This window comes from Enterobacter cloacae complex sp. I2 (genome assembly GCF_014896205.1).
In the GTDB taxonomy this organism is placed as follows: Bacteria; Pseudomonadota; Gammaproteobacteria; order Enterobacterales; family Enterobacteriaceae; genus Enterobacter; species Enterobacter quasihormaechei.
In genome coordinates, this window is sequence record NZ_JADBRA010000015.1 from 57,672 (window position 1) to 144,411 (window position 86,740).

Sequence of the window (86,740 nt, forward strand, 5' to 3'; positions counted from 1 at the left end):
GGGTTGCCAAACTCTATCGTCTGGATACCTACCCCCATCAGATTGAAGTCATCACCTCTGAACAAATGATGGACGCTTACTCCAGCGTCGGGATGCCGATAAACTATCCGCACTGGTCGTTTGGCAAAAAGTTCATTGAGACAGAGCGGCTGTATAAGCACGGGCAGCAGGGGCTGGCGTATGAAATCGTCATTAACTCTAACCCGTGTATCGCCTATCTGATGGAGGAGAACACCATTACCATGCAGGCGCTGGTGATGGCGCACGCCTGCTACGGTCATAACTCGTTCTTCAAAAATAACTATCTGTTCCGCAGCTGGACGGACGCCAGCTCCATCGTTGATTACCTCATCTTCGCCCGTAACTACATTACCGACTGCGAAGAGCGCTACGGCGTGGACGAAGTGGAGAAGCTACTGGACTCCTGCCACGCGCTGATGAATTACGGCGTTGACCGCTATAAGCGCCCGCAGAAAATCTCCATGCAGGAAGAGAAAGCCCGGCAGAAGAGCCGCGAGGAGTATCTGCAAAGCCAGGTGAATATGCTGTGGCGTACCCTGCCGAAACGTGAGGAGGAGAAAACCGTCGCCGAAGCGCGTCGCTATCCTTCCGAGCCGCAGGAAAACCTGCTCTACTTTATGGAGAAAAACGCCCCGCTGCTGGAGCCGTGGCAGCGTGAGATCCTGCGCATTGTGCGCAAGGTGAGCCAGTATTTCTATCCGCAGAAGCAGACCCAGGTCATGAACGAAGGCTGGGCGACCTTCTGGCACTACACCATTCTGAACCACCTCTATGACGAGGGAAAAGTCTCTGAACGGTTTATGATGGAGTTCCTGCACAGCCACACCAACGTGGTGTTCCAGCCGGCGTACAACAGCCCGTGGTACAGCGGCATTAACCCGTACGCGCTCGGCTTTGCCATGTTCCAGGATATCAAGCGTATCTGCCAGTCGCCCACCGAAGAGGACAAATACTGGTTCCCGGATATTGCGGGCTCCGACTGGCTGGAAACGCTGCACTTCGCGATGCGTGATTTTAAGGATGAGAGCTTTATCAGCCAGTTCATGTCGCCGAAGATCATGCGTGATTTCCGCTTCTTCACGGTACTGGATGATGACCGCAACAACTACCTGGAGATCTCGGCAATCCATAACGAGGAAGGCTATCGGGAGATCCGCTCGCGTCTGTCGTCCCAGTACAATCTGAGCAACCTTGAACCGAACATTCAGGTGTGGAACGTGGATCTGCGCGGCGACCGCTCTCTGACGCTGCGCTATATCCCGCACAACCGCGCGCCGCTGGATAAAGGGCGTAAGGAAGTGCTGAAGCACGTGCATCGCCTGTGGGGATTTGACGTGTTGCTGGAGCAGCAGAACGAAGACGGCAGCGTGGAACTGCTGGACCGGTGTCCGGCGCGGATGAATACGCTGTAGCGTTTTTGCCGGGTGGCGGCTACGCCTTACCCGGCCTACGGGTTTTGTAGGCCCGGTAAGCGTAGCGCCACCCGGCGAAAAAAAACCTCTCAATCGAGAGGTTTTTTCTTTTACCGGCCCTGAATCGCCAGATCGCCCGGCAGCGTTTTCTGCATCCGGTGCCAGATTTCACCGGAGTCGTGACCGTAACGACGCACCGTTTCATAGACCTGGTCGTGCAGCCCCTCGGTGCAGAGTTTGCTCAGCTTATGGTAGAAGCCGAGCGCCAGGCTACGGGCTTCAGGGTTAGCAAAGTAGTGACGACCAATGCGCGTATATAACCCTTTCATCCCATTCAGGATCAGGCCGTAAACCGGATTGCCGGAGGCAAACGCCAGCCCGCGGAACACGTTGTAGTCCAGGGTTGCAAAGGCATCCGCATGGTCCTCCACCTCATTAGCGGTGGCGAGCACCTTCAGCGCATCTTCAGGGTGCTGACGAAACGCGGTGCGGATAAAAATAGTAGCGATGTTGGTGCGCACCGAAAGCAGATTATCAATCAGCTGCGGTACGCTTTCGTGGTCGAGACGCGCCAGCGTTTCCAGAATATTCAGCCCGGACGTTTCCCAGAAGTTGTTCACCTTAGTGGGTTTGCCATGCTGTATCGTCAACCAGCCATCGCGCGCCAGACGCTGGAGCACTTCTCGCAGCGTGGTACGGGTGACGCCAATCAGTTCAGAGAGTTCGCGTTCAGCAGGTAGAATTGATCCCGCAGGGAAACGATTATTCCAGATGCTTTCAATGATGTACTCTTCCGCGAAACCCGCCGGGCTCTGCGCCTTAATGACCATAGTGAGATTTCCATTACACAGCTTTAGCAAATTGCACTCATCATACCAGAGGCGGACAGAGGCAGATAGCGCAGCCGAGACAGAAAAGAGGGATCGCCGTTTCATTTTTATGAAATTTACAAAATGGCTTTAACGCCCTCACCAACGCCATTTTTGCGTATACTGATGTCTTGTCTTATTTGACGGGGAAAGGACGTCTGTCGTGGAAATTTCGTTTGGGCGCGCGCTATGGCGCAACTTTTTAGGTCAGTCACCTGACTGGTACAAACTCACTTTACTGGTATTCCTGGTCGTTAATCCCGTTATCTTCTTGCTGAATCCCTTTGTTGCCGGATGGCTGTTGGTCGCCGAGTTTATCTTTACCCTGGCGATGGCGCTGAAGTGCTATCCGCTATTGCCCGGCGGGCTGCTGGCACTGGAGGCCGTGGCCACGGGAATGACCAGCGCGGAGCACGTTAAAAACGAGATTGCGTCGAATCTTGAAGTCCTGCTGCTGCTGATCTTCATGGTGGCCGGGATCTACTTTATGAAGCAGCTCCTGCTGTTTATCTTTACCCGCTTGCTGCTGAGCATTCCGTCTAAAACGCTTCTCTCGCTGGCGTTTTGCCTCGCCGCGGCTTTCCTTTCAGCCTTCCTGGACGCGCTGACGGTGGTGGCGGTAGTGATCAGCGTCGCCGTCGGTTTTTACGGAATTTACCACCGGGTGGCCTCGTCTCGTCCCGGCGATAACTTGCAGGACGACAGCCACGTTGAGGCGCACAACCGCGACGTGCTGGAGCAGTTCCGCGCGTTTCTGCGCTGCCTGATGATGCACGCGGGCGTGGGTACGGCGCTGGGCGGCGTGATGACCATGGTCGGGGAGCCGCAAAACCTGATCATCGCTAAAGCCGCCGGGTGGCATTTTGGCGAATTTTTCCTGCGCATGGCGCCGGTCAGCGTGCCCGTGCTGGTCTGTGGATTAGCGACCTGCGTGCTGGTTGAGAAATTTAACCTCTTTGGCTATGGCGCGACGTTGCCCGATCAGGTCCGCCATGAGCTGCAAAAGTTTGACGAGCAGAGCCGCAAACAGCGTACGCGTCAGGAGACGCTGCGCCTGATTGCACAGGGTCTGATCGGCGTGTGGCTTATCGCTGCGCTGGCCTTGCACCTTGCCGAAGTGGGGCTCATTGGCCTGTCGGTGATTATTCTGGCAACCAGCCTGAGCGGCGTAACGGATGAACATGCTATCGGTAAAGCCTTTACCGAAGCGCTGCCGTTTACCGCCCTGCTGGCGGTGTTTTTTGCCGTTGTGGCGGTGATTATTGACCAACATCTGTTCGCGCCCATTATCGCTTTTGTGCTTCAGGCTACGCCAGATTCGCAGCTTACGCTGTTCTATTTGTTTAACGGTCTGTTGTCTTCCATCTCCGATAACGTCTTCGTCGGGACGGTATACATCAATGAGGCCAAAGCCGCGATGGAACAAGGGATCGTCAGCAGTGAACAGTTTGAGCTGCTGGCGGTAGCGATCAACACCGGAACCAACCTGCCCTCGGTGGCAACCCCGAACGGTCAGGCGGCATTCCTCTTCCTGCTGACCTCGGCGCTGGCGCCGCTCATACGGCTTTCTTATGGAAGAATGGTCTGGATGGCGCTGCCGTATACGCTGGTGCTTACCCTGGTTGGTTTGCTGTGCATCAAAATTACTCTCGTTCCCTGTACGCAATGGTTGTTACAAGCAGGTATACTTGCGGCGCATTAAAATTCGTTTACACTGCGCTGTCTAAGCATGTTCCAGGGAAATGATTATGTTGCGATTTTTGAACCAGTGCTCACGCGGTCGCGGAGCGTGGTTGTTGATGGCCCTGACCGCCTTTGCGCTGGAAATGGTCGCGCTGTGGTTTCAGCATGTGATGGGGCTGAAACCTTGCGTACTGTGTATTTATGAGCGTTGTGCGCTGTTCGGCATTATGGGCGCGGGTCTGGTCGGTGCAATTGCACCCAAAACACCGTTACGCTATGCGGCGATTGCCATCTGGCTGTACAGCGCCTGGAAAGGGATTGCGCTTTCCTGGGAGCACACCCAGATGCAGCTTCATCCGTCACCGTTTATGACCTGCGATTTTGCGGCCCGCTTCCCGGGCTGGCTGCCGCTGGATAAGTGGCTGCCGCAGGTGTTCGTTGCCTCCGGTGACTGCTCCGTACGCCAGTGGGAGTTTCTGACGCTGGAGATGCCGCAATGGCTGGTGGGCATTTTTGTCGCCTACTTCGTGGTGGCGCTGCTGGTGCTGATTGCCCAGCCGTTCAGACCGAAAAAACGCGATCTTTTTGGGCGTTAATGTGCCCGGCGGCGCTTCGCTTGCGCGGGCCTACGGTTTTGTAGGTCGGGTAAGCGCAGCGCCACACGACACAACAGCGCATAATAAAAAACCCGCCTCGGCGGGTTTTTTATTATCAGCGGTTGGGATGATTCATGATGTGGTCTTCCCAGTCCCGCACCTCTGACTCTTTCACCGCAATATGGCGCACAGAAATACGTTCGCCGTGCATCGCCGCTTTCGACCCCGTCAGCAGGGGATGCCACGCAGGCAGATCCTTTCCTTCCGCCAGCAGGCGATACGCACAGGTATGCGGTAGCCACTCAAAGGTCGGCAGGTTTTCACGGGTTAACTTGATGCAGTCCGGCTCATATTCGAAACGGCGCTCGTAGTTGCGGCACTGGCAGGTTTTGATGTTTAACTGCTTGCACGCTACGTTGGTGAAATAGATTTCGTCCGAATCTTCATCCATCAGCTTATGCAGGCAGCACTGTCCGCAGCCGTCACACAACGATTCCCACTCCGCGTCGGTCATGTCGTCGAGCGTTTTGCTTTGCCAGAAAGGAATATCGTTCATCGGGATGTCCATACGTCAAAATAGAGCGCACCTTATAACGAGTCTGGCACGTTGATGCAAGTTTTGCCGCCCTTTTCAGGCGGCAAGGTGCTTTTACAGCACGCGGGTTTTTAGCGACAGGCCGTTAAAACTGACGTCCAGCTCGTCGCCAGCGTGCAGCGGGCCCACACCTTCGGGGGTGCCGGTCAGGATCACATCGCCGGGTTTCAGGGTGAAGAAGCGGCTCATGTAGGCAATCAGTGGAACGATCTTATGGATCATATCGGCGGTCGAGCCCTGCTGGCGGATCTCGCCGTTGACCTTCAGGCTGAGCGGCGTATTCTGCGGGTCGTCGGTAAATTCACTCACCGGAACGAAACCGGAAATCGGGCATGAATTATCAAAACCCTTGGCTTTTTCCCAAGGCTGCCCCGCTTTCTTCATTTTGCCCTGAACGTCGCGCAGCGTCAGGTCGAGCGCAACACCGTAACCCGCAATCGCTTTCTCTACGTGCTCTTCGGTGGCCTGACGCAGCGTGGCGCCGATCAGCACCGCCAGCTCCACTTCATGATGCACCGAGCCCAGTCCCTGCGGCAGAGCCAGCGGCTGGCGAATATCGCACAGTGCAGTTTCTGGCTTAATAAACAGAACCGGCTCTTCCGGCACGGCGCTCCCCATCTCCTGAATGTGTTTTGCATAGTTGCTGCCTACGCAGACCACTTTGCTGACGGGATAATCCAGTAATGCACCTTGCCAGTTATGATGTTGATACATGCTCGACCCCTAATCGGTTGATGGGTTGTTCCCGGCGTGACCCGGGCTTATTTCTTTCCGCTCATCTCAAGATGCTGTTTTAATAAATTCTCCGGCGGTGGCGGAAGCTGTAAATAATAGCCCTGTTCGGTCAACGCCTTTTTGACTTTTTCCAGATCGGCGTTCACCAGCTTCTTGCGGCCGTCCAGCGGCAGAAGCATCGCCAGCTGTGGTCGGCCAAAACTTTTCATTAATTCCTCAGGCACGCGGGAAAAATCGTCTTTCTTTTCGACATAAAGGTAGGTCTGGTCGCGGCTCGTACTTCTGTAGATCACACAAAACATGTTTTTACTCTGAATTAACGGGTGGTTGCTTGCCTCAATATACTCCTGACTATAACATGCCTGATACTCTTCGGAATATCGCGGCGATGTGTTGCGGTTAATAGCAAATTGAGTAAGGCCAGGATGTCAAATACGCCCATCGAGCTTAAAGGCAGTAGCTTCACCTTATCAGTGGTTCATTTGCATGATGCAAAACCCGAGGTTATTCGTCAGGCGTTAGAAGACAAAATCGCGCAGGCTCCCGCTTTTCTTAAGCATGCTCCTGTCGTCGTCAACGTAAGCGACCTTGAGGGTCCGGTTAACTGGAAGCGACTCCAGCAGGCCGTCACCTCTACGGGCTTACGCATCGTGGGTATTAGCGGCTGCAAAGACGCTGAACTGAAAGCCGAAATTGACCGCGCAGGTTTGCCTTTGCTGAACGAAGGCAAAGAAAAGGCCCCACGTGCAGCGCCTGCACCCGTTCCCGCTCCCCCGCCTCCGGCGCAAAATGTAACCCCAGTCACAAAAACGCGATTGATTGATCTGCCGGTTCGTTCCGGTCAGCGCATTTATGCGCCAAACTGTGATCTGATTGTTACAAGCCACGTCAGCGCGGGCGCGGAACTGATTGCGGATGGCAATATTCACGTTTACGGTATGATGCGAGGGCGTGCGCTTGCGGGCGCCAGCGGCGATCGAGAAGCACAAATTTTTTGTACTCACCTGACGGCAGAACTCGTGTCTATCGCAGGTGAATATTGGCTGAGCGACAAAATCCCAGCCGAATTTTATGGCAAAGCGGCCCGTCTGCAACTGGCAGACAACGCTTTGACCGTTCAACCGTTAAATTGATCCCTTTTAACAAGGAATTTCTATGGCACGCATTATTGTTGTGACTTCGGGTAAAGGAGGCGTTGGCAAGACCACCTCCAGCGCGGCCATCGCTACTGGTTTGGCCCAGAAGGGAAAGAAAACCGTCGTAATCGACTTTGATATCGGTCTGCGTAACCTGGACCTGATCATGGGCTGCGAGCGTCGCGTGGTGTATGACTTCGTCAACGTCATTCAGGGCGATGCCACGCTTAACCAGGCGCTGATTAAAGACAAGCGCACCGAGAACCTCTACATTCTCCCGGCGTCCCAGACCCGTGACAAAGACGCGCTGACCCGTGAAGGCGTGGAAAAGGTGCTCGACGAACTGAAAAAGATGGAGTTCGACTTCGTGGTCTGCGACTCCCCTGCCGGTATCGAAACCGGCGCGCTGATGGCGCTCTACTTCGCGGATGAAGCCATCATCACCACCAACCCGGAAGTCTCGTCAGTACGCGACTCCGACCGTATTCTCGGCATTCTGGCGTCGAAATCTCGTCGTGCGGAAAATGGCCAGGAGCCGATCAAAGAGCACCTTCTGCTGACCCGCTACAATCCGGGCCGCGTAAATAAAGGTGACATGCTGAGCATGGAAGACGTGCTGGAGATCCTGCGCATCAAACTGGTTGGCGTGATCCCGGAAGATCAGTCCGTACTGCGCGCCTCTAACCAGGGCGAGCCGGTGATTCTGGATACACAGGCAGACGCGGGTAAAGCGTATGCGGATACCGTTGACCGTCTGCTGGGAGAAGAACGTCCTTTCCGCTTCATTGAAGAAGAGAAGAAAGGTTTCCTCAAACGCCTGTTCGGAGGATAAGTTATGGCATTACTGGACTTTTTTCTCTCGCGGAAAAAAAGCACCGCCAACATCGCAAAAGAACGTCTGCAAATTATCGTTGCGGAGCGTCGTCGTAGCGACGCCGAACCGCACTACCTGCCGCAGCTGCGCAAAGATATTCTGGAAGTGATCTGCAAGTACGTGCAGATTGACCCGGAAATGGTCACCGTTCAGCTGGAGCAAAAAGACGGGGATATTTCGATTCTGGAGCTGAACGTGACGCTTCCGGAAGCGGAAGAGTCGCGTTAAACCGTTTGCGGTTCGTCGTATCGTAGGCCGGGCAAGCATCGCGCCGCCCGGCAATTTCCCCGGTGGCGCTGCGCTTACCGGGGTTATACTTCTTTAGCGCGGATACCCTTCCAGCAAGGTGTTCAGGCGTTCTGCCATCAGTTCCCCCCGCCATCCGGCGACCAGTTCCGGTAAACCATTTTGCGGTTTCAACTTCCAGTGCCAGTTCAGCAGCTGGTTAATCTGACGACGTGAAGCCAGCAGCTCCGCGCTCAGCTTGCTTTCGCTCGCCACCGTCTGCACCAGCGCTTTGATATCCTTGAACGCCTTGCGGTAGCCCGGCATATCCATCAGGTTAAGCAGCGGCTCTGGCAGCGCGTCGTCCGGCACCTGCTGGGCTTTTTCCACCAGCGCCAGCAGCGTTTTACCGTGGAAGCGGATCTCGCTCCCGGAAAGGCCAATGCTGTCCAGCTCGCCAAGGCTGCCCGGCATATAGCGCGCTACCGCCCACAGGTGCTCTTCGCGCACCACAAAGTTAACCGCCAGGTCGCGCTCGCGCGCTTTACGCAGGCGCCAGTCCGCCAGCAGTTGCAGGCAGGCCAGCTGACGCGTGCGCAGCTGCCAGGCGTTGGTGATATCACGCCAGGCGTCTTTTGGGTCGACCACTTCCTGGCGACGCTGCTGCGTCATGCGACACTCATCCAGCGCGGCAGACAGCCAGCCGGACGCCTCCGCCTCTTTCATCAGCTGGCCGGCAATCGGCAGCAGGTAGAAGACGTCCGCCGCGGCATATTCAAGCTGACGCGCGGTCAGCGGGCGCGCGAGCCAGTCCGTGCGCGATTCGCTCTTATCCAGCGTCAGGCCGGTGTACTCTTCCACCATCGCGGCGAAGCCCCAGGAGAGCGGGCGACCGCTGAACGCCGCGAGGATCTGGGTATCAATCAGCGGTTCCGGCATGATGCCAAAGGTATTGAGGAACACTTCCAGATCTTCACTGCCGGCGTGCAGATATTTGGTCACGGCGGTATCGAGCAACAGCGCGCGCATCGGCGCCCAGTCGGTGATGCCGAGGGGGTCAATCAACGACACGTGCTTGCCGTCATACATCTGGATCAGGCCCAGCTGCGGGTAGTACGTGCGGGTGCGGACAAATTCCGTATCCAGGGCGATAGCGGGAAAATCACGCGTCACCTCGCACAGCGAAGCCAGCTCGTCGTTGGTAGTGATCATCTGGTAATTCAAATCGGACTCTCTTTTGTTTGCGCCCATAAAAAACGCCGGCTTAACCGGCGTCTGGGCGATTAACGTGAAGCTCAGGCCTTATTGTCCACTTTGGCGCGGGCTTCGTCACGTAATTCTCGTCGTAATATCTTCCCGACGTTGGATTTCGGCAGCTCATCGCGGAATTCCACCAGCTTCGGCACTTTATAGCCCGTCAGCTGCCGGCGACAAAACGTTATCAGCGCTTCCTCGGTAAGAGAAGGATCTTTCCTGACCACAAATATCTTCACCGCTTCCCCGCTGCTGCCGGAAGGAACGCCCACCGCTGCCACTTCCAGCACGCCGCTGTGCTGCATCACCACGTCTTCGATTTCGTTCGGATAGACGTTGAAACCGGAAACGAGGATCATGTCTTTCTTGCGATCGACGATACGCAGGAAGCCTTCGTCGTCCATCACCGCGATGTCGCCGGTGTACAGCCAGCCGTCTTTGATGATCTCGTCCGTGGCATCCGGGCGCTGCCAGTAGCCCAGCATCACCTGCGGCCCTCTTACGCACAGCTCGCCCGGCTCGCCGTGAGGCACTTCGTTACCCTCATCGTCCACCAGTTTGGCTTCCGTTGACGGCACCGGCAGGCCGATACTGCCGCTGTGGTAGTCGATGTCATGCGGGTTAACGCTGACCAGCGGGGCGCACTCCGTCAGGCCATAGCCTTCCAGCAGATACTGCCCGGTGAGTTTGACCCAACGCTCGGCAACCGCCTGCTGAACCGGCATCCCGCCGCCCGCAGAGAGGTGCAGCGTGGAGAAATCCAGCTGCTGAAACTCTTTATTGTTGAGCAGAGCGTTAAATAGCGTGTTCACGCCGGTCATGGCAGTGAACGGGTATTTCGCCAGCTCTTTGACCAGCCCCGGAATGTCGCGCGGGTTAGTAATCAGAACGTTCTGGCCGCCCAGCTCGATGAACAGCAGGCAGTTCATGGTCAGCGCAAAAATGTGATACAGCGGAAGCGCGGTGATCACCAGTTCTTTGCCCGGATGCAGCAGCGGCCCGTAAGTGGCGTTAACCTGTTCCAGGTTCGCCAGCATGTTGCGGTGGGTCAGCATCGCCCCTTTCGCCACGCCGGTGGTGCCGCCCGTGTATTGCAGGAAGGCCAGGTCCTCTGAGACCACTTCAGGCTTGACGTACTGCATGCGATAGCCCGCATGCAGCGCGCGGCGGAAGGAGATGGCATCCGGCAGATGGTATTTCGGCACCAGGCGCTTAACGTATTTTACGACAAAGTTGACCAGCGTACCTTTCGCGGTAGAGAGCTGGTCGCCCATGCGCGTCAGAATGACGTGCTTAACCTGGGTTCTTTCAACGACTTTTTCCAGCGTGTGGGCAAAGTTGGAGACAATCACAATCGCCGCCGCACCGCTGTCATTCAGCTGATGTTCCAGCTCGCGCGGGGTATAAAGCGGGTTGACGTTAACAACGATCATCCCTGCCCTGAGGATCCCGAACAGCGCCACCGGATATTGCAGCAGGTTTGGCATCATCAGCGCGACGCGATCCCCTTTCTGCAACCCCAGTCCCTCCTGTAAATAGGCCGCAAACGCCCGGCTACGCTCCTCCAGCTTACGGAAGGTCATCACTTCGCCCATGTTCACAAATGCGGGCTGGTCGGCATAGCGCCGTACCGAGTGTTCAAATAATTCAATCAGGGATTGATAACGGTCAGGATTGATCTCCGCAGGAACATCCGCGGGATAACGGTTAAGCCAAACCTTTTTCAATGCATCACCTCTGAAATGAGTATTCGTCGTCATCACAGCCCCGATAATAAACAGTTTGTTAACATTATATTAACTCAGCGTACCAGTTTATTAATTGTTCAGATTACAGGTTGCGAAGCGCGTCACTCTTTTTTTTCGTTTTAAGCGTAAAAAAACAGAGACAGCGGCTGAGCCGCTGTCTCTTTACTATAAATAACAGGAAGTTACTCAGTTACGATGGTTTGTACCTGTGCAGGACCGGGGTTATACCAGCCCCAGCCACCGTAGCCGTAACGGTACGGATGAGGGCCCCACATCCACGGATCGATAGGCTGTGGCGGCATCACCACCTGCTGGGCGATACGCCAGCGCTTGTAGCCGTTGACCTGCATGGTCATAAATTTGTACGGCGTATTGCCGATTTTACCTGCTACCGAACCGGTAATCGGCCCGACGACGGTCACCAGCTGTCCGCGGAAATCAACCGGATCGAGGAAGCCGCTGACGTCAGCGTAGATCCGCCCGCGCGAGGCTTCACCCAGAATCGGCCGCGCGCCGTCGTCCAGCGGAACGGTGGCGATTTCCAGACGGGTTTTACCCTGCTGGTTAACGACCTCAACCACCTTGCCGCCAAATCGTGCTTCCTGCCCGACATAGAGCTCCGGGGCGTTCATCACGCGTACCAGATCCTGCTGTGGCGTCGGGCTGGTGCCCTTGATCGCATCAGGAACGGTGACGCAACCGCTCAGTGCTATGGCAACAACGCCTGCCATAAGAAGGCGTACAACTTTAGTCTGAACCGCCATGATGCGACTCCTTTTTCTCAGTTCCTGTTACTGAGATTCATTCGCGGCCTGGAAGTTTCTTCCACGCGACGGTGTTTCGTAAATAAACGGGTTCAGCGTGCTCAACTGCCACGGTTTTGCCTGCGTCAAGCAGCTGACGGGCAATCGGCAGCATATCTTCTGCGGCGGGCAGGAGCATGTTGCCGTCCACCAGCGTAATACCGGTTTCCTTCGCCATCTCAGGCCATGCCGGCCAGCCGGTTCCCACCGTCGCCCACTCGCCGGAGAGCTGCTTCAGGCGCTCAGTCACGGCTTCGGGCTTGAGCACCGCCTCGGTCTCTTCGCCGTGCCAGACGCCGTTTTCATTACGGGTATATTCCGCCCAGTACACTTCTCCCATACGGGCGTCGATGGCAGCCAGCACGCGGGTAGCGCCGGTCATACGCCAGGCGCCCTGCGCCATCGTGGCAAGCGTGGAGACGCCGATCATCGGCAGGTCAGCGCCCAGCGCCAGCCCCTGCGCAATGCCAATCCCGATACGCACGCCCGTAAAGCTGCCCGGGCCACGGCCATAGGCCAGCGCGTCGAGGTCGGTCAGGGCGGCGTTGCCCTCGGTCAAAATGGTTTTTACCAGGGGGAGAATACGCTGGGTATGCTCCCGGGGGCACTCTTCGAAATGGGCAAAGGTCTTACCGTCGTTCCACAGGGCAACGGAACACGCCTCTGTTGCGGTATCAATAGCCAGAATTCGCATTGGTCGTCGCGCTCTCGCAAGGGTCAGTCACAAAATGGCGCGCATCTTAACACACTCCGGCGAGAATTACTCCGCCGTTGGGTTCGCCAGGAAGCGGACCGCGCGTTTAATATCCCGCGTGCGCGGCGCGGGCGGCAGGCTGGCAAGGAAGGTCGCGCCGTAGGGGCGCATCACCAGGCGGTTATCGCAGATCACCAGCACGCCGCGGTCGGTGACGTCGCGGATCAGTCGCCCTACTCCCTGCTTAAGCGTAATGACCGCATCCGGCAGCTGGACGTCGTCGAACGGATCGCCCCCGCGCAGACGGCAATCCTCCATGCGCGCTTTCAGGAGCGGATCGTCCGGGGATGTGAACGGCAGCTTATCGATAATCACCAGCGAGAGCGTATCGCCGCGCACGTCCACCCCTTCCCAGAAGCTGCTGGTCGCCACCAGCAGGGCATTACCGGCGCTGACAAACTGCTGGAGCAGCTGGCCTTTACTGGTTTCTCCCTGTAACAGCACCGGCAGCGTCATGGTGGCGCGGAACTGCTCGGCCAAATCGCGCATCATGGCGTGGGATGTACACAGCATGAAACAACGCCCGTTGTTGGCCTCAATCATCGGCTTCAGCATGGCAGCCAGATGGCGCGCGGCCCCCGGCTGGTTAGGCAGCGGCAGATTGCGCGGCACGCACAGCAGCGCCTGTTTTTCGTAGTCGAACGGGCTCGGCAGAAGCAGAGATTCAGCCTGCTCAATGCCGAGGCGCTCGGTAAAGTGATGCAGATCGTCATTCACCGACAGCGTGGCCGAGGTAAAGACCCAGGTGCCGGGCTTTTGCGCCATCACCTCTTTGAATTTGTCGGCAACGGTCAGGGGCGTCAGCGCCAGGGTGAAGTGGCGGGAGGTGCATTCGTACCAGTAGCTGTACCCCGGCTGGTTGATCTCTTTCAGCCGTTTCAGCCGCCCGCGATAGAGCGTGGCGCGTTCAAAGGCAGCGTCTAACAGGGCGGAACGGCCCAGTGACAGCTTCGCCACGTCGTAGCAGAGCTCAAGGGCATCATCGAGCAGCAGCAGCGCGCGCTGGATATTTTTGTCTGCCAGCAGTTCACGCAGGTTGCCGCGATAGCCCGGCTCGCCAAGCTGTAAGCGGAAATCCTGCGCGCATTGTGCCAGGCGGTCCGCGCACTTCTGCAACTGCTGGGTATCTTTGAGTTCGGTGCGATAGGCAATGGTGATATCTTTCGCCAGATCCTGAAGCTGACGGCTGGAGAGCGACTGGCCAAAATACTGGCTGGCGATGTCCGGAAGCTGGTGGGCTTCATCGAAGATCATCACCTCTGCCTCCGGGATCAGCTCGCCAAATCCACTGTCCTTGACCACCATATCCGCAAGAAACAGGTGATGGTTCACCACCACCACGTCGGCATCCATCGCTGTTTTACGCGCTTTCACCACAAAACAGTCTTTGTACAGCGGGCAGTCGCTGCCGAGGCAGTTGTCGTTGGTGCTGGTCACCAGCGGCCAGGCCGGGGAGTCTTCCGGCACGCTCGCGCAGGTGCTGATGTCCCCCTCCTCCGTCTGGTTGGCCCAGGCGCGCAGGACGATCACATCACTCAGGGTTTGTACCGGCAGATCTCCGCCGGCCAGCGCCTGCTGTTCAAGACGCTCCAGGCACAGGTAGTTTGAGCGCCCTTTCAGCAGGGCCAGACGCCCTTTGTATTTCAGCGCTTTCGCCACCGTGGGCAAGTCGCGGCTGTAGAGCTGGTCCTGGAGCGCTTTCGACCCCGTAGAGATGATCACCTTCTTTTTCGCCCGCAGCGCAGGGGCGAGGTAAGCGTAGGTTTTCCCCGTACCGGTTCCGGCCTCCACGACCAGCGGCTGCGCCTTGTCGATAGCGTGCGCGACGGCATGCGCCATCTGACGCTGGGGTTCACGCGGTTTAAAACCGGGAATAGCCTGTGCTAACTGACCTTCTGGGGAAAAATCGTCTGCCACGGTGTTCTCTCACTGTATTTTTGCACAGGGATTATGTCAGCCCCTTCTCTCCGGTGCCACCCCAAATAGTGACGACGGCGGAACATTATGGCAGTCTTGCCGCCTGACGACGAAAGATAACGAGGATACGTTTATGACAATTACGCGCATTGATGCCGAAGCCCGCTGGTCTGATGTAGTGATCCATAACCAGACGCTTTACTACACCGGTGTCCCTGCCAATCTGGACGCGGACGCCTTCGAGCAGACGGCGAACACCCTGGCGCAAATTGATGCTGTGCTGGAAAAACAGGGCAGCGATAAATCCCGCATTCTGGATGCGACCATTTTTCTGGCGAATAAAGACGATTTCGCGGCGATGAACAAAGCCTGGGATGCGTGGGTCGTGGCAGGTCACGCGCCTGTACGCTGCACCGTACAGGCCACGCTGATGAAACCGGAATACAAAGTTGAGATCAAGATTATCGCGGCAGTGTAAGCCGGTTATTCTTCTTCTTCATCCTCAAAACGCGCCACGATACGCTCACCGGTATGGGTGGCGCGAAGTTCTTCCGCGACCTGGGAAATCGCCTGTCCGCTGCTCATCCCCTGGGACATCAGCTCCTGAATACGTTCAACGGCTTTCTGCTGTTGGTCATGGCTGAGAGAAGGTAAACCTGCAAACATCGTTAACTCCTGCTAAATTATTCGCGCTAATTATTTCACGCTGCCCGGTAGTATGCCATACATGAACATGCGCTTCCCCATTGTTATTACCTTGCCCTGGCGTACGGACGCCGCCGAGTTCTGGTTTGCCCGTCTGAGCCATCTTCCTTTTGCCATGCTGCTGCACTCAGGCCATGCGGTTCACCCTTACAGCCGTTTTGATATTCTGGTGGCCGATCCGGTGAAAACGCTGACGACCGCTGAGCTGTCGCCAACGGACGATCCGCTGCTGCGGCTTCAGCAGGAGATTAACGCGCTGGGCTTATCCGCCACGCCGAACCCGGACCTTCCTTTCCAGGGAGGCGCGCTGGGGCTGTTTGGTTACGATCTGGGTCGTCGATTCGAAAAGCTGCCCGAGTTAGCGCAGGCGGATATTGCCCTGCCGGATATGGCGGTGGGGCTGTATGACTGGGCGCTGATCGTGGATCACCGTAAACAGACGGTATCCCTGCTGAGCCACCGTGACGTGCAGGCGCGTCTGGCCTGGCTTGAGGCGCAACGGCCCGCCGTAACGGAGCAGTTTATGCTGACCTCCGGCTGGCGCTCAAACATGAGCGCGATGGAATACGCGGAAAAATTCTCCCGCGTGCAGGCGTATCTGCAAAGCGGCGACTGCTATCAGGTGAACCTGGCTCAGCGCTTCCAGGCAGCATACCGGGGGGATGAATGGCAGGCGTTTATTCGCCTCAATGCCAGCAACAAGGCCCCGTTCAGCGCGTTTATACGCCTGGAGCGCGGCGCGATCCTCAGCCTTTCGCCCGAGCGTTTTATCCATCTGGCGGAAGGAACGATTCAGACCCGCCCAATCAAGGGCACCCTGCCGCGCCTTGCCGATCCGGATGCAGACCGTCAGCAGGCGCAGAAGCTGGCTGCCTCGCCCAAAGACCGTGCCGAAAACCTGATGATTGTCGATCTGATGCGCAATGACATTGGTCGCGTCGCCGAGCCGGGCAGCGTGCGCGTACCGGAGCTGTTTATCGTGGAGCCTTTCCCGGCGGTGCATCATCTTGTCAGCACCATTACCGCCCGTCTGCCGTCCTCGCGCACCGCCTGCGATCTGCTCCGCGCCGCGTTTCCGGGAGGCTCCATCACCGGCGCGCCAAAGGTGCGCGCGATGGAGATTATCGACGAACTGGAACCCCATCGACGCAACGCCTGGTGCGGCAGCATCGGCTATGTGAGCCTGTGCGGAACCATGGACACCAGCATCGCCATTCGCACGCTCACCGCCTGCGACGGGAATCTGTACTGCTCCGCAGGCGGTGGCATTGTGGCCGACAGCCAGGCCGGGGCGGAATATCAGGAAACGTTTGATAAAGTGAATCGTATCCTGAAACAACTGGAGAACTCACGGTGAAGAAAGAAAACCTGACGCTGGATGATTTTTTGTCGCGCTTTCAGCTTCTGCGGCCCCAGGTCAACCGCGCCACGTTGAATCAACGTCAGGCGGCGGTGCTGATCCCGGTAGTGCGTCGTGAACAGCCGGGTCTGTTGCTTACCCAGCGCGCACCGCATATGCGAAAACACGCCGGTCAGGTTGCGTTTCCCGGCGGCGCGGTGGACAGCACCGATGCTTCCCTGATTGCCGCCGCGCTGCGCGAGGCGCATGAGGAAGTGGCGATCCCCCCGGAAGCGGTGGAGGTGATCGGCGTGCTGCCGCCGGTCGACAGCGTCACCGGTTTTCAGGTCACGCCGGTGGTCGGCATTATTCCGCCCGATCTTCAATATCACGCCAGCGTCGATGAAGTTTCAGCTGTGTTCGAAATGCCGCTTGAAGAGGCCCTTCGTCTGGGTCGCTATCACCCGCTGGATATTCACCGTCGCGGGCACGATCATCGGGTCTGGCTATCGTGGTATCAGCATTATTTTGTCTGGGGCATGACGGCAGGCATTATTCGTGAACTGGCGCTGCAAATCGGCCTGAAGCCTTGACTATACTTTACATTCCACCCTTTTCTGGCAGGTTTGCGATCGGCGTCGCGCTATTAGCAAAACCATCGTTAACCATTAGTTTAATTCATGTGAATAGTTAAGCCGAGGTTGGTGTTCCCTCTTACACTATGCGCAGTTATAACATCGTTACTGGAACCCCAGTAACCCTGTCAGGAGTGTGAAAGTGATTAGTATATTCGACATGTTCAAAGTGGGGATTGGCCCGTCCTCTTCCCACACTGTAGGGCCGATGAAGGCCGGTAAACAGTTCGTCGATGATCTGGTCGAAAAAGGATTACTGGAAAGCGTTACCCGTGTCGCCGTAGACGTTTACGGTTCACTGTCATTAACGGGTAAAGGCCACCACACCGATATCGCCATTATTATGGGTCTGGCGGGCAACATGCCGGACACTGTTGATATTGATGCCATTCCGGCATTTATCCGCGACGTGGAAACGCGCGGACGCCTGCTGCTGGCTAACGGTCAGCATGAAGTGGACTTCCCGCAGGATGACGGGATGCGTTTTCGCAGCGACAACCTGCCGCTGCACGAAAACGGCATGACCATCCACGCCTGGAACGGCGAAAAAGAGATCTACAGCAAAACCTACTACTCCATCGGCGGTGGCTTCATCGTTGACGAAGAACACTTTGGTAAAGAGAGCGCGGGCGACGTCAATGTGCCCTATCCGTTCAAATCCGCCACCGAAATGCTGGGCTACTGCAAAGAGACCGGTCTGTCCCTCTCCGGCATGGTGATGAAGAACGAGCTGGCGCTGCACAGCAAAAAAGAGATCGAAGACTATTTTGCTAACGTATGGCAAACCATGCGCGCCTGTATCGATCGCGGTATGAACACCGAAGGCGTTCTGCCGGGCCCGTTGCGCGTGCCGCGCCGTGCATCTGCGCTGCGCCGTATGCTGGTCACCACGGACAAATTCTCCAACGACCCGATGAACGTGGTTGACTGGGTGAACATGTTTGCTCTGGCGGTGAACGAAGAGAACGCCGCAGGGGGCCGCGTGGTGACCGCGCCGACCAACGGCGCGTGCGGTATCGTTCCGGCGGTGCTGGCCTACTACGATCACTTTATCGAGCCCGTCACGCCGGACATCTACATCCGTTATTTCCTCGCGGCAGGCGCCATCGGCGCGCTGTACAAAATGAATGCCTCTATCTCCGGTGCGGAAGTGGGCTGTCAGGGTGAAGTGGGCGTTGCCTGCTCCATGGCGGCAGCGGGACTGGCGGAGCTGCTGGGCGCAAGCCCTGAGCAGGTTTGCGTGGCGGCGGAAATCGGCATGGAGCATAACCTCGGTCTGACCTGTGACCCGGTTGCCGGCCAGGTGCAGGTGCCGTGCATTGAGCGTAACGCCATCGCCTCCGTTAAGGCCATCAACGCCTCGCGCATGGCGATGCGCCGCACCAGCGAGCCCCGCGTGTCGCTGGATAAGGTTATCGAAACCATGTACGAAACCGGCAAGGACATGAATGCGAAGTACCGCGAGACCTCCCGCGGTGGTCTGGCCATTAAGGTGCAGTGCGACTAATCCTTCCTTTCGCCCATCCACAACGGATGGGCGAATTTTCTCCTCTCATCTCGTCGCTTCACGTAATCCCCACTACACTGTCACTGTTGCGTCTGGCTCTTCCGGCCGGTGCTTAACAGGCGACCGTTCATGCAAACTGCACAAACGATCATTAAAGACTATCGCCGAAAACGCGTTATCGTCTGCGTCACGGTTGCGCTCATGACGCTCGTCCTGACGTTGGGCATTCGCTTTATTTCACAGCGCAACATAAATCAGGATCGGATCCAGGACTTCGCTCAGAGCACCGTCCGCGCGCTGGACAAGGTGCTGATGTCCCTGGAAACCCACCGTGAAACCCTCATCGCGCTGGTGGGTGAACCCTGTTCCGAGGTGAATCTTGTCCTGCGAAAACAGGCGGCGATTCTGCAAACCGTACGCTCAATCGCCCTTGTAAAAGACGGCACGCTGTATTGCTCAAGCGTGTTCGGCATTCGTAATGTTCCCGTCAGCGAATTTCACCCGATCCTGCCGGCGAGCGATCCCAGGCTGCTGTTATTGACCGACCGGTGGCTGTTAAAGGGCAGCCCGGTGCTGATCCAGTGGTCCCCCGTGGCGGGCCGGAGCAAGGATGGGGTGATGGAGGTGGTGAATATCGATCTCATCACCAAAATGATCCTTGAGCCGCAGCGGCCGCTGATTACCGACGTTGTCCTCAAGGTGGGCGATAATTTTCTCCGCGACGGGCAACAGGTCACGAATACGCTGACCTTCGATGAACACGCCTCCCTGCTGGAACAGTCGTCGCAGCGGTATCCCTTCAGCGTCACGGTCAGCGGCCCGGGGCCAGGCGAAATGGCGTTGAGGAATCTGCCCACTCAGCTGCCGCTGGCGCTGATGCTCAGCTTACTGATGGGCTATATCGTCTGGCTCGCCACGGCGCGGCGCATCAGTTTCACCTGGGAAATCAATATGGGGATTGCCGCCCGGGAGTTTGAACTCTTCTGCCAGCCGCTGATGAATGCCCGCACGCGGGAGTGCGTCGGCGTCGAGATCCTTCTGCGCTGGAATAACCCGCGTCAGGGATGGATCTCACCCGATGTCTTTATCCCTCTGGCCGAAGAACATAACCTGATTGTTCCGCTTACCCGCTACGTCATCAGCGAAACGGTGCGGCAGATAGGCTATTTCCCGGCCTCGCGCGATTTCCATATCGGCATTAACGTGGCCGCCAGCCATTTTCGCCGCGCTGCGCTGATCCGGGATCTCAACCGCATCTGGTTTAACGCCAATCCGGTTCAGCAGCTGATTGTGGAGTTAACTGAACGCGATGCGTTGCTTGATGTGGATTACCGCATCGTGCGCGAGCTGCACCGTAAAGGGGTGAAACTTGCGATTGATGATTTTGGTACCGGCAATAGCTCACTTTCGTGGCTTGAAAAGCTGCGTCCGGACGTGCTGAAAATTGATAAATCCTTCACCACCGCGATCGACACCGACGCCGTGAACTCAACGGTCACGGATATCATTATTGCGCTGGGCCAGCGGCTGAATATAGAACTGGTTGCGGAAGGGGTTGAAACCGAGGAGCAGTCGCGCTATTTGCGCCGTCACAGCGTACACATTTTGCAGGGATTCTTGTATGCGCGACCAATGCCGCTGCGGGAGTTTCCGACATGGCTGGCGGAAAGTGCCTCTCCGCCAGCCCGTCACAATGGACACATCGTGCCGTTATTGCCGTTACGCTAGCAAGCGTTACTCTTCTTCGTCGTGTGCAGACTGCTCTTTAACAATACGCACCATATCAACGCGATAGTCGTTGGCTTCAACGATGGTAATTTGCAGCGGCGGCAGCTCCAGCACATCACCGACACGCGGGATCTGTCCGTTAACGGCAATCACCAGCCCTGCCACGGTGGCGATGTCTTCATCGTCATTGACTACGTTTTCAACGCCCAGCGTGTGCGAGAGCGCGTGCAGATCGGTGGTACCTTTCACCAGCCAGCCGTCACCGTCGGCAACGATTTCCGGCGTTTCATCCGCATCGGGGAATTCACCTGCGATCGCTTCCAGCACGTCAAGCGGCGTGACCAGACCCTGTACCACACCAAATTCGTTGGTAACGATAACAAAACTGCCGCGGGCACGACGCAGCACGCCCAGCAGGTTAATCGGATCCAGCGTCTCCGGCACCACGATGGCAGGCGACGCGGCCGCAACGGCCTCGACGTTGACGCCCTCTTCCAGCGCCACGAGCATCTCTTTCGCGCGCACCACGCCGATGATCTCATCCAGCTCGCCCCGACAGACCGGGAACAGGCTGTGCGGCGAGGAGAGCAGCTGCTGACGAATTTCGTCGATGCTCAGGTTGGCATCCACCCAGCTGATTTCTCCGCGCGGCGTCATAATGCCGCGCAGGGAGCGGGAGGCCAGCGAAAGCACGCCGTTGATCATATAGCGTTCTTCTTCCACAAACGCGCCTTCCGGCACCGGAACCGGGTTGCGGTTCTCGCTGTCCGCCTGCACGTTCACCTGGCGACGGCCGCCCATCAGGCGCAGGATCGCATCGGCGGTACGGGCGCGCAGCGGCTGATTCGACTGCTGCTTAATAAAGTTACGGCGCGCAATCTGGTTAAACAGCTCGATTAAGATCGAGAAGCCAATCGCGGCGTACAGGTAGCCTTTCGGAATATGGAAGCCAAAACCTTCTGCCACCAGGCTCAGACCAATCATCAGCAGGAAGCTCAGACACAGCACCACTACCGTCGGATGCTGGTTGACGAAACGCGTCAGCGGCTTCGAGGCCAGCAGCATTACCGCCATCGCAATCACAACCGCCGCCATCATCACCGGCAGATGGTTCACCATGCCGACCGCCGTAATCACCGCATCCAGCGAGAAGACCGCATCAAGCACCACGATCTGAAGAACAACGACCCAGAAGCTGGCATAGCCTTTACCGTGTCCACCGTCGTGCTGCCGGTTTTCCAGCCGTTCATGCAGCTCCGTTGTGGCTTTGAACAGCAGGAAAAGCCCCCCCACCAGCATGATCAAATCGCGACCGGAGAAGGTGAAATCCATCACGGTGAACAGCGGCTTCGTCAGCGTAACCATCCACGAGATCACGGAGAGCAGGCCCAGTCGCATGATCAGCGCCAGCGAGAGGCCGATCAGACGGGCTTTGTCACGCTGTTTCGGCGGCAGCTTGTCCGCCAGGATGGCGATAAACACCAGGTTATCAATACCGAGAACGATCTCCAGCACGACCAGCGTAAGCAGTCCTACCCAGATTGACGGGTCCATTAAGAATTCCATGACACGCTCCTGCTAAAGGAATGACAAAACGGTGCCCCGCTGATTTCGGGCAGTTCAAAGGAAATGAGAGTCGATGCGTGGCGAAGATCGCCGGTGAATAAGGCGCGGGATGGCCTGGAAGATGACTGACGTCGGTGACGGTCCATATAGTGGGCTGTAGCCCTATACTCCTGAATAATTAAACGGACGCTAAACATATCAGAGACAATTGGTATTTAGCAAAGATTTACGTTCCTTTGCAAACTTCTGTAACACACGCGGTTTATCTTTTAGAAAAATCTGTAATGCGTAGCTAAATTACGGATCTTCATCACATAAATTATTTTTTCACTATCTAAAATAATTCGCGGAAGTCTTGGTTTTTTAGAACTCTAACCCTTATCTGAATCGATTCGGTTCGCCAATACGATTCTCAGTACGCCTGCCTGGCAGACGTATAAATGATAATAATAGGAGGTAGCAAGTGACCATTGCTATTGTCATAGGCACACATGGTTGGGCTGCGGAGCAGTTACTCAAAACGGCAGAGATGCTGTTAGGCGAGCAGGAAAACGTCGGCTGGATCGATTTCGTTCCCGGTGAAAACGCCGAGACGCTGATTGAAAAATACACTGCTCAGCTTGAGAAGCTGGATACCAGCAAAGGCGTGCTGTTTCTCGTTGATACATGGGGCGGCAGCCCGTTCAACGCTGCCAGCCGCATTGTCGTCGATAAAGAGCATTATGAAGTCGTCGCCGGGGTGAATATCCCGATGCTGGTGGAAACCTTGATGGCGCGTGACGACAACCCAGGCTTTGACGAGCTGGTGGCGCTGGCGGTGGAAACCGGTCGCGAAGGCGTTAAGGCGCTGAAAGCACAGCCGGTTGAAAAACCCGCCCCTGCCCCTGCTGCACCAAAGGCCGCTGCACCGGCGAAGCCAATGGGTCCGAACGATTACATGGTTATCGGCCTTGCGCGTATTGATGACCGTCTGATCCACGGCCAGGTGGCGACACGCTGGACCAAAGAGACAAACGTACAACGCATTATCGTGGTCAGTGACGAAGTGGCCGCTGACACTGTCCGCAAAACACTTCTTACCCAGGTTGCACCGCCGGGCGTTACCGCGCACGTCGTGGATGTCGCCAAAATGATCCGCGTTTACAACAACCCGAAATATGCGGGCGAACGCGTGATGCTTCTCTTCACCAACCCGACAGACGTCGAACGCCTTGTTGAAGGCGGCGTGAAAATCACCTCCGTTAACATTGGCGGTATGGCATTCCGTCAGGGCAAAACGCAGGTCAATAACGCGATTTCAGTGGATGCGAAAGATATTGAGGCCTTCAATAAGCTGAATGCCCGCGGTATCGAACTGGAAGCCCGTAAGGTTTCCACGGATCAGAAACTGAAAATGATGGATTTGATCGGCAAAGTGGGGAAATAAGCCCGGGCCGGTTTTTCATATAAAGCTTATGTAATAGGAGAAGTGCAATGGAGATTACTACTCTTCAAATTGTACTGGTGTTCATCGTCGCATGTATTGCGGGTATGGAATCCGTACTTGATGAATTTCAGTTCCACCGTCCTCTGGTGGCCTGTACGCTGATTGGCGCCGTTCTCGGTGACATGAAAACCGGTATCATTATCGGTGGTACGCTGGAAATGATCGCCCTCGGCTGGATGAACATCGGTGCAGCCGTTGCGCCAGATGCCGCCCTGGCGTCCATTATCTCAACCGTTCTGGTTATCGCCGGTCACCAGAGTATTGGTGCCGGTATCGCGCTGGCTATCCCACTGGCCGCTGCGGGCCAGGTACTGACCATCATCGTTCGTACTATCACCGTGGCCTTCCAGCACGCGGCGGATAAGGCAGCCGAAAACGGCAACCTTACGGCGCTCTCCTGGATCCACGTTTCCTCCCTGTTCCTGCAAGCGATGCGTATCGCGATCCCGGCGGTTATCGTGGCGATCTCCGTGGGGACCAGCGAAGTTCAGAGCATGCTGAACGCCATCCCTGAAGTGGTCACCAGCGGTCTGAACATCGCCGGCGGCATGATCGTGGTGGTCGGTTACGCGATGGTCATCAACATGATGCGCGCGGGCTACCTGATGCCATTCTTCTACCTCGGCTTCGTTACCGCTGCGTTCACCAACTTCAACCTGGTTGCGCTCGGCGTGATTGGCGCGGTGATGGCAATTCTTTATATCCAGCTCAGCCCGAAATACAACCGCGTCGCGGGTGCCCCTGCGCAGGCTGCTGGTAACAACGATCTCGATAACGAACTGGACTAACAGGTGAGCGAAATGGTTGATATGACAAAAACTACCACTGAGAAAAAACTCACTCCGGGTGATATTCGTGGCGTGTTCATCCGTTCTAACCTGTTTCAGGGTTCATGGAACTTCGAACGTATGCAGGCGCTCGGCTTCTGCTTCTCCATGGTGCCGGCAATCAAACGCCTGTATCCGGAAAACAACGAAGCGCGCCGTCAGGCAATTAAGCGTCACCTGGAATTCTTCAACACCCATCCCTACGTCGCGGCGCCTGTTCTGGGCGTAACGCTGGCGATGGAAGAGCAGCGTGCGAACGGGGCTGAGATTGACGATGGTGCCATCAACGGTATCAAAGTCGGTCTGATGGGGCCGCTGGCAGGCGTGGGCGACCCTATCTTCTGGGGAACCGTGCGTCCGGTGTTTGCGGCGCTGGGTGCCGGTATTGCCATGAGCGGCAGCCTGCTTGGTCCGCTGCTGTTCTTCATCCTGTTTAACGCGGTGCGTCTGCTGACCCGTTACTACGGCGTGGCGTACGGCTACCGTAAAGGGGTGGATATCGTTAAGGATATGGGCGGCGGCTTCCTGCAAAAACTGACCGAGGGGGCGTCAATTCTCGGCCTGTTTGTGATGGGGGCGCTGGTTAACAAGTGGACGCACGTGAACATCCCACTGGTGGTATCGACCATCACCGGTCAGGATGGTCAGACGCGCGTTACCACCGTGCAGACCATTCTGGACCAGCTGATGCCGGGCCTGGTACCGCTGCTGTTAACCTTTGCCTGCATGTGGCTGCTGCGTAAGAAAGTAAACCCGCTGTGGATCATCGTTGGCTTCTTCGTCATCGGTATCGCGGGCTACGCCGTCGGCCTGCTGGGTCTGTAATAAAACGCGTTACCGACCGGGGGCTTGCCCCCGGTCTTTTTATCTGGAGGATGAATGACTGTCACGGACACCGTACTGGTTTTGTTTATTGTTGCCCTTCTGGCTTACGCGATCTATGACGAGTTCATTATGCCTCGCCGCCACGGCGAGACGCTGCTGACCCTTCCCCTCTTACGCCGTGGACGCATTGATGCATTCATCTTCGCCGGGCTGGTGGTCATTCTGATTTACAATAACGTGACCAGCCACGGTGCAATATTAACCACATGGTTATTATGTGCGCTGGCATTAATGGCGATTTACCTGTTCTGGATCCGCTCGCCAAAACTCATTTTTAAAAAACAGGGATTCTTCTTCGCCAATGTCTGGATAGAATATAACCGTATTAAAGAGATGAATTTATCCGAGGACGGGGTGCTGGTGATGCAATTAGAACAACGCCGCCTGCTCATTCGGGTTAAAAATATTGATGACCTGGAAAAGATTTACAGATTACTTGTTAAAACTCAATGAGTTAAAATTATAGCTTCGGCTATATATTGCGTAATTTTTTTGTTCGCAATATAGCCGATGCTATATCTTCCCTGTTAATTAACTTATATTTCTTAACGATATTTTCACGCATAAATCTAAATGAAAATCGTTATCAACGCAGTGCCTGAATTAAGCCTTTCTGACTGTTGTTTTATATTCTCAAAATATGTTAAGGTTGCGCCCGTCGTTGGGGAGTAGCCGATTTCCTGCCTTCAGGAAATGTACGTGTCAACATACTCGTTGAAAAACGTGGCGCGTACGGATCGCTTTCAGCACTTACTGTGCCAAAGGGATCAGGCGAGACCATAGATACATCAACTGCTGTTTACTGGGGGCAGTGATGTGTCATATGGATATCCCCGGTCTGGACGCGCTTATGAATATCTCCGCTACGATCCTCCTGGCCTTTGGCATGTCAATGGACGCATTTGCCGCCTCTATCGGTAAAGGTGCCACCCTCCATAAACCTAAATTTTCCGAAGCCCTGCGTACCGGTCTTATCTTCGGCGCTATCGAAACGCTGACGCCGCTTATCGGGTGGGGTCTGGGGATGCTCGCCAGCCAGTTTGTGCTGGAGTGGAACCACTGGATTGCCTTCGTGCTGCTGGTCTTTCTCGGCGGCCGGATGGTGATTGAAGGCTTGCGGGGCAACAGCGATGAAGATGACGCGCCGCTGCACCGCCACGGCTTCTGGCTTCTGGTGACCACCGCTATCGCAACCAGCCTGGACGCCATGGCCGTCGGTGTCGGTCTGGCGTTTTTGCAGGTCAATATTATCGCCACCGCGCTGGCGATTGGCTGCGCGACGCTTATCATGTCAACGCTGGGGATGATGGTTGGCCGGTTCATTGGCCCGCTGCTGGGTAAACGAGCCGAAATTTTGGGCGGTATCGTGTTGATCGGGATTGGTGCCCAAATCCTCTGGGCACACTTCGCGGGTTAATCTTCGCGCTGCCAGCAATGGATGCTGAAATCCGTCTGGCAGCGAAATTCTGTCTGCGCTGCCAGCGTTTCCCACACCGCGGGTTTTGCCCGCCACGCAAACGGCGTCATTTGCAGTAACGCCACGGCTTCGCTTCCCTGTAACGTTATTTCATACGCCACCGACAGCTCCTGCTTTAACGCAAAGCCCGCCAGCTGTTCTGAGTGAGGCGCATGCAGGTGCACTTCATCATAAATTAGCCCTTTCAGCTCCAGCAGATGACGAGGCCCTGGCGTAACGGTGATAACCCACCCGCCGGGCTTAACCACGCGCGCCAGCTCCTCTGCCTTGCACGGCGCGTAGATACGCACCACGGCATCCATGCTCGCCTCCTCAAACGGCAGACGGTGGCTGGAGGCCACGCAGAACGTCACCGCGGAATAGCGTTTTGCTGCCGCACGGATTGCCACTTTCGATACGTCCAGGCCGTACGTTTCGGCGCCCTTCTCAGCCGCCACGTCTGCAAACGCTGCGGTGTAGTAGCCTTCGCCACAGCCGATATCCAGCATGGCGGATGCGCCTTCTGTCAGACAGTTACCGAGTAAGTCGACGACACAATCCCTGAGCGGTTGATAGTGCCCGGCATCGAGAAACGCCCGGCGGGCCTGCATCATCTCCGCGCTGTCACCCGGGTCCCGGGAGCGCTTGTGCTGTACAGGCAGAAGATTCACATAGCCCTCTTTCGCCCTGTCAAACTGATGTCCCTGTGGACAGATAAACGTTTTCTCCGCGCGCGTCAGCGGCGCGTGGCAAAGGGGACAGCAGAAAGACATGACAACTCCAGGGCGTAAACCAAAAGGCGAAGTGTACCGCTATTCGCCAGTGTTATAAACGGCTGGGTGACGCATCACAATCAGATGGTCAGAATCTGCCGGCAGCCCGTCAGGCTTTACGTTTTCCAGACGCAGTACGTTCCCCATAATTTCGCTGAAAACGGGCGCAGAAACGGCCCCGCCGTAGTAGGCGCCGTTTTTCGGGTCGTTGATCACCACCACCAGCGCAAAACGGGGATCGCTGGCGGGCGCAACGCCCGCAGTGTAGGCGACGTATTTATCCACATACTTACCGTGTTCATCGATTTTTTTGGCCGTCCCGGTTTTAATCGCCACGCGATAGTTACGCACCGCTGCTTTGATCCCGCCACCGCCGGGTAACGCGACGCTCTCCATCATGTGTTCCACCTCGTGAACAATTTCCTCGGGCATCACCCGTTTGCCGATCACCGGCGGATCGATACGGGTAATGGACAGAGGCCGTTCAATACCATAGCTGCCGATGGTGGCATACACATGCGCCAACTGGAGGGGGGTGACCATCAGGCCATAGCCGAATGCAAAGGTCGCCCGGTCTAACTGGCTCCAGAATTTTCGCTGTGGCAGTAAGCCAGCGCTTTCCCCCGTTAAGCCAAGCCCGGTACTCTCGCCAAAACCAAAGTGCTTATAGGTATCCAGTAACCGTTGCACGGGCATCGCCAGCGAAAGACGGGATACGCCCGTGTCGCTGGACTTTTGCAGGATCCCGGTCATCGTCAGTTCCGGATAGTAGCCCACGTCGCGAATACGATGCCCATCAATAGTGTAGGGATGCGTGTCTATCACGCTGTCAGGCTGAACCAGCCCCTGCTGTAGCGCCGTCATCAACACCAGAGGCTTAACGGTCGAGCCCGGTTCAAAGGTGTCGCTGATCGCGCGATTGCGAAAATCATCCAGCGTTGCCCCTTCCCGATTGTTGGGGTTGAAGTCCGGGAAGCTGGCCATCGCCAGTATTTCGCCCGTCTGGATATTAATCAGTACCGACGCGCCTGACTCGGCTTTGTTCCACGCCACGGCATTATCCAGCGCGTCTTCGGTGATGGTTTGCAGGCGTTCATCGATACTGAGCTGGATATTGTGGGCAGGAACGGGGGCCACCTCAGTGAGGTTCTCCACCACATGTCCATAGCGATCTTTCCTGACCAGCCGCACGCCTGCTTTCCCGGTGAGCTGCGTGTTGAAACTTTTCTCGACGCCCTCAATACCCTGACCATCAATGTTCGTGAAGCCAATCAGGTTAGCCGCCACGTGTCCGGCGGGATAAAAGCGGCGGGACTCATCGCGAAGGTTAATACCGGGAAGATGCAGCTTATCGATCCACTTTGCCTGAGAGGGATCAACCTGACGGGCAAGATAAATGAATCGCCCGTGCGGGTTGCTGTTAATCCGGGATGCGAGCGTGCTCAGAGAAAGATGTAAGGCATTTGCCAGAGCCTGCCAGCGCGAATCAAACCCTACTCCCCCTTTTTCCAGCACGGTTTTGGGATCGGCCCAGACGGCCTGCACGGGTACGCTTACCGCAAGGGGACGCCCTTCACGGTCAACAATCATTCCACGCGGGGCATCTATCGCCACTTCGCGCAGGGAGCGCATATCCTCCTGCTTCACCAGATTATCCGGTTTGATAATTTGTAGCCACGCCACGCGGCCCAGCAGAAACGCGAGGCTACAAAAGATGGCGAGACACAGAAGTGCAAAACGTGCCGGCGTAAAGTTTCCGGTGGTCGTTATTGTCTTTTTTTTCACCTTAACCCCAGGGCTGTTGATCAACGCCCTGATTTAACGGGAAAAACGGATAATAAGACGGGAAAAGAATGCTAATAACCTCACGGGTTTGCAACAAGATACTAACAGAGGTGGATTACGTAATATTTTGAAAAATAAGCGAATAAAAAAGCCCCGCATCGGCGAGGCTTATGTCTGAGAGCGAAGCGCCTGGCGCTTCAGTCAGCAGTGATTCGATCAGATAGCAGTTACGTTAACCGCAGCTGGGCCTTTCTGGCCGTCCTGAATTTCGAACTCAACGTTCTGGCCTTCAGCCAGAGTTTTGAAGCCGTTACCCTGGATTGCAGAGAAGTGTACGAACACGTCTTTGCTGCCGTCAGCAGGAGTAATGAAACCAAAACCTTTAGATTCGTTGAACCACTTAACTTGACCTTTAATCTTTGCCATTTGCAAAATTCCTTAGAGTGTTTTCTTAGCCCGCAGGCTTTGACATAGATAAAACTGAGACATTACTGCTTGAGGCACTAATATAAGGTTCGGCAGAGAAGCGGTATTCAACGACAACGTGTTTACTCAGGACTTCTTTACTGAAAATGCCACACATAAACAGAACTGTACCTCGTTTGACCCAAAACGTGTTATCACACACAACGTTTAATATGGCAAGCCATTTTTAAACGTGTCTCGATCCGCCGCACAAATTCACGTGTTACTCCAGAACAATCTGCACGGTTATGCGTATTGTCAAATGAAGCGCCACCTGATCTAACGGCCTACAGAGAGCCTTGACGCGCCCTGTAATCAAAGACTTTTTAAACATAGCTCAATCATTTCAAAGCGTCCATCCCAAACCCTACTTTTCTTTAAAGGAATGACTGAGTTAGAACTTTTTGTGAAAAGTTATGCTGAAAACATTGCAACGCACCAACGTGTGACAGTGAATATACAAAGTTAATTAGCTATTGCTAACTGTATTAAAATCCACCATTTAATAAGCGTTATTCTGCACCAAAATAATGAAATTTTTATGACTCTGCCTCAAAAGAAGGCAAGCAAAACGTTTCGATAAAAATAAAACACTTTTGGCGAGTTAAAGCACACTATTTATTCAACGAAACGGTATTTGTTAAATAAGGATAAATATTCGCCAGTTTTCAGTGCACTGAAACAAGAGTTAACTACTGCTTAATTCTTAGCGGGGATGTTGCGGGAAAAACGTGATAAGGGAGGAGATTTACGCCGTACGCTCAGGCCACCTCCCCGATCCGTGCAGACTATCGTTCGGCTACCAGGCGAATGAAGTCTTCCTCGTCTTGTTGCGGAGCAGTAGCGTCCTTCGGTATCGCTTTCGCTTCCGGTTCGTTGGCTTCGCACAAACGACGCAGCAACGCATTCTGCCTTTTCTGCTGATCCAGCAACGCTTCCAGCAGCTCAATTTGCTCGTTTGTGCGGGAACTGGCGCGGTTAACGAAGAACCACAGCACCAGGCCAACAGCCAGCACAACCAACACCATTACCAGGGATGCAATGCTCAGCAGCCCCGAATTCAGTAACTCACCCATTTCACCACCTCAGTAAAAACCACTATTTTACCACTGCCGCCACGTAAGAACATCGCTCAGCGTAAAAATGACGTCTACCAGGGGATAAACTTATTGATTGAACAAATGCCGCTAAAGAACTGTACATCCTGATCGCACATCACATTGATAGTCTGCGTCCACAGCACCACGCATGCTATCAACACTATAACCAGAATTACCCAGCGTATTTTTTTCACTCCACACTCCGTCTTATGACCTGATGTAGCCAGGTTATCACGGCTATCTTAAACAGGGGCTAACTGTACCTTCAACTGACTCTTTTCGGAATCGTGCACTTGTTTCACTGCGTAAACCCGTTACGCTTACTCCATGACAACAAAGAAAAAAGAGGCATCGATGCGTTTACTCGTTCGTACGGTAATTGTACTGGCACTTGTGTGGATCGGCCTGCTGTTAAGTGGGTATGGCGTATTAATGGGAAGCAAAGAAAATGCCGCGGGTTTGGGTATTCAGTGTAAATATCTCACCGCCCAGGGGGTAAGCACGGCGCAGTACATCCATTCAGACAGCGGGATCATCGGGCTAAGCAACTGTCCCGTACTGCGTAAGTCCTCTGTCGTGGTTGATAACGGCTAATCCGCGCTGAACTCAATCTGCAAAAACGCCGCGAAAATGCGGCGTTTTTTACTGGCGGCATCGATCAGAACGGGTAGTCGTTATAGCCCATCTGCTCTGAAATTTTGCGCGCTGCGGTATGCAGAATTGCCACATACTCATGAAGACGCTCTTCGGAGAAACGCAGCGTTGGGAACGAGATGCTCAGGCCCGCAATGACAACGCCGAAGCGGTCAAACACCGGCACACCGATGCAGCGCAGCCCTTCTTCCTGCTCTTCGTTATCTTCCCCGTAGCCCTGCTCACGCACGCTATCCAGCACGCGCAGCAGTTCATCCGTACTGGTGATAGTGCGGTCGGTACTTCGCTTGTATTCCACGCCGTCAAGGATTTGCTTCACCTCTTCGCGATCGCGCCAGGCCAGCAGCACTTTACCAATTGCGGTACTGTAGAGCGGGTTACGGCGACCGATGCGTGAATACATGCGCAGATTGTACATGGAATCAATTTTGTGGATGTAAACAATGCTGTCTTCATCCAGTGCGCCGAGGTGAATTGTCTCTTTCGTCAGCCGTGAAAGTTCACGCATCTGAATGTCCGCGCTGCGGATCAGATCCACGTTTTGCAAGGCACGAGCGCCCAGTTCAAACAGCTTCAGGGTCAGAGAATATTTTTCTGATTCTCCTTCCTGCGCGACATAACCCAATGATTTCATCGTCTGCAAAAAGCGATAAACGGTGCTTTTCGACATCATCACACGCTGAGACAACTCTGTAATACCAATTTCACGCTCTTCTCCGAGCGCCTGCAAGATGCCAAACACCTTCAGCACGGAAGAAACAGAATCTGGCTGCTTATCCAAATCTGCGATTGCCATTTATCACCTCATGGAGAGTGTTTTATAAAAATCAGAACCGGTTTTTATTATAAATTCGTGTGATGCGTGCTGCAATCTATCTGGCTTTACTTCGTTACAAATCTGCGACATAAAACCGAAATAACGGTGCTAAAATAGTTACCCTGAAAATAATTTCACGCTGAGTCATTCTTTTCCCATGCAAAAAAACGTTTCTGATGGCCTGCCCTTACCGCAGCGGTACGGGGCAATTGCCACTATTGTCATCGGCATTTCGATGGCCGTCCTTGACGGTGCGATTGCCAACGTTGCTCTTCCTACCATTGCAAAAGATCTTAATGCGTCTCCCGCAAGCTCCATCTGGATTGTGAACGCGTACCAGATCGCGATTGTGATTTCCCTCCTTTAACTCTCTTTCCTCGGCGATATGTTTGGCTATCGGCGGGTTTACCAGTGCGGGCTGGTGGTCTTTACCCTCACCTCGCTCTTCTGTGCCCTTTCTGATTCACTGCACACCCTCACCCTGGCGCGTATCGCTCAGGGCTTCGGCGGCGCGGCGCTGATGAGCGTGAATACGGCCCTGATTCGGCTTATCTATCCTCATCGCCACCTTGGACGCGGCATGGGCATTAACTCCTTTATTGTGGCCGTGTCGTCTGCCGCCGGGCCGACGATTGCCGCTGCCATTCTGTCTGTCGCCTCGTGGCAGTGGCTGTTTGCCATCAACGTGCCCCTTGGCATCGTGGCTATTTTCTTCGCCCTGCGCTATCTCCCGGAAAATGGTCCGAAACGCACCACGCCACGCTTCGACCTGCCCAGCGCCGTGATGAACGCGCTGACCTTTGGCCTGCTGATCACCGCGCTGAGCGGATTTGCGCAGGGGCAGTCGCTAACGCTCATTGCCGCAGAAATCGTTGCCCTGCTTGTTATCGGCTTTTTCTTTGTACGACGCCAGCTGGCGCTCCCCGTGCCGTTACTGCCGGTAGATTTGCTGCGTATACCACTGTTTTCGCTCTCCATTTGCACCTCAATTTGCTCGTTTTGCGCCCAGATGCTGGCGCTGGTTGCGCTGCCGTTCTTTTTACAGAGCGTGATCGGTCGTTCGGAAGTGGAAACGGGCTTGCTGCTCACGCCCTGGCCTCTGGCAACCATGGTGATGGCCCCGCTGGCCGGGTATCTTATTGAGCGAGTTCACGCCGGACTGCTGGGGGCTATCGGGCTGGTAGTCATGGCTGTGGGACTGTTTGCGCTGGCGCTACTGCCCGACTCGCCGGGGGACCTGGATATTATCTGGCGCATGATCCTGTGCGGTGCAGGTTTTGGTCTGTTCCAGTCACCGAATAACCACACGATTATCACCTCTGCCCCCCGCCATCGCAGCGGTGGCGCCAGCGGAATGCTGGGGACGGCACGGCTATTAGGGCAAAGCACCGGGGCCGCACTGGTGGCGTTGATGTTTAACCTTGCCGGGCAAAATGCGACACACGTTGCGCTGATCACCGCTGGGACGCTGGCAACCCTCGCGGCTGTCGTCAGCGGGGTACGTATCACCCAGCCGAAGGCGCAGGCATAAAAAAACCGGGCGGAGAGGGTCTCCTGCCCGGTTTTTATTCATGCGGCTGGTATTACTTCAGGTATTCGCCGCTACGCAGCGCTTCGATACGTTTATCCAGCGGCGGGTGAGACATAAACAGCTCGCTCAGCGACTTAGATTTACCGTTGATGCAGAAGGCCATCATACTGTTCGCTTCCTGCGGCTCGTAGCTGGTTTTCAGACGTTGCAGCGCAGCAATCATCTTCTCACGACCCACCAGTTTCGCTGAACCGGCATCCGCATGGAACTCACGGTGACGGGAGAACCACATGGTAATGATGCTTGCCAGGATACCGAACACCAGTTCCAGCACCATCGAAACAGCAAAATAGATCAGCGGGTTGCCGTTGCTCTCTTCACCCTCATCACGGTTGCCGCCCATAAACCCGGCAGCAATTTGCGCCAGAATACGGGAAATAAAGATAACGAAGGTGTTCACCACGCCCTGGATCAGGGTCATGGTGACCATATCGCCGTTGGCGATGTGGCTGATCTCGTGAGCAATAACCGCTTCCGCTTCGTCACGGCTCATGTTTTGCAGCAGACCGGTACTGACGGCCACCAGGGACGCGTCACGACGCGCACCGGTAGCAAATGCGTTAATATCCGGCGCGTGGTAGATCGCCACCTGCGGCATGGCAATGCCCGCCTGCTTTGACTGCTGAGCAACCGTGCTCACCAGCCACTGTTCCATATCGTTACGCGGCTGCTCGATAACCTCACCGCCCACGGATTTCAGTGCCATCCACTTCGACATCAGCAGTGAAATGAAAGAGCCACCGAAACCAAACAGCAGCGCCATAATCAACAGACCCTGAACGCTGCTCGACTGAATTCCCGTCAGGCTTAGCACCAGCCCGAATACCACCATAACCGCAAGGTTGGTGAGCAGGAAGAGCGCGATTCGCATCATAATATTCTTTTAACCTCAGTTTAACAAAACGCACTATGCGATTACCCACATCGTATGGGTATTGCGGGTATTTTCAAGCATCCAGACGGCGTAAGTCACCAGAAAGACACAACTTTACACAATTGGAAATCTGCCTGACGGAAGGATGCAGAACAAAAAGAAACAGGCACAATCTCTTGTGCCTGTTGGGGAGTTATTTTGCCGGAGCAGGTTGCACGGCAGGTTTATCTTTTTCCAGCGTCGCGAGATCAAGCGCGATATGCACCGTCTCGTCCAGGTACGGATCGGGCTCCTGGTAATCCTTAGGCAGATCGTCCAGTTTTTTGAGCAGAGGCTTACCTTCACGCTTGAAGCGATCGTTGATACGCGCCAGTCGCGTCGCGTCATCTTCATTGTTCTCTTTCTCACGCTGGGCGTAGTTCAGAGACACAATGTTCCGTTTCGCTTTCAGAGCGTTGAAACGCGCAATGTCCTTCATGATGTACTGGAATTCAGGATCCTTCCCAATGCGATCGTTATGATTTTTCAACAGTTCCGGTCCGAACTGCTTCATATCACCCGATTTCACGAATGTCGCGGCATCGATGCTATCCCACGGCAACGCGTTATCTTCAAACTTCTCGCCGGTTTCCGTCTCTTCGGTACCTGTCGGCATCATGATGTCCGGCGTGACGCCTTTACGCTGCGTACTGCCGCCATTGACGCGGTAAAACTTCTGAATGGTGTACTGTACTGAACCCAACGCCGGCCATTCAGGGCGCAGCATCTGGTCATAAATACGGTTCAAAGAGCGGTACTGCTGTACGGTGCCCTTGCCAAACGTCGGTTCGCCGACAATTAACGCCCTGCCATAATCCTGCATGGCGGCAGCAAAGATTTCCGATGCTGAGGCACTGAAGCGATCGACAAGGACCACCAGCGGCCCCTTATAGTAGACCACGCCATCGGTATCGGCATCTTCACGCACTTTACCGTTGTTATCGCGCACCTGCACCACCGGGCCAGACGGGATAAACAGCCCGGACAGCGAGACGGCTTCGGTCAGTGCCCCGCCGCCGTTGCTGCGCAGGTCAATGATTACGCTGCTGACATTCTGCTTCTCAAGCTTCTGTAGCTGCACTTTCACGTCATCGGTCAGGCCAACGTAGAAGCCCGGGATATCCAGTACGCCAACCTTCTCTTTCCCCACGGTTTTCACCGACATTTTCACCGCGCGATCTTCCAGACGGATACGCTCACGGGTCAGGGTAATGATGCGGGTTTTGGTGCCCTTACCGGCTGGCAGGATCTCCAGGCGCACTTTGCTGCCCTTCGGCCCTTTGATCAGCGCAACAACGTCATCAAGACGCCAGCCAATCACGTCCACCATGCTCTTTCCGGTCTGACCAACACCGACAATGCGGTCGCCTACGCTGATCGCTTTGCTTTTAGACGCAGGGCCGCCGGCCACCATGGAGTTGATAACGGTATAGTCATCGTCCATCTGAAGCACCGCACCGATACCTTCCAGAGACAGGCTCATTTCGGTATTGAACTGTTCGGTGTTACGTGGAGAGAGATAGTTGGTGTGCGGGTCAATTTCATGCGCAAACGCGGTCATCGCCAGTGAAAAAACGTCTTCACTGTTGGTCTGCGCCAGACGACGAATAGCGAACTTGTAGCGACGGTTTAACGTCTCACGGATCTCTTTCTCGTCTTTGCCGGTGAGCTTGAGGCTCAGTTCATCATATTTGACTTTTCCGTCCCACAGCGCATTCAGCTCAGCCTCGTCTTTCGGCCATGGCGCTTTGCTGCGGTCCAGATTAAAGGTGTCGTTGCCGGTGAAGTCCATTGGACGTTCCAGCACTTTGAGCGCGTATTGATAACGTTCAAAACGGCGCTTTTGCGATAAGTTGTAGAGATCGTAAAACAGATCCAGCTTTCCGGAGCGCAGCTCATCACCCACTTCGGATTTGCGTTTCGCGAACTGTTCGACATCGCTGGCCAGCAGTACGTTATGGCTGTAATCCAGCAAGTTCAGATAACGGTCAAAGATTTTGGCCGAAAAGGCCTGATCGAGATCGAACTGACGATAGTGCGAACGAGTAAAGCGCGACGTCACGCGCTCACTCACCGTCGCGTGCTGAGTCTCTTCCTTGAGAACCGGAATTTGATCGACACGCGTAATATCGTCCACAGCGAAAGCGTGGCCTGTTATAGCAAACAGGCCAGCCAACGCGGTGAGCTTAAAAAAAGTGTTCATGCCAGGCTCGGCCTCCGTTTCAGAACAACAAGTGTTCTGCGCGTACAATCATTGACATACCAGAAGTCAGCTGTACACGAACGCCATCTTTGGTGATTTCCAGTACGGTGGCGTCCATCGCGTTGTTACCCGCTTTCACCTTCAGAGACTGACCCACGCTCAGCGCATTGATGTCAGAAACCGGGGTGTGGCGCGGCTCTTCGCGCGGCGCACGTGGGGCTTTAGCTGCTGGTTTGTCAGCACGCGGTTTGCGATCGTTATTTTCTGCACGACGCGGTGCCGGACGCGGTTTACGCTCGCGACGAGGGGCGTCTTCCTGACCGTTTGCCGCTGCGGCTTCGCGTTTTTTCGCCTGCTGTTCCGCACGCTGTGCCTGCACGCGAGCTTTGGCTTCTTCAAGCTGCTTACGCGCATGTTCTACGTGCTGTTCGTCCAGCTCACCGCACGGGTTGCCGTCAAGGTCGACACGGGTCGCACCCGGCTTGATACCGTACAGGTAACGCCAGCTCGAGGTATAAAGGCGTAATGCAGAGCGAAGCTGCGTTTTGCTGAGGTTCATCTCCCCCTCAACGCGCGCGACCAGATCCTGAAAGATACCGACTTTCAGAGGACGCGCTTCACCTTCAGCGCTGAAGCACTGCGGGAAACGCTCGGCCAGAAATGCGATAACTTCTTTACTGCTATTCAACTTAGGTTGATTTTCCATGAAATTTCCTGATTACAACGGACGTTGCCAACAAGCGCAGGCATGAACAGGCGACATTATAATGACGCTATCAGTAAATGCTACGTTATCCGTTGATTATCCTGCGACGCTCGCAAAGAATTTATGATAATCGGTCTCTGCAAGAACATTTTCCAGGTTCGCCGCAAGCGTGCGCAGCCCCTGTTCGTCCTCGACAGTGAAGCGGCTGAAGACCGTGCTGTCGATATCCAGAACGCCAATAATCTGATTTTTTACCACCAGCGGCAGTACGATTTCAGCGTTGCTTGCGGCATCGCAGGCAATATGGCCGTCAAACGCGTGGACGTCTTCAACGCGCTGAACCTCACGCGTTGCCACGGCGGTACCGCACACGCCACGTCCTACCGGAATGCGAACGCAGGCCAGCTTGCCCTGAAACGGCCCAAGCACCAGCGTGTCGTCTTCCAGCAGATAAAAGCCGACCCAGTTCACGTCAGAGAGGCGCTCGAAGAGTAACGCGCTGGTATTTGCCAGAGTGGCTAAGAAACTGGTTTCCCCTGCCATTAATGCTTTAAAATCGCGATTCAGATCCGCGTAGAATTCTGTTTTGTTCATTCTTCAATCACTTAGTTAACTTACAAATTTACCGCATAGCCTATTAAAATAAGCATTAAATGCGCTCATGCTCAAGATGAATCCGTACATGAGTTATTATAACTTTCAACAATACTAAACCGTGCGCGACTCATGGCCATAAAAACACCCAAAATTACGCCGACAGGAAAGATCGTTATCCATACGGTAAGCGAAGCTTTGCCTCGTGCACATTATCAGCGTTGCCCCCAGTGCGATACGCTTTTTATGTTGCCGAAGATGAAATCGCACCAAAGCGCCTTTTGTCCTCGCTGCGATGCCAAAATTCGCGATGGACGAGACTGGTCGCTAACGCGTCTGGCCGCAATGGCGGTCACCATGCTGCTGCTGATGCCGTTTGCCTGGACCGAACCGCTGCTGAAGCTCTATCTTCTGGGCGTGCGCATCGACGCCAACGTATTTCAGGGGATCTGGCAGATGACGCGCGAGGGCGATCCGCTCACCGGCGCGATGGTGCTGTTCTGCGTCGTCGGCGCACCGCTGGTGCTGGTCGCGGCGATTGCCTACCTGTGGTTTGGCAATATTCTGGGGATGAACCTGCGCCCGGTTCTGCTGATGCTGGATAAGCTCAAAGAGTGGGTCATGCTGGACATCTATCTTGTGGGCGTCGGCGTGGCCTCCATCAAGGTGCAGGACTACGCGTTTTTACAGCCCGGCATTGGCCTTATTGCGTTCATATCGCTGGTCCTGCTGAGCATTTTGACCATGATCCATCTGAACGTTGAACAGCTCTGGGAGCGCTTTTACCCCCAGCGCCCCGCGACACGGCCTGATGAAAACCTGCGCGTCTGCCTGGGATGTCATTACACCGGTTTTCCGGATAAACGCGGCAGGTGCCCACGCTGCCATATTCCGCTAAGATTGCGGCGCAACAATAGCCTGCAAAAATGCTGGGCGGCGCTGATCGCCTCTCTGGTATTTTTGTTACCGGCCAACATGCTGCCCATCTCGGTGATTTACGTGAACGGCGCCCGCCAGGAAGATACGATCCTCTCCGGGATCATTTCTCTGGCGCACAGTAACGTGGGGGTCGCCGCGATTGTTTTTATCGCCAGTATTCTGGTGCCCTTTACCAAAGTGGTGGTGATGTTTACGCTACTTATCAGCATTCACTTTAAATGCGAACAAGGACTCCGCACCCGCATCCTGCTTCTGCGATTCGTGACCTGGATCGGTCGCTGGTCGATGTTGGATCTGTTCGTGATTTCGCTGATGATGTCGCTCATCAATCGCGATCAGTTACTTGCTTTTACCATGGGACCCGCAGCTTTTTATTTCGGCTCTGCGGTGATATTGACTATTCTTGCAGTGGAATGGCTGGACAGCCGCTTACTTTGGGACGCACATGAGTCAGGAAACGCCCGCTTCGCCGACTGAAGCGAGAATTAAAACAAAACGTCGTATTTCGCCATTCTGGCTGCTGCCTGTCATCGCGCTGATGATCGCAGGCTGGCTTATCTGGACGAGCTATGAAGATCGCGGAAGTACCATCACGATTGATTTCCAGTCTGCGGACGGCATTGTCGCCGGTCGTACCCCCGTTCGCTTCCAGGGGGTGGAAGTGGGTACCGTGCAGGATATCTCTCTCGGCAAAGGGCTGAACAAAATCCAGGTGCGGGCGAGCATTAAGTCCGATATGCAGGACGCGCTGCGCGCCGAAACGCAGTTCTGGCTGGTAACGCCAAAAGCCTCGCTGGCCGGCGTTTCCGGGCTGGATGCGCTCGTGGGCGGTAACTATATCGGCATGATGCCCGGTAAAGGTGAGCCGCAGGATCACTTCGTTGCGCTGGATACGCAGCCAAAATACCGGCTGAATAACGGCGATTTGATGATCCATCTCCGCGCGCCGGATTTAGGATCGCTGAACAGCGGTTCTCTGGTCTATTTCCGCAAAATTCCGGTTGGCCGCGTGTACGATTACGCCATTAACCCGAACAAAGACGGCGTGACCATCGACGTGCTGATCGAACGGCGCTTTACCAGCCTGGTGAAAAAAGGCAGCCGCTTCTGGAACGTCTCCGGCGTCGATGCCGATCTGAGCTTAAGCGGTGCGAAAGTGAAGCTTGAGAGCCTGGCGGCGCTGGTGAATGGCGCTATCGCCTTCGATTCCCCGGAAGGCTCAAGCCCTGCCGCCGCTGAAGATACGTTTGGCCTGTATGCTGACCTGGCGCACAGCCAGCGCGGCGTCATCGTCAAGCTGACCCTGCCGGATGCTAAAGGACTGAAAGCCGGCTCGACCCCGCTGATGTACCAGGGATTAGAGGTCGGCCAGCTGACGAAACTAACCCTCAATGCAGGCGGCTCCGTCACCGGCGAGATGACCGTGGATCCTAGCGTTGTCGATCTCCTGCGGGAGAAGACGCGTATCGAGCTGCGTAATCCGAAGCTGTCGCTCAGCGACGCCAGCATCAGTTCACTGCTGACCGGCAGTACCTTCGAGCTGATCCCGGGAGAAGGCCAGCCGAATAAAACCTTTGTTATCGCCCCGGCGGATAAAGCGCTGCTGCAAAAGCCGGGCGTGCAGACGATTACCCTGAACGCACCGGAGAGCTATGGCATCGAAGCCGGACAGCCGCTGATCCTGCACGGTGTGCAGGTAGGCCAGGTTCTCGAACGTAAGCTGACAGAAAAAGGGGTCTCCTTCTCCGCCGCCATCGATCCGCAGTACAGCAATCTGGTGCACGGCGACAGTAAATTTGTGGTCAACAGCCGGGTCGACGTGAAGGTGGGCCTGGACGGCGTTGAGTTCCTCGGCGCCAGCGCCAGCGAGTGGGTCAACGGCGGGATCCGCATTCTGCCGGGCAGCAAAGGTGCGTTGCGCGAGAGCTATCCGCTGTTCGCAAATCTGGACAAAGCCATTGAAAACAGCATGGGCGACTTGCCGACCACCACGCTGACCTTAAGTGCTGAAACGCTGCCGGATGTCCAGGCGGGCTCCGTGGTGCTCTATCGCAAGTTTGAGGTCGGGGAAGTGATCACCGTTCGCCCTCGCGCGGACGCGTTTGATATCGAACTGCACATCAAGCCGGAGTACCGCAAGCTGCTCACGCCAAACAGCGTGTTCTGGGCGGAAGGCGGCGCGAAGGTGCAGCTTAACGGCAGCGGCCTGACCGTACAGGCGTCTCCCCTCTCCCGTGCCCTGCGCGGTGCGATCAGCTTTGACAACCTGAGCGGCGCGGGCGGCAACATGCGTAAAGGTGACAAGCGGATCCTCTTCCCGTCTGAAACCGCAGCGCGCGCCGTCGGGGGACAGATTACGCTACATACCTTTGACGCCGGTAAACTGGCGGAGGGGATGCCTATCCGCTATCTCGGCATTGATATCGGGCAGGTCCAGAAGCTGAAGCTCATCACCGCGCGCAATGAAGTCCAGGCCACCGCCGTGCTTTATCCGGAATATGTGCAGACGTTTGCCCGCGCTGGCTCGCGCTTCTCGGTGGTTACGCCGCAAATTTCTGCCGCAGGGGTTGAGCACCTCGACACTATACTTCAGCCGTACATTAACGTTGAACCGGGTCGCGGCAACGCGCGTCGTGAGTTTGAGTTGCAGGAGGCGACCATCACCGATTCCCGCTATCTGGACGGTCTGAGCATCGTGGTTGAAGTGCCGGAAGCCGGTTCGCTGGGCATCGGCACGCCGGTGCTGTTCCGCGGCATTGAGGTAGGGACGGTAACCAGCCTGACGCTGGGTAATCTGTCCGATCGCGTGATGGTCGGCCTGCGCATCAGCCAGCGTTATCAGCATCTGGTCCGCAACAACTCGGTGTTCTGGCTGGCTTCAGGTTACTCCCTCGACTTCGGCCTGACCGGCGGTGTGGTGAAAACGGGGACCTTTAACCAGTTCATTCGCGGCGGCATTGCCTTCGCGACGCCGCCTGGTACGCCTCTGGCACCTAAAGCGCAGGCAGGTAAACACTTCCTGCTACTGGAAAGTGAACCGAAAGAGTGGCGCGAATGGGGCACGGCGCTGCCGCGTTAATCTCGCAGGCTCCGGTGTCAACGCGCCGGAGCCTTTATGTTACACTGCGCGCCTGAATGTTTCCCTGTGGTGTGCCCGTGGCTCAAAACTCCGTATTTCTTCCCGAACAATTCCTCGCGCAGATGCGCGAGGCGCTTCCTGCTCATCTCTCATTCGACGATTTCGTCGCCGCCTGCCAGCGCCCTTTGCGCCGGAGTATTCGCGTCAATACGCTAAAAATCAGCGTCGGGGCATTTCTGGATCTCGTCTCCCCCTACGGCTGGCAGCTGACGCCGGTGCCGTGGTGTGAAGAAGGGTTCTGGATCGAGCGGGATGACGAGGAAAGCTTGCCCCTCGGCAGCACCGCCGAGCACCTGAGCGGGCTGTTTTATATTCAGGAAGCCAGCTCCATGCTGCCGGTTGCCGCGCTGTTTGCCGATGATAACCAGCCTGAACGGGTGATGGATGTCGCCGCGGCGCCGGGCTCTAAAACCACGCAGATTGCCGCCCGGATGAACAACCGCGGCGCGATCCTCGCCAACGAATTTTCCGCCAGCCGCGTGAAGGTTCTGCACGCCAATATCAGCCGCTGCGGGATCCACAACGTCGCGTTAACGCACTTTGACGGTCGCGTTTTTGGGGCTGCCCTGCCGGAAGCCTTTGATGCCATCCTGCTTGATGCGCCCTGCTCCGGCGAAGGCGTGGTGCGCAAAGATCCTGATGCATTAAAAAACTGGTCCGTTGAAAGCAACCTTGAGATCGCCGCCACGCAGCGTGAACTGATCGACAGCGCGTTCCATGCCCTGCGCCCCGGCGGCACGCTGGTTTACTCCACCTGCACGCTGAACCGCGATGAAAACGAGGATGTCTGCCTGTGGCTGAAGGCGCGCTATCCGGACGCCGTCGAGTTTTTACCGCTGGATACGCTGTTTGACTCGGCCAGTGAAGCCGCCACGCCTGAAGGCTTCCTCCATGTCTTCCCGCAGATTTACGATTGCGAAGGTTTCTTCGTCGCGCGCCTGCGTAAAACCGGCGCCGTAAAGCCCCTGCCCGCGCCGACGTTTAAGGTCGGTAAATTCCCCTTCACGCCCGTTAAAGGCCGTGAAGCGGCACAGGTGGAGGCGGCTGCAAACAAAGTGGGACTGCGCTGGGATGAGAGCCTGCACCTCTGGATGCGTGACAAAGAGCTGTGGCTGTTCCCGACCCATATCGAACCGCTAATGGGTAAAGTGCGTTTCTCCCGCCTTGGTATTCGCCTGGCGGAGATCCACAACAAAGGCTATCGCTGGCAGCATGAAGCAGTCATTGCGCTGGCTGGTCATGGAAACACGTTCGCCCTGACGCATCAGGAAGCGGAAGAGTGGTATCGCGGTCGTGACGTGTACCCGGAAAACGGTCCGGCGCAGGATGAAACGATCGTGACGTATCAGGGCTTTCCGCTGGGTCTGGCGAAAAAAGTCGGCTCGCGGCTGAAAAACAGTTATCCGCGTGAACTGGTTCGCGATGGCCGTCTGTTTACCGGTAACAGCCGCACCGCCTGAAAAAAACGCATTTTTTTACTGGCGATTTCGCTTTCCTTGTCTAGGATCAAAAATGGGTGACTGCACTGGTCATACCAGATTTTGGGCAACAAACCGGAGAGCATTATGACGAAAACCAGCGTACGCATTGGCGCTTTTGAAATCGACGACGCTGAATTGCGCGGCGAAGCACAAGGCGATCGAACGTTAAGTATTCCCTGCAAATCCGATCCGGATTTGTGCATGCAACTGGACGCCTGGGATGCAGATACCAGCGTCCCGGCGATCCTTGATGGGGAACATTCCGTTCTGTACCGTGAGCATTACGACAGTAAAACCGATGCCTGGGTCCTGCGTCTTGCCTGACCCAAAGAGAACCCGCCCGAAGGCGGGTTATTTATTACTGAAGCTGCACCAGCGTCAGGAAGCCCCCAAACACCGCCCCCGTATCGATATAGTGCAGATTGTTAAAGTCATACCGCTTGTCTACGGGCGTGTGTCCAAACCAGAAGTGATCCGCCCCGCTAACGCCCTGGCCTTTACCCACCATAAAGCCCATTAAACGATCGCGGTCCCACAGCACGCGCCTGGCATCAACCGGCTTTTGCCAGACATATTCGGCTGAGGGATAATCCGCATGAGCCACAACGTTCAGGCCATTTATGCAGGTTATTTCAATGACGTGCGGTAAGGTCCGGCAGGCGTTGAGTAACGTCAGCGCCTGTTTTTGTTGCTCACCCTTAAGCGCGCTAAACCAAATACCGCCATTTACCGACCACAGGCTAAAATCATTATTTTCCAGCGCATCTAACGCCATTTGCTCGTGATTGCCGCGCACCGCATAAAACCAGTTTTCCTGTATCAGCTGTAAACATTTTACGCTGTCAGGCCCGCGATCGATAATATCTCCCACGGAGATCAGCAGATCCGTATCAGGATTAAAATGCCGACGTTTCAGCGCATCTAAAAGCTGCTGATAGCAACCATGAATATCGCTGACAACCCAGACATGACGCCAGTCTTTACCCTCTATTTTCTGATACATAAGCCCTCCATTCTGAAGTATAGCCGCAGCAGAAAATGTCCAGTCAGATATTACAAACCCCAACAAACCCTCAACCAGCCGGAAATAAACTCCGCCGCGCTATTAATCCTTTATTACCTGCCCCCTAAAATAGAGCGCAATAAAACGAGGGATTTTTACGTGTCGAACTTACACCTGCAAAATGATGTTTTTTATCCGCATCGCACAAATATTATTTCGGAACTGATTAAGGGAAAACGCGTTCCAGGGCCTATCTGGCAAAAACGTGAATACCGTCTGAAGTTTCTTTTGCGCTCGCTTTTATTCTGGTCTTCCACCCATCGTATGCTGGAGGCGCTATCCGGACGCGATGATTTTGACAGATTACTGGCGGCACAAATTACGCTGCCGAGCAAAACCCACCGTCAGTACCTGATGCGCGGCCTGAACGCCAATGACAGAGCCGACGCCATCGTCAGCCACTACCACTGGATTGACAGCCTGAAAGACCGGATGCTCGCTCACGCCCTCGCGAGCCCCAATGAGTTGCCCGTGGCGCAGTTTGAGGCAAAAAATGGGGTGATCTATACCGTTACAGCCTCCTCCGCGGGCAAGGCCGAACGCGAGGGCGAAAGCACGCTGTGGCTGCACGACCATGAAGACACCCTTCTCGCCAGCCTGACATTTTGCGTTGCGCGCAGCAACGGGCGCTCTGTGCTGGTGATTGGCGGCCTTCAGGGCCCGCGCCGCAGCGTCTCGCGGGACGTTATCAAGCAGGCCACACGCGCCTGCCACGGGCTGTTCCCGAAGCGCGTGCTGATGGAGGTGATCTTCCAGCTCGCCTCACACTCGAACATCAGCGCTATCTTTGCCGTCAGCGATGAGGGGCACGTATTTCGCGCCCTGCGCTACCGGCTGAGCAAAGGCCGACATTTCCACGCCAGCTACGACGAGTTCTGGGAAAGCCTGAACGGAAAACAGCTCTCACCTCTTTGCTGGCAGCTGCCGCTGCGGATAGCGCGCAAATCGCTGGATGAGATCGCCAGCAAGAAACGCGCAGAATACCGCCGCCGCTTTGCGCTTCTTGATAATATTGCGGCTTCCGTCAATGCGCGGATTGAGCCCTTGTCGACCTCAGGCGAAAAACAAACAAAAATTTAACAAAACAGCCAAAAAGGACTGGACTTACGCCTGCCGGGTTGTGGTATGTTTTAAGCAGGCGCACAGGAAGTGAACCTTCTGCTGAGACGAAAACCGGATTTTATCGTTTACTATGAAGCAGATAAAAAGAGACCGAATACGATTCCTGTATTCGGTCCAGGGAAATGGCTCTTGGGAGAGAGCCGTGCGCTAAAAGTTGGCATTAATGCAGGCTCAATCGCCTTGCCCTTTAAGAATAGATGACGACGTCAGGTTTTCCAGTCCACAGTAAAAGTGGCCTGAAAAAAAGCGTTAAAACATCACTAAATGTGAAAAACCGCAGAGCTTTTACAAGCACCTGCGGTTTTTTTTATTGGAAATCTGACTGCTAACAGAGTTTTTCAGCGCGCTCAATAAACGGCGCCAGGCTCTTCTTCTGCCCGGGGTTTGCCGGATCGTCGACCTGGATCACGCTGACAGGCTGTCCGTTACTTTTGCCGCTGGCAACCTGCTGCTCCGCAACGTCATTTAACGGATACTGCACGAGCGTGCTGGGATTAATGACGTACAGCGCGTGGCCTGGACGGCAGGTGAGCATGACCTCTTCACGGTTGAAAGCCCAGTTGTCCTTGCCCACCTCGAACCGGCTGACGGTGATGACCTGCGGCGCGGCCAGCGCACTGCTGGCACAGGTGAGAAGTAAAAGAGAAAGCAGCGTCTTTTTCATATGTTATTTAACCTTGTCAGAAGGGTTCCCAGGTCGCGAACAGGCTGACGGCCGCCAGTACCAGCGCGCCCAGCACCACTTCTGCCTGTGTCATCCTGATAAAAATCTGTTGTTCCCGCCCGGCATCAGGGCGAAAGCGTGGCACAAGAAAATACCGATTCGCCAGCGCAATTGCCACCATCATGATGACCAGCGCACATTTGAACAACAACAGCCGTACATAAGGCGCCTGCCACGGCACGTCTAAGCCCACAATAAAGAGCGTGTTGATGATCCCGGTCAGCAGCACGCCGCCAACGGCGTAATGCCCCACGCGGGAGAAGCGCATCATGGTGAAGATAGCGGCTGGCTGCCAGCGGCCTTTCGCCAGACGCATACAGAACAGCAGCGGCAGTAATCCGCCCACCCAGGTCGCGGCGCACAGCAGATGAAGCGCATGGTTCAGACGATGCAACGCTCCCGGTGCGCCGCCGTTCATTGCGGCATGTCCGACGCCCGCCAGCAGCACAAGTTGCCCCATGGCAAGCAGTAACAGCCGCGAGCCTTTCTGCGGAGTTAGCCATGCCGCGCCCGCGGTCACAGCGGCCAAAACCATTTGCCACAGCCAGACGCCACCAAACTGCGTTCCGAGCACACTGCGCCAGACCGCCGGGCTAATGACGTCGCCCCAGCCGTTACCCATTAACCCACTTTGCAGGCCGAACATCAGCAGAGCAGCCATCAGGCTGATTAAGGCCGCGATTTTCTGCTGGCGCTGGAAACGTTGCGTCATGAGTCGCTGCAACGAAGACGGTGCAAACCAGACGCTGTAAAGCGCGTTGCCGAAAAGCTGCATCAGCGCAGCAAAATGGATAAAGCGTAACGCTACGTAGCTCAGGGCCAGCATACTATTTCACGCTAAAGTGATAGCTGCCCTTGGTTTTGTGACCGTCCACGGAGACCACGTGCCAGTCCACCGTGTAGGTGCCGGTCGGCAACGGTTTCTCAAGGGGAACAATCAGCTTTGCGTTATCTTTCTCGTCACGCTTCACCGCACCGGTCTGGATCGTGTGCTTCTGCGCGTCCGTCACCACAACGCCGCTAAAGGCTGGCTCAATGCCTTCCGAGAAATTCAGGGTAATGACGTCGGGTGCCGTCGCGACGGTATTCTCCTGCGGGAATTGTTGCTTAAGGTGCGCATGGGCCAGAGCTGCGGGCGCGGTTGCTGAAGAGAGCAGAAAAACCAGCGCGCACGCGACGCGGGAAGGGGTAAAGTGCATCACAATCATTCCTTTTCGTTATGCCTGAATGCTAAAGAATAACTCTGTATAATTAACGAGTCGAGGAACATCCTTTGCTCCCTTGTCATCGTTGAACAATCGCGGTAACGTTGCCGCCGCAGAAAAAGGAGAAGGAAATGAACGTTAACCTGGCCGCCCTTCCTCAGGACGAGATGGACAAAGTGAATGTCGATCTCGCCGCCGCGGGTGTCGCATTCAAAGAGCGTTACAATATGCCCGTCGTGGCTGAAGTGGTAGAGCGTGAACAGCCTGCGCATCTGCGCGACTGGTTTCGCGAACGTCTGATCGCGCATCGCCTCGCTTCCGTCAACCTCTCGCGCCTGCCGTACGAACCTAAAGTTAAATAAGCTTAACGTCTCGTTACACTTCCTTACGCGTTATGTGGCAGGATAAGAAAACCCTGATAAATTTAGGTGTAATCTTAAAATCCCAGCGACTTAGTGTATAAGGAAGTCACGATGTCACGATGGAATATAGCCGCGGCCCAGTATGCTCCGCGGCACAACTGTGTTGATGAGCACGTAAAACACCACCTGCACTTCATTGACGAGGCGGCCTGCCAGGGGTGCGATTTAGTGGTCTTTCCCGAGCTTTCCCTTACCGGCCCTGGCGGGGCAACCTTACCCCCACCGCCTGACGATTTACAGCTCGCTCCCCTCCTTCACGCCGCGCAGTCACGTTTCATCACGGTGATTGCCGGTATTACGCTCCAGCAACACGGTCAGCGTCAGAAAGGACTCGCGCTTTTCACGCCCAGCCTGTCGACCATCCGGCGTTATCCGCAGGGCAACGGTGCGGGTGTGATACCCGGCGATAAACGACTATCCATCGTTGATAACCAGGCTGACGCCCCGGAACTGGACCCGGAGGCAACCCTGTTCACCAGCAGCCTGGCGGTGGGCGAGCAACGCTGGCGGCAGTCCATCGGTTCGTTACAACGCTTCGCGCATAAATACGCCATCGCGGTGTTGATGGCGAACGCGCGCAGCGGCAGCGCGTTATGGGATGAAAAAGGTCAGCTTATCGTGCGTGCCGACAAGGGCGAACTGCTGTTAACCGGTTCTTTAGGCCGACAGGGTTGGCAAGGCGATATCATTCCATTAGGCTAAGCCTTTTAGGATCAGGAGCGATCAATGCTACGCGTTATTGATACCGAAACTTGCGATTTGCAGGGCGGAATTGTGGAAGTCGCTTCTGTCGACGTGATTGACGGAAAGATAGTCAACCCAATGAGCCACCTGGTGCGCCCGGATCGTCCCATCAGTGCGCAGGCGATGGCCATTCATCGCATTACGGAATCGATGGTGGCGGACAAGCCGTGGATTGAAGAGATCATCCCCCTTTACCACGGCAGCCAGTGGTACGTCGCGCATAACGCCAGTTTTGACCGCCGTGTGCTGCCGGAGATGCCCGGCGAATGGATTTGCACCATGAAGCTGGCGCGCCGCCTGTGGCCGGGGATCAAATACAGCAATATGGCGCTGTATAAGTCGCGCAAACTCAGCGTGCGGACGCCGGAAGGGCTGCATCATCACCGCGCCCTGTATGACTGCTACATCACCGCGGCGCTCCTGATTGATATTATGAATACATCCGGCTGGACGCCAGACGATATGGCGACCATTACCGGCCGCCCCGCACTACTGACCACCTTCACGTTCGGTAAATACCGGGGGAAACCGGTAGCGGAAGTGGCGGAAAACGATCCGGGCTACCTGCGCTGGCTGTACAACAACCTCGACAGAATGAGCCCGGAACTGCGCCTGACGCTGAAGCATTATTTAGGCGAAGCCTGAGTTCCCTCGCGGCCTGGCAGCGTATCCTGCGCCAGGCCAATCAAAAAGGCATACTCCAGCGCCACCCCTTCATAGGATTTAAATCGCCCTGATTTCCCCCCGTGCCCCGAGTCCATATCGGTACACAGCAGCAGCAGATTATCGTCTGTTTTCAGCTCGCGCAGCTTCGCCACCCATTTCGCTGGCTCCCAGTACTGCACCTGGGAATCGTGCAGACCGGTGGTCACCAGCATATGCGGATAGGCTTTCGCCTCGACGTTATCGTACGGACTGTACTCTTTCATGTACCGGTAATAGGTTTCATCCTGCGGGTTCCCCCACTCCTCAAACTCACCGGTGGTCAGCGGAATAGACTCATCCAGCATGGTCGTCACCACGTCCACAAACGGCACCTGGGCGATAACGCCTTTAAAAAGTTCAGGCCGCTGGTTAATCACAGCGCCCATTAGCATGCCTCCGGCGCTGCCCCCCATGCCAAAGCAGAGCTGCGGATCGCCATACCCCTGGGCGAGCAGCGCATCGCAGACGTCCAGGTAATCATTGAAGGTATTTTTCTTTTTGAGAAATTTACCGTCTTCATACCAGTGCTGCCCCAGCTCGCCGCCGCCGCGAATATGGGCAATCGCATAAACAAAGCCACGGTCGAGCAGGCTCAGCCTGCTGCTGCTGAAATCGGCGTCCATGCTGGATCCATAGGAGCCATAACCGTAGACGAGTAAGGGGTTTTTGCCTTTGTTGAAGTGATCCTTGTGGTAGACGAGAGACACGGGGACTTCGACGCCGTCGCGCGCGGTCACCCACAGGTGCTCACTGCGATAATTCTCCGACTCAAATCCCCGGACCTCCGCCTGTTTAATCACCTGACGCTGCCCGGTGTCCATATCAAGTTCAAACAACGTGTCCGGGGTAGTCATCGACGAATAGCCATACCGCAGGCGGGACGATTCCGGTTCCGGGTTAAAGCCAATCCACGTGACGTAAGCCGGGTCATCAAACGCAATACCCACCACCTCGCGGGTTTTGCGGTTGATTTGGCGGATACTGGTCAGCCCGCGCTGACGCTCTTCCACCACCAGCCAGTCTGTAAATAGGGTGAACCCCTCCAGCATCACCTGATCGCGCGCGGGAATTAACACTTCCCACTTCCGTTCATCGCGCACTTTGGTTTTATAAAGGCCAAAGTTTTTGCCCTCGCGATTTGAACGCAGGTAAAAGCTGTGCTGGAAGTGATCCAGGCTGTACTCATGATCTTTACGGCGCGGCAGGAAGCACAGCGGCTGCGCATCCGGCAGTTCGGCATCCAGCAGCAGCACCTCAGAGGTGGTGGCGCTGGCAAGGAAGATAATCACGTAGTGGCGAGACGAAGTTTTATGCAGGCTGACGTAAAACGTCTCGTCTTTTTCCTCGTACACCAGCTCGTCGTCGGCGGAATCGGTCCCCACCGTGTGGCGCCAGACCTGATAAGGCAGCAGCGTTGAGGCATGCTTTTTAACGTAGTAGACCGTTTCTGAATCGTTGCCCCAGACAAAATCGGGGGAAACATTATCCAGCATTTCGGGATACCAGTTCCCCGTTTCAAGATTGCGGAAGCGCAAACCGTACTGCCGGCGGGAAAGATAATCCTCCGCCAGCGCCATAATGGCGTTATCAGGGGAAATCGACATGCCGCCCAGCGTGTAAAACTCACTGTGGGCCGCACGTTTGTTGGCATCAAGCAGGATATCCCATTCGTCCCACTCGGCACTCAGCACCGACTGGCGCTGATAGATGGGATATTCGTTTCCCGGCTCGTAAATATGGCGATAGCGATAGCCATTTTTGCACCATGGGGCTGAGACATCGCGCTGGGGAATACGCTGCACCATTTCGCTCAGGAGCCTGTCCTGAAGCGCCTGCTGGCTGGCCATGACCTTTCGGCCATAGTCGTTTTCCTCGTGCAGATAGTCGAGCACCTCTGGCCGGGAACGAGAATCGTCCCGCAGCCAGTAGTAGTTATCTATACGCGTATCGCCATGCGTGACGATCGCATAAGGAGTACGTCGGGCTTTTGGAGGCATGGCATTCTTACTTTTTCGTTTTACATCCTATAAGGTTGGCAAAACGCGCGTATGATGCAAGCGAAACATGCCCTTCTAGCCCGCGAGGGTCTGTTTCTGCTGCTGAATATCCTGCTCGATCCCCTCACGAACGTCCTGCGGGATCTTCAGCGCATCGCCGAGGGCGTTTAGGTAGCTGCGCTCCATAAAGTGATCGACATCAATAGCGGCACAGCTCAGAAAATAGAGTTCGAGCGCCTCTTCTTCGTTTTTCACGCTTTGCGCCAGGCGCTGCGGATCGAGCGGCTGTTCAATGGCCTGCGCCACCAGCGCCCTGCCCTGCTCCTCGACGCCCGCTTCCCGCATCTGCTGTTCGATCGCGGCGCGTTCACTGGCATCGATATGCCCGTCGCTTTTGGCCGCGAACACCAGCGCGAGGATCAGACGCTCGGTGCGTACGTCTAGCGACGTCGCCTGCTTCCCGTACTGCGGTTCATCCTGATGCGCGTTGCGCACTTTGTCCTTGTATTTATTCCATAAAACGCTGCCCGCAATGGCTCCTCCGCCCGCCAGCAGCGCGCCGGTGCCATATTTCGTCAGCAGCTTCCGCGATGATTTATTGGCAACCAGCAAACCGGCCAGCCCGCCGAGCGCTCCCGGCACCAGCAGCTTGCTTAGACCCTGCTCGCCGGACGACGAGCCTTTTTGTCCCAACAGGGATTGCAGTTGATTCATCCAGCCTGACATATTTTTCCTCACGTTACGGTGCGTACTTTCACAGCCTAAGCGAGCAGGTGTCAGGAAATGTCTGTCAGTGCTAAAGAAGCGCAAATTTCTCCCCTGCCCTGGCTATCCCCATACAAGACAGACGCAAACGTTTTCGTTTATACTGCCCGCAACTTTTTCAGGGGGATTTTATGACTCGTTTAGGAACCGCGCTGCGCCCTGCCGCGACGCGCGTAATGCTGTTGGGATCGGGTGAACTGGGTAAAGAAGTGGCCATTGAATGCCAGCGTTTGGGCGTAGAGGTGATTGCGGTGGACCGTTACGCTAACGCTCCAGCGATGCACGTCGCGCATCGCTCGCACGTCATCGATATGCTTGACGGCAATGCCCTGCGGGCGTTGATTGCCGAGGAAAAACCGGATTTCGTGGTGCCTGAAATTGAGGCCATTGCCACTGAGGTGTTGGTTGCCCTTGAGCAGGAAGGCCAGCGCGTAGTGCCTTGCGCCACAGCGGCAAAACTGACCATGAACCGGGAAGGCATTCGTCGCCTGGCCGCAGAAGAATTACAGCTCCCGACGTCAAGCTACCGTTTTGCCGGGGATAAAGCTGCGTTTCTCCATGCCGTCGAAGAGATTGGCTACCCGTGCATCATTAAGCCGGTAATGAGCTCCTCCGGCAAAGGGCAGAGCTTTATCCGCGACAGCAGTACGCTGGACCAGGCCTGGGACTATGCCCAGCAGGGCGGTCGTGCCGGTGCCGGGCGCGTCATCGTGGAAGGCGTGGTGAAGTTTGATTTCGAAATTACCCTGCTTACCGTCAGCGCCGTGGACGGCGTTTATTTCTGCGACCCGATTGGTCATCGTCAGGAAGACGGCGATTATCGCGAATCCTGGCAGCCGCAGCAGATGAGCGCGCTGGCGCTGGCGCGCGCGCAGGAGATCGCCCGCAAGACGGTGCTGGCGCTGGGCGGCTACGGCCTGTTCGGGGTGGAGCTGTTTGTTTGCGGCGACGAGGTGATTTTCAGCGAAGTCTCCCCTCGCCCGCACGATACCGGTATGGTCACGCTGATTTCACAGGATCTCTCCGAGTTTGCGCTGCACGTGCGCGCTTTCCTCGGCCTGCCGGTTGGCGGCATTCGTAAGTACGGCCCGGCTGCCTCCGCGGTGATCCTGCCGCAGCTGACCAGCCAGAATGTCACTTTTGATAACGTCGAAGGTGCGGTTGGCGCAGGCTTGCAGGTCCGACTGTTCGGCAAACCGGAGATCGACGGCGCCCGTCGTCTGGGCGTGGCGTTAGCAACCGGGGATAACGTGGACGAAGCCGTTGCAAGAGCGAAAAGAGCGGCTGCGAACGTCAGCGTTGCAGGATAAAAAAAACGGGCCACGTGGCCCGTTTTTCTTACTGCGAATCGCTTACTGTTTCGCGCCTTCTACCGCTTCGCGAGCCAGTTTAGTGATGCGATCCCAGTCGCCCGCTTCCAGCGCATCCGCAGGAACCAGCCAGGAGCCGCCGATGCACAGCACGCTTTTCAGCGCCAGGTAGTCGCGGTAGTTGGCCGGAGAGATACCGCCCGTTGGGCAGAAACGCACCTGCGAGAATGGACCCGCAATCGCCTGCAACGCTTTGGTGCCGCCGTTCGCTTCAGCCGGGAAGAATTTAAACTCTTTCAGGCCGTAATCCATGCCCAGCATCAGTTCAGAAACGGTGCTGATACCCGGGATCAGAGGAATAGTGCCTTCGGTTGCGGCTTTCAGCAGCGGCTCGGTCAGACCCGGGCTGATGGCAAACTGTGCGCCCGCTTCGGTCACTTCCGCCAGCTGCTGCGCATTCAGAACCGTACCTGCACCAACGATCGCGTCCGGCACTTCTTTGGCGATAGCGCGGATCGCATCCATCGCACATGCAGTACGCAGGGTCACTTCCAGAACGCGAACGCCACCCGCAACCAGCGCCTTCGCCATCGGAACAGCGTGCTCCAGTTTATTTACCACAATAACCGGCACGACAGGGCCAGTGGTCAGGATTGCTTCTGCACTTGTTTTCCAGTTTTTCATCAGAGTTTTCTCTCGCCAGATCGTTAAAATCAAGTCGTCTTAAAACGTAATACAGGTTGCGCCCTGCTCCGCACCGGAGAGTTTCTCACGCAACGCACCAAACATTTCACGTCCGGTACCCACGCGCGACGCGCTCAGGTCAGGAATATGTGGCTGACGTGCCGCCAGCTCTGCTTCATCCACCAGCAGGGTTAACTCACCTGTCTGACCGTTAACGCGGATCATGTCACCATCACGGACTTTCGCCAGCAGGCCACCGTCGTAGGCTTCCGGGGTGACGTGGATAGCTGAAGGCACTTTACCGGATGCCCCGGAGAGGCGTCCATCGGTGACCAGCGCAATTTTGAAACGGCGGTCCAATAATACACCAAGCGGCGGCATAAGTTTATGTAATTCTGGCATCCCGTTCGCTTTTGGTCCCTGATGACGCACAACGACCACGCAGTCTTTATCCAGCAGACCCGCGTCAAAGGCAGGTAAAACGTCGTGCTGGCTTTCGAACACCACGGCCGGGGCTTCAATCACCTGATTCTCTTCCGGCACGGCAGAGGTTTTCATCACCGCACGCCCAAGGTTACCGCTCAGCACTTTGGTGCCGCCGTGAGGAGAGAACGGTTTCTCGAAGGTGGCAATGACCTGCGGATCGAGCGAGTCGCTCGCCCCTTCACGCCAGTCCAGCTCACCGTTGTTCAGCCATGGCTCAAGGGTATAGCGATGCAGGCCAAAGCCCGCCACCGTGTTGACATCCTCATGCAGCAGGCCGCCTTTCAGCAGCTCGCGCATCAGCACCGGCACGCCGCCCGCCGCCTGGAAGTGGTTGATGTCCGCCGGACCGTTCGGGTACAGACGCGCCATCAGCGGCACCACGGAGGAGATATCGGAGAAGTCATCCCAGTTAATCAGAATGCCCGCCGCGCGCGCCATTGCGACCAGGTGCATGGTGTGGTTGGTTGAACCGCCGGTTGCCAGCAGGGCAACGATACCGTTGACGATGACTTTTTCATCCACCATTTTGCCCATCGGCATCCATTCGTTGCCGTTACCGGTCAGGCGGGTGACCTGACGGGCTGCGGCTTCGGTCAGCGCCTTACGCAGCGGCGCGTCCGGCTGAATGAACGAGGAGCCCGGCAGCTGCATTCCCATAAACTCCACCACCATCTGGTTGGTGTTGGCCGTACCGTAGAACGTACAGGTGCCCGGCGCGTGGTAAGACGCGGCTTCCGCTTCCAGCAGCGCCTTACGATCCGCTTTTCCTTCGGCATACAGCTGGCGAATACGTACTTTTTCTTTATTCGGCAGACCGCTTGCCATCGGACCTGACGGCACAAAAATCGCTGGCAGATGGCCAAACGACAGCGCGGCCATCACCAGCCCCGGGACGATTTTGTCGCACACGCCCAGATAGAGCGCGCCATCAAACATATTGTGCGAGAGGCCAACCGCCGCAGACATGGCGATCACTTCGCGGCTCAGCAGCGACAGCTCCATGCCGTCCTGCCCCTGGGTGACGCCGTCGCACATGGCCGGCACGCCGCCCGCAACCTGGCCCACCGCGTTTACGCTATGCAGTGCGTTGCGAATGATGTTCGGGTAAACCTCGTACGGCTGGTGGGCAGAGAGCATGTCGTTATAGGAGGTAATAATGGCGATGTTGTTACGCAACATGCTTTTCAGCGCGTCTTTATCGCCAGGCTGACAGGCGGCGAAGCCGTGGGCCAGATTCCCGCAGGCCAGCTGCGAGCGGTGGACCGTTTCGCTCTTCGCCTGTTCGATGCGGGCGAGGTAGGCAGAACGGGTCTCTTTCGAGCGCTCAATTATGCGTTGTGTTACGCGTAACAATGTCGGATTCATAAAAGCTCCTCTAATTTATCTGTCCGGGCTCGGGAGTTTACACAGGTTCTGACGGTTGTTAACAACGCTGAAACGCCTGTTATCCGGAGCACAGGGGCAAAATGTCTAAGGGGAGTGTAATAAAAAAAGCTCCGCGGGTGAATCCACGCGGAGCTTAAAAAGTAAAAATGATGCCACTTGCTGTGTTAGATCATGTTACCGGTAAAATAACACCTATGGGCTAGAGGGCTTTACTCAAACTCGTTCCAGGAGCGGCCATCGCGGGTGATCATCGCAACGGAGGCAACTGGTCCCCATGTTCCCGCCTGATACGGTTTTGGCGCATCCTGATCGGCAGCCCACGCTTCGGTAATGGAGTCAACCCATTTCCACGCCTCTTCCACTTCATCGCGACGGACGAACAGCGCCTGGATACCGCGCATGGTTTCCAGCAGCAGACGCTCGTAAGCATCGGCCAGATGCGTCTGGTTGAAGGTTTCAGAGTAGCTCAGGTCCAGCTTGGTGGTTTGCAGGTTGTGCTTGTGATCAAGACCCGGCACTTTGTTCAGGATCTGAATATCCACACCCTCGTCCGGTTGCAGACGGATGGTCAGTTTGTTCTGCGGCAGCTCCTGCCAGGATTCTTTGAACAGGTTCAGTTCCGGGTTTTTGAAGTAGACTACCACTTCGGAGCATTTTGCCGGCAGACGCTTACCGGTACGCAGGTAGAACGGCACGCCGGCCCAGCGCCAGTCGTCGATATCCACGCGGATCGCCACAAACGTCTCGGTATTGCTGGACTTGTTCGCGCCCTCTTCTTCCAGATAGCCAGGGACTTTTTTCCCCTGGGCAAAACCTGCGGTGTACTGACCGCGAACGGTTTTCTCACGCACGTTGGAGCGGTCGATACGGCGCAGTGATTTCAGCACTTTTACTTTGGCGTCACGAATGCTGTCGGCCGTCAGATCCGACGGTGGAGACATGGCAATCATGCACAGAATTTGCAGCAGGTGGTTCTGGATCATGTCGCGCATCTGGCCGGCCTGGTCAAAGTAACCCCAGCGGCCTTCGATACCCACCTCTTCCGCCACGGTAATTTCCACGTGATCGATGGTGCGGTTGTCCCAGTTGTTCACAAACAGGGAGTTTGCAAAGCGCAGCGCCAGCAGGTTCAGAACCGTCTCTTTGCCCAGATAGTGGTCAATACGGTAAACCTGGCACTCCTCAAAGAACTCGCCCACCTGGTCGTTGATTTCACGAGAGGTTGCCAGCGACGTGCCCAGAGGCTTTTCCATCACCACGCGCGCCGGTTTGGCGTTCAGCTTCGCTTCGCCCAGACCTTTGCAGATGGCGCCGAAGGTGCTTGGCGGCATGGCGAAATAGTTAATGGTGACGCGATTTTCCTGGTCCAGCATTTCACCCAGACGGGTAAAGGCGCTGACATCATTGACGTCCAGGTTACAAAAATCGAGGCGCCCGCTCAGCTTATCCCACAGGCTTTCATCGATTTTTTCTTTCATGAACGTTTCGAGCGCCTCGCGCACGACTTTGGTATAAGCTTCTTTATCCCAGTCGGCGCGCCCTACCCCAAGGATTCGGGTGTCGGGATGGATCTGGCCCGCTTTTTCCAGCTGATACAGGGAAGGCAGCAATTTTCGGCGTGCAAGATCGCCTTTCGCGCCGAAAATGACCAGGTCACATGCCTGGGCTGTTTGCGTTACCGCCATGTCATTCTCCTCAGTTAGATCGCCTGGTACTCTGCCAGGTATCGTTGTAATTTTATTACAATGCACTGTACTGCTTTTACGCATTTCCTGAAACCATTAGCGCTTAACGTCACGTGCGATACGGCGATTTTTCGTCGTCCAGACCTTTAAGCCCGTTTAATGACGCAACAAACGTCGATTCTTTGCGCAACGGAGTCAGGGCAAAACCCGACGTCGATCAAGTAATGAAAAAAAACAACAACATTTCTTGTCGACGGTTACCCTTTCGGAAGTCCCGGGGGTAATATCGGCTAAATCGAATCAGGGTTTCATCTCTGTATGAAATCGTTTATGCCCTCATGAGCGTCTTGTTAACAATGAACATGCTGGAAAAAATCCAGTTTCAACTGGAACACCTTAGCAAATCCGAGCGCAAAGTGGCTGAAGTTATTCTCGCCGCCCCCGCTCAGGCGATTCATTCAAGCATCGCCGCTCTGGCACAGGAATCGGGCGTCAGCGAACCGACGGTTAATCGATTCTGTCGTAGTCTGGACACGCGCGGCTTTCCTGATTTTAAACTGCATCTGGCCCAAAGTCTGGCAAACGGCACCCCGTATGTTAATCGCAATGTGGATGAAGACGACAGCGTTGATGCTTACACGGCGAAAATATTTGAGTCGGCTATGGCGACGCTCGACCACGTGCGCCAGTCTCTGGATATGAGTTCGGTGAACCGCGCGGTTGATTTACTCACGCAGGCCAAACGGATTGCCTTCTTTGGCCTTGGCTCGTCGGCTGCCGTGGCGCATGACGCCATGAATAAATTCTTTCGCTTCAACGTGCCGGTGATTTATTCCGATGACATTGTGCTGCAACGCATGAGCTGTATGAATTGTAGCGAAGATGATGTCGTGGTCCTCATCTCCCACACGGGCCGCACCAAGAGCCAGGTTGAGCTGGCGCAGCTCGCGCGTGACAACGATGCGATGGTCATCGCCCTGACGACGGCGGGTACGCCGCTGGCCCGGGAAGCGACGCTCGCCATTACCCTGGACGTACCGGAGGACACCGACGTCTACATGCCGATGGTCTCCCGCCTGGCGCAGTTGACGGTCATTGACGTGCTGGCGACCGGTTTTACCTTACGCCGGGGCGCAAAATTCCGGGATAACTTGAAGCGGGTCAAGGAAGCCCTGAAAGAATCGCGTTTTGATAAAGAATTGCTTATAAAGAGCGATGTTCCCTAATAACGACGAAGTACGATTTACGGCATTCGGTCCCCTCGCTACTGCCTTGCAATAGATGAAGTCCGATTCAATGTTCACGCAACACCAAAGTTGTTTCAGTCAACGGAGTATTACATGTCCAGAAGGCTTCGCAGAACCAAGATCGTTACCACCTTAGGCCCGGCCACTGACCGCGATAATAACCTCGAGAAGATTATCGCCGCGGGTGCCAACGTGGTGCGTATGAACTTCTCTCACGGTACGCCAGAAGATCATAAATTACGTGCCGATAAAGTGCGTGAAATCGCAGCTAAACTGGGCCGCCATGTTGCTATCCTCGGCGATCTTCAAGGTCCAAAAATTCGCGTATCGACCTTCAAAGAAGGCAAAGTCTTCCTCAACATCGGCGACAAATTCCTGCTGGATGCCAACCTGAGCAAAGGTGAAGGCGATAAAGAGAAGGTGGGTATCGACTACAAAGGTCTGCCTGCTGACGTTGTGCCAGGCGACATCCTGCTGCTGGACGACGGTCGCGTACAGCTGAAAGTGCTGGAAGTTCAGGGTATGAAGGTGTTCACGGAAGTGACCGTCGGCGGCCCGCTCTCCAACAACAAAGGCATCAACAAGCTCGGCGGTGGCCTGTCTGCCGAAGCGCTGACCGATAAAGACAAAGCGGATATCGTGACCGCAGCACAGATCGGCGTAGATTATCTGGCCGTCTCCTTCCCGCGCTGCGGCGAAGATCTGAACTATGCTCGCCGTCTGGCGCGCGACGCGGGCTGCGATGCGAAAATCGTTGCGAAAGTTGAACGCGCGGAAGCGGTGTGCGACCAGGACGCGATGGATGACGTGATTCTGGCGTCTGACGTCGTGATGGTTGCCCGTGGTGACCTGGGTGTAGAAATCGGCGATCCTGAGCTGGTCGGCATCCAGAAAGCGCTGATCCGTCGCGCGCGCCAGCTGAACCGTGCGGTGATCACCGCCACCCAGATGATGGAATCCATGATCACCAACCCAATGCCGACCCGTGCGGAAGTGATGGACGTGGCTAACGCCGTGCTGGACGGAACCGATGCGGTGATGCTATCAGCCGAAACCGCTGCCGGTCAGTATCCGGCGGAAACCGTGGCCGCCATGGCGCGCGTCTGCCTGGGCGCAGAGAAGATCCCAAGCATTAACGTCTCCAAGCACCGCCTGGATATTCAGTTCGACAATGTGGAAGAAGCGATTGCGATGTCCGCGATGTACGCCGCAAACCACCTGAAAGGGGTCACGGCAATCATCACCATGACCGAATCTGGCCGTACCGCGCTGATGACGTCCCGCATCAGTTCCGGGCTGCCGATCTTCGCCATGTCCCGTCACGAGCGTACGCTGAACCTGACGGCGCTGTATCGCGGCGTGACGCCGGTGCACTTCGACAGCACTAACGACGGCGTGGCCGCTGCGCACGATGCGGTAAATCTGCTGCGCGACAAAGGTTACCTGGTGTCCGGCGATATCGTTATCGTGACGCAGGGTGACGTGATGAGCACCATCGGCTCAACCAACACCACCCGCGTACTGACCGTAGAGTAAGTCCCGATCCCCTCTCCCCTAAGGGAGAGGGGATCCTATTTCTTAGGGAACAGCTCTTTACGCTTGTACGGCTCCGTTTCGCCAGGCTTACGCGTTTTGAGCAGCTTAAGGATCCACGTATATTGCTCCTTATGCGGCCCCACCAGCACTTCCACCTCTTCATTCATACGGCGCGCAATGGTGCGATCGTCTGCGGTCAGCAGATCGTCCATCGGCGGACGTACCTCAATGCTCAGGCGATGCGTTTTCCCGTCATACACCGGGAACAGCGGGATCACGCGGGCGCGACAGACTTTCATCAGGCGTCCAATCGCGGGTAGCGTCGCTTTATAGGTCGCGAAGAAATCAACAAACTCGCTGTGCTCAGGGCCGTGGTCCTGATCGGGCAAGTAGTAGCCCCAGTAGCCCTGACGCACGGACTGAATGAAGGGCTTGATGCCATCGTTACGCGCGTGCAAACGTCCGCCAAAGCGACGGCGTACGGTATTCCAGACGAAATCGTAGATTTTGTTACCCTGGTTATGGAACATCGCCGCCATTTTCTGGCCCTGTGAGGCCATCAGCATCGCCGGAATGTCGACTCCCCAGCCGTGCGGCACCAGGAAAATCACCTTTTCATCATTGCGACGCATCTCGTCGATGATCTCCAGCCCTTTCCAGTCAACGCGGTCAACAATCTTCTCCGGCCCTTTCAGCGCCAGTTCCGCCATCATCGCCATCGCCTGTGGTGCGGTGGTATACATGTCATCAATAATTGCTTCGCGTTCGGCGTCGGTTTTATCCGGGAAGCAGTACAGAAGATTGATTTGCGCTCGACGGCGCGCGCTTTTTCCTAAGCGGCCTGCCAGTCGCCCGACCTTGCCGAGCACCGGATCGCGGAGGGAAGCAGGTAGCAACGCCATGCCAGCAAACGCGTATACGCCAAGCCAGGCGCCCCAGTTACGCGGGTGGCGAAAAGATTTTTCAAACTCGGGAATGTACTCAATATTGTTTTTTTTGGTTTCCATGCGGGTTCCAGGGTCTGGTGACGCAAAAATATATTCAGATAGTGTAGCGAGGCAGCCGTCCGCGTACAAAAGAAAAAGCCGGCGCACACTGACGCCGGCTTATTTTTGAGGGTGTTAGCTTAGTCGAAGCGCAGCTGTGGCATCACCTCTTTCACCTGCGCCAGGTAATCTTTGCGATCTTTCCCGGTCAGCCCTTCGGTGCGCGGCAGCTTCGCCGTCAGCGGGTTAACCGCCTGCTGGTTGATCCACACTTCGTAGTGCAGGTGCGGGCCCGTCGAACGGCCGGTGTTCCCGGACAGCGCGATGCGGTCGCCGCGTTTCACTTTCTGGCCCGGTTTGACCAGCAGTTTACGCAGGTGCATGTAGCGGGTGGTGTACGTACGACCGTGACGGATAGCCACGTAATAGCCAGCAGCGCCGCTGCGTTTCGCCATCACCACTTCACCATCCCCTACCGCCAGCACTGGCGTACCCTGCGGCATGGCGAAGTCAACGCCACGGTGCGGCGCTACGCGGCCCGTTACCGGGTTCAGACGACGCGGGTTGAAGTTGGAGGAGACGCGGAACTGTTTAGCCGTTGGGAAACGCAGGAAGCCTTTTGCCAGGCCCGTACCGCTGCGGTCATAGAACTTACCGTCTTCCGCGCGAATGGCGTAGTAGTCTTTGCCATCTGAACGCAGACGCACGCCCACCAGCTGGCTCTGCTCGCGCTTGCCGTCCAGCATTTCGCGGGACATCAGGACAGAGAACTGATCGCCTTTTTTCAGTTTGCGGAAATCCATCTGCCACTGCATGGCTTTGATCACCGAGCTGATTTCAGCGCTGGTCAGGCCGGCATCGCGTGCACTGGAAACAAAGCTGCCGCCAACGGTCCCTTTCATGACGCTATTCACCCAGTCGCCCTGCTGCATTTCACTGGTCATTTTGAAACCGTTTGCCGTGCGATCGTAGGTGCGGGTTTCGCGGCGGGACATTTCCCAGGTCAGACGTTGAAGATCGCCATCGGGGGTTAAGGTCCAGGAAAGCTGCTGACCAATTTTCAGGTTACGCAGTTCTTTATCGGAGGCGGCAAGCTGGCTGATGTTGCCCATGTCGATACCGTACTGGTTAAGCACGCTGCTCAGCGTGTCGCCCGTCGAGACCACATATTCATGAATGCCGGCTTCATTCTGGATTTTGTCATCCAGCTCGTCCTGGGGAATCGCTTCATCTTCCTGAGCGGCCTGATCGATAGGCTCGCTGGCCTCGGGCAGCAGAGAGCGGATTTCGCTCTTCTCCAGTTCGATGGTTTTGATGATAGGGGCAGAACTCGGGTGGTAAACATAGGGCCGCCAGACGGCGACCGCTAAGGTGAGAACTGTAAGCGACCCCAGCATAACGCGGTGGGGTCGAGGCAGATTGTTAAATGCCAGGGCGACAGAGCGGGCTATCTGTTGCACGTATTCACTTCCTCGTTAATCTCCTTTCAGGCAGCTCGCATACTGATTCGCCAGTTGGCTGAGGAACTGCGAATAGCTCGCTTTGCTCAACTGGATGTTCGTACCTAGCGGGTCAAGGGTTCCCATGCGCACGGATGTTCCCCTGGCCACGGCTTCTACGACCGCTGGCCTGAACTGTGGCTCAGCAAAAACGCATGTCGCTTTTTGCTCAACCAACTGTGTTCTGATTTCATGTAAACGCTGCGCACCAGGCTGAATTTCAGGGTTGACGGTAAAATGCCCCAGCGGGGTCAGACCGTAATGTTTTTCGTAATAGCCGTAAGCATCATGAAAAACGAAGTACCCTTTTCCTTTAAGCGGTGCGAGCTCGTTACCTACCTGTTTATCGGTTGCGGCTAACTGAGCCTCAAAATCCTTCAGGTTGGCGTCGAGTTGGACTCGACTTTGCGGCATAAGTTCCACTAATTTGTCGTGGATTGCAACCGCTGAAAGCCGCGCTATCTCTGGGGAAAGCCAGAGATGCATGTTGTACTCGCCGTGATGGTGATGGTCGTCACCTTTTTCGTCGTGAGCATGACCGTGGTCGTGTTCGTCACCGTCATCCTCAGATCCTTTCATCAGCAACGGTTTCACGCCGGACAGCTCACCAATCGCCACCTGTTTCGCGGCGGGAACCTGTTTCGCCGTTTTCTGCATGAAGGCTTCCATCTCAGGACCGATCCAGACAACTAAGTCCGCGTTCTGTAAGCGTTTTACGTCGGACGGACGCAAAGAATAATCATGTTCGGAGGCGCCGTCAGGCAGTAGAACCTGGGTCTCCGTGACCCCATCGGCGATGGCAGCGGCGATAAAGCCTAGCGGTTTAAGCGAAGCGACAACGGCAGCGTTAACATCTTGTGCGGTTGTACCCCAAAGTGCAGCGGATAAAGCAGCGAAAAGAAGCGTATTTTTCTGTAACATAATGCGACTAATCATCGTAATGAATGTGTGGAATGTGATATTATAACATTCGATAACTTCTGCAAGCTTAAATTGACATGACGACTTTAGTTTCTCTTGAAAATGTGTCGGTCTCATTCGGCCAGCGCCGCGTCCTTTCTGACGTGTCGCTGGTTCTGAAGCCCGGCAAAATACTGACGCTGCTCGGCCCTAACGGGGCGGGTAAATCTACGCTGGTGCGCGTCGTGCTAGGCCTGGTCACGCCTGATGAAGGGCTAATCGCCCGCGAAGACAAGCTGCGTATCGGCTATGTGCCGCAAAAACTGCATCTCGACGCCACGCTGCCCCTGACGGTGAGCCGCTTCCTGCGCCTGCGCCCCGGTACGCGAAAAGCGGATATCCTCCCTGCCCTGAAGCGCGTTCAGGCGGGCCACCTCGTCGATGCCCCTCTGCAAAAGCTTTCGGGCGGGGAAACCCAGCGCGTATTGCTTGCCCGCGCCCTGCTCAGCAGCCCTCAGTTGCTGGTGCTGGACGAGCCGACGCAAGGCGTTGACGTTAACGGTCAGGTTGCGCTGTACGACCTCATCGACCAGCTTCGCCGTGAACTGAACTGTGCGGTGCTGATGGTTTCCCATGACCTGCATCTGGTGATGGCGAAAACCGACGAAGTGCTGTGCCTGAACCACCACATCTGCTGTTCCGGTACGCCGGAAGTGGTGTCAATGCATCCTGAATTTATCTCCATGTTTGGCCATCGTGGCGCCGAACAGCTGGGCATTTATCGCCATAATCACAATCACCGCCATGATTTACAGGGACGAATTGTCCTGCGTCGGGGAAATGGACACTCATGATTGAACTGTTACTGCCCGGCTGGCTGGCCGGGATTATGCTTGCCTGCGCCGCGGGTCCACTCGGCTCGTTTGTCGTGTGGCGCAGAATGTCCTATTTCGGCGATACGCTGGCCCATGCTTCCCTGCTGGGCGTCGCGTTTGGTTTGCTGCTGGACGTGAACCCGTTCTATGCGGTGATAGTCGTCACGCTGCTGCTGGCCGCCGGTCTGGTCTGGCTGGAAAAACGCCCTCACCTCGCAATTGATACCCTGCTCGGCATTATGGCGCACAGTGCCCTGTCGCTGGGCCTGGTGGTGGTGAGCCTGATGTCAAACATCCGCGTTGACCTGATGGCCTATCTGTTTGGCGATCTGCTTGCCGTTACGCCAGAGGATCTGGTTTCCATTGCCATTGGCGTAGTGGTGGTGCTGGGCATACTGCTGTGGCAGTGGCGAAATTTGCTGGCGATGACCGTCAGTCCGGATCTGGCCTTTGTCGACGGCGTGAAGCTTCAGCGCGTGAAGCTGCTGCTGATGCTGGTCACGGCATTAACCATTGGCGTGGCGATGAAGTTTGTCGGGGCACTGATTATCACGTCGCTGCTGATTATCCCTGCCGCCACAGCGCGCCGTTTTGCACGTACCCCAGAGCAAATGGCCGGTATCGCGGTGGTTATCGGGATGATCGCCGTGACGGGCGGGTTAACCTTCTCGGCGTTTTATGACACGCCGGCAGGACCGTCGGTGGTATTGAGCGCGGCGGTATTGTTTGTTTTCAGTATGATGAAAAAGACCGCGCAGTAGTCAGCATGTCCCCGGTAGCGCTTCGCTTACCGGGGCTACAAAAACGTTCCGCCACCCGGCATGATTTAAGGCATCGCCGGCGGCGTTATCCCGAAATGATTCCACGCTCGCACCGTCGCCATACGACCGCGCGGGGTACGCTGTAAGAAGCCCTGCTGGATAAGATACGGCTCCAGCACGTCCTCAATGGTTTCACGCTCTTCGCCAATCGCCGCCGCCAGGTTATCCAGCCCTACCGGCCCGCCAAAGAACTTATCCAGTACCGCCAGCAGCAGCTTGCGGTCCATATAGTCAAAGCCTTCGGCATCCACGTTCAGCATGTCCAGCGCCTGGGCGGCAATCTCAGCCGAAATGGTGCCATCGTGCTTCACTTCAGCGAAGTCACGCACGCGACGCAGCAGGCGGTTGGCAATACGCGGCGTACCGCGGGAACGCTTCGCCACTTCAAACGCCCCCTCTTCGCTCATATCCAGCCCCATGTAGCGCGCGCTGCGGCCCACAATGTGCTGGAGATCGGGCACCTGATAAAACTCCAGACGCTGGACAATGCCAAAGCGGTCGCGCAGCGGAGAGGTCAACGACCCGGCGCGCGTCGTGGCGCCAATCAGGGTAAACGGCGGCAGATCGATTTTAATTGAGCGCGCCGCCGGCCCTTCGCCAATCATGATATCCAGCTGGTAATCTTCCATTGCCGGATAGAGCACTTCCTCCACCACCGGCGACAGACGGTGGATTTCATCGATAAACAGCACGTCGTGCGGTTCGAGGTTGGTCAGCATCGCCGCCAGATCGCCCGCTTTTTCCAGCACCGGGCCGGAAGTGGTACGCAAATTTACGCCCATCTCGTTGGCGACGATGTTTGCCAGGGTGGTTTTACCTAAGCCTGGCGGACCAAAAATCAGCAGGTGATCGAGCGCATCGCCGCGCAGCTTTGCCGCCTGGATGAAAATCTCCATCTGGGAACGAACCTGCGGCTGGCCGATGTACTCATCCAGCAGTTTTGGACGGATCGCGCGATCCACCACGTCATCTGGCTGAATGGTGCCTGCCGATACCAGGCGGTCTGCTTCAATCATCCTTTACCTCACAATGCAGCGCGCAGCGCTTCACGAATCAGGGTTTCACTGCTGGCGTCCGGTTTAGCAATTTTACTCACCATCCGGCTGGCCTCCTGAGGTTTATATCCCAGCGCTACCAGCGCGGCAACCGCTTCCTGTTCGGCATCGTCATCCGTCGCTGGCCCGCCCGGTGACGTCAGCACCAGATCGGCGGCCGGGGTGAACAGATCGCCATGCAGGCCTTTAAAGCGGTCTTTCATCTCGACGATAAGGCGCTCGGCGGTTTTCTTGCCGATGCCCGGGAGTTTAATCAACGCAGCCGGATCTTCGCGCTCAACGGCGTTCACAAACTGCGGGGCTGACATACCGGATAAAATCGCCAGCGCCAGCTTCGGCCCGACGCCGTTGGTTTTGATTAATTCACGGAACAGGGTGCGTTCCTGTTTGTTATTGAAGCCGTACAGCAGCTGAGCGTCTTCACGCACGACAAACTGGGTAAAAACAATCGCCTCTTTGCCCGCGTCGGGCAGCTCGTAGAAGCAGGTCATCGGCATATGGACTTCATAGCCCACGCCACCTACTTCCAGCAGCACTAACGGGGGTTGCTTTTCAATGATGATGCCTCTGAGTCTGCCTATCACGTGACGCTCCTGCGTTCTGGAAAAGTGTTAACTGGCGACATAATAAAAAAAGGCTGGATAAACATCCAGCCTGATTTCTTATTATCGTAACCTGCCTCGCGCCAGATTGAGCCGCGACTCGCTCATTTGCATCGCGTTCTGGCTGACGTGGCAGTGAGTAATCGCAATCGCCAGCGCATCCGCGGCGTCGGCCTGCGGGTTTGCGGGAAGCTTCAGCAGGGTGCGCACCATATGCTGCACCTGGCTTTTCTCCGCGCTACCGATGCCCACTACCGTCTGTTTAACCTGACGGGCCGCGTACTCAAATACCGGCAGGTCCTGGTTCACGGCGGCAACAATCGCCACGCCGCGCGCCTGACCGAGCTTTAACGCCGAATCCGCGTTCTTCGCCATAAAGACCTGCTCGATGGCGAAATAGTCCGGCTGGAACTGGGTGATAATCTCCGACACGCCCGCATAAATGAGCTTCAGGCGCGACGGCAAATCGTCCACTTTAGTGCGAATACAGCCGCTGCCGAGGTAGGTTAGCTGGCGTCCCACCTGACGGATAACGCCATAGCCGGTGACGCGCGAGCCGGGGTCAATCCCAAGGATAATCGACATCACGCGTCTCCCGTAAACGGTTCAGGCTGGCGCATTACAGCGTCGCAGCCACCTCATCAGAGATTTCACCGTTGTGATACACTTCCTGTACGTCGTCGCAATCTTCGAGCATGTCGATCAGACGCAGCAGCTTAGGCGCGGTTTCCGCATCCATATCCGCTTTGGTGGACGGGATCATGGACACTTCAGCGTTATCCGCCTTCAGGCCAGCCGCTTCCAGCGCATCGCGCACGGCACCCATCTCTTCCCACGCGGTGTAAACGTCAATCGCACCGTCGTCGTAGGTCACCACGTCTTCCGCGCCTGCTTCCAGCGCCGCTTCCATGATGACGTCTTCGTCGCCTTTCTCGAAGGAGATGACGCCTTTTTTGCTGAACAGGTAAGCTACGGAGCCGTCAGTGCCCAGGTTACCGCCGGTTTTGGTGAACGCGTGGCGCACTTCCGCAACGGTACGGTTACGGTTGTCAGACAGACATTCAACCATTACCGCCGTACCGCCAGGGCCGTAACCTTCATAAATGATAGTTTCCATGTTCGCGTCTTCGTCACCGCCCACGCCACGTGCGATGGCGCGGTTCAGGGTGTCGCGCGTCATGTTGTTGGACAGGGCTTTATCCACCGCCGCACGCAGGCGCGGGTTAGAGGCCGGATCGCCGCCGCCCAGACGCGCCGCTGTCACCAGCTCACGAATGATTTTGGTAAAGATTTTACCGCGCTTGGCATCCTGTGCCGCTTTACGGTGTTTGGTGTTGGCCCACTTACTATGACCTGCCATAAAAAGTTCTCCAAAAATCGCGCCTTCTCAGGCAGCGTTAATTACAAATTCTTCAATCGCCTGCCGGTTGCTCCATGACTTGGTCAGTGCGGCGGCATCCGCCGCATCGACCCAGCGGTAGGTCAGATGTTCAGTGAACACGATCTCCCGCTCATGGGGAAGCGCAAGGCAGAACCACGATTCCGTATTGCGCTCAATGCCCGGCGCATAGCGATGACGTAAATGGCTAAAAATTTCAAACTCCACCGTGCGCTGACAGTCCTTCAGGGTCAGTTGCTCGCGAGCAACATCAATGGCGACCTCTTCCTTTACTTCACGCGCGGCGGCCTGCGGCGCGGTCTCCCCCTCTTCCAGGCTGCCGGTAACCGACTGCCAGAAATCAGGATCGTCGCGCCGCTGCAACATCAGCACCCGCTTCGTGTCCAGGGCATAAATGACAACTAAGACAGAAACGGGAAGCTTGTATGCCATATCAGTTTTTCTCTTCCTTCTTCACCACCTCAATGCCCAGCTCGGCCAGCGCGGCCGGGTTGGCAAAGCTTGGCGCTTCGGTCATCAGACACGCCGCTGCGGTGGTTTTCGGGAAGGCGATAACATCACGGATGTTGTCGGTGCCGGTCAGCAGCATGGTCAGACGGTCAAGACCGAAGGCCAGACCCGCGTGCGGAGGCGTACCGTACTTCAGGGCGTCCAGCAGGAAGCCAAACTTCTCGCGCTGCTCCTGCTCGTTGATGCCCAGAATGCCGAACACGGTCTGCTGCATTTCACCGCTGTGAATACGCACGGAGCCGCCGCCCACTTCGTAGCCGTTGATAACCATATCGTAGGCATTCGCTACCGCATCTTCCGGTGCTGCCTTCAGCTCCGCCGCCGTCATGTCTTTTGGCGAGGTGAACGGGTGGTGCATCGCGGTCAGGCCGCCTTCACCGTCGTCTTCAAACATCGGGAAGTCGATAACCCACAGCGGCGCCCATTTGCTTTCGTCGGTCAGGTTCAGGTCTTTACCGAGCTTCAGACGCAGCGCGCCCATTGCGTCAGCAACAACTTTCTTGTTGTCTGCGCCGAAGAAGATCATGTCGCCGTCCTGGGCACCGGTGCGCTCAAGGATCGCTTCCACGATGTCCGCGTTCAGGAATTTCGCCACCGGGCTGGTGATGCCTTCCAGACCTTTCGCGCGCTCGGTCACTTTAATATAGGCCAGACCTTTCGCGCCGTAGATCTTGATGAAGTTGCCGTAGTCGTCAATCTGCTTACGGCTTAAGGACGCGCCGCCCGGTACGCGCAGGGCAGCCACGCGGCCTTTCGGATCGTTAGCCGGGCCAGCAAAGACCGCGAACTCCACGTCTTTAACCAGGTCAGCCACGTCCACCAGCTCCATCGGGTTACGCAGATCTGGTTTGTCGGAACCGTAGCGACGCTCGGCTTCCGCGAAGGTCATGATCGGGAAATCGCCCAGCTCAACGCCCTTGACGTCGTTCCACAGGCTACGCACCAGCGCTTCCATCACTTCACGCACCTGCTCGGCGGTCATGAAGGAGGTTTCCACATCGATCTGGGTAAATTCTGGCTGACGGTCAGCGCGCAGGTCTTCGTCGCGGAAGCATTTTACAATCTGGTAGTAGCGGTCGAAGCCGGACATCATCAGCAGCTGTTTGAACAGCTGCGGAGACTGCGGCAGCGCATAGAATTTGCCTTTATGGACGCGGGATGGCACCAGGTAATCGCGCGCGCCTTCCGGCGTGGCTTTGGTCAGCATCGGGGTTTCAATATCGAGGAAACCGTGATCGTCCATAAAGCGACGCACCAGGCTGGTGATTTTCGCACGGGTTTTCAGGCGCTGAGCCATTTCCGGACGACGCAGATCCAGGTAGCGGTATTTCAGACGCGCTTCTTCGGTGTTGACGTGGTTGGAGTCCAGCGGCAGCGCTTCCGCGCGGTTGATAATCACCAGATCGGACGCCAGCACTTCTATAGCGCCGGTCGCCATCTCGGCGTTGATGTTTTTTTCGTCACGCGCACGCACGGTGCCCGTCACCTGAATGCAGAACTCATTACGCAGCTCAGAAGCCAGCTTCAACGCATCAGCGCGATCCGGATCGAAGAACACCTGAACGATACCTTCGCGGTCACGCATATCAATAAAGATAAGGCTACCAAGATCGCGACGACGATTGACCCAACCACACAGGGTAACCTGCTGCCCGACGTGGGACTGACGCAGCTGCCCGCAATATTCTGTACGCATGAGATATCCCTTAATTAGCCGCAGGCTGATTGTTGCCTGTCTTGCAGGCTACGATGTCGCAGCTTTCTGTATGTCACAACTGGATGAAAAAAGGCGGCTATTATACTGGAAATTCTGCCGGACGATAAGAGCGAAGCACGGCCTGACGCGCGTTTGCTGTGCTCTTATTGCCTATTCTCACAAAAATTAACAAAATTATCCGACCGATAACAGGCCATACCGTCGTAAGGTGTAGAAAAGCAACTGATTTGACTGGAGTAACAATGTTGACGCTTGATGCCACCAAAACCGCCCTTGTGGTCATTGATTTACAGGAAGGGATCCTGCCTTTTGCCGGGGGTCCGCACACCGCTGACGATGTCGTAAGCCGCGCTGCGCGTCTGGCGGAAAAATGCCGTGCCAGCGGTGCGCCGGTGGTCATGGTGCGCGTCGGCTGGTCCGCTGATTTTGCCGAAGCGTTAAAACAGCCGGTTGATGCTCAGGCCCCGGCGCAGGCGCTGCCGGACAACTGGTGGACGTATCCGGTCTCGCTCGGTAAACGCGACAGCGATATTGAAGTCACCAAACGCCAGTGGGGCGCCTTCTACGGCACCGATCTGGAGCTTCAGCTGCGCCGTCGCGGAATCGACACGATCATTCTGTGCGGGATCTCCACCAACATCGGTGTGGAATCCACCGCCCGTAACGCCTGGGAGCTGGGCTTTAACCTGGTCATCGCAGAAGACGCGTGCAGCGCAGCCTCTGCGGACCAGCATCAGGGCAGCATGACCCATATCTTCCCGCGTATCGGTCGCGTGCGCAGCACGGATGAGATCCTGAGCGCGCTATGATGTACGTGGGCCTGCCCCAGTGGTCGCACCCGAAATGGGTGCGCCTGGGTATTACCAGCCTTGAAGAGTATGCCCGACACTTTAACTGCGTGGAGGGCAATACAACGCTGTACGCCCTGCCACGCGCGGAGATCGTCGAACGCTGGCGCGAGCAAACCACCGACGACTTTCGCTTTTGCTTTAAATTCCCGGCAACCATCTCCCACAACGCCGCGCTGCGCAACTGCGATGATTTAACCCACGAGTTTTTCACCCGTATGTCGCCTCTGGCCAGCCGGATTGGACAGTACTGGCTCCAGCTTCCCGCCACGTTTGGCCCGCGCGACCTGCCTGCTCTCTGGCAGTTTCTCGACGCGTTGCCGCATGACTTTACCTACGGCGTGGAAGTGAGGCATCCGGAATTCTTTGCTAAAGGCGAGGCGGAAAAAGCGTTGAATCGCGGTCTGTTAGATCGCTCTGTCAATCGGGCGATCCTCGACAGCCGGCCCGTGCACAGCGCAATCCCGCACAGCGAAGCCATTGTTGATGCCCAGCGCAAAAAACCGAAAGTGCCCGTCCACGCGATCGTGACGGCCAAAAACCCGATGGTGCGGTTTATCGGCAGCGATAACATGCAGCAAAACCAGGCGATGTTCGCCGTCTGGCTGCAAACGCTCGCGAAATGGGAGCAGACCACCACCCCGTACCTGTTTTTACATACGCCGGATATTGCCCAGGCGCCTGAACTGGTCGATGCTCTCTGGCAGGCCTTGCAGCGTGCGGTTCCGTCGGTTGGCCCCGCCCCCTCCATCCCACAACAATCTTCTCTTTTCTGATATCACCCCCTATCATAGAGACGTGCCATCTGCCAAAAACAGGGAGTTAGTATGGTCAGCGCGCTGTATGCGGTGTTAGGTGCATTACTGCTGATTAAATTTTCATTTGATGTTGTGCGCCTGAGAATGCAGTACCGCGTCTCCTACGGTGACGGGGGCTTTTCTGAGCTGCAAAGCGCAATCCGCATCCACGGCAACGCGGTCGAGTACATTCCCGTCGCGTTAATTTTACTGCTGTTAATGGAAATGGATGGCGCAGAAACCTGGATGGTGCACGTCTGTGGGCTGCTGCTGATTGCCGGACGCTTAATGCATTATTACGGTTTTCACCAACGCCTTATACGCTGGCGTCGTTCCGGCATGAGCGCGACCTGGTGCTCGCTTTTGCTGATGGTGCTGGCTAACCTTTGGTATATGCCGTGGGAGTTGGTTTTCTCCTTCCGTTAGCGCACAATATGCCCCTTTATTTTTCCCGGATTTTTACGTTATGTCAGATCGCGACACGCTTTTTTCCGCGCCTATCGCCAGCCTGGGCGACTGGACCTTTGATGAACGGGTAGCCGAAGTCTTCCCGGATATGATCCAGCGCTCTGTTCCAGGTTATTCCAATATTATTTCCATGATCGGCATGCTGGCTGAACGCTTCGTTCAACCCGGCACGCAGGTTTATGACCTGGGCTGCTCGCTGGGTGCGGCAACGTTGTCCATCCGCCGTAACGTTCATCAGGAAGGCTGCAAGATCGTAGCCGTCGATAACTCTCCGGCTATGGTTGAACGCTGCCGTCGACACATTGACGCGTATAAAGCCCCTACGCCAGTGGAGGTAGTAGAAGGCGATATCCGCGATATCGACATCCAGAACGCCTCGATGGTGGTACTGAATTTTACCTTGCAGTTCCTGGTGCCGGACGATCGTCAGCGGCTGCTGGATAAAATTTATCAAGGCCTCAACCCGGGCGGCGCGCTGGTGCTTTCCGAGAAATTCAGCTTTGAAGACGCCAGCGTAGGCGAGCTGCTGTTTAACATGCACCACGATTTCAAGCGTGCTAACGGCTACAGCGAGCTGGAGATCAGCCAGAAGCGCAGCATGCTGGAGAACGTGATGCTGACGGACTCCGTGGAAACTCACAAAGCGCGCCTGCACAAAGCCGGATTCGAACACAGTGAACTGTGGTTCCAGTGCTTTAACTTTGGCTCTCTGGTAGCGCTGAAGGCCGGAGACGCAGCATGATCGAGTTCGGTAATTTCTATCAGCTGATTGCCAAAAACCATCTCTCCCACTGGCTGGAGACCCTGCCTGCGCAAATTGCCACCTGGCAGCGCGATCAGCAGCATGGCCTGCTGAAGCAGTGGTCAAACGCCGTGGAGTTTCTGCCTGAACTGACGCCTCATCGTCTGGATTTACTGCACAGCGTGACGGCAGAAAGCGAAGCGCCGCTCCCGACCGGGCAGATTAACCGTATCGAAACGCTGATGCGTAACCTGATGCCGTGGCGCAAAGGGCCGTTCTCGCTGTACGGCGTGAACATCAATACCGAGTGGCGCTCAGACTGGAAGTGGGATCGCGTACTGCCGCACCTTTCCGACCTGACCGGGCGCACCATTCTGGACGTGGGCTGCGGCAGCGGCTATCACATGTGGCGCATGATCGGCGCGGGCGCGCATCTGGCGGTGGGTATCGATCCGATGCAGCTGTTCCTGTGCCAGTTTGAAGCCGTGCGAAAGCTGCTCGGCAACGACCAGCGCGCGCACCTGCTGCCGCTGGGCATCGAGCAACTCCCGGCCCTGAAAGCCTTTGATACCGTATTCTCCATGGGCGTGCTATACCACCGTCGTTCCCCGCTGGAGCATCTGTGGCAGCTGAAAGATCAGCTGGTCAGCGGCGGTGAGCTGGTGCTGGAAACGCTGGTTATCGAAGGCGATGAGCATGCGGTTCTGGTACCGGGCGATCGCTACGCGCAGATGCGCAACGTTTACTTCATCCCTTCCGCGCTGGCACTGAAGAACTGGCTGGAAAAATGTGGCTTTATCGATGTGCGCATCGCCGATGTGTGCGTGACGTCGATTGAGGAGCAGCGCCGCACCGACTGGATGATCACCGAATCGCTGGAGCAGTTCCTCGACCCGGACGATCACAGTAAAACCATCGAAGGTTATCCGGCCCCGATGCGTGCGGTGTTGATTGCAACCAAGCCGTAATCTTTTAGCCGGGTGGCGGCTACGCCTTACCCGGACTACTCTCGCTTTTGTAGGCCCGGTAAGCGCAGCGCCACCGGGCACAGGACAAAAAAAGGCCCCTGTTGAAATTGCAGGGGCCTGGTACAAGCAAGCATCATATTGGGCGACATGATGCGCGGTAAAAATCGGTACGTTGCTACACGTGATGACGTTCAATCAGCGATTTCATTACCGCAACCGACTCTCCATCCACACCGTAGCGCGAGTACTCATCCGCTTCAGCATCCGTCGACATTGACAACCCTGTATTGCGATAACGCATGGGCGAAGGTATCCATTTACCCGCCGAGCTGTGCAGCTCTTCCACCCCTGCGTTTAAAAACAGTTCCAGATTGCTGGCGCGTACTCCCGCGCCCGCCATGATTATTGGAACACCGGAATGTGCTTTTAGTTCCGTAATTAATTTCAGTCCTTTTTCAGCCGAGGACTGCTGGCCTGACGTCAGAACGCGCGCCACTCCCAGTTCTGCCAGCGTATCAAAGGCTTGCATCGGATCTTTACACATATCGAACGCACGATGAAAAGTGACCGCCATTCCCTGGGCAACGCGCATAACCTGGCGCATGCGCGGAAGATCGACGTTGCCGTCTTCATCCAGCACGCCGGTCACCAGCCCCGGGAAACCTGAATCACGGACGAGGGCAATATCCTCAAGCATGGCGCTAAACTCACCCGCCGTATAACAAAAATCCCCCCCGCGCGGGCGAATAATCGGGTGCACCGGAATGGTGATGGCCTCACGCGCTGATTTCAGCACGCCAGAGGACGGGGTTAATCCACCTTCTTTCGGTGCCGCGCAAAGCTCGATGCGATCGGCCCCCTGCCGTTGCGCAGTAACGGCACACTCCACGCTGTAACAACAAATTTCCAGCAGCGCCATATCTTCCTCCTTAAATTTCGCTCAACGCACCATCGTGGCACGTTGCCCGATTCCTGTCTGGATCAACGCTCACGCTTCGCTGGCGACGATCTGCTCGATAGTCCAGGGATGGAATTTCACCGTCACTTTCCCGTCCGTAACGGCAAGCGTAGGGTTTGGTAAACGTTCGCGCTCCCCTTTTGGTGAGCTGCTTTTCACAAAAATACCCGGCTGGCTTAAGCCCTCGTCAGAGAGCAGCGCCAGCGCACGCGCGTTCAGCGTCTCTGGCTCCCCAGGCAGAACAATTTCGATATGCTCCCAGCCTTCGTGTGGATAGCGTTTTTCTCCCGGCCAGGGCAGTTCAACAACGGTGAATTGCCAGTGGGCCACACTTACCGGCTCGTGAAGTTTGAACAGGCAAATCGGGCGGCCGTTAATGATATTCTCTGAGAGCAGCTCGCCGCACTGCTCAAAGCCACGCCGCCAGCGTTCGGCGGTGGCGTTCTGGTGGCAGCGCAAAGCAATGTGATCGGCGTCAAGCGGCGCGATATCCAGCCCGAGACGGGTGGCAAGTTCTGTGAACGCCTGGGTGAAGCGTGGTAAATCTGCGGAAATATCATGCAGTTCGTCAAGGGTGTGCCAGTTCGCCATAGGTCAGTCTCGTCTCGTGTCGCAAAGCCGCTAATTTACTCTGTTGCCCCCATTCGACCAACCGCAGAATCACGGTTTTTTCGACTGCATGTTTATGCACACCGTCTTCGCCTGGATTCTGAACAATCTTCGGCCCCGGCAGGGCTGACGCCCGAAGGCATTTGCAGTATACTCCCGCCCTAAATTCTTAAACTGGCGCGGGCGTTTTTACCCGCATCAAAAATGTAAGGTATCCAGGTGAATATTCAGGCTCTTCTCTCAGAAAAAGTCAGTCAGGCACTGATTGCCGCAGGCGCGCCTGCGGATTGCGAACCACAGGTTCGTCAGTCAGCAAAAGTACAGTTTGGCGACTATCAGGCTAATGGCGTGATGGCAGTGGCTAAAAAACTGGGCATGCCGCCGCGACAGCTCGCTGAGCAGGTACTGACGCATCTGGATCTCACCGGCATCGCCAGCAAAACCGAAATCGCCGGTCCGGGGTTTATCAACATTTTCCTTGAGCCTGCGTTCCTGGCAAGCCACGTTGACGCGGCGCTGAAGTCTGACCGTCTGGGCGTGACTCAGCCAGAGCCGCAGACCGTGGTGGTTGACTACTCTGCGCCAAACGTGGCGAAAGAGATGCACGTCGGCCACCTGCGCTCCACCATCATTGGTGATGCCGCCGTACGAACCCTGGAATTCCTGGGGCACAAGGTGATCCGCGCTAACCACGTAGGCGACTGGGGCACTCAGTTCGGCATGCTGATCGCGTATCTGGAAAAACAGCAGCAGGAAAATGCGGGCGAAATGGCGCTGGCGGACCTGGAGGGGTTCTACCGTGAAGCCAAAAAACACTATGACGAAGACGAAGCCTTCGCCGAGCGCGCGCGCAGCTACGTGGTGAAACTCCAGGGGGGCGACCCGTACTTCCTCGAGATGTGGCGCAAGCTGGTGGACATCACTATGTCCCAGAACCAGCTCACCTATAACCGTCTGAACGTGACCCTGACCCGCGACGACGTGATGGGTGAAAGCCTGTATAACCCGATGCTGCCAGGCATTGTGGCGGACCTGAAAGCCAAACATCTGGCGGTAGAAAGCGAAGGCGCAACGGTGGTATTCCTTGATGAGTACAAAAACAAGGAAGGCGAACCGATGGGCGTCATCATCCAGAAAAAGGATGGCGGCTATCTGTACACCACCACCGATATCGCCTGTGCGAAATACCGCTATGAAACCCTGCATGCGGACCGCGTGCTGTATTACATCGACTCCCGTCAGCACCAGCACCTGATGCAGGCGTGGACGATCGTGCGTAAAGCGGGCTACGTACCGGATTGCGTGCCGCTGGAACACCACATGTTCGGCATGATGCTGGGTAAAGACGGTAAGCCATTCAAAACCCGTGCGGGCGGCACCGTGAAGCTTTCCGATCTGCTGGATGAAGCGCTGGAACGCGCGCGTCGCCTGGTGGCCGAGAAGAATCCGGATATGCCTGCTGACGAGCTGGAAAAACTGGCTAACGCCGTGGGTATCGGTGCGGTGAAATACGCGGATCTCTCCAAGAACCGTACCACCGACTATATCTTCGACTGGGACAACATGCTGGCATTTGAAGGCAACACGGCGCCTTACATGCAGTATGCCTACACCCGCGTGCTCTCCGTCTTCCGTAAAGCGAATATCGACGAAAGCGTGCTGGCGAACGCCCCGGTGACCATTACCGAAGACCGGGAAGCACAGCTGGCCGCACGTCTGCTTCAGTTCGAAGAGACGCTCTCCGTGGTCGCCCGTGACGGTACGCCGCACGTTATGTGTGCTTACCTGTACGATCTGGCCGGTCTGTTCTCTGGCTTCTACGAACACTGTCCTATCCTCTCTGCCGAGAGCGAAGCGGTGCGTAACAGCCGCCTGAAGCTGGCGCAGTTGACGGCGAAAACCCTGAAGCTGGGTCTGGAGACCCTGGGTATCGAAACCGTAGAACGTATGTAAAAAAGAAACCCGGCGGTCGCCGGGTTTTTTTATGGCTGATTGCGGTTAGTCGTGAACGAGCACCTGGAAGGTATCTAATTCATACTCTCTGCCGTTATAGCCGATGCAGCATCCTCTGCTGAGGTGGCTTCCTGCTTTACCAACAAACAGGCCATTATCGAATTTTGCACGTGCAACGTAGAGCTTAGCACCATTGGCTTCATGCCCCGCCTCAACCACATTCGGTGGGAAATTTTTCCCCTTAACGTCTACCCATTTTAACGCGCCCACGTAAATTTCAAATTCATTACACAGGTGCTCGCTCCCTCCCCATGGGACCCAGGCCGTATTGCCGAACACCCATTTACCCGGATGAATACCATTATTCAGTTTTGCGCGAATAATAAACAGCGGTGAAGGTCCTTTGATACCTGGCACCCCAATTTCATAACCGGCTACAGGCGCGTCCAACGGAATAAATTCATCTCTTTTCGCTGATTTCCACATAATGATTTCCTTTTCAGTTTAAATAATTATCCGTAAATAAAATGATTAGAATTCTGAGATCGAATGGATAGCCAACTCATTGTTCAGACTTTGAAAAATAATGACCTTAACCAGTGATTTTTCTTGTCCCTTTGCATGCATGAAACGGCGAAGCGCAATAAAGGTATGCAGCTGGCCAGCCACGAGCTGGCTACCGACAAACAGTAGCGGGGTATAGCCCGCGCCGTCGATATCATTGAAAACCGATTCGAACATTTGAAGATGTTCATCCGACATTTTATCGGCATGCATATTTACAGAAGGGTTAATAACAATACTGCCCATTGCATTTTCCATTGCATCACTCCTTAAATGTGTATTGGAAGAATCTTAATGCAATTAAAAAATAGGATAAATACGGCATGCATTTTGTGAAGAGAATCACATTTTAATAATAGCCTGAATTTATTTTAAGCCTATTATTCACGTCATAAATACAAGCAGAATATCATATTGATGGCGTATTATATTTACCCGCCGTTATTATAAAAAAAAGCCCCTTTAAAGAGGGGCTTTGCAGTAATGAAATTATTAAGCAGCCGTCAGAAATATTTGCGTAAATACTCCGTCAGGCACAGAATCGCCATTGCCTGGCCATACGGCATCGACGTCAGCGGTATTTGACGATAAAAATCAAGATCGCTGCCCATTCCCGTCCCGAACGAGGTTTGCAGCAGCTCCCCTTCCGGCGAGATATTTTGCACAATACCGCGAATCGCTTTCTCCGCCACCTCAGCGTACTCTGCGCCGACATAACGCTTGCGCACGGCCTTCAGGATACCGTAGGCAAACCCTGCCGTGGCCGACGCCTCAAGATAAGAATCAGGATCGTCAAGCAGCGTATACCACAACCCGCTCTCGTCCTGACATTTTGCCAGCGCGGCGATCTGCGCATTCAGCACCTGCACCAGATAGCGACGAACGGCGTTGTTTTCCGGCAGATCCACCAGCTCAAGGAAGTCCGGGATCACGATGGTCAGCCAGCTATTGCCGCGCGCCCAGCGGGCCCGGGCAAAGTTGTGATTACCTTCGTAATTCCAGCCGTGGAACCACAGCCCCGTCTCCCGGTCCATCAGGTTCTGCACGTGGAGCAGGAACTGATAGATCGCCTCCTCTACGTACTCCGGCTTGTTCAGCAGCCTGCCGATTTTCGCCAGCGGCAGTACCGTCATCATCAGCGTGTCGTCCCACATCTGCTGATGGTTCTCTTCTGCCAGCGTGATGTGCTGCATGCCCCCATGTTCGGTGCGCGGCATCTCGTTCATCGCCCACTCTGCCCAGCTTTCCAGCCACGGTAGCCAGGCCGGGTTTTTGGTCTCTTCGTAGCGGTACGCCAGCGTCAGGAACGGCGACATGGTGTTCACGTTTTTGGTGGTTGCGCCCTCTGCGAAACGGTCAGCAAACCAGCTGTCGATAATCTCGCACATGCCTGCGTCACCGGTCTGGCAGTAATACTGCCAGATACCGTACAAACCGACGCCGTGCGTCCACTCCCATCCGGCCCAGCCTTTGGTGTCGATCACGCGCCCGTCGTCCAGCCGCAGCAAAAACTCACCCGTTTTGTCGTGGATATTGACCAGGTTATGCGTCACCTTCTGAATGAGCGATTTCAGCTCATCCCTGGCGATAAAGCGCTCAGGCTGACGCAGTAGCGGGCTATGTTTGACAGGCCAAACTTTCATCATCTTAACCTCTGTTGTATGTCGAATTCAGTACCGCACGATCCTTCAGCGAAGGGGCCGCGGGCTTATTGCGATTCAGATAACCGATATTGTTGTTGCCCCACAGGGATTCATACGGCATACCGGCCAGCATCTCCACGGTGGCGCGCGCCTGCGGGGTCGCCGCCTCCGGCATCGCATGGCCGGACTCGCGCATTTTCGCGGTCTCTTCGCGCAGGGTGCTGTGGGTTTGTAAATTGAGCCTGAAGCGCAGGGAGACCAGGAAGCCGCAGAACAGCACCAGAATGGTGCCCACGCTCAGGATCATCAGAATGGTATGGCTCACTTCCGCAGGCTGTACTTTCTGACCGCTGACAAAGCCGGACATCTGCATCACGATACCCACCAGCATCACCGCGCCGGCCTGAGACGCTTTACGGGTCAGGGTCATGATGCCCGCGAAGATCCCTTCGCGACGCTGACCGGTGATCACTTCGTCCACGTCAGCAATGTAGGTGTAGGTATTCCACGGTACATAGTTGATACCGCCGCGGCCAAGACCGGCAATTGCAGAGATCAGCAACAGCAGAGCGTATACGTCGCTCAGGCCCGCGTAGTAAAGCACCGCGTAAGAGAGCGAAGCCAGGCCAAACAGCACGACCACCATGCGGTAAGACGGTGCAGGTCCGAAGCGAATGCACAGCGGGATCATCCCGATCACGGCGAGGAACTGGAAGATGGCCATCGTGCCCAGCAGGTTGGACGCCATCGACGCTTCCTGCATCAGCACAAACACCACGTAATAGGTGAAGACGGCGTTGAACACGTCCTGAGCAATATAGCCGCCGAGGTACATGCCCAGGTGCTGGCGGAAAATCTTGATACGCAGCGTTGAACTTAATTCGACAAAAAGACGATTCAGGCTCTGGCCCAGGGTCAGCTTTTTCTTCTCTTCTTCGGCACGCAGGGCCGCTTCAGACCACTCTTCACGCGGACGTTCCCAGGTAAAGAACCAGACAAATGTGAGCATCAGGGCGCACAGTACGGAGAAGACCAGGCTGGCATAGAAGAAGGAGATCGCGTTGTCTTTACCAAATTGCGTGAGCAGGATCCCCGGCAGGAAGGAGGCGAGAATGGCAGACATCTGCGCCATGGAGATACGCGCCCCGGAGAATTTGGTTTTCTGTTTGAAATCGTCCGTCATCTCCGGCACCAGCGTTTCGTACGGCACCAGGATCATGGTGTAGACGATATCGAAGATCAGATAAGTCAGCAGGTAGTACCAGAAGCTCATGTCCCCTACCCACATCAGCGAATAGCTGAACACGCAGGGAATACCGAGCAGAATAAAGAACTTACGACGGCCAAAACGCTTACCCAACCAGGTGGTACCAAAGTTATCGGTTAAAAAGCCCATTAACGGGCTGACAACCGCATCCAGCACCCTTGCGGCGGCGAAGATAAAGGTTGCTTCAATCGGTGTGAGTCCACAGAAGGTGGTATAAAAATACAAAAGCCAGGCGGCCGTCAGGGCGGTAGTCCCCGCCCCGAGGAAGTCCCCTGACCCGTAAGCAAGATAATTTGCGAGTCCAATTTTTCGTGTTTTCATTGCCGTCAACCCTAATCAGTTTTGGGAGACTCCCTGTAAGCAAACCTCGTCCGGGAGTTTTTACACGGCTACAGTAAAAGTATCGACCTGGTGAAACCTTTCTGTTTCTGCCATCACCGGGTGGCAAATGGCAAAAATGCAAAGAGTGTCGTTACGCGTGTCACTGATTTATAAAACAGCGTTTCTTTTGCATCAAAATGGAAGGTCAATTTTGCGAGCCAGCCTTCAGAAATGCCTGAAGACTGGCGAAAAGGCGGGCAGTTAGCGGTAGTTGACGAGCACCTCGTTGCGCTGAATTTTAAGCGCCGGGATCAGGCGTCCACCGCCCGGCACTTCCCAGATAAAGCGTAAAGGTTCCTGAGCAGACACCCCGTTTAAGGCCTGGGTTGTGCCATTCTGCCCCTCGATTTCCGCGCAGCGGGTCAGCGAGCACAGCCGTACCCGTAACCCGGCCGGCGTAGGGCCCGTCAATGTGTAATTCCAGGCCACCAGCGTCATCTGCCCGGAAACGGGCTCAGAGGCCGACAGCGGACGGGAGGAGATCGCCTCCCCCCGATGGTTGAGCGTTAAGCCGATACTGCTGGCCTGCCATGCCCCCTCGCCTGCGGCCTGCGCCGCCAGCGGAAAAAGTAAGATCCACAGCCACTTACGCATTATTTTCCTCCGATGGTCGCCGTCATGCGGATATTGCGGTTATCGGACAGCTCCATGTTCGACAGGACCACCAGCTGGTTCAGGCTCCGGCGCAGGAAGCGCGACAGCAGCGGACGCAGCGCATGATTCACCAGCAGCACCGGCGGCGCGCCCAGCATCTCCTGACGCGCCAGCGCCTCCTGAGTTTGCGCCAGTAATCTGTCCGCCAGGCCTGGCTCCAGTCCGCCACCGCCCTGTAGGGCCTGTAGCAGCAGACGTTCAAGCGGCGTGTCGAGGCCAATTACCTGCACTTCGCCGGTTCCCGGGAACCACTGCTGGGTAATGGCGCGTCCGAGCGCTACGCGCACTACCGCCGTCAGCTCGTGCGGATCGCTTTGCAGCGGCGCATGCTCGGCCAGCGTTTCGAGGATGGTACGCATATCGCGGATAGGCACCTTCTCGTCGAGCAGGTTTTGCAGCACTTTATGCAGCGTGGTTAAGGTCAGCACGCCCGGGACTAAATCTTCGGTCAGCTTCGGCATCTCCTGCGTTACGCGGTCAAGCAGCTGCTGCGCCTCCTGACGTCCAAACAGCTCCGCAGAGAACTGACCAATCAAGTGGTTAAGGTGCGTCGCCACCACGGTACTGGCCTCAACGACCGTGTAACCCTGAATCTGCGCCTGCTCTTTCAGCGCGCTTTCGATCCAGATAGCGGCCAGACCAAAGGCCGGATCGGTCGTCTGCTCGCCCGGCAGCGTGCCTGCGGCGGTGCCGGGGTTAATCGCCAGCCAGCGGCCGGGGTACGCGTCGCCGCTGCCGATTTCCACCCCTTTCATCAGGATGCGATAGCGTGCGGGCGGCAGATCCATGTTGTCACGGATATGAACCACCGGCGGCAGGAAGCCCATGTCCTGGGCGAATTTTTTACGAATGCTGCGGATACGGCCCAGCAGTTCACCATCCTGCTGGAAATCCACCATCGGGATCAGGCGGTAGCCCACCTCCATCCCCAGCGAATCCTCAAGCTGAACGTCGTTCCAGGTCGCTTCTACCGCCTGGGTGTTCTCAGGCATTTTGACCGGCGCCGGCTCTGCCGCTGGCTGGGTTTCACGGCCACGCATCCACCAGGCAAGCCCCAGCAGTCCAGCGGTAAACAGCAGGAACACCAGGTTTGGCATGCCCGGCACCAGCCCGAGCAAGCCCAGCACCGCCGCGGAGAGCAGCATAACGCGCGGGTTGCTGAACAGCTGTCCCACCATCTGCTCGCCAACGTCCTGGTCGGTGCTGACGCGAGTCACGATCACACCCGCCGCGGTGGAGATCACCAGCGCCGGGATCTGCGCGACCAGACCGTCACCGATGGTCAGCAGCGTATAGCTTTCCGCCGCGTGGCCCATGTCCATTCCGTGTTGCAGCACGCCGACGAGCAGGCCGCCGACGACGTTAATCACCATAATCAGAATGCCCGCGATGGCATCACCGCGTACAAACTTACTCGCACCGTCCATCGAGCCGTAGAAATCGGCCTCCTGGGTCACTTCGGCACGGCGTTTTTTCGCTTCATCTTCCGCGATCAGCCCGGCATTAAGATCGGCGTCGATGGCCATCTGCTTGCCCGGCATCCCGTCGAGCACGAAGCGCGCGCCCACTTCTGCGATACGCCCTGCACCTTTAGTGATAACCATAAAGTTGATAATCACCAGAATGACGAACACCACGATACCGATGGCGAAGTTGCCGCCCACCAGGAAGTGACCGAAGGCTTCTACCACCTTGCCCGCCGCCGCCGCGCCGGTGTGCCCTTCCATCAGGATGATACGCGTGGAGGCAACGTTCAGCGCGAGGCGCAGCAGCGTGGTGAATAGCAGGATCGTTGGAAACGCGGCGAACTCCAGCGTGCGCTGGGTAAACATCGCCACCAGCAGCACCATGATGGACAACGCAATGTTGAAGGTGAAAAGCAGGTCGAGGATAAATGCCGGTAACGGCAGCACCATCATCGACAAAATTAGCAGGATCAGAATCGGTCCGGCAAGGATCTGCCATTGCGTCGTTTTCAGGTTGCCGGGCAGGCGCAACATTGCCACCAGATTAGCCATCAGTGTCCTTCTCGTTCAAAAAATCCAGTGCTTCAGGCACCGGAAGGTTCTCAGGTTTTACAGGTCGTTGACCGCCTGCTAAACGCCAGCGTTTCAGTTGCCACACCCAGGCCAGCACCTCTGCGACAGCGGCATAGAGCTGGCCCGGGATCTGTTGTCCAATTTCCGCGTGGCGGTACAGCGCACGAGCCAGCGGCGGTGCTTCAAGGATCGGCACGCGGTTTTCCGTGGCGATTTCACGAATGCGCAGCGCAATTAGCCCGGCCCCTTTCGCCACCACTTTCGGCGCGCTCATTTTGTTTTCGTCGTACTGTAGCGCGACGGAGTAGTGGGTCGGGTTAGTGACGATCACATCGGCTTTCGGCACATCTTCCATCATGCGACGACGCGCGGCAGCACGCTGCATCTGGCGGATACGGCCCTTGACGTGCGGGTCGCCTTCCATCTGTTTATATTCATCGCGGATGTCCTGACGCGACATTCGCAGCTTCTTGATATGGGAAAAGATCTGGAAGATAACGTCGAACGCCACCATCGGAATAATGCTGAGCACTACCAGCAGCGAGCATAGTCCGACCAGATTCAGGGCGTTTTTCATCGCCGTCATGGGGGATTCGCTGATCAGGCGCATCATCTCAGGCCAGTAGTGCCACAGGAAAAACCCGGCTGTCCCGCCCATAAGGAGCGATTTCAGAATGGCTTTGAGCAACTCAGCGCCCGTTTGCGCGGAAAACATTTTTGCAATACCGGGCAGCGGGTTGAGCTTAGAGAATTTCGGTTGCAGCGATTTACCGCTGAACACCAGGCCACCGAGCATGACCGGGGATACAAGCGCCACGATGACCACGCCCACGATCAGCGGCAGCAAGGCAATCATCGCGCTTTTCACAAGATTGATGATTTGAATGAGGATCAGATTGGGGTCATTGACCATGCTGTGATCGAAACGTAAGCCAGCAGAGAGCATGCCCGCCAGTCTGCGGGCGAGCATCTCCCCGCCCCACCAAATGATGCACACGCCGACCACCAGGATCAGCAGGGACGTCAGCTCTCTGGATCGGGGGATCTGCCCATCCTCACGGGCTTTTTCAAGTCGGTGGGGTGTGGGGGCTTCTGTTTTGTCGTCGTTCTCTTCTGCCACTTTCGGTCTCGCAGCCCAATGATTCAGGGGTATCATGCCAGAGCGCTTTCGGGTCAATGGGCAGAATAGCCTCTAATACTCCCCTGTTTTTTCGCGCTTACCGCCAACAGAAACTCTCAAGGGTTCAATGCATCGTTTTTCGGAAAAATGCCTATTTTTTATTAATTCATAATCAATGTTACCCATTGCATCAATTTTTCTTCTAAATGCATTCAAGAAAAAATGCTCTATTTTGGCGAATTCAACAGTGATATTTTGATATTAATAAGACACGCGCATTCTTTCTGGATATATATACATTCACATAAATAACTCGCATGAATATTTAAAAGTTAAAGCACGCATGCAATAAGATAGCAAACGCCAAC

The 86,740-nt window shown here is 55.9% G+C and carries 84 protein-coding genes, 2 pseudogenes and 1 riboswitch (1 of these 87 running past the window's edge); of the genes and pseudogenes, 37 read left to right on the forward strand and 49 right to left on the reverse strand.

Annotated elements, in window-relative coordinates:
* Positions 1-1,433, forward strand: partial view of a SpoVR family protein gene (locus tag IM300_RS14260; protein WP_193037051.1) — the 3' portion only. Its footprint begins 100 nt before the window's first position; 1,433 of the gene's 1,533 nt are visible here — the last part of the coding sequence; its start codon lies beyond the left edge, outside the window; it ends in the stop codon at positions 1,431-1,433.
* Between the two features lie 110 nt (positions 1,434-1,543).
* Here IM300_RS14260 and fadR read toward each other — a convergent pair whose 3' ends face one another.
* Positions 1,544-2,263 carry a fatty acid metabolism transcriptional regulator FadR gene (gene fadR / locus IM300_RS14265; protein ID WP_003859951.1) on the reverse strand — a complete coding sequence of 240 codons (720 nt, stop codon included), beginning with the start codon at positions 2,261-2,263 and terminating at the stop codon, positions 1,544-1,546.
* A gap of 202 nt (positions 2,264-2,465) precedes the next feature.
* Here fadR and nhaB point away from each other — a divergent pair, with 202 nt between their 5' ends.
* Together nhaB and dsbB are read left to right on the forward strand one after the other, a co-directional pair.
* Positions 2,466-4,004, forward strand: a complete 1,539-nt coding sequence (gene nhaB / locus IM300_RS14270; protein ID WP_063868497.1) for a Na(+)/H(+) antiporter NhaB — start codon at positions 2,466-2,468, stop codon at positions 4,002-4,004.
* 46 nt (positions 4,005-4,050) lie between these two features.
* The gene (gene dsbB, locus IM300_RS14275; protein ID WP_063868496.1) at positions 4,051-4,581 is read left to right on the forward strand and encodes a disulfide bond formation protein DsbB; all 531 of its coding nucleotides are present in this window, start codon (positions 4,051-4,053) and stop codon (positions 4,579-4,581) included.
* 115 nt (positions 4,582-4,696) lie between these two features.
* Here the strand turns inward: dsbB and IM300_RS14280 are convergent, their stop codons facing one another.
* From IM300_RS14280 to IM300_RS14290, 3 genes are all read right to left on the reverse strand, one after another.
* Complete coding sequence (locus tag IM300_RS14280) at positions 4,697-5,137, reverse strand: YcgN family cysteine cluster protein (RefSeq protein ID WP_063449604.1); 441 nt, start codon at positions 5,135-5,137, stop codon at positions 4,697-4,699.
* 93 nt (positions 5,138-5,230) lie between these two features.
* Positions 5,231-5,890: a fumarylacetoacetate hydrolase family protein gene (locus tag IM300_RS14285; RefSeq protein WP_063449605.1), complete on the reverse strand. Its 660-nt coding sequence runs from the start codon at positions 5,888-5,890 to the stop codon at positions 5,231-5,233.
* A 47-nt stretch (positions 5,891-5,937) separates the two neighbouring features.
* The gene (locus IM300_RS14290; protein ID WP_063449606.1) at positions 5,938-6,213 is read right to left on the reverse strand and encodes a YcgL domain-containing protein; all 276 of its coding nucleotides are present in this window, start codon (positions 6,211-6,213) and stop codon (positions 5,938-5,940) included.
* 123 nt (positions 6,214-6,336) lie between these two features.
* Here IM300_RS14290 and minC point away from each other — a divergent pair, with 123 nt between their 5' ends.
* Genes minC through minE form a run of 3 tightly spaced genes read left to right on the forward strand, consistent with a single transcriptional unit; the run spans position 6,337 to position 8,149 of the window.
* Positions 6,337-7,044 (forward strand): septum site-determining protein MinC, encoded by a 708-nt coding sequence (minC, locus tag IM300_RS14295; protein WP_063868495.1) that lies wholly within the window; start codon positions 6,337-6,339, stop codon positions 7,042-7,044.
* 22 nt (positions 7,045-7,066) lie between these two features.
* The gene (gene minD, locus IM300_RS14300) at positions 7,067-7,879 is read left to right on the forward strand and encodes a septum site-determining protein MinD (protein WP_063449608.1); all 813 of its coding nucleotides are present in this window, start codon (positions 7,067-7,069) and stop codon (positions 7,877-7,879) included.
* A 3-nt stretch (positions 7,880-7,882) separates the two neighbouring features.
* Entirely contained in the window at positions 7,883-8,149 is a 267-nt protein-coding gene (gene minE / locus IM300_RS14305; protein ID WP_003859937.1) for a cell division topological specificity factor MinE, read from the forward strand.
* Between the two features lie 93 nt (positions 8,150-8,242).
* Here minE and rnd read toward each other — a convergent pair whose 3' ends face one another.
* The 5 genes from rnd to IM300_RS14330 form a co-directional block, all read right to left on the reverse strand.
* The gene (rnd, locus tag IM300_RS14310; RefSeq protein ID WP_146748973.1) at positions 8,243-9,358 is read right to left on the reverse strand and encodes a ribonuclease D; all 1,116 of its coding nucleotides are present in this window, start codon (positions 9,356-9,358) and stop codon (positions 8,243-8,245) included.
* Positions 9,359-9,441: 83 nt separating this feature from the next.
* Positions 9,442-11,127, reverse strand: coding sequence for a long-chain-fatty-acid--CoA ligase FadD (gene fadD, locus IM300_RS14315; protein WP_129741659.1), 1,686 nt, complete (start codon positions 11,125-11,127; stop codon positions 9,442-9,444).
* A 203-nt stretch (positions 11,128-11,330) separates the two neighbouring features.
* Entirely contained in the window at positions 11,331-11,912 is a 582-nt protein-coding gene (locus IM300_RS14320; protein ID WP_063449611.1) for a Slp family lipoprotein, read from the reverse strand.
* Between the two features lie 37 nt (positions 11,913-11,949).
* The gene (gene tsaB / locus IM300_RS14325) at positions 11,950-12,645 is read right to left on the reverse strand and encodes a tRNA (adenosine(37)-N6)-threonylcarbamoyltransferase complex dimerization subunit type 1 TsaB (protein ID WP_193037053.1); all 696 of its coding nucleotides are present in this window, start codon (positions 12,643-12,645) and stop codon (positions 11,950-11,952) included.
* Positions 12,646-12,711: 66 nt separating this feature from the next.
* Positions 12,712-14,622: an ATP-dependent DNA helicase gene (locus IM300_RS14330; RefSeq protein ID WP_023303884.1), complete on the reverse strand. Its 1,911-nt coding sequence runs from the start codon at positions 14,620-14,622 to the stop codon at positions 12,712-12,714.
* Positions 14,623-14,755: 133 nt separating this feature from the next.
* Between IM300_RS14330 and IM300_RS14335 the strand changes: the two genes are divergently transcribed.
* Entirely contained in the window at positions 14,756-15,100 is a 345-nt protein-coding gene (locus IM300_RS14335; RefSeq protein ID WP_003859927.1) for a RidA family protein, read from the forward strand.
* A 5-nt stretch (positions 15,101-15,105) separates the two neighbouring features.
* On the opposite strand, the gene IM300_RS14340 is transcribed toward IM300_RS14335, so the two are convergent.
* Complete coding sequence (locus IM300_RS14340; RefSeq protein ID WP_193037055.1) at positions 15,106-15,288, reverse strand: YoaH family protein; 183 nt, start codon at positions 15,286-15,288, stop codon at positions 15,106-15,108.
* Positions 15,289-15,349: 61 nt separating this feature from the next.
* Here IM300_RS14340 and pabB point away from each other — a divergent pair, with 61 nt between their 5' ends.
* The 4 genes from pabB to IM300_RS14360 all read left to right on the forward strand — a co-directional run bounded on the left by pabB (position 15,350) and on the right by IM300_RS14360 (position 20,536).
* Complete coding sequence (gene pabB / locus IM300_RS14345; RefSeq protein WP_193037098.1) at positions 15,350-16,684, forward strand: aminodeoxychorismate synthase component 1; 1,335 nt, start codon at positions 15,350-15,352, stop codon at positions 16,682-16,684.
* Entirely contained in the window at positions 16,681-17,259 is a 579-nt protein-coding gene (locus IM300_RS14350; RefSeq protein WP_063868489.1) for a CoA pyrophosphatase, read from the forward strand. Before pabB ends, IM300_RS14350 begins: the two co-directional genes overlap by 4 nt.
* A gap of 184 nt (positions 17,260-17,443) precedes the next feature.
* Positions 17,444-18,808 (forward strand): L-serine ammonia-lyase, encoded by a 1,365-nt coding sequence (gene sdaA, locus IM300_RS14355; RefSeq protein ID WP_006810990.1) that lies wholly within the window; start codon positions 17,444-17,446, stop codon positions 18,806-18,808.
* A 129-nt stretch (positions 18,809-18,937) separates the two neighbouring features.
* Positions 18,938-20,536, forward strand: a complete 1,599-nt coding sequence (locus IM300_RS14360; protein WP_193037057.1) for an EAL domain-containing protein — start codon at positions 18,938-18,940, stop codon at positions 20,534-20,536.
* 6 nt (positions 20,537-20,542) lie between these two features.
* Here the strand turns inward: IM300_RS14360 and yoaE are convergent, their stop codons facing one another.
* Positions 20,543-22,102 carry a CNNM family cation transport protein YoaE gene (gene yoaE / locus IM300_RS14365; protein WP_193037059.1) on the reverse strand — a complete coding sequence of 520 codons (1,560 nt, stop codon included), beginning with the start codon at positions 22,100-22,102 and terminating at the stop codon, positions 20,543-20,545.
* Between the two features lie 463 nt (positions 22,103-22,565).
* Between yoaE and manX the strand changes: the two genes are divergently transcribed.
* The 5 genes from manX (at position 22,566) to mntP (ending at position 26,717) form a co-directional block, all read left to right on the forward strand.
* Positions 22,566-23,528, forward strand: coding sequence for a PTS mannose transporter subunit IIAB (gene manX, locus IM300_RS14370; RefSeq protein WP_063868487.1), 963 nt, complete (start codon positions 22,566-22,568; stop codon positions 23,526-23,528).
* Between the two features lie 47 nt (positions 23,529-23,575).
* Positions 23,576-24,376 (forward strand): PTS mannose transporter subunit IIC, encoded by an 801-nt coding sequence (gene manY / locus IM300_RS14375; protein WP_063868486.1) that lies wholly within the window; start codon positions 23,576-23,578, stop codon positions 24,374-24,376.
* A gap of 12 nt (positions 24,377-24,388) precedes the next feature.
* The gene (locus tag IM300_RS14380) at positions 24,389-25,240 is read left to right on the forward strand and encodes a PTS mannose transporter subunit IID (RefSeq protein WP_006810994.1); all 852 of its coding nucleotides are present in this window, start codon (positions 24,389-24,391) and stop codon (positions 25,238-25,240) included.
* A 54-nt stretch (positions 25,241-25,294) separates the two neighbouring features.
* Positions 25,295-25,753 carry a DUF986 family protein gene (locus IM300_RS14385; protein WP_063449620.1) on the forward strand — a complete coding sequence of 153 codons (459 nt, stop codon included), beginning with the start codon at positions 25,295-25,297 and terminating at the stop codon, positions 25,751-25,753.
* Positions 25,754-25,951: 198 nt separating this feature from the next.
* Positions 25,952-26,140, forward strand: a riboswitch (yybP-ykoY riboswitch).
* Positions 26,141-26,150: 10 nt separating this feature from the next.
* Positions 26,151-26,717 (forward strand): manganese efflux pump MntP, encoded by a 567-nt coding sequence (mntP, locus tag IM300_RS14390; RefSeq protein WP_063449661.1) that lies wholly within the window; start codon positions 26,151-26,153, stop codon positions 26,715-26,717.
* On the opposite strand, the gene rlmA is transcribed toward mntP, so the two are convergent.
* From rlmA to mgrB, 6 genes and pseudogenes are all read right to left on the reverse strand, one after another.
* Complete coding sequence (rlmA, locus tag IM300_RS14395; RefSeq protein ID WP_193037061.1) at positions 26,714-27,529, reverse strand: 23S rRNA (guanine(745)-N(1))-methyltransferase; 816 nt, start codon at positions 27,527-27,529, stop codon at positions 26,714-26,716. The two genes, mntP and rlmA, sit on opposite strands and share 4 nt — an antisense overlap.
* A 39-nt stretch (positions 27,530-27,568) precedes the next feature.
* The gene (gene ftsI, locus IM300_RS14400) at positions 27,569-29,314 is read right to left on the reverse strand and encodes a peptidoglycan glycosyltransferase FtsI (RefSeq protein ID WP_193037063.1); all 1,746 of its coding nucleotides are present in this window, start codon (positions 29,312-29,314) and stop codon (positions 27,569-27,571) included.
* A gap of 216 nt (positions 29,315-29,530) precedes the next feature.
* Positions 29,531-29,740, reverse strand: a complete 210-nt coding sequence (gene cspE, locus IM300_RS14405) for a transcription antiterminator/RNA stability regulator CspE (protein WP_001062678.1) — start codon at positions 29,738-29,740, stop codon at positions 29,531-29,533.
* Between the two features lie 12 nt (positions 29,741-29,752).
* Positions 29,753-29,897, reverse strand: a pseudogene (locus tag IM300_RS14410) (DUF2627 domain-containing protein).
* 670 nt (positions 29,898-30,567) lie between these two features.
* Positions 30,568-30,855, reverse strand: a complete 288-nt coding sequence (locus IM300_RS14415; protein ID WP_193037065.1) for a YebO family protein — start codon at positions 30,853-30,855, stop codon at positions 30,568-30,570.
* Positions 30,856-30,929: 74 nt separating this feature from the next.
* A complete protein-coding gene (mgrB, locus tag IM300_RS14420) occupies positions 30,930-31,073 on the reverse strand; it encodes a PhoP/PhoQ regulator MgrB (RefSeq protein ID WP_063868482.1) in 144 nt (47 codons plus the stop codon).
* Between the two features lie 160 nt (positions 31,074-31,233).
* Here mgrB and IM300_RS14425 point away from each other — a divergent pair, with 160 nt between their 5' ends.
* The gene (locus IM300_RS14425) at positions 31,234-31,473 is read left to right on the forward strand and encodes a YobH family protein (RefSeq protein ID WP_063449624.1); all 240 of its coding nucleotides are present in this window, start codon (positions 31,234-31,236) and stop codon (positions 31,471-31,473) included.
* A 64-nt stretch (positions 31,474-31,537) separates the two neighbouring features.
* Here IM300_RS14425 and kdgR read toward each other — a convergent pair whose 3' ends face one another.
* Positions 31,538-32,329, reverse strand: coding sequence for a DNA-binding transcriptional regulator KdgR (kdgR, locus tag IM300_RS14430; RefSeq protein WP_193037067.1), 792 nt, complete (start codon positions 32,327-32,329; stop codon positions 31,538-31,540).
* 178 nt (positions 32,330-32,507) lie between these two features.
* Between kdgR and IM300_RS14435 the strand changes: the two are divergent.
* Positions 32,508-33,881, forward strand: a pseudogene (locus IM300_RS14435) (MFS transporter).
* A gap of 52 nt (positions 33,882-33,933) precedes the next feature.
* Here the strand turns inward: IM300_RS14435 and htpX are convergent.
* The 4 genes from htpX to IM300_RS14455 all read right to left on the reverse strand — a co-directional run bounded on the left by htpX (position 33,934) and on the right by IM300_RS14455 (position 38,357).
* Entirely contained in the window at positions 33,934-34,815 is an 882-nt protein-coding gene (htpX, locus tag IM300_RS14440) for a protease HtpX (protein WP_063868480.1), read from the reverse strand.
* Positions 34,816-35,008: 193 nt separating this feature from the next.
* The gene (prc, locus tag IM300_RS14445) at positions 35,009-37,057 is read right to left on the reverse strand and encodes a carboxy terminal-processing peptidase (RefSeq protein WP_063868479.1); all 2,049 of its coding nucleotides are present in this window, start codon (positions 37,055-37,057) and stop codon (positions 35,009-35,011) included.
* Between the two features lie 19 nt (positions 37,058-37,076).
* Complete coding sequence (gene proQ, locus IM300_RS14450; protein ID WP_006811005.1) at positions 37,077-37,763, reverse strand: RNA chaperone ProQ; 687 nt, start codon at positions 37,761-37,763, stop codon at positions 37,077-37,079.
* Between the two features lie 96 nt (positions 37,764-37,859).
* Positions 37,860-38,357, reverse strand: coding sequence for a GAF domain-containing protein (locus tag IM300_RS14455; RefSeq protein ID WP_193037069.1), 498 nt, complete (start codon positions 38,355-38,357; stop codon positions 37,860-37,862).
* 132 nt (positions 38,358-38,489) lie between these two features.
* On the opposite strand from IM300_RS14455, the gene yebS reads away from it, so the two are divergent.
* The 4 genes from yebS to IM300_RS14475 all read left to right on the forward strand — a co-directional run bounded on the left by yebS (position 38,490) and on the right by IM300_RS14475 (position 44,240).
* Positions 38,490-39,773 (forward strand): membrane integrity lipid transport subunit YebS, encoded by a 1,284-nt coding sequence (gene yebS, locus IM300_RS14460; protein ID WP_193037071.1) that lies wholly within the window; start codon positions 38,490-38,492, stop codon positions 39,771-39,773.
* A complete protein-coding gene (locus tag IM300_RS14465) occupies positions 39,742-42,375 on the forward strand; it encodes a PqiB family protein (RefSeq protein ID WP_102750892.1) in 2,634 nt (877 codons plus the stop codon). The genes yebS and IM300_RS14465 overlap by 32 nt, the downstream gene beginning before the upstream one ends.
* A 77-nt stretch (positions 42,376-42,452) precedes the next feature.
* Positions 42,453-43,895: a 16S rRNA (cytosine(1407)-C(5))-methyltransferase RsmF gene (gene rsmF / locus IM300_RS14470; RefSeq protein WP_370552239.1), complete on the forward strand. Its 1,443-nt coding sequence runs from the start codon at positions 42,453-42,455 to the stop codon at positions 43,893-43,895.
* Between the two features lie 105 nt (positions 43,896-44,000).
* Entirely contained in the window at positions 44,001-44,240 is a 240-nt protein-coding gene (locus IM300_RS14475; RefSeq protein ID WP_006176013.1) for a YebV family protein, read from the forward strand.
* Between the two features lie 34 nt (positions 44,241-44,274).
* On the opposite strand, the gene pphA is transcribed toward IM300_RS14475, so the two are convergent.
* On the reverse strand, positions 44,275-44,919 hold the full coding sequence (gene pphA, locus IM300_RS14480) for a protein-serine/threonine phosphatase (protein ID WP_131636898.1): 645 nt from the start codon (positions 44,917-44,919) through the stop codon (positions 44,275-44,277).
* A gap of 159 nt (positions 44,920-45,078) precedes the next feature.
* On the opposite strand from pphA, the gene IM300_RS14485 reads away from it, so the two are divergent.
* Entirely contained in the window at positions 45,079-46,059 is a 981-nt protein-coding gene (locus IM300_RS14485) for a VirK/YbjX family protein (protein WP_193037075.1), read from the forward strand.
* Positions 46,060-46,426: 367 nt separating this feature from the next.
* On the opposite strand, the gene IM300_RS14490 is transcribed toward IM300_RS14485, so the two are convergent.
* The 3 genes from IM300_RS14490 to yobA are packed head-to-tail and all read right to left on the reverse strand — an operon-like array spanning position 46,427 to position 48,024.
* Entirely contained in the window at positions 46,427-46,765 is a 339-nt protein-coding gene (locus IM300_RS14490; protein ID WP_063868473.1) for a YebY family protein, read from the reverse strand.
* 16 nt (positions 46,766-46,781) lie between these two features.
* Positions 46,782-47,651: a copper homeostasis membrane protein CopD gene (copD, locus tag IM300_RS14495; protein ID WP_193037077.1), complete on the reverse strand. Its 870-nt coding sequence runs from the start codon at positions 47,649-47,651 to the stop codon at positions 46,782-46,784.
* A 1-nt stretch (position 47,652) separates the two neighbouring features.
* Positions 47,653-48,024, reverse strand: coding sequence for a CopC domain-containing protein YobA (yobA, locus tag IM300_RS14500; protein ID WP_193037100.1), 372 nt, complete (start codon positions 48,022-48,024; stop codon positions 47,653-47,655).
* A gap of 137 nt (positions 48,025-48,161) precedes the next feature.
* Here yobA and IM300_RS14505 point away from each other — a divergent pair, with 137 nt between their 5' ends.
* From IM300_RS14505 to exoX, 3 genes are all read left to right on the forward strand, one after another.
* Positions 48,162-48,392: a DNA polymerase III subunit theta gene (locus IM300_RS14505; RefSeq protein ID WP_003859784.1), complete on the forward strand. Its 231-nt coding sequence runs from the start codon at positions 48,162-48,164 to the stop codon at positions 48,390-48,392.
* Positions 48,393-48,503: 111 nt separating this feature from the next.
* A complete protein-coding gene (locus IM300_RS14510; protein ID WP_193037079.1) occupies positions 48,504-49,154 on the forward strand; it encodes a carbon-nitrogen hydrolase family protein in 651 nt (216 codons plus the stop codon).
* Between the two features lie 24 nt (positions 49,155-49,178).
* A complete protein-coding gene (gene exoX, locus IM300_RS14515) occupies positions 49,179-49,841 on the forward strand; it encodes an exodeoxyribonuclease X (protein WP_193037081.1) in 663 nt (220 codons plus the stop codon).
* On the opposite strand, the gene ptrB is transcribed toward exoX, so the two are convergent.
* Entirely contained in the window at positions 49,823-51,898 is a 2,076-nt protein-coding gene (gene ptrB, locus IM300_RS14520) for an oligopeptidase B (protein WP_193037083.1), read from the reverse strand. The two genes, exoX and ptrB, sit on opposite strands and share 19 nt — an antisense overlap.
* 75 nt (positions 51,899-51,973) lie before the next feature.
* The gene (locus tag IM300_RS14525; protein WP_063450103.1) at positions 51,974-52,624 is read right to left on the reverse strand and encodes a tellurite resistance TerB family protein; all 651 of its coding nucleotides are present in this window, start codon (positions 52,622-52,624) and stop codon (positions 51,974-51,976) included.
* 170 nt (positions 52,625-52,794) lie between these two features.
* Here IM300_RS14525 and purT point away from each other — a divergent pair, with 170 nt between their 5' ends.
* The gene (purT, locus tag IM300_RS14530; RefSeq protein ID WP_193037085.1) at positions 52,795-53,973 is read left to right on the forward strand and encodes a formate-dependent phosphoribosylglycinamide formyltransferase; all 1,179 of its coding nucleotides are present in this window, start codon (positions 52,795-52,797) and stop codon (positions 53,971-53,973) included.
* A gap of 42 nt (positions 53,974-54,015) precedes the next feature.
* On the opposite strand, the gene kdgA is transcribed toward purT, so the two are convergent.
* The 3 genes from kdgA to zwf form a co-directional block, all read right to left on the reverse strand.
* Positions 54,016-54,657: a bifunctional 4-hydroxy-2-oxoglutarate aldolase/2-dehydro-3-deoxy-phosphogluconate aldolase gene (gene kdgA / locus IM300_RS14535; RefSeq protein WP_063450105.1), complete on the reverse strand. Its 642-nt coding sequence runs from the start codon at positions 54,655-54,657 to the stop codon at positions 54,016-54,018.
* Between the two features lie 39 nt (positions 54,658-54,696).
* Positions 54,697-56,508: a phosphogluconate dehydratase gene (gene edd, locus IM300_RS14540; protein WP_107535601.1), complete on the reverse strand. Its 1,812-nt coding sequence runs from the start codon at positions 56,506-56,508 to the stop codon at positions 54,697-54,699.
* A 230-nt stretch (positions 56,509-56,738) separates the two neighbouring features.
* On the reverse strand, positions 56,739-58,214 hold the full coding sequence (gene zwf / locus IM300_RS14545; protein ID WP_022648481.1) for a glucose-6-phosphate dehydrogenase: 1,476 nt from the start codon (positions 58,212-58,214) through the stop codon (positions 56,739-56,741).
* Positions 58,215-58,570: 356 nt separating this feature from the next.
* On the opposite strand from zwf, the gene IM300_RS14550 reads away from it, so the two are divergent.
* Together IM300_RS14550 and pyk are read left to right on the forward strand one after the other, a co-directional pair.
* Complete coding sequence (locus IM300_RS14550; RefSeq protein ID WP_063450107.1) at positions 58,571-59,440, forward strand: MurR/RpiR family transcriptional regulator; 870 nt, start codon at positions 58,571-58,573, stop codon at positions 59,438-59,440.
* A gap of 114 nt (positions 59,441-59,554) precedes the next feature.
* The gene (gene pyk / locus IM300_RS14555) at positions 59,555-60,997 is read left to right on the forward strand and encodes a pyruvate kinase (protein WP_010432595.1); all 1,443 of its coding nucleotides are present in this window, start codon (positions 59,555-59,557) and stop codon (positions 60,995-60,997) included.
* Between the two features lie 35 nt (positions 60,998-61,032).
* Here pyk and lpxM read toward each other — a convergent pair whose 3' ends face one another.
* The 3 genes from lpxM to znuA form a co-directional block, all read right to left on the reverse strand.
* Positions 61,033-62,004 carry a lauroyl-Kdo(2)-lipid IV(A) myristoyltransferase gene (lpxM, locus tag IM300_RS14560; protein ID WP_063868466.1) on the reverse strand — a complete coding sequence of 324 codons (972 nt, stop codon included), beginning with the start codon at positions 62,002-62,004 and terminating at the stop codon, positions 61,033-61,035.
* Between the two features lie 119 nt (positions 62,005-62,123).
* Complete coding sequence (mepM, locus tag IM300_RS14565) at positions 62,124-63,443, reverse strand: murein DD-endopeptidase MepM (protein WP_006811031.1); 1,320 nt, start codon at positions 63,441-63,443, stop codon at positions 62,124-62,126.
* 15 nt (positions 63,444-63,458) lie between these two features.
* Positions 63,459-64,403 carry a zinc ABC transporter substrate-binding protein ZnuA gene (znuA, locus tag IM300_RS14570; protein WP_129741652.1) on the reverse strand — a complete coding sequence of 315 codons (945 nt, stop codon included), beginning with the start codon at positions 64,401-64,403 and terminating at the stop codon, positions 63,459-63,461.
* A 77-nt stretch (positions 64,404-64,480) separates the two neighbouring features.
* Between znuA and znuC the strand changes: the two genes are divergently transcribed.
* Both znuC and znuB read left to right on the forward strand, forming a co-directional pair.
* A complete protein-coding gene (gene znuC / locus IM300_RS14575; protein ID WP_063450109.1) occupies positions 64,481-65,236 on the forward strand; it encodes a zinc ABC transporter ATP-binding protein ZnuC in 756 nt (251 codons plus the stop codon).
* Positions 65,233-66,018 (forward strand): zinc ABC transporter permease subunit ZnuB, encoded by a 786-nt coding sequence (gene znuB, locus IM300_RS14580; RefSeq protein ID WP_063450110.1) that lies wholly within the window; start codon positions 65,233-65,235, stop codon positions 66,016-66,018. Before znuC ends, znuB begins: the two co-directional genes overlap by 4 nt.
* 65 nt (positions 66,019-66,083) lie before the next feature.
* Here the strand turns inward: znuB and ruvB are convergent, their stop codons facing one another.
* The 6 genes from ruvB to aspS all read right to left on the reverse strand — a co-directional run bounded on the left by ruvB (position 66,084) and on the right by aspS (position 71,340).
* On the reverse strand, positions 66,084-67,094 hold the full coding sequence (gene ruvB, locus IM300_RS14585) for a Holliday junction branch migration DNA helicase RuvB (RefSeq protein ID WP_003859753.1): 1,011 nt from the start codon (positions 67,092-67,094) through the stop codon (positions 66,084-66,086).
* 8 nt (positions 67,095-67,102) lie between these two features.
* Positions 67,103-67,717 (reverse strand): Holliday junction branch migration protein RuvA, encoded by a 615-nt coding sequence (ruvA, locus tag IM300_RS14590; protein ID WP_023312236.1) that lies wholly within the window; start codon positions 67,715-67,717, stop codon positions 67,103-67,105.
* Between the two features lie 81 nt (positions 67,718-67,798).
* The gene (gene ruvC / locus IM300_RS14595) at positions 67,799-68,320 is read right to left on the reverse strand and encodes a crossover junction endodeoxyribonuclease RuvC (protein ID WP_003859749.1); all 522 of its coding nucleotides are present in this window, start codon (positions 68,318-68,320) and stop codon (positions 67,799-67,801) included.
* A 34-nt stretch (positions 68,321-68,354) separates the two neighbouring features.
* The gene (locus IM300_RS14600; protein WP_006176049.1) at positions 68,355-69,095 is read right to left on the reverse strand and encodes a YebC/PmpR family DNA-binding transcriptional regulator; all 741 of its coding nucleotides are present in this window, start codon (positions 69,093-69,095) and stop codon (positions 68,355-68,357) included.
* A gap of 27 nt (positions 69,096-69,122) precedes the next feature.
* A complete protein-coding gene (gene nudB / locus IM300_RS14605) occupies positions 69,123-69,566 on the reverse strand; it encodes a dihydroneopterin triphosphate diphosphatase (protein WP_063450111.1) in 444 nt (147 codons plus the stop codon).
* Position 69,567: 1 nt separating this feature from the next.
* On the reverse strand, positions 69,568-71,340 hold the full coding sequence (gene aspS, locus IM300_RS14610; RefSeq protein ID WP_063450112.1) for an aspartate--tRNA ligase: 1,773 nt from the start codon (positions 71,338-71,340) through the stop codon (positions 69,568-69,570).
* Positions 71,341-71,603: 263 nt separating this feature from the next.
* Between aspS and IM300_RS14615 the strand changes: the two genes are divergently transcribed.
* The 5 genes from IM300_RS14615 to cmoB are packed head-to-tail and all read left to right on the forward strand — an operon-like array spanning position 71,604 to position 75,184.
* Positions 71,604-72,170, forward strand: coding sequence for a hydrolase (locus IM300_RS14615; RefSeq protein WP_063450113.1), 567 nt, complete (start codon positions 71,604-71,606; stop codon positions 72,168-72,170).
* Positions 72,167-72,985, forward strand: coding sequence for a DUF72 domain-containing protein (locus IM300_RS14620; RefSeq protein ID WP_063868462.1), 819 nt, complete (start codon positions 72,167-72,169; stop codon positions 72,983-72,985). The genes IM300_RS14615 and IM300_RS14620 overlap by 4 nt, the downstream gene beginning before the upstream one ends.
* Before the next feature lie 51 nt (positions 72,986-73,036).
* Positions 73,037-73,432, forward strand: coding sequence for an MAPEG family protein (locus IM300_RS14625; RefSeq protein ID WP_063450115.1), 396 nt, complete (start codon positions 73,037-73,039; stop codon positions 73,430-73,432).
* Positions 73,433-73,472: 40 nt separating this feature from the next.
* Positions 73,473-74,216: a carboxy-S-adenosyl-L-methionine synthase CmoA gene (cmoA, locus tag IM300_RS14630; protein ID WP_193037087.1), complete on the forward strand. Its 744-nt coding sequence runs from the start codon at positions 73,473-73,475 to the stop codon at positions 74,214-74,216.
* A complete protein-coding gene (gene cmoB, locus IM300_RS14635; RefSeq protein ID WP_107533267.1) occupies positions 74,213-75,184 on the forward strand; it encodes a tRNA 5-methoxyuridine(34)/uridine 5-oxyacetic acid(34) synthase CmoB in 972 nt (323 codons plus the stop codon). Before cmoA ends, cmoB begins: the two co-directional genes overlap by 4 nt.
* Before the next feature lie 175 nt (positions 75,185-75,359).
* On the opposite strand, the gene cutC is transcribed toward cmoB, so the two are convergent.
* Both cutC and IM300_RS14645 read right to left on the reverse strand, forming a co-directional pair.
* Positions 75,360-76,103, reverse strand: coding sequence for a copper homeostasis protein CutC (gene cutC, locus IM300_RS14640; protein ID WP_193037089.1), 744 nt, complete (start codon positions 76,101-76,103; stop codon positions 75,360-75,362).
* A 69-nt stretch (positions 76,104-76,172) separates the two neighbouring features.
* On the reverse strand, positions 76,173-76,733 hold the full coding sequence (locus IM300_RS14645; RefSeq protein ID WP_063450119.1) for a VOC family protein: 561 nt from the start codon (positions 76,731-76,733) through the stop codon (positions 76,173-76,175).
* 237 nt (positions 76,734-76,970) lie between these two features.
* On the opposite strand from IM300_RS14645, the gene argS reads away from it, so the two are divergent.
* On the forward strand, positions 76,971-78,704 hold the full coding sequence (argS, locus tag IM300_RS14650) for an arginine--tRNA ligase (protein ID WP_063450120.1): 1,734 nt from the start codon (positions 76,971-76,973) through the stop codon (positions 78,702-78,704).
* A gap of 45 nt (positions 78,705-78,749) precedes the next feature.
* Here the strand turns inward: argS and IM300_RS14655 are convergent, their stop codons facing one another.
* From IM300_RS14655 to flhB, 7 genes are all read right to left on the reverse strand, one after another.
* Positions 78,750-79,190, reverse strand: a complete 441-nt coding sequence (locus IM300_RS14655; RefSeq protein WP_193037091.1) for a DUF3421 domain-containing protein — start codon at positions 79,188-79,190, stop codon at positions 78,750-78,752.
* A gap of 45 nt (positions 79,191-79,235) precedes the next feature.
* A complete protein-coding gene (locus IM300_RS14660; protein WP_028013637.1) occupies positions 79,236-79,526 on the reverse strand; it encodes a hypothetical protein in 291 nt (96 codons plus the stop codon).
* Between the two features lie 245 nt (positions 79,527-79,771).
* Positions 79,772-80,911, reverse strand: coding sequence for a glycoside hydrolase family 105 protein (locus IM300_RS14665; protein WP_193037102.1), 1,140 nt, complete (start codon positions 80,909-80,911; stop codon positions 79,772-79,774).
* Between the two features lie 4 nt (positions 80,912-80,915).
* Complete coding sequence (locus IM300_RS14670; protein ID WP_063868457.1) at positions 80,916-82,499, reverse strand: MFS transporter; 1,584 nt, start codon at positions 82,497-82,499, stop codon at positions 80,916-80,918.
* A 261-nt stretch (positions 82,500-82,760) separates the two neighbouring features.
* Complete coding sequence (locus IM300_RS14675; protein ID WP_107533272.1) at positions 82,761-83,153, reverse strand: flagellar protein FlhE; 393 nt, start codon at positions 83,151-83,153, stop codon at positions 82,761-82,763.
* On the reverse strand, positions 83,153-85,231 hold the full coding sequence (flhA, locus tag IM300_RS14680; RefSeq protein WP_063450124.1) for a flagellar biosynthesis protein FlhA: 2,079 nt from the start codon (positions 85,229-85,231) through the stop codon (positions 83,153-83,155). The genes IM300_RS14675 and flhA overlap by 1 nt, the downstream gene beginning before the upstream one ends.
* The gene (gene flhB, locus IM300_RS14685; protein WP_064910429.1) at positions 85,224-86,372 is read right to left on the reverse strand and encodes a flagellar biosynthesis protein FlhB; all 1,149 of its coding nucleotides are present in this window, start codon (positions 86,370-86,372) and stop codon (positions 85,224-85,226) included. Before flhB ends, flhA begins: the two co-directional genes overlap by 8 nt.
* Positions 86,373-86,740 lie beyond the last annotated feature (368 nt).

Bases quoted from the DNA above. Each gene is read 5' to 3' on its own strand.
- IM300_RS14280 (WP_063449604.1), bottom strand. From the start codon at position 5,137: ATGAACGATATTCCTTTCTGGCAAAGCAAAACGCTCGACGACATGACC.
- IM300_RS14425 (WP_063449624.1), top strand. From the start codon at position 31,234: ATGCGTTTACTCGTTCGTACGGTAATTGTACTGGCACTTGTGTGGATC.
- cmoA (WP_193037087.1), top strand. From the start codon at position 73,473: ATGTCAGATCGCGACACGCTTTTTTCCGCGCCTATCGCCAGCCTGGGC.
- IM300_RS14285 (WP_063449605.1), bottom strand. From the start codon at position 5,890: ATGTATCAACATCATAACTGGCAAGGTGCATTACTGGATTATCCCGTC.
- htpX (WP_063868480.1), bottom strand. From the start codon at position 34,815: ATGATGCGAATCGCGCTCTTCCTGCTCACCAACCTTGCGGTTATGGTG.
- purT (WP_193037085.1), top strand. From the start codon at position 52,795: ATGACTCGTTTAGGAACCGCGCTGCGCCCTGCCGCGACGCGCGTAATG.
- IM300_RS14625 (WP_063450115.1), top strand. From the start codon at position 73,037: ATGGTCAGCGCGCTGTATGCGGTGTTAGGTGCATTACTGCTGATTAAA.
- znuC (WP_063450109.1), top strand. From the start codon at position 64,481: ATGACGACTTTAGTTTCTCTTGAAAATGTGTCGGTCTCATTCGGCCAG.
- prc (WP_063868479.1), bottom strand. From the start codon at position 37,057: ATGAACACTTTTTTTAAGCTCACCGCGTTGGCTGGCCTGTTTGCTATA.
- IM300_RS14510 (WP_193037079.1), top strand. From the start codon at position 48,504: ATGTCACGATGGAATATAGCCGCGGCCCAGTATGCTCCGCGGCACAAC.
- IM300_RS14550 (WP_063450107.1), top strand. From the start codon at position 58,571: ATGAACATGCTGGAAAAAATCCAGTTTCAACTGGAACACCTTAGCAAA.
- IM300_RS14340 (WP_193037055.1), bottom strand. From the start codon at position 15,288: ATGTTTGCAGGTTTACCTTCTCTCAGCCATGACCAACAGCAGAAAGCC.
- yoaE (WP_193037059.1), bottom strand. From the start codon at position 22,102: ATGGAATTCTTAATGGACCCGTCAATCTGGGTAGGACTGCTTACGCTG.
- cmoB (WP_107533267.1), top strand. From the start codon at position 74,213: ATGATCGAGTTCGGTAATTTCTATCAGCTGATTGCCAAAAACCATCTC.
- IM300_RS14360 (WP_193037057.1), top strand. From the start codon at position 18,938: ATGCAAACTGCACAAACGATCATTAAAGACTATCGCCGAAAACGCGTT.
- copD (WP_193037077.1), bottom strand. From the start codon at position 47,651: ATGCTGGCCCTGAGCTACGTAGCGTTACGCTTTATCCATTTTGCTGCG.
- rnd (WP_146748973.1), bottom strand. From the start codon at position 9,358: ATGATCACTACCAACGACGAGCTGGCTTCGCTGTGCGAGGTGACGCGT.
- fadR (WP_003859951.1), bottom strand. From the start codon at position 2,263: ATGGTCATTAAGGCGCAGAGCCCGGCGGGTTTCGCGGAAGAGTACATC.
- IM300_RS14320 (WP_063449611.1), bottom strand. From the start codon at position 11,912: ATGGCGGTTCAGACTAAAGTTGTACGCCTTCTTATGGCAGGCGTTGTT.
- mntP (WP_063449661.1), top strand. From the start codon at position 26,151: ATGAATATCTCCGCTACGATCCTCCTGGCCTTTGGCATGTCAATGGAC.
- manY (WP_063868486.1), top strand. From the start codon at position 23,576: ATGGAGATTACTACTCTTCAAATTGTACTGGTGTTCATCGTCGCATGT.
- ruvB (WP_003859753.1), bottom strand. From the start codon at position 67,094: ATGATTGAAGCAGACCGCCTGGTATCGGCAGGCACCATTCAGCCAGAT.
- IM300_RS14455 (WP_193037069.1), bottom strand. From the start codon at position 38,357: ATGAACAAAACAGAATTCTACGCGGATCTGAATCGCGATTTTAAAGCA.
- dsbB (WP_063868496.1), top strand. From the start codon at position 4,051: ATGTTGCGATTTTTGAACCAGTGCTCACGCGGTCGCGGAGCGTGGTTG.
- IM300_RS14655 (WP_193037091.1), bottom strand. From the start codon at position 79,190: ATGTGGAAATCAGCGAAAAGAGATGAATTTATTCCGTTGGACGCGCCT.
- IM300_RS14335 (WP_003859927.1), top strand. From the start codon at position 14,756: ATGACAATTACGCGCATTGATGCCGAAGCCCGCTGGTCTGATGTAGTG.
- pphA (WP_131636898.1), bottom strand. From the start codon at position 44,919: ATGTATCAGAAAATAGAGGGTAAAGACTGGCGTCATGTCTGGGTTGTC.
- nudB (WP_063450111.1), bottom strand. From the start codon at position 69,566: ATGGCATACAAGCTTCCCGTTTCTGTCTTAGTTGTCATTTATGCCCTG.
- minD (WP_063449608.1), top strand. From the start codon at position 7,067: ATGGCACGCATTATTGTTGTGACTTCGGGTAAAGGAGGCGTTGGCAAG.
- cspE (WP_001062678.1), bottom strand. From the start codon at position 29,740: ATGGCAAAGATTAAAGGTCAAGTTAAGTGGTTCAACGAATCTAAAGGT.
- znuB (WP_063450110.1), top strand. From the start codon at position 65,233: ATGATTGAACTGTTACTGCCCGGCTGGCTGGCCGGGATTATGCTTGCC.
- minC (WP_063868495.1), top strand. From the start codon at position 6,337: ATGTCAAATACGCCCATCGAGCTTAAAGGCAGTAGCTTCACCTTATCA.
- IM300_RS14675 (WP_107533272.1), bottom strand. From the start codon at position 83,153: ATGCGTAAGTGGCTGTGGATCTTACTTTTTCCGCTGGCGGCGCAGGCC.
- yobA (WP_193037100.1), bottom strand. From the start codon at position 48,024: ATGCACTTTACCCCTTCCCGCGTCGCGTGCGCGCTGGTTTTTCTGCTC.
- IM300_RS14415 (WP_193037065.1), bottom strand. From the start codon at position 30,855: ATGGGTGAGTTACTGAATTCGGGGCTGCTGAGCATTGCATCCCTGGTA.
- pyk (WP_010432595.1), top strand. From the start codon at position 59,555: ATGTCCAGAAGGCTTCGCAGAACCAAGATCGTTACCACCTTAGGCCCG.
- zwf (WP_022648481.1), bottom strand. From the start codon at position 58,214: ATGGCGGTAACGCAAACAGCCCAGGCATGTGACCTGGTCATTTTCGGC.
- lpxM (WP_063868466.1), bottom strand. From the start codon at position 62,004: ATGGAAACCAAAAAAAACAATATTGAGTACATTCCCGAGTTTGAAAAA.
- IM300_RS14665 (WP_193037102.1), bottom strand. From the start codon at position 80,911: ATGAAAGTTTGGCCTGTCAAACATAGCCCGCTACTGCGTCAGCCTGAG.
- yebS (WP_193037071.1), top strand. From the start codon at position 38,490: ATGGCCATAAAAACACCCAAAATTACGCCGACAGGAAAGATCGTTATC.
- tsaB (WP_193037053.1), bottom strand. From the start codon at position 12,645: ATGCGAATTCTGGCTATTGATACCGCAACAGAGGCGTGTTCCGTTGCC.
- IM300_RS14615 (WP_063450113.1), top strand. From the start codon at position 71,604: ATGTTGACGCTTGATGCCACCAAAACCGCCCTTGTGGTCATTGATTTA.
- znuA (WP_129741652.1), bottom strand. From the start codon at position 64,403: ATGTTACAGAAAAATACGCTTCTTTTCGCTGCTTTATCCGCTGCACTT.
- ruvC (WP_003859749.1), bottom strand. From the start codon at position 68,320: ATGTCGATTATCCTTGGGATTGACCCCGGCTCGCGCGTCACCGGCTAT.
- kdgR (WP_193037067.1), bottom strand. From the start codon at position 32,329: ATGGCAATCGCAGATTTGGATAAGCAGCCAGATTCTGTTTCTTCCGTG.
- IM300_RS14380 (WP_006810994.1), top strand. From the start codon at position 24,389: ATGGTTGATATGACAAAAACTACCACTGAGAAAAAACTCACTCCGGGT.
- ptrB (WP_193037083.1), bottom strand. From the start codon at position 51,898: ATGCCTCCAAAAGCCCGACGTACTCCTTATGCGATCGTCACGCATGGC.
- kdgA (WP_063450105.1), bottom strand. From the start codon at position 54,657: ATGAAAAACTGGAAAACAAGTGCAGAAGCAATCCTGACCACTGGCCCT.
- IM300_RS14290 (WP_063449606.1), bottom strand. From the start codon at position 6,213: ATGTTTTGTGTGATCTACAGAAGTACGAGCCGCGACCAGACCTACCTT.
- IM300_RS14660 (WP_028013637.1), bottom strand. From the start codon at position 79,526: ATGGAAAATGCAATGGGCAGTATTGTTATTAACCCTTCTGTAAATATG.
- IM300_RS14505 (WP_003859784.1), top strand. From the start codon at position 48,162: ATGAACGTTAACCTGGCCGCCCTTCCTCAGGACGAGATGGACAAAGTG.
- IM300_RS14465 (WP_102750892.1), top strand. From the start codon at position 39,742: ATGAGTCAGGAAACGCCCGCTTCGCCGACTGAAGCGAGAATTAAAACA.
- IM300_RS14645 (WP_063450119.1), bottom strand. From the start codon at position 76,733: ATGGCGAACTGGCACACCCTTGACGAACTGCATGATATTTCCGCAGAT.
- IM300_RS14475 (WP_006176013.1), top strand. From the start codon at position 44,001: ATGACGAAAACCAGCGTACGCATTGGCGCTTTTGAAATCGACGACGCT.
- rlmA (WP_193037061.1), bottom strand. From the start codon at position 27,529: ATGTCTTTCTGCTGTCCCCTTTGCCACGCGCCGCTGACGCGCGCGGAG.
- IM300_RS14600 (WP_006176049.1), bottom strand. From the start codon at position 69,095: ATGGCAGGTCATAGTAAGTGGGCCAACACCAAACACCGTAAAGCGGCA.
- IM300_RS14385 (WP_063449620.1), top strand. From the start codon at position 25,295: ATGACTGTCACGGACACCGTACTGGTTTTGTTTATTGTTGCCCTTCTG.
- IM300_RS14525 (WP_063450103.1), bottom strand. From the start codon at position 52,624: ATGTCAGGCTGGATGAATCAACTGCAATCCCTGTTGGGACAAAAAGGC.
- cutC (WP_193037089.1), bottom strand. From the start codon at position 76,103: ATGGCGCTGCTGGAAATTTGTTGTTACAGCGTGGAGTGTGCCGTTACT.
- IM300_RS14620 (WP_063868462.1), top strand. From the start codon at position 72,167: ATGATGTACGTGGGCCTGCCCCAGTGGTCGCACCCGAAATGGGTGCGC.
- proQ (WP_006811005.1), bottom strand. From the start codon at position 37,763: ATGGAAAATCAACCTAAGTTGAATAGCAGTAAAGAAGTTATCGCATTT.
- aspS (WP_063450112.1), bottom strand. From the start codon at position 71,340: ATGCGTACAGAATATTGCGGGCAGCTGCGTCAGTCCCACGTCGGGCAG.
- pabB (WP_193037098.1), top strand. From the start codon at position 15,350: ATGAACATGCGCTTCCCCATTGTTATTACCTTGCCCTGGCGTACGGAC.
- exoX (WP_193037081.1), top strand. From the start codon at position 49,179: ATGCTACGCGTTATTGATACCGAAACTTGCGATTTGCAGGGCGGAATT.
- edd (WP_107535601.1), bottom strand. From the start codon at position 56,508: ATGAATCCGACATTGTTACGCGTAACACAACGCATAATTGAGCGCTCG.
- minE (WP_003859937.1), top strand. From the start codon at position 7,883: ATGGCATTACTGGACTTTTTTCTCTCGCGGAAAAAAAGCACCGCCAAC.
- flhA (WP_063450124.1), bottom strand. From the start codon at position 85,231: ATGGCTAATCTGGTGGCAATGTTGCGCCTGCCCGGCAACCTGAAAACG.
- IM300_RS14490 (WP_063868473.1), bottom strand. From the start codon at position 46,765: ATGAAAAAGACGCTGCTTTCTCTTTTACTTCTCACCTGTGCCAGCAGT.
- IM300_RS14670 (WP_063868457.1), bottom strand. From the start codon at position 82,499: ATGAAAACACGAAAAATTGGACTCGCAAATTATCTTGCTTACGGGTCA.